Annotated in this window: 82 protein-coding genes and 1 riboswitch (1 of these 83 only partly in view); of the genes, 51 read left to right on the top strand and 31 right to left on the bottom strand. The window is 70.8% G+C overall.

The genetic code is table 11. The annotated features are described in order from the left end of the window. Nucleotides 1-2,399 (top strand): CARDB domain-containing protein (locus tag ABFX54_RS13345; RefSeq protein ID WP_346104633.1); only part of this gene is annotated, 2,399 nt, incomplete at its 5' end. On the opposite strand, the gene ABFX54_RS13340 is transcribed toward ABFX54_RS13345, so the two are convergent. Continuing rightward, nucleotides 2,396-3,274 (bottom strand): sugar kinase, encoded by an 879-nt coding sequence (locus tag ABFX54_RS13340; RefSeq protein WP_346104631.1) that lies wholly within the window; start codon nt 3,272-3,274, stop codon nt 2,396-2,398. The two genes, ABFX54_RS13345 and ABFX54_RS13340, sit on opposite strands and share 4 nt — an antisense overlap. 241 nt (nt 3,275-3,515) lie before the next feature. On the opposite strand from ABFX54_RS13340, the gene ABFX54_RS13335 reads away from it, so the two are divergent. The 5 genes from ABFX54_RS13335 to ABFX54_RS13315 all read left to right on the top strand — a co-directional run bounded on the left by ABFX54_RS13335 (nt 3,516) and on the right by ABFX54_RS13315 (nt 6,835). Next, the gene (locus tag ABFX54_RS13335) at nt 3,516-4,208 is read left to right on the top strand and encodes a hypothetical protein (RefSeq protein WP_346104630.1); all 693 of its coding nucleotides are present in this window, start codon (nt 3,516-3,518) and stop codon (nt 4,206-4,208) included. 146 nt (nt 4,209-4,354) lie between these two features. Next, complete coding sequence (locus tag ABFX54_RS13330) at nt 4,355-5,059, top strand: DUF4344 domain-containing metallopeptidase (protein ID WP_346104628.1); 705 nt, start codon at nt 4,355-4,357, stop codon at nt 5,057-5,059. Nucleotides 5,060-5,076: 17 nt separating this feature from the next. Further along, nucleotides 5,077-5,781: a maleylpyruvate isomerase family mycothiol-dependent enzyme gene (locus tag ABFX54_RS13325; RefSeq protein WP_346104627.1), complete on the top strand. Its 705-nt coding sequence runs from the start codon at nt 5,077-5,079 to the stop codon at nt 5,779-5,781. A 55-nt stretch (nt 5,782-5,836) separates the two neighbouring features. Continuing rightward, a complete protein-coding gene (locus tag ABFX54_RS13320) occupies nt 5,837-6,085 on the top strand; it encodes a DUF6343 family protein (protein WP_346104625.1) in 249 nt (82 codons plus the stop codon). A gap of 69 nt (nt 6,086-6,154) precedes the next feature. Continuing rightward, on the top strand, nt 6,155-6,835 hold the full coding sequence (locus ABFX54_RS13315; protein WP_346104623.1) for a TetR/AcrR family transcriptional regulator: 681 nt from the start codon (nt 6,155-6,157) through the stop codon (nt 6,833-6,835). A gap of 5 nt (nt 6,836-6,840) precedes the next feature. On the opposite strand, the gene ABFX54_RS13310 is transcribed toward ABFX54_RS13315, so the two are convergent. Further along, the gene (locus tag ABFX54_RS13310) at nt 6,841-7,086 is read right to left on the bottom strand and encodes a type B 50S ribosomal protein L31 (RefSeq protein WP_346104621.1); all 246 of its coding nucleotides are present in this window, start codon (nt 7,084-7,086) and stop codon (nt 6,841-6,843) included. 28 nt (nt 7,087-7,114) lie between these two features. Further along, nucleotides 7,115-7,879 carry an SDR family NAD(P)-dependent oxidoreductase gene (locus ABFX54_RS13305; protein WP_346104619.1) on the bottom strand — a complete coding sequence of 255 codons (765 nt, stop codon included), beginning with the start codon at nt 7,877-7,879 and terminating at the stop codon, nt 7,115-7,117. Between the two features lie 167 nt (nt 7,880-8,046). On the opposite strand from ABFX54_RS13305, the gene ABFX54_RS13300 reads away from it, so the two are divergent. Both ABFX54_RS13300 and recQ read left to right on the top strand, forming a co-directional pair. Then, nucleotides 8,047-9,195, top strand: coding sequence for an MFS transporter (locus ABFX54_RS13300; RefSeq protein WP_346104617.1), 1,149 nt, complete (start codon nt 8,047-8,049; stop codon nt 9,193-9,195). Between the two features lie 268 nt (nt 9,196-9,463). After that, a complete protein-coding gene (gene recQ, locus ABFX54_RS13295) occupies nt 9,464-11,290 on the top strand; it encodes a DNA helicase RecQ (protein WP_346104615.1) in 1,827 nt (608 codons plus the stop codon). Nucleotides 11,291-12,084: 794 nt separating this feature from the next. Here the strand turns inward: recQ and ABFX54_RS13290 are convergent. Continuing rightward, nucleotides 12,085-12,447: a DinB family protein gene (locus ABFX54_RS13290; RefSeq protein ID WP_346104613.1), complete on the bottom strand. Its 363-nt coding sequence runs from the start codon at nt 12,445-12,447 to the stop codon at nt 12,085-12,087. Nucleotides 12,448-13,150: 703 nt separating this feature from the next. On the opposite strand from ABFX54_RS13290, the gene ABFX54_RS13285 reads away from it, so the two are divergent. Together ABFX54_RS13285 and ABFX54_RS13280 are read left to right on the top strand one after the other, a co-directional pair. After that, nucleotides 13,151-14,773 (top strand): CocE/NonD family hydrolase, encoded by a 1,623-nt coding sequence (locus ABFX54_RS13285; RefSeq protein WP_346104611.1) that lies wholly within the window; start codon nt 13,151-13,153, stop codon nt 14,771-14,773. Between the two features lie 283 nt (nt 14,774-15,056). Then, nucleotides 15,057-15,425: a hypothetical protein gene (locus ABFX54_RS13280; RefSeq protein ID WP_346104609.1), complete on the top strand. Its 369-nt coding sequence runs from the start codon at nt 15,057-15,059 to the stop codon at nt 15,423-15,425. A gap of 55 nt (nt 15,426-15,480) precedes the next feature. Here ABFX54_RS13280 and ABFX54_RS13275 read toward each other — a convergent pair whose 3' ends face one another. Further along, nucleotides 15,481-16,290, bottom strand: a complete 810-nt coding sequence (locus ABFX54_RS13275) for an alpha/beta hydrolase (protein ID WP_346104608.1) — start codon at nt 16,288-16,290, stop codon at nt 15,481-15,483. A 132-nt stretch (nt 16,291-16,422) separates the two neighbouring features. Between ABFX54_RS13275 and ABFX54_RS13270 the strand changes: the two genes are divergently transcribed. The 3 genes from ABFX54_RS13270 (at nt 16,423) to ABFX54_RS13260 (ending at nt 18,518) form a co-directional block, all read left to right on the top strand. Next, nucleotides 16,423-16,911 (top strand): methylated-DNA--[protein]-cysteine S-methyltransferase, encoded by a 489-nt coding sequence (locus ABFX54_RS13270; protein ID WP_346104606.1) that lies wholly within the window; start codon nt 16,423-16,425, stop codon nt 16,909-16,911. After that, nucleotides 16,908-17,609 carry a 2OG-Fe(II) oxygenase gene (locus tag ABFX54_RS13265; RefSeq protein ID WP_346104604.1) on the top strand — a complete coding sequence of 234 codons (702 nt, stop codon included), beginning with the start codon at nt 16,908-16,910 and terminating at the stop codon, nt 17,607-17,609. Before ABFX54_RS13270 ends, ABFX54_RS13265 begins: the two co-directional genes overlap by 4 nt. A gap of 228 nt (nt 17,610-17,837) precedes the next feature. Then, nucleotides 17,838-18,518, top strand: a complete 681-nt coding sequence (locus ABFX54_RS13260; protein ID WP_346104602.1) for an alpha-ketoglutarate-dependent dioxygenase AlkB family protein — start codon at nt 17,838-17,840, stop codon at nt 18,516-18,518. A gap of 67 nt (nt 18,519-18,585) precedes the next feature. Here ABFX54_RS13260 and ABFX54_RS13255 read toward each other — a convergent pair whose 3' ends face one another. Genes ABFX54_RS13255 through ABFX54_RS13245 form a run of 3 tightly spaced genes read right to left on the bottom strand, consistent with a single transcriptional unit; the run spans nt 18,586 to nt 21,676 of the window. Continuing rightward, on the bottom strand, nt 18,586-19,278 hold the full coding sequence (locus ABFX54_RS13255) for a helix-turn-helix domain-containing protein (RefSeq protein ID WP_346104600.1): 693 nt from the start codon (nt 19,276-19,278) through the stop codon (nt 18,586-18,588). A 56-nt stretch (nt 19,279-19,334) separates the two neighbouring features. Continuing rightward, nucleotides 19,335-20,369, bottom strand: coding sequence for an alpha/beta hydrolase (locus tag ABFX54_RS13250; RefSeq protein ID WP_346104599.1), 1,035 nt, complete (start codon nt 20,367-20,369; stop codon nt 19,335-19,337). A gap of 47 nt (nt 20,370-20,416) precedes the next feature. Further along, nucleotides 20,417-21,676: an amidohydrolase family protein gene (locus tag ABFX54_RS13245; protein ID WP_346104598.1), complete on the bottom strand. Its 1,260-nt coding sequence runs from the start codon at nt 21,674-21,676 to the stop codon at nt 20,417-20,419. A 103-nt stretch (nt 21,677-21,779) separates the two neighbouring features. Between ABFX54_RS13245 and ABFX54_RS13240 the strand changes: the two genes are divergently transcribed. After that, the gene (locus ABFX54_RS13240; protein WP_346104596.1) at nt 21,780-22,250 is read left to right on the top strand and encodes an SRPBCC family protein; all 471 of its coding nucleotides are present in this window, start codon (nt 21,780-21,782) and stop codon (nt 22,248-22,250) included. Nucleotides 22,251-22,321: 71 nt separating this feature from the next. Next, a complete protein-coding gene (locus tag ABFX54_RS13235) occupies nt 22,322-23,260 on the top strand; it encodes an ROK family protein (RefSeq protein WP_346104594.1) in 939 nt (312 codons plus the stop codon). A gap of 73 nt (nt 23,261-23,333) precedes the next feature. Here ABFX54_RS13235 and ABFX54_RS13230 read toward each other — a convergent pair whose 3' ends face one another. Then, entirely contained in the window at nt 23,334-26,639 is a 3,306-nt protein-coding gene (locus ABFX54_RS13230; protein WP_346104592.1) for an AfsR/SARP family transcriptional regulator, read from the bottom strand. Between the two features lie 55 nt (nt 26,640-26,694). Beyond that, a complete protein-coding gene (locus ABFX54_RS13225) occupies nt 26,695-27,045 on the bottom strand; it encodes a nucleotide pyrophosphohydrolase (RefSeq protein WP_346104591.1) in 351 nt (116 codons plus the stop codon). 68 nt (nt 27,046-27,113) lie between these two features. Here ABFX54_RS13225 and ABFX54_RS13220 point away from each other — a divergent pair, with 68 nt between their 5' ends. After that, nucleotides 27,114-27,602, top strand: coding sequence for a MarR family transcriptional regulator (locus tag ABFX54_RS13220; RefSeq protein ID WP_346104590.1), 489 nt, complete (start codon nt 27,114-27,116; stop codon nt 27,600-27,602). Nucleotides 27,603-27,621: 19 nt separating this feature from the next. Here the strand turns inward: ABFX54_RS13220 and ABFX54_RS13215 are convergent, their stop codons facing one another. Further along, nucleotides 27,622-27,876: a hypothetical protein gene (locus ABFX54_RS13215; protein ID WP_346104588.1), complete on the bottom strand. Its 255-nt coding sequence runs from the start codon at nt 27,874-27,876 to the stop codon at nt 27,622-27,624. A gap of 9 nt (nt 27,877-27,885) precedes the next feature. After that, entirely contained in the window at nt 27,886-28,944 is a 1,059-nt protein-coding gene (locus ABFX54_RS13210; RefSeq protein WP_346104586.1) for a LacI family DNA-binding transcriptional regulator, read from the bottom strand. 99 nt (nt 28,945-29,043) lie between these two features. Here ABFX54_RS13210 and ABFX54_RS13205 point away from each other — a divergent pair, with 99 nt between their 5' ends. The 5 genes from ABFX54_RS13205 (at nt 29,044) to ABFX54_RS13185 (ending at nt 34,768) form a co-directional block, all read left to right on the top strand. Beyond that, the gene (locus ABFX54_RS13205) at nt 29,044-30,324 is read left to right on the top strand and encodes an extracellular solute-binding protein (RefSeq protein WP_346104584.1); all 1,281 of its coding nucleotides are present in this window, start codon (nt 29,044-29,046) and stop codon (nt 30,322-30,324) included. Further along, a complete protein-coding gene (locus ABFX54_RS13200; RefSeq protein WP_346104582.1) occupies nt 30,321-31,280 on the top strand; it encodes a carbohydrate ABC transporter permease in 960 nt (319 codons plus the stop codon). Before ABFX54_RS13205 ends, ABFX54_RS13200 begins: the two co-directional genes overlap by 4 nt. Further along, nucleotides 31,277-32,125 carry a carbohydrate ABC transporter permease gene (locus ABFX54_RS13195; protein ID WP_346104580.1) on the top strand — a complete coding sequence of 283 codons (849 nt, stop codon included), beginning with the start codon at nt 31,277-31,279 and terminating at the stop codon, nt 32,123-32,125. The genes ABFX54_RS13200 and ABFX54_RS13195 overlap by 4 nt, the downstream gene beginning before the upstream one ends. A gap of 9 nt (nt 32,126-32,134) precedes the next feature. Next, nucleotides 32,135-33,502 carry a glycoside hydrolase family 5 protein gene (locus ABFX54_RS13190; protein WP_346104578.1) on the top strand — a complete coding sequence of 456 codons (1,368 nt, stop codon included), beginning with the start codon at nt 32,135-32,137 and terminating at the stop codon, nt 33,500-33,502. A 639-nt stretch (nt 33,503-34,141) separates the two neighbouring features. After that, entirely contained in the window at nt 34,142-34,768 is a 627-nt protein-coding gene (locus ABFX54_RS13185; RefSeq protein WP_346104576.1) for a hypothetical protein, read from the top strand. Nucleotides 34,769-34,869: 101 nt separating this feature from the next. Here the strand turns inward: ABFX54_RS13185 and ABFX54_RS13180 are convergent, their stop codons facing one another. Together ABFX54_RS13180 and ABFX54_RS13175 are read right to left on the bottom strand one after the other, a co-directional pair. Then, nucleotides 34,870-35,166 (bottom strand): hypothetical protein, encoded by a 297-nt coding sequence (locus tag ABFX54_RS13180; protein WP_346104574.1) that lies wholly within the window; start codon nt 35,164-35,166, stop codon nt 34,870-34,872. Between the two features lie 254 nt (nt 35,167-35,420). Then, nucleotides 35,421-36,185 (bottom strand): CGNR zinc finger domain-containing protein, encoded by a 765-nt coding sequence (locus ABFX54_RS13175; RefSeq protein WP_346104572.1) that lies wholly within the window; start codon nt 36,183-36,185, stop codon nt 35,421-35,423. Between the two features lie 28 nt (nt 36,186-36,213). On the opposite strand from ABFX54_RS13175, the gene ABFX54_RS13170 reads away from it, so the two are divergent. Then, nucleotides 36,214-37,104: an arginase family protein gene (locus ABFX54_RS13170; RefSeq protein ID WP_346104570.1), complete on the top strand. Its 891-nt coding sequence runs from the start codon at nt 36,214-36,216 to the stop codon at nt 37,102-37,104. Here ABFX54_RS13170 and ABFX54_RS13165 read toward each other — a convergent pair. Further along, complete coding sequence (locus tag ABFX54_RS13165; protein WP_346104568.1) at nt 37,094-38,653, bottom strand: DUF4434 domain-containing protein; 1,560 nt, start codon at nt 38,651-38,653, stop codon at nt 37,094-37,096. The two genes, ABFX54_RS13170 and ABFX54_RS13165, sit on opposite strands and share 11 nt — an antisense overlap. A 98-nt stretch (nt 38,654-38,751) precedes the next feature. On the opposite strand from ABFX54_RS13165, the gene ABFX54_RS13160 reads away from it, so the two are divergent. Beyond that, entirely contained in the window at nt 38,752-39,558 is an 807-nt protein-coding gene (locus tag ABFX54_RS13160) for an SDR family NAD(P)-dependent oxidoreductase (RefSeq protein WP_346104567.1), read from the top strand. A gap of 31 nt (nt 39,559-39,589) precedes the next feature. Here the strand turns inward: ABFX54_RS13160 and ABFX54_RS13155 are convergent, their stop codons facing one another. After that, nucleotides 39,590-40,729 carry an FAD-dependent oxidoreductase gene (locus ABFX54_RS13155; protein WP_346104565.1) on the bottom strand — a complete coding sequence of 380 codons (1,140 nt, stop codon included), beginning with the start codon at nt 40,727-40,729 and terminating at the stop codon, nt 39,590-39,592. Nucleotides 40,730-41,061: 332 nt separating this feature from the next. Here ABFX54_RS13155 and ABFX54_RS13150 point away from each other — a divergent pair, with 332 nt between their 5' ends. Genes ABFX54_RS13150 through ABFX54_RS13125 form a run of 6 tightly spaced genes read left to right on the top strand, consistent with a single transcriptional unit; the run spans nt 41,062 to nt 47,053 of the window. Then, nucleotides 41,062-42,156, top strand: a complete 1,095-nt coding sequence (locus ABFX54_RS13150) for an ABC transporter ATP-binding protein (protein ID WP_346104563.1) — start codon at nt 41,062-41,064, stop codon at nt 42,154-42,156. Continuing rightward, complete coding sequence (locus ABFX54_RS13145) at nt 42,149-43,243, top strand: ABC transporter ATP-binding protein (RefSeq protein ID WP_346104562.1); 1,095 nt, start codon at nt 42,149-42,151, stop codon at nt 43,241-43,243. Before ABFX54_RS13150 ends, ABFX54_RS13145 begins: the two co-directional genes overlap by 8 nt. Continuing rightward, nucleotides 43,240-44,145, top strand: coding sequence for a carbohydrate ABC transporter permease (locus ABFX54_RS13140; RefSeq protein ID WP_346104560.1), 906 nt, complete (start codon nt 43,240-43,242; stop codon nt 44,143-44,145). The genes ABFX54_RS13145 and ABFX54_RS13140 overlap by 4 nt, the downstream gene beginning before the upstream one ends. 5 nt (nt 44,146-44,150) lie before the next feature. Continuing rightward, a complete protein-coding gene (locus ABFX54_RS13135) occupies nt 44,151-44,972 on the top strand; it encodes a carbohydrate ABC transporter permease (protein ID WP_346104558.1) in 822 nt (273 codons plus the stop codon). A 2-nt stretch (nt 44,973-44,974) separates the two neighbouring features. After that, a complete protein-coding gene (locus tag ABFX54_RS13130; RefSeq protein ID WP_346104556.1) occupies nt 44,975-45,250 on the top strand; it encodes a DUF2160 domain-containing protein in 276 nt (91 codons plus the stop codon). Nucleotides 45,251-45,268: 18 nt separating this feature from the next. Next, entirely contained in the window at nt 45,269-47,053 is a 1,785-nt protein-coding gene (locus ABFX54_RS13125; protein WP_346104555.1) for an ABC transporter substrate-binding protein, read from the top strand. 37 nt (nt 47,054-47,090) lie between these two features. Here the strand turns inward: ABFX54_RS13125 and ABFX54_RS13120 are convergent, their stop codons facing one another. The 6 genes from ABFX54_RS13120 to ABFX54_RS13095 form a co-directional block, all read right to left on the bottom strand. Continuing rightward, a complete protein-coding gene (locus ABFX54_RS13120; RefSeq protein ID WP_346104553.1) occupies nt 47,091-48,131 on the bottom strand; it encodes a dienelactone hydrolase family protein in 1,041 nt (346 codons plus the stop codon). After that, nucleotides 48,121-49,401: a Gfo/Idh/MocA family protein gene (locus ABFX54_RS13115; RefSeq protein ID WP_346104551.1), complete on the bottom strand. Its 1,281-nt coding sequence runs from the start codon at nt 49,399-49,401 to the stop codon at nt 48,121-48,123. Before ABFX54_RS13115 ends, ABFX54_RS13120 begins: the two co-directional genes overlap by 11 nt. Before the next feature lie 10 nt (nt 49,402-49,411). Next, complete coding sequence (locus tag ABFX54_RS13110; RefSeq protein WP_346104549.1) at nt 49,412-50,698, bottom strand: extracellular solute-binding protein; 1,287 nt, start codon at nt 50,696-50,698, stop codon at nt 49,412-49,414. A 44-nt stretch (nt 50,699-50,742) separates the two neighbouring features. Beyond that, nucleotides 50,743-51,609: a carbohydrate ABC transporter permease gene (locus ABFX54_RS13105; RefSeq protein ID WP_346104547.1), complete on the bottom strand. Its 867-nt coding sequence runs from the start codon at nt 51,607-51,609 to the stop codon at nt 50,743-50,745. Then, nucleotides 51,593-52,555 (bottom strand): carbohydrate ABC transporter permease, encoded by a 963-nt coding sequence (locus ABFX54_RS13100; RefSeq protein ID WP_346104545.1) that lies wholly within the window; start codon nt 52,553-52,555, stop codon nt 51,593-51,595. The genes ABFX54_RS13105 and ABFX54_RS13100 overlap by 17 nt, the downstream gene beginning before the upstream one ends. Nucleotides 52,556-52,747: 192 nt before the next feature. Then, on the bottom strand, nt 52,748-53,701 hold the full coding sequence (locus ABFX54_RS13095) for a LacI family DNA-binding transcriptional regulator (protein WP_346104543.1): 954 nt from the start codon (nt 53,699-53,701) through the stop codon (nt 52,748-52,750). Nucleotides 53,702-53,880: 179 nt separating this feature from the next. Between ABFX54_RS13095 and ABFX54_RS13090 the strand changes: the two genes are divergently transcribed. The 4 genes from ABFX54_RS13090 to ABFX54_RS13075 all read left to right on the top strand — a co-directional run bounded on the left by ABFX54_RS13090 (nt 53,881) and on the right by ABFX54_RS13075 (nt 58,793). Continuing rightward, nucleotides 53,881-54,807 (top strand): NAD-dependent epimerase/dehydratase family protein, encoded by a 927-nt coding sequence (locus tag ABFX54_RS13090; protein WP_346104541.1) that lies wholly within the window; start codon nt 53,881-53,883, stop codon nt 54,805-54,807. 73 nt (nt 54,808-54,880) lie between these two features. Then, nucleotides 54,881-55,753 (top strand): 5-dehydro-4-deoxyglucarate dehydratase, encoded by an 873-nt coding sequence (locus ABFX54_RS13085; protein ID WP_346104539.1) that lies wholly within the window; start codon nt 54,881-54,883, stop codon nt 55,751-55,753. Continuing rightward, nucleotides 55,750-56,802: a mandelate racemase/muconate lactonizing enzyme family protein gene (locus ABFX54_RS13080; protein WP_346104537.1), complete on the top strand. Its 1,053-nt coding sequence runs from the start codon at nt 55,750-55,752 to the stop codon at nt 56,800-56,802. Before ABFX54_RS13085 ends, ABFX54_RS13080 begins: the two co-directional genes overlap by 4 nt. Then, nucleotides 56,802-58,793, top strand: coding sequence for a DUF6807 family protein (locus ABFX54_RS13075; protein ID WP_346104536.1), 1,992 nt, complete (start codon nt 56,802-56,804; stop codon nt 58,791-58,793). The genes ABFX54_RS13080 and ABFX54_RS13075 overlap by 1 nt, the downstream gene beginning before the upstream one ends. 9 nt (nt 58,794-58,802) lie before the next feature. Here ABFX54_RS13075 and ABFX54_RS13070 read toward each other — a convergent pair whose 3' ends face one another. Then, on the bottom strand, nt 58,803-59,561 hold the full coding sequence (locus ABFX54_RS13070) for a TetR family transcriptional regulator (protein ID WP_346104534.1): 759 nt from the start codon (nt 59,559-59,561) through the stop codon (nt 58,803-58,805). 107 nt (nt 59,562-59,668) lie between these two features. On the opposite strand from ABFX54_RS13070, the gene ABFX54_RS13065 reads away from it, so the two are divergent. Genes ABFX54_RS13065 through ABFX54_RS13045 form a run of 5 tightly spaced genes read left to right on the top strand, consistent with a single transcriptional unit; the run spans nt 59,669 to nt 66,373 of the window. After that, nucleotides 59,669-61,303: an ABC transporter substrate-binding protein gene (locus ABFX54_RS13065; RefSeq protein WP_346104532.1), complete on the top strand. Its 1,635-nt coding sequence runs from the start codon at nt 59,669-59,671 to the stop codon at nt 61,301-61,303. Beyond that, nucleotides 61,300-62,238, top strand: coding sequence for an ABC transporter permease (locus ABFX54_RS13060; RefSeq protein ID WP_346104530.1), 939 nt, complete (start codon nt 61,300-61,302; stop codon nt 62,236-62,238). Before ABFX54_RS13065 ends, ABFX54_RS13060 begins: the two co-directional genes overlap by 4 nt. After that, nucleotides 62,231-64,156 (top strand): dipeptide/oligopeptide/nickel ABC transporter permease/ATP-binding protein, encoded by a 1,926-nt coding sequence (locus ABFX54_RS13055; RefSeq protein ID WP_346104528.1) that lies wholly within the window; start codon nt 62,231-62,233, stop codon nt 64,154-64,156. Before ABFX54_RS13060 ends, ABFX54_RS13055 begins: the two co-directional genes overlap by 8 nt. Then, nucleotides 64,146-65,147, top strand: coding sequence for an ABC transporter ATP-binding protein (locus tag ABFX54_RS13050; RefSeq protein ID WP_346104526.1), 1,002 nt, complete (start codon nt 64,146-64,148; stop codon nt 65,145-65,147). Before ABFX54_RS13055 ends, ABFX54_RS13050 begins: the two co-directional genes overlap by 11 nt. A gap of 2 nt (nt 65,148-65,149) precedes the next feature. Beyond that, complete coding sequence (locus tag ABFX54_RS13045; RefSeq protein ID WP_346104524.1) at nt 65,150-66,373, top strand: acyl-CoA dehydrogenase family protein; 1,224 nt, start codon at nt 65,150-65,152, stop codon at nt 66,371-66,373. A gap of 84 nt (nt 66,374-66,457) precedes the next feature. Here the strand turns inward: ABFX54_RS13045 and ABFX54_RS13040 are convergent, their stop codons facing one another. Then, a complete protein-coding gene (locus ABFX54_RS13040; protein ID WP_346104522.1) occupies nt 66,458-66,841 on the bottom strand; it encodes a tautomerase family protein in 384 nt (127 codons plus the stop codon). 60 nt (nt 66,842-66,901) lie between these two features. Here ABFX54_RS13040 and ABFX54_RS13035 point away from each other — a divergent pair, with 60 nt between their 5' ends. Further along, nucleotides 66,902-67,366, top strand: a complete 465-nt coding sequence (locus ABFX54_RS13035) for a MarR family winged helix-turn-helix transcriptional regulator (RefSeq protein WP_346104520.1) — start codon at nt 66,902-66,904, stop codon at nt 67,364-67,366. A 177-nt stretch (nt 67,367-67,543) separates the two neighbouring features. Here the strand turns inward: ABFX54_RS13035 and ABFX54_RS13030 are convergent, their stop codons facing one another. Then, entirely contained in the window at nt 67,544-69,196 is a 1,653-nt protein-coding gene (locus ABFX54_RS13030) for an alpha/beta hydrolase (protein WP_346104518.1), read from the bottom strand. A 192-nt stretch (nt 69,197-69,388) separates the two neighbouring features. On the opposite strand from ABFX54_RS13030, the gene ABFX54_RS13025 reads away from it, so the two are divergent. Further along, nucleotides 69,389-70,576 carry a sensor histidine kinase gene (locus tag ABFX54_RS13025; RefSeq protein WP_346104516.1) on the top strand — a complete coding sequence of 396 codons (1,188 nt, stop codon included), beginning with the start codon at nt 69,389-69,391 and terminating at the stop codon, nt 70,574-70,576. Nucleotides 70,577-70,717: 141 nt separating this feature from the next. Then, nucleotides 70,718-71,386, top strand: a complete 669-nt coding sequence (locus ABFX54_RS13020; RefSeq protein ID WP_346104514.1) for a response regulator — start codon at nt 70,718-70,720, stop codon at nt 71,384-71,386. A 147-nt stretch (nt 71,387-71,533) separates the two neighbouring features. Here ABFX54_RS13020 and ABFX54_RS13015 read toward each other — a convergent pair whose 3' ends face one another. The 5 genes from ABFX54_RS13015 to ABFX54_RS12995 form a co-directional block, all read right to left on the bottom strand. Next, nucleotides 71,534-72,139 (bottom strand): DUF6879 family protein, encoded by a 606-nt coding sequence (locus ABFX54_RS13015; protein ID WP_346104638.1) that lies wholly within the window; start codon nt 72,137-72,139, stop codon nt 71,534-71,536. Nucleotides 72,140-72,511: 372 nt separating this feature from the next. Next, on the bottom strand, nt 72,512-73,312 hold the full coding sequence (locus ABFX54_RS13010; RefSeq protein WP_346104512.1) for a polyphosphate polymerase domain-containing protein: 801 nt from the start codon (nt 73,310-73,312) through the stop codon (nt 72,512-72,514). A gap of 189 nt (nt 73,313-73,501) precedes the next feature. Further along, a complete protein-coding gene (locus ABFX54_RS13005; protein WP_346104636.1) occupies nt 73,502-74,041 on the bottom strand; it encodes a DUF4956 domain-containing protein in 540 nt (179 codons plus the stop codon). A gap of 110 nt (nt 74,042-74,151) precedes the next feature. Then, nucleotides 74,152-74,814 carry a response regulator transcription factor gene (locus ABFX54_RS13000; RefSeq protein WP_346104510.1) on the bottom strand — a complete coding sequence of 221 codons (663 nt, stop codon included), beginning with the start codon at nt 74,812-74,814 and terminating at the stop codon, nt 74,152-74,154. Continuing rightward, nucleotides 74,811-76,232, bottom strand: a complete 1,422-nt coding sequence (locus ABFX54_RS12995; RefSeq protein ID WP_346104509.1) for a sensor histidine kinase — start codon at nt 76,230-76,232, stop codon at nt 74,811-74,813. The genes ABFX54_RS13000 and ABFX54_RS12995 overlap by 4 nt, the downstream gene beginning before the upstream one ends. A 244-nt stretch (nt 76,233-76,476) precedes the next feature. Between ABFX54_RS12995 and ABFX54_RS12990 the strand changes: the two genes are divergently transcribed. The 7 genes from ABFX54_RS12990 to ABFX54_RS12960 all read left to right on the top strand — a co-directional run bounded on the left by ABFX54_RS12990 (nt 76,477) and on the right by ABFX54_RS12960 (nt 82,254). Then, a complete protein-coding gene (locus ABFX54_RS12990; protein ID WP_346104507.1) occupies nt 76,477-76,722 on the top strand; it encodes a hypothetical protein in 246 nt (81 codons plus the stop codon). 84 nt (nt 76,723-76,806) lie between these two features. Then, nucleotides 76,807-77,586, top strand: coding sequence for an SDR family oxidoreductase (locus ABFX54_RS12985; RefSeq protein WP_346104505.1), 780 nt, complete (start codon nt 76,807-76,809; stop codon nt 77,584-77,586). A gap of 141 nt (nt 77,587-77,727) precedes the next feature. Continuing rightward, nucleotides 77,728-78,396, top strand: coding sequence for an ABC transporter permease (locus ABFX54_RS12980; RefSeq protein WP_346104503.1), 669 nt, complete (start codon nt 77,728-77,730; stop codon nt 78,394-78,396). Then, complete coding sequence (locus ABFX54_RS12975) at nt 78,389-79,588, top strand: ABC transporter ATP-binding protein (RefSeq protein ID WP_346104501.1); 1,200 nt, start codon at nt 78,389-78,391, stop codon at nt 79,586-79,588. Before ABFX54_RS12980 ends, ABFX54_RS12975 begins: the two co-directional genes overlap by 8 nt. Before the next feature lie 31 nt (nt 79,589-79,619). After that, complete coding sequence (locus tag ABFX54_RS12970; protein WP_346104499.1) at nt 79,620-80,396, top strand: ABC transporter permease; 777 nt, start codon at nt 79,620-79,622, stop codon at nt 80,394-80,396. Next, nucleotides 80,393-81,355, top strand: coding sequence for a glycine betaine ABC transporter substrate-binding protein (locus ABFX54_RS12965; protein ID WP_346104497.1), 963 nt, complete (start codon nt 80,393-80,395; stop codon nt 81,353-81,355). The genes ABFX54_RS12970 and ABFX54_RS12965 overlap by 4 nt, the downstream gene beginning before the upstream one ends. Nucleotides 81,356-81,402: 47 nt before the next feature. Continuing rightward, nucleotides 81,403-82,254 (top strand): SDR family oxidoreductase, encoded by an 852-nt coding sequence (locus ABFX54_RS12960; protein WP_346104495.1) that lies wholly within the window; start codon nt 81,403-81,405, stop codon nt 82,252-82,254. A 1-nt stretch (nt 82,255) separates the two neighbouring features. Here ABFX54_RS12960 and thiC read toward each other — a convergent pair whose 3' ends face one another. Further along, nucleotides 82,256-83,800 carry a phosphomethylpyrimidine synthase ThiC gene (gene thiC, locus ABFX54_RS12955; protein ID WP_346104493.1) on the bottom strand — a complete coding sequence of 515 codons (1,545 nt, stop codon included), beginning with the start codon at nt 83,798-83,800 and terminating at the stop codon, nt 82,256-82,258. Beyond that, a riboswitch (TPP riboswitch) is annotated at nt 83,793-83,905 on the bottom strand. Its footprint overlaps the gene before it by 8 nt. Nucleotides 83,906-83,994: 89 nt before the next feature. Between thiC and ABFX54_RS12950 the strand changes: the two genes are divergently transcribed. The 3 genes from ABFX54_RS12950 to ABFX54_RS12940 all read left to right on the top strand — a co-directional run. Further along, the gene (locus ABFX54_RS12950; RefSeq protein WP_346104491.1) at nt 83,995-84,345 is read left to right on the top strand and encodes a hypothetical protein; all 351 of its coding nucleotides are present in this window, start codon (nt 83,995-83,997) and stop codon (nt 84,343-84,345) included. A gap of 11 nt (nt 84,346-84,356) precedes the next feature. Next, nucleotides 84,357-85,190 carry a universal stress protein gene (locus tag ABFX54_RS12945; RefSeq protein ID WP_346104489.1) on the top strand — a complete coding sequence of 278 codons (834 nt, stop codon included), beginning with the start codon at nt 84,357-84,359 and terminating at the stop codon, nt 85,188-85,190. A gap of 108 nt (nt 85,191-85,298) precedes the next feature. Further along, a protein-coding gene (locus ABFX54_RS12940; RefSeq protein ID WP_346104487.1) for a cellulose binding domain-containing protein crosses the window boundary here: on the top strand, nt 85,299-85,624 show its beginning. It continues 697 nt past the right edge of the window; only the first 326 of its 1,023 coding nucleotides appear in the window; it begins with the start codon at nt 85,299-85,301; its stop codon lies beyond the right edge, outside the window.

The raw sequence follows: 85,624 nt of genomic DNA, 5'->3' as shown, positions 1-85,624 counted from the left end.
GCGGCCAGGTCGCCGAGTTCCAGATCTTCGGCACCCCCGCGCCCAACCCCGACCTGACCGTGTCGGGCCTGACCTCCTCCCCGGCCTCGCCGGTGGAGACCGACGCGGTGACGCTGTCGGCCACGGTGCGCAACGCCGGCACCGCCGCCTCCGCCGCCACGTCGGTGACCTTCTACGCCGGGGACAGCAAGGTCGGCACCGCCACTGTCGGCGCGCTGGCCGCAGGGGCCACCGCGACCGTGTCGGCGAACATCGGGGCCAGGGACGCGGGCACGTACCAGCTCGAAGCCAGGGTGGACGAGCAGAACGCGGTCCCCGAGCAGAACGAGGGCAACAACTCCACCACCGGCACGCTGACCGTGCGGCCGGTCGACACGGCCGACCTGATCGCCTCCCCGGTCTCCTGGACGCCGGGCAACCCGGCCGCGGGCAACACGGTGACGTTCTCGGTCGCGATCAGGAACCAGGGCACCGTGGCATCCAGCGGGGGCTCCCACGGCATCACGCTCACCGTGCTCAACGACTCGGGGACCGTCGTCAGGACGCTGACCGGGTCGGCGAGCGGCGCCATCGCGGCCGGAGCCACCACCGCGCCGGTCTCCCTGGGCACGTGGACGGCGGCCGACGGCAAGTACACGGTGCGCACCGTGCTCGCCGACGACGCCAACGAGCTGCCGGTCAAGCGGGCCAACAACACCAGCACGCTGCCGCTGTTCATCGGGCGGGGCGCGAGCATGCCGTACGACACGTACGAGGCCGAGGACGCCGCCGTCGGCGGCGGCGCGACCCGCGTCGGCCCCAGCAGGGACGTCGGCACGATCGCCGGCGAGGCTTCCGGGCGGCGCGCGGTGACGCTCGGCCAGACCGGGGCCTACGTCGAGTTCACCACCAGGGCGCCGACGAACAGCCTGGTCACCCGCTTCTCGATCCCCGACGCCCCGGGCGGCGGCGGCATCGACTCCACCCTGAACGTCTACGTCAACGGCAGCTTCCTCAAGGCCGTCAACCTCACCTCCCGCTACGCCTGGCTGTACGGGGCCGAGTCGAGCCCGAACAACAACCCCGGCTCGGGCCCGCCCCGGCACATCTACGACGAGGCGAACCTGCTGCTCGGCACCACGGTCCCGGCGGGCGCCAAGATCCGGCTGCAGAAGGACGCGGCCAACACCTCCACCTACGCCATCGACTTCGTGGACTTCGAGCAGGTCACCCAGGCCGGCAACCCGGACCCGGCGAAGTACGCCGTACCGGCCGGTTTCGGGCACCAGGACGTGCAGAACGCCCTCGACAAGGCCCGGATGGACGCGAGCCTGACCGGCGTCTACCTGCCCGCCGGCGACTACCAGACGACCGGCAAGTTCCAGGTCTACGGCAAGGCGATCAAGGTGGTCGGCGCCGGCCCGTGGTTCACCAGGTTCCACGCCCCCTCGGGGCAGCAGAACACCGACGTCGGCTTCCGCGCCGACGGCACGGCGAACGGCTCGACGTTCTCGGGCTTCGCCTACTTCGGCAACTACGTCGAGCGCATCGACGGCCCCGGCAAGGTGTTCGACCTGACGAACGTGGCGAACCTGACGATCGAGAACGTCTGGATCGAGCACCAGGTCTGCATGTTGTGGGGGACGAACACCGACAACCTGACCATCAGGAACGCGCGGATCAGGAACGTGTTCGCCGACGGCCTGAACCTGACCAACGGCAGCACCGGCAACCACGTCACCAACGTCGAGACCCGCTCCACGGGCGACGACAGCTTCGCGCTGTTCTCTGCCACCGACCACAACTCCGGCGAGCAGACCGGCAACGTCTTCGAGAACCTGACCTCGCTGCTGACCTGGCGGGCCGCGGGCCTGGCCGTGTACGGCGGCTACGACAACACGTTCAGAAACATCTACATCGCCGACACGCTGGTGTACTCGGGCATCACGATCAGCTCGCTGGACTTCGGCTACCCGATGCACGGCTTCGGCGCGAGCCCGCCGACGACGTTCGACAACATCTCGCTGGTACGGGCGGGCGGGCACTTCTGGGGACAGCAGACGTTCCCGGCGCTGTGGGTGTTCTCCTCCTCGAAGGTGTTCCAGGGCATCCGGGTCAGCAACCTGGACATCGTGGACCCGACGTACAGCGGGATCATGTTCCAGACCGGCTACCAGAACCCGACCACCCCGCTGAACCCGATCAGGGACACGGTCTTCACGAACGTGTCGATCAGCGGGGCGCGCAAGAGCGGTGACGCGTTCGACGCCAAGTCCGGCTTCGGCATCTGGGTGAACGAGCTGCCCGAGCCGGGTCAGGGCCCGGCGATCGGGTCGGCCACGATCAACGGCCTCAGGCTGGCGAACAACCACACCGACATCAGGAACACGACCTCGACCTTCACCCTGAACGTGAACTAACCGTACAGATCGGCCCTGGTGGGCAACCCCTGCCAGTCGCTCGCGCTGGTCACCGCGGCGGCGCTCAGCAGCGCCCCGCGGTGCAGGCGTTCCTGGGGGGTGAGGCCGTCGAGCGCCGCGCTGATGTAGCCGGCCGCGAACGCCTCCCCCGCCCCCGAGGTGTCCACGATGGGCACCTGCCAGCCCTGCACGTCGTACCGCATCCGGTCGGCCCGGACGCTGGCGCCCTTGGCGCCCCGGTCGACCACGACCTCGCGCTCGGGGGTGAGTGCGGGCTTGACCAGGTCGAGCTCGTCCTGGCGGAGGAAGAGCAGGTGTGAGGCGCAGGCCAGCTCGCTGAGCACCTCCTCGGCCTCCCGTACGGAGGGCCACAGCTCGGGGACGTACTCGACGGAGAAGGAGATCACCACGTCGGCGTTCCTGGCCGCGCTCACGGCGGCGCGCACGGCCTCCAGCGCGTTCCTGCCCAGGCCGGCCGTGATTCCGGTCACGTGCAGCATCTTCGCCGCGGCGATCCGGTCGATCGGCACGTTCCCGGGGGTGAGCAGCGAGCCGGCCGAGCCCGCGCGGTAGTGGATCATCCTGGGCTCGCGCCCCACGCGCGTCTCCCTGAGGACCAGGCCCGTGCGCGTGCCCTCGGCCACGCGCACGTCGAGGACGTCCACGCCCTCGCCTCTGAGCGCGGTGAGCGCTCTGGCACCGAGCTCGTCGGCGCCCAGTTTGCCCAGGTACGCGGAGCGGTGGCCGAGCCTGGCCAGGGCGATGGCCAGGGTGAACTCGGGCCCGCAGACGTCCAGTCTGGCCTCGCTCTCGTGGCGGACCCGCCCGCTGGAGACGACCCCCAGCGCCTCCCCCAGGGTGTAGACGTCAGTCATGCGGCAGACTGTAGTGGCTCGGGCAGTCTCAAAAGGGATTTTTTGGACATCGTCCCAGGTTAAACCTGTGATCAAATATTTTCTGCAACTTTAGCGAACCTTTTCCCCAACCGATGACTCAAAGTAGTAGAGGGACCCGGCCCCCCGAGCCGGGTCTGAAGTTGTCAATACGGGGAGAGGAATCAGCACCCTCATGCAGAAGATCGCAGTAGGAATCCTTTCCGCCCTTGTGGGCGGATCCATGCTCGTGACCGGCGCGGGCGCCGCTTCCGCCGCCACCACCAAGCACGACACCCGTCTCGTCATCCGGGACATCAGCCCCAACCCCGTCGTGGTCAAGGGCGACGCCGAGACGACCGCGTACTTCGACGTCGGCGCCAGCCGCGACGTCAAGAAGGTCGAGTTCAGCGTGGCCCCCGCCGAGGGCTTCCACACGATGCGCACCAAGAGCCTCAAGGAGCTCGAGGGCTGGCGCTACGCCATCGGCTTCAACAAGAACGACCCGGCCGGCAAGTGGAAGGCCACCGCCGTGGCCTTCGACGGCGAGGGCAAGAAGCTCGCCGAGGACTCGGCGTTCTTCGCCGTCGAGATCGCCAAGGGCAAGGCCGAGACGCGGATCTCCCGCTTCAGCGCCAACCCCTACAAGGTCCGTAAGGGCCGGTCGATCTACTTCTCCGGCACCCTGCTGGAGCGCGAAGGCCGCTTCGACTGGGACGGCGTCCGCGGCGAGCGCGTGAGCATCTACTACCGCGCCAACGGCTCCAGCGCCTGGAAGTGGGTCGCCAGCGACTGGACCTCGCGCAGTGGCAAGTTCTTCGCCAAGACGCGCGCCTACAAGAGCGGCACGTTCCGCGCCGTCTACAACGGCGACCGTGAGCTCGAGGGCACCACGAGCCGCACCGACTACGTGCGGGTCTACTCCTGGCGTCGCTAGTCACCAGATCGTCTGAGGCCCGGCCCATTCGTGGGCCGGGCCTCCGGCATTCCTGGGGATCTTTACCTTTCCCAAGGTTTATCGATCATTTAATCGCCGCATGGTGAGTCCCATTGCATTGATCGATCCCCCTAAGGAGCTTCCGTATGCCGCACCCGGTGATCGCCCTCGTCCTGAGCGTGACGAGCACGCTGGTGACGGCCCCCGCCCCGGAACTGTCCGTACGCTATGAGCAGCCCGGCTCCCGCGGCGCCGAGGAGGCCAGGCGGCTGCTGAAGGACAGCGGCGTGCTGAAGACGCGGCTCCGGCTGCCCGAGCGCGTCGAGGTCGTCGCCCGTGACTGCGACGAGCCCGCCGCCCGCTGGAACCACGACAAGCGCCGGATCACCCTGTGCTACTCGCTGGTCGGCACGGTACGCGACACGATCAAGGGCATCTCCGAGACCGAGGAGACCGGCGAGCACGCCGAGGAGCACCGCATGGACGGCGCGCTGTCCGTGCTCTTCCACCACCAGCTCGGCCATGCCCTGACCACGCTCAACGGCCTGCCTGACAGCGACGCGCAGGCCGACCAGTTCGCGGCGCTCGCGCTGGCCGCCGACGCCCCCAAGCGCGTGGTGGCCGCCGCCGAGGCCCGCCACCTGCTGGCCGGCCACGCCGGCATCGGCCATCTGTCGGGCATGGAGGAGTCCGCCACGTTCGCCTGCCTGCTGTACGGCACGGACCCCGCCAGGTACGACCGGATCGCCAAGGGCGGCTGGGTCCCGCCCGAGCGCGCGCCCTCCTGCGCCGGCGAGTACGCCAAGGTCAAGTCGGCCATCGGCGACAAGGTCGTGAAAGTCGGCACCTGACGGGTAGCGTCCCGGGTATGCCCGACGACCTGCTCAAAGACCTCAACCCGTTCGACATCTTCGACGCCGAGGCCGCCCGGCTCGACCGGCACTTCTCGGGGCTCGACGAGGCCGGCTGGCTGCGCCCGTCCCGCTGCGACGGCTGGACGGTCCGTGACGTGCTGGCGCACCTGGCCGGCGAGGAGATGTACAACCAGGCGTGTCTGCACGGCTCCGTCCAGGAGCTGATGAGCCGCCTGGCCGACGAGGGGATCGGCGGCTACAACGACTTCAACGAGTGGTGCGTGCGGCGGCGCGGGGACCTGCCCGTCGAGGAGGTCCTGGAGGAGTGGCGGACGCAGAACGGCGCCACCCGCGAGCAGATGCGTGCCCTCGGCCCCGACGCCCTGCTCGACACGATGGCGGGGCCCTATCCGACGGGCCGGCAGGCCCTCCACTACGGCTCCGAGTACGCCACCCACGCCGACGACGTCGGCGCGCCCGTCTCCGCACAGGAGGCCCCCGGCCGGCTGGCCTGGCGGGTGGCGGTGGGCCGGTTCGTGCTCGCCGAGCAGGACGCCAAGGTGCGGGTGGAGCAGTCGGCCGACCAGATCGTGGCGGCCGTGGACGATGTCACGGCCACGCTGTCGTACCCGGAGTTCGTCGAGGCCACCGTGGGCCGCCTGCCCGCCTCCCACGGCCTCGACCCGCGCGTCGCCTCCGCGCTGAGGTGCCTGGCCTGAGCCTGAGACGGAGCCCGAGCCTGAGCCTGAGACGGAGACGGAGAGGAGCGCGATCATGTGGCTGCGCAACCGCGCGGGCACCGAGCCGGTCACCGCGCGCAGCCCGCTGGGGGCGCGTCGCGTGCTGTCGCTCGTCGCGCTCGTGCTCGGGGTGGTGGCGGCGGTCGTCTTCGCCGTGCTCGCGATGAGCACCGGCGCGCAGGTCTGGGTCTGGGAGGCCGTGATCGCGGCCGCGGTGGCGGTCATCGCCGCGATCGACCTGGCCGTGCTGCGGCACCGCCGCTCACGTCGTACGGGCGGATGACGCCGCGTGCGGGCTCGCGTCGTGCGGCGGATGACGTCACGTGTGCTGATGAGCCCGGATAATGAGGGGATGTCAACACCGCGGCAGCGCTACCGGGAGCAGGTCAAGAGCGAGATCAAGCAGGCCGCGCTCGCCCAGATCGGCGGCGGCGGGGCGGCGGCGCTGAGCCTCAACGCGGTGGCCAAGCAGCTGGGCATGACCGGGCCCGCGCTCTACAAATACTTCGACAGCCGCGACAGCCTGCTCACTGACCTGATCCTCGACGGCTACACGGAGCTGGCGGCCACCGTACGCGCCGGGATCCGTGACGGCGGGCCGCGCGAGCGCCTGCACGGGCTCGCGCGGGCCTTCCTGACCTGGGTCACGGCCAACCCGCACGTCTTCCAGCTGCTCGCGGGCACGCCGTCGCCCGGCTACCAGGCGCCGCCGGAGAGCGTCGATCGGGCCAGGGAGGTGCTGGGGCCGTTCCTGCCGGTGTTCGGGCAGGGACGGTGCGGGCCCGCTGTGGAGCCGCTGCGGGAGGAGATGCTGGGTTGGGTGGAGCAGACTCCCGCCGTGGCCGAGTGGGTGCGGGCGTACGCGCCCGACGGCGACCCGGCCACGGCGCTGACCGGGACCATCATGGTGTGGAGCCGGCTCCAGGGCGTCCTGAGCCTGAAGGTCCAGGGACAGTTCGCCGGAATGGGACACCGGGCGACCACGCTGCTGACCGCGGAGATGGACTCACTGGCCGACACCATGGGCCTCTAGCGTCGTCAGGACTTGCCGTACCTCTGGTTGAACCGCTCGACCCGGCCGGCGGTGTCGAGGATGCGGCCACGGCCCGTGTAGAAGGGGTGGCTGGCGGACGACACGTCCACGTCGATGACCGGATACGTCTTGCCGTCCTCCCACTCGATGCTCCTGTCGCTGGTCAGGGTCGAGCGGGTGAGGAAGGCGAAGCCGACGCTCGGGTCACGGAAGACGACCGGACGGTAGGCGGGGTGCAGGTTCTTTCTCATGGCCCCTGCAACCAGGTGACAACGGTTTTCATTCCCTGGCTTCCGGATCCAGTCCGAGCACGGTGCGGCCCCCGTCCACGGGGATCGTCGCACCGTTGACGAAGGCGGCGTCGTCGGAGAGCAGGTGGGCCACGACGGAGGCCACCTCGGCCGGCGCGGCGACCCGGCCGAGCGGGTGCAGCCTGGCCAGGTCGGCCTCCACCCGCGCCGCCTCCTCGGGTGTCAGACCGGCCAGGAAATCCTGGTACCGCTCCGTCGCCACCGAACCGGGGGCCACGGCGTTCACCCGGATGCCGTGCCTGCCGTACTCGACCGCGAGCGCCCTGGTCAGCCCCTCCGTGGCGGCCTTGGCCGTGGAGTAGGGCAGGCTGCCGGGCACCGCCCTGGTGGCCTGGTGCGAGGTGACGTTGACGATGGCGCCGGGGGTGCCTGCGGCCAGGAAGTGGCGTACGGCGGTCGCGCAGCCCACCACCGCAAGGTCCAGGTTGGCCGCGATCAGCGCCCTGACCTCGGCGATCGGCGACGAGTGCACGGAGAGGTCACGGAACACGGCCGCGTTGTTGACCCAGCCCGCCAGCGTGCCCGACTCCTGCGCCAGATCGGCCGCCCAGGCCGCCACCTCCTCGTCGGCCGCGTCACCGATCACGGGGACGACCCGGGGGCCGGCCCAGGACAGGGCCTCCTTGTCGCGTTCGACGGCCACCACCGTGTGCTCGTCGCGTTGGAGCAGCCGCTCCACCACGGCCCTGCCGATCCCGCGCCCACCGCCTGTGACCACATAGGAAATGCTCATGCTTCCGACGCTATGTCGGGCAGCGCCGTTCGGGGCGGCCTCGTCCCAGGACGCCTGTCGCGGACACCGGCTTCCGACAAAGTGACATGAATCACCGAGTCCGCCGGCTCATGAACGGGAACCAAACAGAGGTGATCGCGCCCGCCGCCCGAAGCACGTCCGCACGAATGATCGGCGCACTCGCGATCACTCAGACCGCCGGTTACGGCGTCCTCTACTACGCGTACTCGGTGCTCATCCCGCCCATGTCGCGCGACCTGAACGCCGGGGTCGCCCAGCTCACCGGGGCGCTCACGTTCGCGGTGCTGGTCTCCGCCCTGGCCGCGCCGCTCGTCGGGCGCCTGCTCGACCGGCGGGGCGGGCGCGGGCTGATGACGCTCGGCTCGGTGCTGGGCGCGCTGGCCGTGCTCGCCTGGTCGCAGGTCCGTACGGTGACGCAGCTCTACCTCGCGTGCGGCCTGCTCGGGGTGGCGTCGTCGATGGTGCTGTACGAGGCGGCGTTCGCGGTGATCGTGGCCTGGTTCGACGCCGAGCGGCGGGCGCGGGCGCTGCTCGCGGTGACGGTGGTGGCCGGGTTCGCCTCCAGCATCTTCCTGCCGCTGACCGGGCTCCTCGTGGAGCTGTACGGGTGGCGGCAGGCCCTGGTCGTCCTCGCCGCCGGCTACGCGCTGACCGCCGTGCCCCTGCACGGGCTGGCCCTGCGCGGGCGGCCGGCGCCGCCCCACGCCGCGCGGCGGGAGATCGTCGTGACGGCCCTGCGCGAACGGCCGTTCTGGCTGCTCGTGGCGGCCTTCCTGACGCAGACGGGCGCGCTGGCGGTCATGGGGGTGCTGCTGGTGACCTACCTCATCACCCTGGGACACGCACCCGTGTTCGCGGCCGGCGTGGCCGGGCTGCTCGGCGTGCTGTCCGTGACCGGGCGGCTGGTGACGACCGGCCTCCAGACGCGCTGGCCGGTGGCGACGATCACGGCCGTCATGTTCGCCCTCCAGGGCCTGGCTGCGGTGCTGCTACCGCTGACCGGGCGCAGCGTGGGCGGGGCGGTCGTGGCGGTGGTGCTGTTCGGGCTGGGGTTCGGGGTGTCCACGATCGCCCGTCCCGCACTGCTGGCGGACCGGTACGGGACGGCCGCGTACGGGTCGCTGAGCGGGGCGCTGGCGCTGCCGATCACCGTCGCCAAGGCGGTGGCGCCGTTGCTGGCGGCCGGGCTGGCGCAGGTCGCGGGCTACCCGGCGGTGATGGCCGCGGTCGCGACGGCCTGCGGCCTCGGGGCCCTGTCACTGCTCCTGTACGGCAGGATGCCGGCGCGCCCTTGAGGGGCTTCGGACGGCTTCGGGTCGCGGACGGACGCAGGGGGGGGCTTGAGCGGCTTCAGGTCGCGCGCTCACCCGCCCCGGCCTACGATCGAGAGACCCACGGAACCCACGGGACCCAGGGAACCGACGGGACCCACGGGATCCACAGGACCACGGACCCACGGAAGCGACGGCGCCCACGGACCCACGAAAAATCGCGGAATCAGTCGGCCGTCTGCCGTGGGCGGAAACGACGACCCGCCCTCCCACGAACACGTAAGGTAGCCGCATGGATACCCCCACCGACGTCCTGCACCGCGTGTTCGGCTACGACGCGTTCCGTGAGGGCCAGCAGGAGATCATCGATCATGTCGTGGCGGGCGGCGACGCGCTCGTCCTCATGCCCACCGGCGGCGGCAAATCGCTCTGCTACCAGATCCCCGCGCTGGTGCGCCGGGGCGTCGGGGTGGTCATCTCACCGCTGATCGCGCTCATGCAGGACCAGGTCGACGCGCTGCGGGCACTCGGCGTGCGGGCGGGGTTCCTCAACTCGACCCAGGGCATCGACGAGCGGCAGCTCGTGGAGTCGGAGTTCCTGGCCGGCGAGCTCGACCTGCTCTACCTCGCCCCCGAGCGGCTACGTGTCGACTCCACGCTGCGGCTGCTCGGCAAGGGCGACATCTCGGTGTTCGCCATCGACGAGGCACACTGCGTGGCGCAGTGGGGGCACGACTTCCGTCCCGACTACCTGGAGCTGTCCAGGCTGCACGAGCTGTGGCCCGACGTCCCGCGCATCGCCCTCACCGCGACCGCGACCCCCGCGACGCACGCCGAGATCTCCTCCAGGCTCGGCCTCGACCAGGCCCGCCACTTCGTGGCCAGCTTCGACCGGCCCAACATCCACTATCGCATCGCGCCGAAGAGCGAGCCCAAGCGCCAGCTGCTGGAGTTCCTGCGCACGGAGCATCCCGGCGATTCGGGGATCGTCTACTGCCTGTCGCGCTCCTCGGTCGACAAGCTGGCCGAGTTCCTGGTCGACAACGGCATCGCGGCGGTGCCGTACCACGCGGGGCTCGACGCCCGGACCCGCGCCCTGCACCAGTCCCGCTTCCTGCGCGAGGAGGGGCTGATCGTGGTCGCCACGATCGCCTTCGGCATGGGCATCGACAAGCCCGACGTCCGTTTCGTCGCCCACCTCGACCTGCCCAAGTCGCTGGAGGGCTACTACCAGGAGACCGGGCGCGCGGGCCGCGACGGCCTGCCCGCGACGGCCTGGATGGCCTACGGCCTCAACGACGTGGTGCAGCACCGGCGGATGGCGATGGAGGGCGACGAGGCGCACCGCCGGCGCCAGGTGCTCCACCTCGACGCGATGCTGGCGCTGTGCGAGACCGTCACCTGCCGGCGCATCATGCTGCTCGACTACTTCGGGCAGAAGGGCTCGCAGCCGTGCGGCAACTGCGACACCTGCCAGACCCCGCCCGCCTCCTGGGACGGCACGGTGCCGGCGCAGAAGGTGCTGTCCACGGTGCTGCGGCTGGCGCGGGAGCGGCGGCAGAAGTTCGGGGTCGGGCAGGTGGTGGACATCCTGCTCGGCAAGAAGACCGCCAAGGTGCTGCAGCACGGTCACGAAACCCTCAAGGTGTTCGGAGTCGGCGACGACCTGGGCAACGCCGAATGGCACGGGGTGGTGCGCCAGTTGCTGGCCCAGGGACTGCTGGCGGTCGAGTCCGACTACGGAGCCCTGGTCCTGACCGACGACAGCGCCGCCGTACTGAGAGGCCAACGCGAGGTGATGCTGCGGCGCGAAACCCCCCGCCCGGCCCGCGCCAAGGCACCCTCCTCCGGCACCAGGTCCGCCCAAGCCGCCATCGAACTTTCAGCAGAAGCGGCCCCGATCTTCGAACGCCTACGCTCCTGGCGCGGAGCCACCGCCAAGGAACAGGGCGTGCCCGCCTACGTCATCTTCCACGACGCCACACTCCGCGAGATAGCCACCCGCATGCCGACAACCCTGACGGAGCTGAGCCAGGTGAACGGCGTCGGAGAAAACAAACTGGCGAAATACGGGGACCAGGTCCTGGCAGTCCTCCGGGACGACGAACCGGAAGAATGAGCCCTTGCTGAGCGCCCGACCAAACCCCGGTCGGCCGGGCTGAGCTCCAGCCGGCTCCGGCTGGAGCTCCAGCTGGCCTCGCTGACCCAGGCTGCGCTCCGACTAGGCCTAATGAGCCCACAAACCCTCAGCCCCCAGCCTGCGCCCAGCTGAACCCTGGGACCGCGGCTGAGCCCCGCACCCCGGACTGGCCTCGGCTGGGCTCCGGCTGGACCCCCACGAGCACCGGGACCCGGCTGAACCCCCAACTGCTCCCCGGATAAGCCGACGGCCGAGCTGCGGCTGGAACCCTCGGCTGATCAGCGGTGGCCTTGTCGGGCCTTGTTGGGCCTGGCTGCGGGGCGGGCCGATGGATGGGAGCGGCGTGGTGGTGGCGACGGCCGCACGAAGAACGGTCGTCGCCACCACGTTGGCCGGCCTGTCCGCGGCGGATCCGGCGCGTCGCCTCGCGGACCGGGCCGGACGGGTTTCCGTCCCCCTTGGCACGGTGTGGCCTGCGTGAACTTCCCATCTGTGGTGGCCGGGCGTCCGTTTCCGATCTTCTCACCGTATCGGTCGTGACGTCGCGTATTCGCTTATAGCCGTGCCGGGACCAAACGTCTGGCTTTTTCGTACAGGATGATCGTACGGCGTAGGAGCGGTTGATGTGAGGGCGGGTGGGGCCCCAGTTGTGGGTGAAGTAGTCCGTTCTGGCGGCCTAGCTGTGTACGAACCAGTCCGGGTAACGGCCTAGCTGTGTACGGACCGGCCCGGGTGAGGGGCCGGCTGCGCGCGAACCAGGCCCAGGCCGGGGGTCAGTTGTGGGCGAACCAGTCTGGGTGGCGGCCTAGGTGGGCCAGGAAGTGGTCCTGTGGTGGCGCGTGGGCGGGCACGGGCACCGCTGGGGCGAATCTGCCTGGGCGGTCCTGGTCGGTGACGAACAGCTGGGCCAGGTCGAGCAGTTCTTCGGCCAGGAGCGGTGGGATCGGGCGGTGCTCGCCGCAGGCCCTGGCCACGTCCCAGCCGTGTGCGGTGAGCTCGATGGCGCCGATCGCGGCCACCATCGGGCTGGTCAGGTGCCGGTCGCCGACGGGGACGAGGTCGCCGCCGGCCATGGCAGCCCATCGCCCGAGTACCTCCGTGGCGCCGTCCCGTACCAGGAGGGCGGGGTTACCCATCCACGGCGGCCCCCCAAGTGATGGCGGTCCGGGCGACGGTGGCCCCGGTGTCGGCGACTCAAGCGATGACGGACCTGCCGATGGCAAACCGGGCGACAATGACTCAGCTGATGGAGACCAGGATGATGGCGGCCTTGGCGACGGCGACCCCAACAACGGCGGCGGCAACGACGATCCTGGTGGCAACGACCTAAGTGACGGCGAACCGAGCGACGATGACCCAGGTGACGGCGAACCGGCCGATGGCGACCCCAGCGACGGCGGTCCGGTGGGCCGGCCGCCTGTGTCGGTGCCGGTAGGCCCGCCGGGGGGCTGCCGGGGTGGGCAGGGGTGCCCGGAGCCGGCGAGGCCCGGTGGGAGCTGGATGGGGCCGGCGGCGGCCTGGTTGAGGGTTTGCAGGGAGTCGGTCATGTGGTCCAGCAACCGCTGCAGGTTCCAGCCGGCGCACGGTGTGCTGTGGCAGAGCGCGGATGGGGTGACAGCGCGCAGGCTGCCGAGGGTGTAGTCGATGGCTCGCTCCAGCAGCGCCACGCCCGCCGCCAGCGCCCGTCCATGCTCGCTCATATCGCCTCCTCAAGGTGAAGACCCCTGGCGAGCGGAAAAGTCATCGTCTCCGTCGGAGCGCGTCCAAGACGGTGTCGGGTATGTCCACATTTGCTGCCTGGTGAACCGTACGCTTGGGGCGGGAGCGAAAGGATCTGTCATGGGCGTGCTCAGCCGACTGTTCGACCGATTCCTCGGCCTGCCCGAGGCCACGACCCCCGACATCGAGGTCGTCCGTGAGCTGCGTGTGCCGATGCCCGACGGGGTCGTCCTGCGCGCCGACCGTTACCGCCCGCGCGGGTCCGAGCCGCTGCCGGTGGTGCTGATGCGCACTCCTTACGGCAAGCACAAGCTCGACATGTCGGGCACCGCCCGCGTGCTGGCCAGGCGGGGCATGCAGGTGGTCGTGCAGGACGTCAGGGGCACGTTCAGCTCGGGCGGCCGGTTCTCGGCCTTCCACCAGGAGCGGCGGGACGGTCTCGCCACCGCCGCCTGGCTGCGCGAGCAGCCCTGGTGCGACGGGAGGCTGGCGACGGCGGGGGCGAGTTATCTCGGGTACACGCAGTGGGCGATCGGCCCCTACCTCGATCCGCCACTGGAGGCGATGTGCCTGGGGGTGACGGCCGGTGAGTTCAGGACGACGTTCTATCCCGGCGGCGTGTTCGCCCTGCACAACCTGCTGACCTGGGCGGCGCTGCTGGGCACGCAGGAGGACGCGTGGCTGAGCGGGCTGCTGCCGAACCCGCGCCGCGACAGCCGGGTGCGGCGCGCCATGGCGCACGTGCCGATCGGCCGGTCCGACGTGGCCGCCATCGGCAAGCGGGTGCCGTTCCTGCGCGAGGCCGCCGCCCACACCGAGGCGGACGACCCCTTCTGGGCCGGCACCGACCACACCGCCGCCGCCGCGATGACGACGCCGACCAGCATGGTGACCGGCTGGTGGGACCTGCTCCTGCCCGCGCAGCTCCGTGACTTCGCGGCTCTGCGCGCGGCCGGGCGGCACAGCCGGATCCTGATCGGCCCCTGGGGGCACGACCTCGGCGCGATGCGGGCGCTGCTGGCCGAGGAGGTGTCCTGGCTGTCGGCGCACCTGCTCGGGGACACCGCCCAGCTCCAGCGCTCCCCGGTACGGCTCTACCTCCAAGGCGCCGGCGCCTGGCTCGACTTCGACGAATGGCCGCCGCCACGGTCCGTACCGGCTGAGCTGCATCTGCTTGATCGGCGAGCCCTCGGTTGGGACGGGCCGGGAACCGGCGGGCCCGACGGCTTCACCTACGATCCCGCGCATCCCACGCGCTCGGCCGGCGGGCCGCTGCTCGACATGCGGGAGTCGAAGCAGCGCGACAACCGCGCCGTCGAGGCCCGTCCCGACATGCTCGTCTACACCGGCGCGCCACTCCCCCGCCGGCTCGACCTGATCGGGCCCGTCTCGGCCACCGTGCACGTACGCACCGACACCGGGCACGCCGACCTGTTCGTCCGGTTGTGCGATGTCGACCGGGACGGCGTGTCGCGCAACGTCACGGACGGCATCCTGCGACTGCCGCCCGGGAGCGAGAGCGTGGTCAGGGCCGAGGTCGAGCTGCAGCCGACCGGGTACCGGTTCCAGCCTGGACACCGGCTGCGGGTGCAGGTGGCGGGCGGGGCGTTCCCCCGGTTCGCGCGCAACCACGGGACCGGGGAGTCGGTGGGGAAGGCGGTGCGGACCCGGCCGACGCGCTTCGAGATCTTCCACGACGCCGAGCATCCGTCTTCGCTCACCCTGCCGGTGTTCGAGGGGTGATCGGTGGTACCGGCCCCGTCGGGAACCTTTTCCGCTGAGCGCGAGTAGGGGAGGTGACGGGAAGGGGTGGGTTGTGGTGGTGATGAGGGTGAGTGCGCTGCGGGTGCTGGCGGTCTGTTCGGTGGTGGTGGCGCTCGGGGGATGTGCGGGTGGTGGGGGCGGCTCGGGTGAGGTCGGTGCCAAGGTTTCCGGTACGTCCCGGGATGCCGCAGGTGCGAGCGTCACGGCGGCCCCCGAGGGGAGCCCGGCGGCAGCTCCTTCCGAGAAGGAGCCGGCTCCCGTCGTGACGGAGGGGAAGGGGTGCAACGGCACGCCGGTCTTCCTGGGTGAGGGGTTTCCCGAGGTGCGGGGGACGGCGGCGGGCGCCGAGTTGTGGGGGTTGCTGTTCGTCGGGCCGCCGCCGCTCAGCCGGGACAAAGAGATCAAGATCGTGTGGCGGATGACCGGCGATGGGCCGCTGCGGGTACGCGCCACACTCCCGGACGGGAGCACGGCCAGGCTGGCCTGGGGGCCTGAGCAGCACGGTGGATCGACCTGGAGGCGACCAGGGCAGGAGTGGGGCACCGGTTTCGTGTTCCCGAAGGCAGGCTGCTGGAAGGTCGAGCTCACCCGGACCAGCGGCTCGGGTCATGCCTGGCTGCTCGTCAAGTGACCCCGGCGACCGGGTCCATCGTCGAGTGGTGGTCAAGGCCGGCGTTCGCGCGGGGTCAGGTGGGGAGGGTGCGGTCGATGAAGGAGGTCACGTCGTCCAGCACCTCGTCCTTGTTGGTCTCGTTGAAGACCTCGTGCCTGGCCCCCGGGTAGATGCGTTCGGTGAGGTCACTGCCCCTGACGGCGTCGATGCCCGAGCGGCTGCCGGGCAGCGGGACGAGCTGGTCGTCGTCCCCGTGCACCCACAGCATGGGCAGGGCGCCGAACGTGCCGCCCTTGGCGATCGTGTCGAGCGCCGTCGCGAACGCCTCCAGCGTCGTGCGCTTGAACGGCCCGTGCCACACCAGCGGGTCCTCGGCGTACGCGGCGCCGACGGACAGGTCGCGGGAGAGGGTGGCGGGGTCGATGGGGGTGTCCGGCGGCTCCTCGTACATGAGCAGTTCGGGCACGATCGCCCACTCCCCGATCACCGGTCCGGACAGGACGAGTGCGGCCAGACCGGAGCCGTAACGCTGGGCGTATCGAGCCGCGATCATGCCGCCCATCGAGTGGCCGATCACGACGACAGGGATCCCGGGATGGTCGGCCCTGGCTCGCTCCTCGACGGTGTGCACGTCGGTGACCACGTCCTCGAAGTCCTCGATGAGCACCCGGTCGCCCTCGGACTTGCCGTGGCCCATGTGGTCGAGGCCGTAGACGGCGGCGCCGTGGCGGACGAGGCGGTCGGCCACGTACTCGTAGCGGCCGATGTGCTCGCCATAGCCGTGGACCAGGACGGCGAGGTATCGAGGCCGGTCATGGGGCCATTCGCGGACCGTGTTGCGGCCCTTGGCGCCGGTGAAGGTGTGCTCGCGCGACTCGGCCATGCTCACTCCTAGCTCGCCAATGCGGTGAGGGTACGCCGCCCGTTCGATGATCGTCCACTGCGGGAGGGAAAAGGGGTGCCGCGAGGTCCGAAAACCGCCGACCTGTGAGCGGGCGGCGGTGTTGTGACGGGTATGGACATCTACACCACGATCGACAGCCCCTTGGGCGAGATCCTGCTGGCCGGGGACGGTTCCGTGCTGACCCGCGTGTCGTTCGACGTGACCTCGGCGCGGGCGGGGTGGCGGCGGGAGCCGGGCGCGTTCGCCGAGGCGGAGCGGCAGCTCGGCGAGTACTTCGCGGGCGACCGCACCACGTTCGAGCTGCCGTTCCGCACGCGGGGCAGCGCGTTCCACGAGCGGGTGTGGGCGGCGGTGGCGGCGCTCCCGTACGGCACGACGATCAGTTACGGCGCGCTGGCCGCGCGCATCGGCGCGCCCGCCGACCGCGTCCGCGCCGTCGGGGCCGCCGTCGGCGCGAACCCGCTGCTCCTCGTGCTGCCCTGCCACCGCGTCGTCGCCGCGAGCGGCGCTCTGACCGGGTACGCGGGCGGCCTGGAACGCAAGCACGCCCTGCTCACGCTGGAAGGCGTGCTGCAGCCTCAGCTCTGGAGCGCCTCATGACGAGGGCTCTGGAGCGGGCCGACTGGGCCGGGCTGGCCGGGGAGCTGGACGCGTACGGGTGCGCGCTGACGCCGCAGGTGCTCACTCCGGAGGAATGCGGGCAGATCGCCGGGCTGTACGAGGAGGCCGGATTCTTCCGGGCCACCATCGACATGGAGCGTCATCGGTTCGGCGCCGGGCAGTACCGCTACTTCGACCATCCGCTCCCGCCGCTGGTCGAACGGTTGCGGGCGGCGTTCTATCCCCGGCTGCTGCCGATCGCCCGTGACTGGGCGGCCAGGCTGGGGCAGCCCGCGCCGTGGCCGGACGATTTCGGGGAATGGCTGGACATGTGCCACGCGGCCGGTCAGAAGCGGCCGACGCCGATCCTGCTGCGCTACCGGCGCGACGACTGGAACGCCCTGCACCGCGACCTGTACGGGGACCTGGCGTTCCCGCTGCAGGTGGTGATCGGGCTGGACCGGCCAGGCGCGGACTACACCGGGGGCGAGTTCCTGCTGGTCGAGCAGCGGCCCCGGGCGCAGTCGCGGGGCACGGTGACCCTGTTGCCGCAGGGGCACGGGCTGATCTTCACCACCCGGGACCGGCCGGTCCGGTCGTCGCGCGGCTGGTCGGCCGCGCCGGTGCGGCACGGGGTGAGCACCGTACGCTCCGGCCTGCGGCACACGCTGGGCCTCGTCTTCCACGACGCCAAGTGACGCCCGGGACGGCAGGCCCCGGGGTCGATCCGGCAGGCGATGGGCTCGGTGCGGCAGGAGATGGGTTCGGCGCAGCACGGAGTGGGATCCCGCGCGTACGTACGGCTTCGCGGCCACCGCCCGCGCGGTCGTGCTGGTCCCGCCTGGGACACTGGAGGGCATGCGCGGTGCCGACCACGACGGAAATGCCTGGCAGATCGGCCGGAACGTGATTTTTCGGGAAATCTCGTGATCCCGCTCCCCCCGCGTGAGATCGCCCCCGGGGCGGTCCACGTGCCTGGCTGGCTCACCCTCGACGAGCAGCGCCACCTCGTCCAAGCCTGCCGCGCCTGGGCCCGGGACCCCGTGCCGATCCGGCACACCGTGCTGCCGAGAGGCGGCGTCATGTCGGTCCAGACCGTCTGCCTGGGCTGGCACTGGCAGCCGTACCGGTACACCCGCCTGGCCCACGACGTGAACGGCCGGCAGGTGGCGGACTTCCCCGGGTGGCTGGCCGACCTGGGCCGCCGCGCCCTGTCCGACGCCTACGACCCCGCCGTGAGCGGCAGCGGCTCGACCACGTCCCAGCCGTACGAGCCCAGCGCGTACGAGCCCGACACCGCCCTGATCAACTTCTACGACGGCCAGGCGAAGATGGGCATGCACCAGGACAAGGACGAGAAGTCGGACGCCCCGGTGGTGTCACTGAGCATCGGCGACGCCTGCCTCTTCCGCTTCGGCAACCCCGAGACGCGCGGCCGGCCGTACACCGACGTGCGGCTCGCCTCGGGCGACCTGTTCGTCTTCGGCGGGCCGTCGCGCTTCGCCTACCACGGCGTGCCGAAGGTCTACCCGGGGACGGGCGATCCCGCCACCGGGCTGGCCTCCGGCCGGCTCAACCTGACGATGCGCGTCACCGGTCTGCGATGACGCAGCCGAAACGCGTCACCGTCCCGTATGGCCGAAGCGCGTCACTGGCCCGTATGGCCGAAGCGCGTCACTGGCCCGCGAGGACGTAGCCGAACTCGTCGTCGGCGAACTGGCGCCGCAGCTTGCGGACGATCTTGGCCCCGTCGTCCTGCGGCCCCTCCCGGTAGAAGGGCTTGCCGGAGCGGCCGAACGTGATCGTCGAGCCGCCCTCCCACTTGCCGAGCAGCTCGGAACCGAGCGTGAAGCCGTCGCCCGGCTCGAACCCGAGCGTGCGCGCGTAGTCGACGGACCCGTACACCAGCTGCCTGACCAGCTCGAACGGCACCTCCTGCCAGCCCGCGTACTCGCCGAAGAAGTATTCGCGGAAGCGGACGAGGTCGCGGTCGTTGAGCACGTCGGGGCCGATGACGTTCTTCACGCCCAGGCAGTAGACGTCGGCCAGGTAGCCGCAGACGTGCAGCCGGTCCCAGGTGTGGCGGCGGGCGACGAGCACGGAGACCGCGCCGCCGGCGCCCGAGTCGGGGGCGTCGTCGACCCAGCCGGTGCTCGGGTCGAAGCCGAGCCCCTCGCTCCAGCCCGCGTTGATCCAGCAGCCGACGACCTCGGCCTCGGCGCCGCTCTCCGCGGCGTCGGCCGTCTCGGCGGCGATGGCGCGCACCAGCGGCGCGACGACCGACGGGGACACCTTGAGCGCGCGGGCGATCTCCTTGGGAGATCGGCCCTGCCGGCGCAGCTCGCGTACCTGGTCCTTCAGTTCCATTGCGGCAGCCTAACGGTCACCGGCACCCGCCGGTGACCGCCACGGCCGAGCGGGGATCACTTGCTCAGCCGGCGCGACAACCAGGCGAGGGCCGGCGGGTAGCGGTACTCGATGCCGCCGTGCCCTGCGTCGAAGAGCTCGAAGTGGATCCGCTCCCCCGGCACGCCCGCCGCTTCCACGGCCCGGTGGAACGCCACGGCGCCGAAGTCGAGGAAGTACTCGTCGCGGCGGCCCGCGTCCACCCAGATGGCGCGCATCGAACGCAGCGCCTCGGCGTAGCGGGGCTCGCCGGCCATGACGACCGGGTCGCGTTCGAGCCAGCGCTGCCAGACCTCGGGCACGACGGCTCCCGTGTCGTCGAACGGCAGGCGGACGGTCCCGTCGGCGTCGGCCGAGTAGGCGGCCGAGTAGGCGTACATCTCCAGCAGTTCGAGGTCGCCGTCCTTGGTGCCGGCCAGGCGGCCGCGGAAGTCGGTCAGGAACGTGTCGTACGAGCCGTCGTACATGTCGCGCAGCCGGCGCGCCAGCCCGGGGAAGTGCGGCCGGGCGGAGACCTCGAACAGCGCGTCGCCCGCGTGCGTGGCCAGAGCGCCGAACACGTCGGGCGCCAGCATGGCGCTCACCATCGCCCCGTAGCCGCCGCTGGACTTGCCGGTGACGGCACGGTGGTCGCGGTCGGCGATCGTCCGGTAGTGCGCGTCCACGTACGGGACGATCTCGTCGCGCAGGTACGAGTGGTAGCGGCCGGTGGCGGGCGAGTCGAGATACTGGCTGCCGCCGAGCGAGGTCCAGGCGTCGACGTACACGACGATGGCGGGCGGCACGTCGCCGCCGGCGAACAACGCGTCGGCCAGCTCCGGGTACGGCTGGCGGAACGGCGCCCGGTTGAACCACATGGCGACGTGGCCGGTGTAGCCGAGCAGCACGTAGATCGAGGGATAGCGGCGCTCGGGGTCGTCGTCGTAGCCCGGTGGGACGTACACGACCAGGGGGCGCTCGTGCGGGTCGACCAAGGGGTTGCCCCGCAGCAGCGCGCTGTCGACGACGTGGTGATCGAGCCGTCCGGCCAGCTCGGCGGACCAGGGCAACATGAGATCTCCTTGTTCGATGGGACGCGGCCCCATGGAGGCCGGGGTGGTCAGCCGACCGACGTGGTCACGGTGTCCACGGCCGTCTGGCCGACGGAACGCCCCGAGACCAGGACGAGCGCGAGGTTGCGCAGGTCGGCGAGGCGTGCGAGCGGGTCGCCCGCGACGGCGATGAGGTCGGCCCGCTTGCCGGGGTCGAGGCTGCCGGTGAGCTCGCCCACCCCGCAGGCGTCGGCGGCCAGCACGGTGGCCAGCTCGATGATCTCCGCGTTGCCGTAACCGGCCATCGCGAACACCTCCAGGCCGCCCACGTACAGGTCGGCCGGGTTCGCCACCCCGCCGGCCGCGAACCCGCAGTCGGTGCCCGCGATCTGCCGCACCCCCGCCTCCCGCATGAAGGAGACCCCCTGCAGCCAGGCGTCCTGCATCTCCCGTCCGTACACCTTGCGGATGCGCTCGAACACGCCGTGCGCGGTGGGGCAGACGTACGTGCCGGCGGCGGCGATCAGCTCGACGAGCTTGGCGTCGTAGCGGTGGCCCGACGAGGTGAAGAACGTGCAGTGCTCGATCGTGGCGACCCCGGCCTCGACGGCGCTGCGGATCGCCGCGTGCGCGTGGGCGTGCGCGGCGACGCCCTTGCCGCGCGTGGCCGCCTCCTCGACGACGGCGCGTAACTGCTCGGTGGTGTACTGCGGCGCCCAGCTCGGCGGCGCGCCCGGCGTCATCAGGCCGCCCGAGGCCATCACCTTGAGGCAGTCGGCGCCCGCGCGCAGGTTCTCCCTGGCCACGCGGCGCACGGCGGGCTCGTCGTCGGCCTCGCCGCCCATGTACCAGCAGTGGCCGCCGGTGATGGTGATGGGCCTGGTGGCGGCCAGGATGTGCGGCCCGACGGCCAGGCCCTCCTCGATGGCGTCGCGCAGGGCCAGGTCGAGGAAGTCGCGCCCGCCGAGGTCGCGGGCCGTGGTGACGCCGGCGGAGACGAGCTTGCGGGCGTTCTCCGCCATCCGCAGCAGCAGGTGGCGCTCGCTCTCGGGGCTGCGCCTGGTCACCGGGTCGACCTGGGCGTCGAAGCCCAGGTGCACGTGGGCGTCGATCAGGCCGGGCAGCACGGTGTGCTCCGGCAGCTCGAGCACCTCGACGCCCTCGCCGACCCCATCGTCCCCGGCCGCCCCACCGCCGGCGCCGGCCCCTCGCGCGCTGCCGCGCGGCCCGACCGACACGATCCGGTCTCCGTCGATGAGGACCTCTCCGTCGGTGACCACCTCTCCCCGGCGTCCGGTGAGCACCCTTGCCGCGCGAATGATCCTCATGCCCTCCACCCTGTCACGCGCCTAAAGGTCAGGAGAAGGGGATCGTAAGCCGTACACGGCACCGTTGAGGTCATCGAGCCACAGAGCATGGAGGACCGGGACGATGAGCCAGACCGCCGAGTACGACCTCATCCGCCACTTCGACGCCCCCCGCGAGACGGTGTGGGCCGCCTGGACCGAGCCCGAGCGGTTCTCCCGCTGGTTCGGGCCGGAGACGCTGTCCACGCCGGTGGGCCGGATCACCCTGGACGCGCGGCCGGGCGGGGTCTGGCAGACGACGCTGGTGGGCGAGGAGGGGTTCGAGGTGACGATGGGCGGGGCGTACCGGGAGGTGTCGGCGCCGGCGCGGCTGGTGTTCACCACCGGCGACCCCGACAACCCCGGCGACGCGCCCGCGTCCATCGTCACGATCCGCCTGGCGGAGGTGGACGGCAGGACCGAGATGCACTTCCACCAGTACGGCGTCAACACCGACCAGGAGCACGCCGAGCAGGCGAAGGCGGGCTGGCTCGACTTCTTCGACCGCCTGGCCGCACATGTCGAACCCGCCGGGACCGCCGGGGGCCGCCTCTGAGTGGCGATCACCTCGTGGGGGACGATGTCCCGATGGACTATGTCGCGGCGATCGATGTCGGCGGAACCACCATGAAAGGCGGACTCATCGCCGGAGACGGGATGATCCTTTACTTCGAGCGCCGCCCCACCCCACGCGCCGAGGGCCCTGGCCGAGTCATCGAGGCCATCTCCACCTTCGTCACCGACCTGTCCCGCCCCCGGAACGACGCCTGGGGCGGGGGTGGGGATCTGGGTGGGGACGGGGACCACAGTGGGATCCCGGGCGCGGACCTGGGCGGGGGGCGGCTGGTTGCTGCGGGGGTGGCCGTGCCGGGGTTGGTGACGCCTACGCATGCGGTCTTCTCGGCCGCGTTCGGCTGGCGTGACGTGCCCGTCGCCGCGTTCGCCGGCCCGCTCGCCGACGGGGACCTGCCCGTCGCACTGGGCCACGACGTGCGCTCGGCCGGCGAGGCGGAGCTCACGTACGGGGGCGGCGGGCGCGACGTGCTGTACCTGCCGATCGGCACGGGGATCGCGGGCGCCGTGGTGCTGTCGGGGTCCCTGTACGGAGGCGCCGGAGGATGGGCCGGGCAGATCGGGCACATCCCGGTGTGGCCGGACGGGGCCGACTGCGGGTGCGGGCAGAAGGGGTGCCTGGCGGCGTACGCGTCGGGCTCGGCGGTGGCGGCGCGGTGCGGGGTGGGCTCGGCCGAGGAGGTGGTCCGGCTGGTCGCGTCGGGGGACGCGCGAGCCACCGCCGTGTGGGCGGAGGCGGTGGAGGCCCTGGCCGTGGCGCTGGCGACGTACACGCTGACGCTGGATCCCGCGGAGATCGTCATCGGCGGCGGGGTGTCACTCGCGGGGGACGCACTGCTGGTCCCGCTACGCGAACGGCTGGCGGCCAGGCTCACCTTCCGCCCGGCCCCCGTGCTCCGGGCCTCGCGCCTGGGCCCACAGGCCGGCCTGATGGGTGCGGGCCTGCTCGCCTGGCGTGCGGCCTCGAACACCCCCGGCCAGCACACGAGCTGAGCACCGCCGGTCCGACCGTTCGGCTGCCCGAGCGGGATGAGCAGGCCACGAACGTCCTCGGGAGGCGCAGGCGTCAGCCGAGCAGGCTCAGGGCGTCGTCGAGTTTGTAGGACGCCCCCTTCGCGTACGCCGCCGCGAACGCCGCCTCCCCCAGCTCCTCCCGTGCCCGCGCCGCGGCCCGTTCGATGTCGATCTGTTCCGGCACCCCGGCGGGCGACTGGTGCTGTCGTCTGGCCGCGTCGGCCAGGCCCAGCAGGGTCGCGGTCAGTTCGGCCGAATCGGCGGCCGCGGCCGCGCCCTCGACGGCGCTCGCCGTCGTCCGGGGGTCGCCGACCTTGCCACCCGCGACCAGCGCCTCGGTGTGCAGGTCCATGGCGGCGGGCCGGTCGCCGCGCAACTCCATCAGGTAGCCGAGTTCGAGCAGCGTGTCCGGCAGGTGCAGCGCGGGCTCCACGCCGGGGTCGCGTGACAGCGGTTCGAGCAGGTGCAGGAGGTGTTTCTCGGCCAGCTCCAGCCGGCCCGCCCGGCGGGCGGCGTAGGCCAGGCCCATCTCGGCCATGGTGGAGCCCTTGCTGTACCCCTGGGCCTCGGCCAGCTTCAGCGCCCGGCCGGACAGCTCGATGGCGCGGTCGAAGTCGCCGCTCTGCATGGCGACCCAGCCGAGCCAGGCGGTGTGCGTGGAGACCTCCGACCACAGCCCGAGGTCCTCGGCCATGCGCAGTCCCTCGCCGAACAGCTGGACGGCCCGTTCGACGTCGTTGGACATCTGGGCCAGCGAGGCGAGCCATTCGGTGGCCCGCAGCAGCCCCCACCGGTCCCCCAGCTCGGTGAACAGCCGGGCGCTCTCGCCCGCGATCCGTTCGAGCGCCTCGACGTCGCGCAGGGTGAAGGCGTCCATGGCCTGCCGGGTGAGCGCGGTGGCGATGCCCCACCGGTCGTTCAGCTCCCTGAACGTGACCAGCGCCCGCTCCGCCAGCAACTGCCCGGTCGGCATGTCCTCGACGTGCAGCCCGGCGAACAGCTCGGCCCTGGCCCGCTCCCCCGGGTCCTCGATGGCCTCGATCACGGGCTGCCAGTCGGCTCGTTCGCCCACCATGAGAGCGAACCCGACCTCCCAGCCCGCAGCCCGCGCCAGGGCCAGCGCCCCACCGTCGTCGCCGCCGCCCTGAGCGCCACCGTCCCGGCCGACCCCGTCCCGAACGCCAGCCAATGGGCCGCGTGGGATGGCCAGGGCCGTCGCCAGCGCGCGCCGGCCCTCGGCCAGCCTGCCGCGCAGGAACCAGTACCAGGCCAGCGCGTTGACCAGCCGCGCCGCCCCGCCGGCATCCCGCCGGGCCACCGCCGTGTCGAGCGCCGCCCGCATGTTGGCCGCCTCCGCGTCCAGGCGCAGCAGCCAGTCGCGCTGCTCGGGCCCATACAGGCAGGGCTCAGCGCGTACGGCCAGGTCCAGGTAGTGGCGCAGGTGCGCCAGACGTACCAGATCGAGCTCGCCGGCCTCGGACAGCCTGGCCAGGCAGTACTCCGACACCGACTCCAGCAGCCGGTACCGCATCCCGGCGGGGGCGTCCACGACCACCACCAGAGAGCGGTCGACCAGGCGGGCGAGCAGGTCCAGCACGTCGAGCCCGCTCTCACCGCCGGCCGCGCAGACGGACTCGGCGGCCTCCAGCGTGCAGCCGTCGGCGTGCACGGCCAGGCGGCGCAGGACGACGCGCTCGTCCTCGGACAGCAGGTCCCAGCTCCAGTCGATCACGGCGGTGAGCGTCTGCTGGCGGGCCGGCGCGCCGCGCTGCCCTGAGGCCAGCAGCCGGAACCTGTCGTCCAGCCGGGACACCACCCCGTGCACGCCCAGCGCCCGCACCCGGGTCGCGGCCAGCTCCAGTGCGAGCGGGATGCCGTCGAGGCGGCGGCACAGCTGCGCGACGGCCTGCGCGTTGCCCGCGTCCAGCGCGAAGCCCCTGGCGGAGGCGGCGGCCCTGGAGACGAACAGCCGTACGGCGTTGGAGCACGCCATGGCGGCCAGGTCGGCGCTGGTGGGGACGTCGAGCGGCGGCACGCTCCACAGCATCTCGCCGGAGACTGCCAGCGGCTCCCTGCTCGTGGTCAGGATGCGCAGGTCGGGGCAGGCGCGCAGGAGCAGTTCGGCCAGCTCGGCGACCTGGTCGACCACGTGCTCGCAGTTGTCGAGCAGGAGCAGCGTGCGCCGGGTCCTGAGCGCGGCGGCCAGCCGCCCGCCCAGCACCGCGCCATCCCCGCCAACGCCGGTCGCGCCCCCGAACCGGCCGCTCTCGGCCGACGACCGGCCAGTCCCGTCGGCGGCGGGTGCGCCGGGCTCCCCTCCCGGGACCGGGCCGGCCTCCTCCCTGATGTCCAGGGCCGCCATCACCGCCTCCGCCGGCGACCGGGACGCCTGGTCCAGCGCGACCAGCCAGGCCCCGTCGGCGAAGCCGTCGGCCAGCCGGTTCGCCGCCTCCAGCGCCAGCCGGGTCTTCCCGACCCCGCCGCTGCCGGTCAGCGTCACCAGCCGTTCCTCCTCGACCAGCGCGCACACCTCGGCCAGCGCCTCCTCCCGGCCGATCAGCTTGCTGACGGGGGCGGGCAGGTTGGTCACGGGACGGCCGGCGGGCACGCTCAGCGCCGGGTCCTGGCCGAGGATCGCCTGGTGCAGCGCGACCAGTTCGGGCCCGGGGTCGAGGCCCAGCTCGTCGGCCAGCCGGTCGCGCAGCTCGCCGTACGCGGCCAGCGCCTCGATCTGCCGCCCGGCCCGGTACAGAGCGCGCATGTGGACGGCGCGCAGCCGTTCCCTGAGCGGATGGCGCCCCACGAGGTCGCCGAGCTCGCCGACGAGCAGCCCGTGCTCGCCCAGCTCCAGGCGCGCCTCGGCGTGCTGCTCCAGCGCCGACAGCCGCTGCTCCTCCAGGCGGTGCACGGCCGAGCGCGTGTACTCCTCGTCGGCGAAGTCCGCGTACGCGGGCCCGCGCCACAGCGCCAGCGCGTCGGCCAGCAGCCCGGCCCTGGTGCGCGGGCTCTCGGTGCTCTCGGCCCTGGCCAGCAGCTCGGCGAAGCGTACGGCGTCGAGTGCGCCTTCGTCGGTGCGGAGCAGGTAACCGGGGGCGCGGGACACGACGAGGTTCTTGCCGCCCGCCTCGGCGTCCTCGAACGCCTTGCGCAGCTGCGAGACGCGCACCTGCAGCGCGCCCGCCGGGTTGGCCGGCGGCTCCTCTCCCCACAGGTCGTGCACGAGCCGGTCGGCGGAGACGGGGTGGCCCTCGTGGACGAGCAGGTCGACGAGGAGCGCCCGGACCTTGAGCCCGGGGACCGTCACGGCCTCCCCCGCGTCGGTCCAGACGGCCAGCGGCCCCAGCACCCCGAATTTCATGATGGTCACCTTACGGTGCATTTGTCCGCACCGCTGAGCCGTCGAAGACCCGCGGTCAGGAGGGTGGGGCCTTTCTGGCCGATCCGCGGTAGCGCTCGGCGTCGTAGCGGCGGTCGTTGTCCTCCAGCTTGGCCCGCGCCGCCTCCACCAGGTCCACCCCGAGGACGTCCGCCAGCCGTACCAGATAGAGGGTCACGTCGCCCAGCTCGGTGCGCATCCTGGCCAGCGTCTCGGGGTCGGGGCTGGCCGACTCCTCGGCCGTGAGCCACTGGAACTCCGCCACCAGCTCGCCCACCTCGCCCGCCAGCGCCATGGCGAGGTTCTTCGGCGTGTGGAACCCCTCCCACTCCCTGACGCGCGCGAACTCGCGCAGCCGCTCGGCAAGACTCTCCAGCTCCGTCGTCACGCCACCCGACCCTACCGACGTCGTCACGTCACCCGGCCCTGCCGACCTCCGCCTGTAGGGTGCTGCGCGTGAATGGGGTCGAGTCGTTCCTGCTGGGCCGGACGCTGATGAAGATCGGCGAGGAGGCGATGCCGACCGAGGGGATCGGCGAGCACTCCACGAGCGTGCGCACCGTCCTGATCGTCGTGAGCGACCTGCGCGCCCACCCCGACACCACGGTGGGCGCGATCGCCGCCCGCACGGGGCTGCCGCAGAGCGCGGTGTCGGCGGCCATCGCGCGGCTGCGCACGGCGGGCGCCCGCCTCCGCTACGAGCTCCGCGGCTCGGGGCCGTTCCTGCTGATCTCCCAGAGCGGCGAGGGCGACGCCCGACCTGGCCGGCCTGCTCGCCACCGACCACACGGTGATCACGTACGACCGGCGCGGCCTGAGCCGCAGCACCATCGACCCCGGCGAAGACGGCGCCGTCACCGTCGAGCGGCACCGGGCTCCCCGCCGCGCTCAAGGAGGTGGCGCGCGTGCTCGGCATCACCGGCGACGGCACCGAGCCCGACCTGACCCCGCAGCCCATGACGCCTCAGCGCGAGGCGAACTTCGGCTTCTTCCTCCAGAACGACTTCCGCGCCGTCATCGACGACGAGCTAGACCTGGCCGGCCGCCGGGCCCGCATCATCCCCGCGACCGGGGCCGCCACGCCGCACACCGTCTTCGACCGGCGGTGCGCGGTCGAGCTGGCCAGGCGGCTGGGCACCGTGCCGGCGGAGTTCCCCGGCGGCCACAACGGCAACACCAGCCATCCCCGCGCGTACGCCGCCCGCCTGCGCGAGCTCATCTCCACCCGTCAGGGCTCGTGGCGGGCCGTGCTGTCCCTGACGATCAGCTCCGTGGCCAGTTCGACGCGTTTCGTCTCCGGCACGTCGCCGTGCCCCATCGCCAGCACCGTCCGCGTGGCCAGGGCCGCCATCTCCTGCAGCGGCTGGCGTACGGTCGTCAGCGGCGGCCAGGCCGACTTGGCCAGCGGCAGGTCGTCAAAGCCCACCACGCTCAGATCCTCGGGAACGCGCAGCCCGCGCTGGCGGGCCGCCTCGAAGACGCCGAAGGCCATGAGGTCGCTGCCCGCGAAGATGGCGGTGGGCGGCTCGGGCAGGGAGAGCAGGGCGTGGCCCTGGTCGTGGCCGGAGTCGACGAGGAACGTGCCACGTTTGATCAGATCGGGGATGACCGGCAGGCCGGCCGTCTCCAGAGCCGCCCGATAGCCGTCTATGCGCGCCTGGCTGCAGAGCATGTCGCCCGGGCCGCTGATCATGCCGATGCGCCGGTGGCCGAGCTCCAGGAGGTGGCGGGTGGCGGCGAGGCCGCCGTTCCAGTTGGTCGCACCGACGGACACGACGCCGGGCGCGGGCTCGCCCTCGGGGTCCACCACGGCGAACGGCAGCGAACGGGCGCTGAGCTGGGCCTGGATGCCGGTCGACAGGCGTGAGGCGACGATCACCACGCCGTCGGTCCGCCTGGCCGCCAGGCGTTCGAGCCAGTCGCGGCCGGGGCCGGCGTGGGTGTGCAGGACCGAGATGACGACGCTGGCGCCGGCCTCGTGGGCGGCCATCTCCGCGCCGCGGACGATCTCCATGGCCCAGGGCGACTCGATCTCCGCGAACACCAGGTCCACCAGGCCCGCCGGGGTGTCGTCCTGGCTGATCCGGCGCTGGTAGCCGTGCTCCTGGAGCAGCCGCTCGACCCGGTGGCGGGTCGCCGGGGCGACCTCCGGGCGCCCGTTGATGACCTTGGAGACCGTCGGGATGGAGACTCCGGCCTCCTCCGCGATCAGTGCGATCGTCACCCGCCTCTTCGCTGACACAAACCGGGAGTGTATCCGAAAGTTTCGGTTTGGGATCGCTCCCATCCGAGGTGTTGACGCTTTACACAGCGTTTACTTACGATCGCGGCATCGAAATTATCGGGGGGTTCACGAAACTTTCGCCCAGCTGAAGAAGGGACCCCTATGAGACGCAGTCTGGTGCTGGCCGCCGCCGTCGTCCTCCTGGCCGGCTGTAGTGGTGGAGGTGAACCCGCTCCACAGCAGAGCGCGGGCGGCTCGCCCGCGAAGGTCACGCTGGAGTGGTGGCACCTGTCGACCGCCGAGCCGCTCAAGTCGCTCTGGGCGCAGCGGGCCAAGGAGTTCGAGGCCAAGAACCCGCACGTCACGATCAAGGCGACGGTGCTGGAGAACGAGGCGTACAAGGCCAAGCTCACCACCATCACGCAGTCGGGCAACGCCCCCGACATCTTCGCCAGCTGGGGCGGCGGTGTGCTCAAGCAGCAGATCGACGCGGGGCTGGTCAAGGACATCTCCGCCGACGTCGCCGACGTGCTGCCGAACTTCACGCCGGCCGCGCTGAGCGCGTACCAGCTGGACGGCAAGACGTACGGCCTGCCGACCGACATCGGCATGGTGGGCTTCTGGTACAACAAGAAGCTTTTCGAGAAGGCGGGCATCACCGAGGCGCCGGCCACGTGGTCGGCGTTCCTTGAGGACGTCAAGAAGCTGAAGGCCGCGGGCGTCACCCCGATCGCGCTGGCCGGCAAGGAGAAGTGGCCCGGCCACTACTACTGGGCCTACCTCGCGATGCGTATCGCCGGCCTGGACGCGCTCAAGCAGGCCGCCGTCGACCACGACTTCACCAAGCCCGACTTCGTGGCCGCGGGACAGCAGGTCAAGGCGCTGGCCGACCTGCAGCCGTTCCAGAAGGGCTTCCTCGGCGCGGCCTACTCCACCCCCGACGGCCAGTCCGCGACCGTGAGCAACGGCAAGGCGGCCATGGAGCTGATGGGCCAGTGGGCGCCGAGCGTGCAGGCCGACGCGGGCAAGGGCCTCGGCGACGACCTCGGCTTCTTCGCCTTCCCCTCCGTCGAGGGCGGCAAGGGCTCGGCCGGTGACGCCTTCGGCGGCGGTGGCGGGCTGGCCGTGGGCACGGACGCGCCCAAGGAGGCCGTCGACTTCGTCAAGTTCATGACCGAGATGGGCAACCACAGCAAGGCCGTCGAAGCGGGCGGCGTGCTGCCGGTGCTCAAGGGCGAGGAGAGCGCGGTCAAGGACCCCAACCTCAAGCAGGTGGCGACCATGCTGGCCAGTGCCAGCGGCTACCAGCTCTACCTCGACCAGGCCTACCCGCCGGCCGTCGGCCAGCAGGTCAACGACAGCGTGGCCGAGCTGATCGCCGGCACGAAGACGCCGGAAGAGGTCGGCGCGGACATCTCCGAAGTCGCGAAGAGCGAAGGATGACGACTCTCACGAGAGGGCCGGAGGCGGTCAAGCTTCCGGCCCCCGCCCCCGCCGCCCGGCGCAGGGGACGCTGGGTGAGCATCGCCCTGTTCCTGCTGCCCGCGCTGGTGCTGTTCCTCCTGCTGGTCGTGGCCCCCATGCTGGTGGCCCTCTATTCGAGCGTGTTCAGGTGGAACGGCTTCGGCGGCCTGCCGACCGACTTCATCGGCCTGGACAACTTCACCCGGCTGTTCACCAGCGAGATCTTCGCCCAGGACATGTGGCACCTGCTGGTCCTGGTGCTGCTGTCGGTCTGCGTGCAACTGCCGTTCTCGCTGGCCATCGCCATGCTGCTGAACCAGCGCATCCGCGGGCGGGCGCTCTACCGGGTGCTGTTCTTCGCGCCGTACGTGCTGTCGGAGGTCATCACCGGCGTGCTGTTCTCGCTGATCCTCTCGCCCGGCTCGGGCATGGCGAACCAACTGCTGTCGGTGTTCGGCTGGGAGTCGGAGTGGCTGGCCGATCCGAACACCGTGATGCCGTCGCTGTTCCTGGTCATGACCTGGAAGTACTTCGGCTTCCACATGATGATCTATCTGGCCGGCCGCCAGAACATCCCGAACGAGCTGATCGAGGCCGCCCAGATCGACGGTGCCACGGGGTGGAAGACGTTCAGGCACGTCACGCTGCCGCTGCTCGGCCCGACGATCCGGATCAGCGTCTTCCTGTCCGTCATCTACACGATCCAGCTGTTCGACCTGGTCTGGATCCTCACCGGCGGCGGCCCCTCGCACTCCTCGGAGACGATGGCCGTCACGATGATGGACTGGGGGTTCAAGCGCTCCCAGGTCGGTTACGCCAGCGCGATCAGCGTGGTGATGTTCGCCCTCAGCCTCGTCTTCGCCCTCCTCTACCAGCGCTTCGTGATGCGCCGTGACCTTGAGGGCGCCACCACCAGCGCGGGAGGACGGCCATGAGACGTGATCGCCGCAAGCCGGCCACGCCACGGCGCAACACGCTGCCCCTGCACATCATCGCGATCGTCGTGGGCCTGTTCATGGTCGCCCCGGTCGGGTACGCGCTGCTCGGCGGCTTCAAGGACAACAGCGAGCTGTCCGGCAACCCGTTCGGGCTGCCGGAGGCGTGGATCACGGCCAATTACACCGACGTGCTCGGTTCGGGCTCGTTCTGGCTGCAGGTCTGGAACAGCACGTTCATCGCGGTCGTCACGACCGTGCTGACGGTCGCGCTGGCGGCGCTGGCCGGGTTCGTCTTCGCCAGGTTCGCCTTCCGCGGCAGGGAGCTGTTCTTCACCCTGTTCACGGCGGGGCTGATGTTCCCGTTCGCGGTGGCGATCCTGCCGATCTTCGTGCTGCTGCGCACGTTCGGGCTGCTGGACAACCCGCTGGGCGTGATCCTCACGCAGGCCGCCTTCGGCCTGCCGCTGACGATCATCATCCTGCGCGGCTTCTTCCGCAGCATCCCGGGCGAGATCGAGGAGGCGGCCACGATCGACGGGTGCTCGCCGTTCGGGTTCTTCTGGCGGATCCTGCTGCCGATGGCCCGGCCCGCCATCGCCACCGTCTCCGTACTGGCCGTCGTGGGCAGCTGGAACAACTTCATGCTGCCGCTGGTCGTGTTCAGCGAGGAGAGCAGCTGGACGCTGCCGCTGGGCATCCAGCAGTTCCAGGGCCAGTACGCCTCCGACACCGCCCGCATCCTGGCCTATCTCATCCTGGCCATGGTGCCCGCGCTCGGGTTCTACGCCATAGCGGAACGTCACCTGGTCGGTGGTCTCACCGCCGGTGCCACGAAGGGGTGATCAGACTTCATGCTGAACGTGTCCGGAACCCATCTCGTCCGGGACGACGACACACCGGTACGCCTGCGGGGGGTGGGTCTCGGGGGCTGGATGAACATGGAGAACTTCATCACCGGCTATCCGGCGAACGAGACCTCCATGCGGCACGCCGTGCGCTCCGTCCTCGGGGACGACCGGGCGGAGCTGTTCTTCGACCGGCTGCTGACCTCGTTCTTCACCGAGCGGGACGCCGCGCTGCTGGCCGGGCTGGGCGTCAACTGTGTGCGCATCCCGGTCAACTACCGCCACTGGGAGTCCGACGACCGCCCGATGGAGATCGACGGGCGCGGCTTCCGTCACCTCGACCGGGTGATCGGGCTGCTGGGCGAGCACGGCGTCTACAGCGTGATCGACCTGCACGCGCTGCCCGGCTCCCAGAACCAGCACTGGCATTCCGACAACCCGACGCACGTGGCCGCGTTCTGGCAGCACCGGCACTTCCAGGACCGGGCGGTGCACCTGTGGGAGGTCATCGCGGACCACTATCGCGACCATCCGTGGGTGGCGGGATACAACCCGGTCAACGAGCCGGGGGATCTGACCGGCAAGGTGATCGGGCCGTTCTACGACCGGCTGGTGAAGGCGATCAGGGCCGCCGATCCGGGCCACATCCTGTTCCTGGACGGCAACACCTACAGCACCGATTTCTCGATATTTCGTGAGGTGTATGAGAACACGGTTTTTGTCCTCCATGACTACGCGCTGGCCGGGTTCGCCCACGGGGGCCCGTACCCGGGATACACGCGCGGCGAGTGGTGCGACAAGAACGAACTGGAGCGTACGTTCGCCCGGCGCTCCCGCTTCCAGCGTGAGACCGGCACCCCGCTGTGGGTGGGCGAGTTCGGCCCCGTCTACACCGGCGACCCCGCCGTGGACGCCCAGCGCTACCAGATCCTGCGCGACCAGCTCGACATCTACGACGAGCACGGGGCGGGCTGGTCGCTCTGGACGTACAAGGACGTGGGGTTGCAGGGCCTGGTGCACGCCGCGGGGCCGTACCTGGACCGGTTCGGCCCGTTCATCGCCAAGAAGCGGCGGCTCGGGGCGGACCGGTGGGGCTCGACGATGGAGGAGTCGGCGGACGAGCTGGCGCCGCTGCACACGCTGATCGAGACCGAGTTCCCCCGCTGGGACCCGTACCCGTGGGGCGCCCGCTACCAGGCCGACGACCTGATCAGGCACATCCTGCTGGCGCAGGCGCTGCTGCCGGAGTACGCGGAACTGTTCCGCGACCTCGGGGACGACGAACTGCTCGCCTTGGCGGATTCGTTCCTCCTGGAACGCTGCGTACGCCGCGAGCCGTTGCTCGACCTCCTGTCCGCCAACCTCCTGGAGTAATCGCCTGCCTTCGATGACCTCATGTTCGTAGCTTCGAGTCATGCTCTACGCGCCGCCGCAGCTGACCTCCGCCGATCTCCGAGTTCTCGCGGACCTCGAAGAGATGCGCCACCACCTGTGCGTACACCTCCGCAAGGAGGAACAGTGGATCAGACAGCTGCGGCGGAGCCTGACCGCCAGGGCCGTCGTCGGCTCGAACACCATCGAGGGTTGTGCGGCCTCGATCGACGACACGGAAGCCCTGATGGCCGGGGAAGCACCGCTGGAGACCAACGACGTGACACGGCGGGAGCGGGTGAACCACCAGCGGGCGATGACCTGTATTCAGGCGCTCCCAGACGCCGGCGCCGAGTTCCGCTACGACCTCGGGCTGCTGAACGGCCTGCATTTCATGATGCAGGAGCCGCACACGAGAAAACGACCAGGCCGGCTCCGGACAATGCCGATCTACATCAGGAGTGCTGACGATCCGATTGTCGCCGCCTGCAGGGGGCCCGACCCCGGCTTGGTGACCGGGCTCATGGACGAGCTCGTCCGATGGCTCAACGAGGGTGATCTGGACGCACCGGTCCATGTGCGGGCCTCGATGGCGCACCTGAATCTCGTAATGATCCACCCTGGGCCGACGGGAACGGGCGCATGTCGAGAGCGCTGTCCACGCTGGTGTTCGCCAGGGAGGCCCTGCTGCCGCCGGAGTTCTCCTCCATCGAGGAGTGGCTGCTTCCGGCCTTCTGGACGTCGCGCCTACGGCGGACCGTGTACCAGCAGGATGCCGGCCTCAGCCCGCAGCAGGCCGTGCGCGTCGCCCAACCTGTGACCGGCCACCTCGCCGGGCAACTCGACGTCGGTCGTCTTGCCGAGACGGTACGACTTCAGCCCGCCGGCTCCCGACGGAAGACCGTGGCGGCGATCGAGGACCTCAGCACCGAGAAGAGGCCCTGCCGCCATGGCGACCTCGTGCTCCTCGACACGCTCACCGGCAAGAAGCGCAAGGGCGAGACCATCAGGGGCCTGGACCCCGGCGTCACCCAGGTCTACCTGCGCACGTGGTTGAGCGAGGACGAGGTGACGGTGCTCACGACGTCGGTGCGGTGCAGGGCGGCCTCGGAGGTGCCGGACGACGAACCGGCGGCGATCGACCCGCCGTATCGGACCATGACCGCTTATGCGGTGAACGTCAGGACCGGCCAGGCCAGGAGGCTCGCCGAGTTCAGGGCTCAGGGGGTCTTCGAGCTGACCCTCCCCGGGCCTCCGGGGGCGATGTGATCGTGTTCGGGAGGCAGGGGCGCCGCTACGGGAGGCGTGGGCGCCGCCGAAGGATCGACGGCCTTCCCTGGGCGTGTGACCCGGTCGGGTGGCGGCCGTCGTCAGCCGGTCATCACCCGGTGGGGGCCCGGCACGTCCTTCGGCTGTCTGATCACGCGGTACCAGCCCTTCGGCAGCGTGATCGCCGCGTGCTCCTCGTGCACGAGCCGGCCGCCGACCGGCAGGTGCAGGAAACCGCGTGACAGCGTGCCGGGGCCGGGGATGGCGTGGGCGTGCCCGGTCGCCTCGCCGTAGGACAGCACCAGCCGCCCACGAGCGTCCCTGGGCTGGGAGAGCGACACGACGGGAGCGGTCTCCTCGGGGATGGGCATGAGCAGGATGTCGCCCTGGCGGTACATGGACCAATGACTCCTTCGGATCGGGTGATGATCGAAAGTTAGCGGCCCGCACCGACAATTCCCGCCCCCGGCTGCCATCTCCCGCCCGTCTCCTCCGTCCCGCCCCCGTCGTCGGTTCCAGCCCCCGCTGCCACTTCCCCCCTCCGCCTCACCCCGGCCGATGTCGGCGCGGGCCTTCAGGGGTGACGGGCCCGCGAGGTGGCCGCGACGCACACTCAAGCGGTGGCGGGCCCAGGAGGCGGCGGCGTGGGCGGTCAGCGGTGGCGGGCTCGGGAGGCGGCGGCGTGGGCGCGGTTGGCGCAGCGGGTCGAGCAGAACTGGCGCCGGCCCGGGCGGCTCCTGTCGACGAAGGCGTCCTGGCAGGGGCTGGCCGCGCACAGCCGCAGCCGTTCCCAGTCGCCCGACGCGGCGAGGTCCAGCAGTTCCGTCACCGCCCGCACCGTCAGCCGCTGTCCGAGTGAGGCGGTCGAGGGGGCGGCGAGCCGCAGGACCGGGGTGCCCGCCGACTCCGCCACGACCGCGCGCATCGGCGCCTCGTCCGCCCATCGCGCCAGGGCCCGCGCCCGCCGCGCCGGATCGCCCTCCAGGACCCGCCGCAGCCGCGACCGCACAGCCCGCACCTCGTCCAGATCCGCCGCACTCACGGAACCGGCGCGGGGATCGGAGTCACCCAGTACGCCCGCCGGACCGGCGCCGGAATCGAGATCACCCGCTGCGCCCGCCGGACCTGCGCCCGTCTCGGAGCCGCCCGCCGCACCGGCCTCGGGATCGGGGCCGGGATCGGAGGCGGGGGCCGGGGCCGGGGCGGCCGGTAGGCCCGTCGGACTGGCGCCGGCCTGAGCGCTGCTCGTCATGCTCGCCGGCTCAGCACCCGGGTCACCGAAACCCGGCACACCCAGTTCGGCGCAGAAGCGTCGCAACGCTGAGACGTCTGGCAGGCGTTCCGGGTCGTCCAGATACTCGTCCCAGGTGTTGGCCAGGTCGATCGCCACGAGACCCGTCTCGGCGTACTGGCGCATCCGCTCACCCCTTGCTAACGTCAGGACTATGAACATAGTAACCACTGACAGACATCTGGTCATCCTCGACGCCCCATCCAACCTCGGCCTGCGCCCACCGGCCCCCGGCGTCGTGCCGGGCTGTTACAAGGCCCCGTGGGCGCTGCGGGACACCGGCCTCGTCCGGCGGCTCGGCGCGTCCGACGCGGGCGCCCTCGTCCCGCCCCGCTACGTGGCCACGTGGAAACCGGGTGACGGCGTGCGCAACGGAGCCGCCATCGCCGCCTACGCCCGCGCCCTGGCCGGCCGGGTGAGCGGCATCAGGCGCGACGGCGGGTTCCCCGTGCTGCTCGGCGGCGACTGCTCGATCCTGCTCGGCCCCGCGCTGGCGCTGCGTGAAGCGGGCCGGTACGGGCTGGCGTACCTGGACGCGCACGCCGACTTCCGCCACCTGGGCAACTCCCCGCATGTCGGCTCGGCGGCCGGCGAGGACCTGGCACTGGTCACCGGGCGGGGCGAGGACTACCTGACCGACATCGGCGGGCTGCGGCCGTACGTCAGGGACGAGGACGTGATCGTGCTGGGCGTGCGGGACGAGGAGGATCTGCGGGACATCGCGGACAGCGGGCTGGCGTACGTCCCCGCCGGCGACCTGGACGACCTGAGAGACCGCGCCACGCGGGTGCTCGGCCGTGACGAGCTCGACGGGTTCTGGATCCACGTGGACGCGGACGTGCTCGACCCCTCCATCCTGCCCGCCGTCGACTCCCCCACCCCGGGAGGGCTCGACGCCGCCGAGCTGACCGAGCTGCTGCGCACGCTGCTGGCGCTGCCGGGAGCCGCCGGGCTTGAGGTGACGATCCTGGACCCCGACCTGGACGAGGACGGCAGCCAGTCCGCGCTGCTGGCCGACATCCTGGTCGCCGCGCTCACGGGCTGAGCGGCAGGACGTACGGGTTCGTGCTGGAATGGCCGGCCGCGTTGGTGGCCGTGATGAAGGTCCAGGAGGCGGAGGGCACGTAGGGGGCCCAGGCCGATTCGAGCCGGTCCCTTCCGTACCACTCCTGCCGCACCGCCACCCCCGCGAAGCTCAGCGTCCCCCCGCGCAGGTTGTGACCCTCGACCAGGATGCCGGGCCGCCCGCCGAGCTCCTTCGGGTACGCGTTGACGATGATCGGCTGCTGCCACCCGGCCGCGATGTCGTCGGCCAGCGACGGCGTGTCGTAGCGGGCCTGGCAGGTGAAGAACGGGTCCCATCCGTACGAGATGATCTTCGCGGCGTGCCGTCCCGCCGCCATGACCTGGAGGTCGAGCCGGCTCTTCGTGGTCCGCCCGCGCGGCGGCAGCGGGTCGAGCCGACCGCACTCCCCGGGGGCGGGCGTGGGTTCGAAGCCCTCGGCGTTCACCCAGAGCTCCACCCCGTCCGGCACCCGCCGCGCCGCCGCCGCGACGTAGTCGCCGGTGGAGCCGTGGTACGCCCGCGCGTTGCTCACCTCGCCCACGACCGGCACCAGCCGGGGCGCGACCGAGGCCCCGGCCTCGTGCGCCGCGTACACCGGCACCTTGCCGGTGCCCCGCCCGTCCTGGACGGCGACCGCCATGGGCAGGCCCGCGCGGGTGGCCGCGATGTCCGCCAGCCCCTCCCCCGCCTGCGCGGGCGGGAAGCCGCGCCCCCTGCGCGCGTCGATGTACGGGCTGACCACCAGCTTCTTGCCCGGCAGCGCGGTGGCGACGACGGCGTGCTGGGCCGCGTACAGCTCGATGATCGGATCGCGGTGAGACCGCGCCCGCATGGCCAGCTCGAACGACTGATACATCCCGCCGAAGGAACTCAGCCCGCCGAAGCGCCGCCCGTAGTCGGCCAGCACCCGCGCGGTGAAGGCGTTGAGTGCGGCGAGGTGGCCGAGGTCGGGCTCCCACGGCTTGCCCTCCCGCTGCGGCGCGGCGGGGAGCCCGGGGAAGACCGTCATCCCGTACGCGCTCGCCTCCCGCATCAGGTGGCCGAGCCCGTCGCCGTCGGTGGAGATCAGGACGAGGTCGTGCTCGGCGTCGGAGCAGGACCCGGCCAGCGTGAGCCGGTAGACGATCCGGTCACCGGTCTCGATCCGCCGGTCGATCCCGGGGCAGCGGAGCAGGCCCGGCCCGAACTCCTCAGCGCTCGCGTAGGAGTAGACCTGGCGGACGCGCTTGCCGGGCACCTCGGCGCACGGCCGGCCGTCGACGAGGCAGCCGTCGAAGTCGGGGTCCTGGCCGGCGGCGAACCGGGGGCCGAAGGTGATCAGCGTGTCGCCGCCGATGGCGTGGACGGCCTCGACCATGCGCCGCGTGACGCACAGGTCGGCGCGCGGCATCACCCAGTAGCCGGTGACCGCGTAGGGGGCCACGACCCGGGTGTCGCGGGCCGGGCACTCCTCCGGCTCGGGGTCGCGGGGGACGATCAGGCCCGCCACGAAGGCGACCGCCACGACGAGCCACAGGATCCGGTGCACCCACGCCCCTTCCACGCTCCACCCAGCCTACGCATCGCACCCCCGGTGCGGGCCGCCCGGAGGTGATCGCGGAGAATGGCGGCAGGGGGTGGGACGACATGCAGATCGACCTCAGCGGAAAGACCGCGCTGGTCACTGGCTCGACCCAGGGCATCGGAGCGGCCATCGCCACGGGGCTGGCCAGGGCCGGAGCCCAGGTGGGGATCAACGGCCGCAGCGAGCGCTCGGTGGCCACGGCGATCGAGCGGATCACGAAGGAGTTCGACGGCGAAGGCTCGGCGCACGACCTGGTCGCCGTTCCCGGCGACGTCTCCTCGGACGAGGGCTGCGAGCAGGTGCTGGACGCGCTGCCGCAGGTGGACGTCCTGGTCAACAACCTGGGCATCTTCGAGGCCAAGCCGCCGCTGGAGATCAGCGACGCCGAGTGGCGCCGCTTCTTCGAGGTCAACGTGCTGACCGCGGTCCGCCTGACCCGCGCGTACCTGCCGGGCATGCGCGAGCGCGGCTGGGGCCGCGTCCTCAACATCGCCAGTGACTCGGCCATCGTCACGCCCTCCGAGATGATCCACTACGGGACGTCGAAGACGGCGCTGCTGGCGGTCTCCAGGGGCTTCGCCAAGGAGGCGGCGGGCAGCGGGGTGACGGTCAACTCCGTGATCGCGGGCCCGACGCACACGGGCGGCGTGGAGGAGTTCGTCTACCAGCTCGTGGACAAGAAGCTGCCCTGGGAGGAGGCGCAGCGGGAGTTCATGCGGCTGCACCGGCCGCAGTCGCTGATCCAGCGGCTGATCGAGCCCGAGGAGATCGCGAACATGGTGGTCTACCTCAGCTCGGCGCTCGCCTCCGCGACGACGGGTGGCGCGCTGCGGGTGGACGGCGGTTACGTGGACGCGATCCTGCCGTAAGCACACATTCCACTCGGACGGGCATAAGCGGTCAGCGGCGGTCGAGGCCCGACAGCTGCCAGGCCAGGCGGCGCCGCACGACGGGCAGGCGGCCGGCCAGACGCAGCACCGCGTTGCGCAGCGGGCGCAGCGCGGCGCTCGCGGTGGCCAGCGAGGTCAGCCGGCTCGCCAGTCGCACGACCTTCTCCGCCACCGGCCGCCGCGCGCCCGCGTAGGCGTCGAGCAGGGAGTCGGGTCCGCCCGCCAGCACGCCGGCCAGCGCCTCGCCCAGCTTCACCGCGTCCTCGATGCCGAGGTTCATCCCCTGCCCGCCGGCGGGCGAGTGCAGGTGCGCCGCGTCCCCGGCGAGCAGGATGCGCCCGTGGCGGTAGGTGTCGGCGATCCGGTGGTGCACGCGGAAGCGGGAGCCCCAGACGACCTCCTTCACCACGGCGGGCTCGGCCTCAGGCCCGCGCGTGTCGAGCAGGCGCTGCACGAACGCCGCGTCGGGCTCGTGCGGGGCCTCGTCCACGGTGGCCACGATCCGGTGGAACCCGTCGGGCAGCGGGGCGACGACCACCAGGCCGTCGGGCGAGAAGTACAGGATGACCTCGTCGCTCGGCACCCCGCCGGTCAGCCGCACGTCGGCCAGGGAGAACGACTCGGCGTACGTGCCGCCGCCGAAGCCGACGCCGGACTGCTCGCGGACGAGGCTGTGCATCCCGTCGGCCCCCACCAGGTAGGAGGCGCGCACGGCGCTGCCGTCGGCGAGGGTGGCGGTGACGCCGGAGCCGTCCTGCTCGATCGCGGTCACCCTGGCCGGCCGCAGCACCTTCCCTCCCAGCTCCTCCAGCCGGGCCAGGAGGTACGCCTCGGTGTCCGCCTGGGAGATCATCAGCGTGTACGGGTACCGCGTCGGCAGTCCCTCGAAGGGCACCGGCACCAGGAGCCGGTCGCGGTCGCGGATGGTGAAGCGCGGCGTGTGCACCCCGCGCGCGTCCAGGGCCGGGCTGACCCCGTACGGCTCCAGCAGCTCCAGCGTGCGCGAGTGCACGACGGCGGCCCTGGAGGTGTTCGTGCCCTCGGCCTGCCCGTCCACGATGACGACGTCGTGGCCGAGCTGGGTCAGGACGACGGCGGCGGTGAGCCCGACGGGGCCGGCGCCGACGACGAGCACATCGGTGGTGATCATGATTCCTCCCCAGTGGGCCAACATTCGTTGGCCAACACGTGTTGACGATACCTAGGCCCCTCCCGAGATGTCAACGCTTGTTGGCCAACAGTGGTTGGTGCAGCTCCCACCCCCAGGCCCGCCCTATGCCGCTATGTCGCGAAATATCCCCCGCCGACGCCGCCGACCAGGCCAAGGGCGGCCACGGCGATAGCTCATCCCGTTCACGCCCTCCCCGCCCTTGACAGCGACAGAAAACATCAGTCACTCCGCCATCAAATACACCAGAACAAAGCTTTGCGCCCACCTTCAAGTCGTGTTAGAAGGGAGAGAAGCAGAGAGGACCGGGCACTGTGACGGTGATTCTCGACGGCATCTCCGTGCGCCAGCGCGGAGAGACCTGGCTGGACGACGTCAATCTCGAATTAGCACCAGGAATGACCACCGTCATCGGCCCGATGATGGCGGGAAAGACGACGTTGATGCGCGTCGCCGCTGGATTGCTGGCCCAGGAGACAGGCCGGGTGACGGTCAACGGAAAAGACGTCACCGGAATATCGGTGCGGAAACGATCGGTCGCCTTCGTCTATCAGCAATTCATCAATTACCCGTCGCTGACCGTCTACGAGAACATCGCCTCCCCGCTCCGCCTCGACCCGCGCTTCCGCCGCGACGGCGTCGACCGCCGGGTACGTGAGGTGGCCGAGCTCATGGGCCTGGCCGAGCTGCTGGGGCGCCGGCCCGCCGAGCTGTCGGGCGGGCAGCAGCAGCGCACCGCCATCGCCCGCGCCCTGGCCCGCCCCGTGGACCTGCTGCTGCTCGACGAGCCCCTGGCCAACCTGGACTTCAAGCTGCGCGAGCAGTTGCGCGCCGACCTGAAGGCCATGTTCGCCGGATCAGGCGGCGTCGTGCTCTGGTCCACCGCCGACCCGAACGAGGCGCTGACGTTCGCCGCGCCGACCGTGGTGCTGGGCGAGGGCCGGGTCAGGCACGTAGGGGACGTCGCCGACATGTACGCCCACCCGCCCACGCTGGCCGTGGCGGCCACGCTCAGCGACCCCCCGCTCAACCTGCTGCCCGGCGTCGTCCGCGACGGCCGCATCGAGGTGCTCGGCGCCTCCTTCCCCGCGCCCCGCGCGCACGCCACCGGCCACGGGGTCGTGCTCGGCGTACGCCCCCACCAGGTCACGATCGGCAGCGCGCCGGTCACCGACGCGCTGGAGCTGCCGGCCGAGATCAGGCTGGCCGAGGTGACCGGCAGCGCGACCTTCCTGCACCTGCTCCTCCAGGACGGCCACCACCTGGTCGCGCACCTGCCCGGCACCCAGCAGTTCTTGCCGGGCGAGAGCACGCGCGCGTACGTGGACCCCGCGCACGTCTTCGTGTTCGACCAGGACGGCGGCCGGCTGCTGGGCACCAGCGCCGCGGAGGTGGACCTGCATGGCTGACATCCGGCTGGAGGGCGTCGGCCACAGCTACGACGGCGGCCGGACGTGGGCGCTGAAGCCGATGACGTGGACGTGGCGCGGCTCCAGGGCGTACGCGCTGCTGGGCCCGAGCGGCTGCGGCAAGACCACACTCCTGAACATCATCTCCGGCCTGCTCACCCCCACGGTCGGCCGGATCTGGTTCGACGACCGCGAGGTCACCGGCGTGCCCACCGCGGGCCGCAACATCGCGCAGGTCTTCCAGTTCCCCGTCCTGTACGAGGAGATGTCGGTCTACGACAACCTCGCCTTCCCCCTGCGCAACCGCAAGGTGCCCAAGCAGGAGATCGACCGCCGCGTCCGTCAGGTGTCGCGATTGCTCGGCCTGGAGGAGGTGCTGCGCCGCCGCTCGCGCCGGCTCGACCCTGGCCGCCAGCAGATCGTCAGCCTGGGCCGCGGCCTCGTCCGCCACGAGGTGGCCGCGGTGCTGCTCGACGAGCCGCTGACCGTGGTGGATCCGGCGCTGAAGTGGACGCTGCGCAGCAAGCTCAAGGAGATCCACCGCGACACCGGCCACACGCTGGTCTACGTCACGCACGACCAGACGGAGGCGCTGACGTTCGCCGACGAGGTGGTGGTGCTCAACGACGGGGCGATCGTGCAGGCGGGCGAGCCGGCGGAGCTGTTCCTGTCCCCGGCGCACGAGTTCGTGGGCCACTTCATCGGCTCCCCCGGCATGAACGTGCTGCCCGCGGAGGTGAGCGGCGACGTCGTCAAGGCCGGGCGGTCCGTGGTCGGGGCGGTCGCGGACGGCCTGCCGCCGGGCCCGGTGCGGATCGGGGTGCGGCCGGAGTTCGTCCGGATCACCGCCGAGCGCGTCTCCCCCGGCGTCGCGGCCAGGGTGAAGGGGACCGACCGGATGGGCGCGTACGACCTGGTCCACACCACGGTCGGCGAGCACCAGGTGATCGCCAAGACCGAGGCGGGCTCATCGTACGAACCGGGCGCGCTCACGTTCCTGCACTTTCCCGCCGAGCGCACGTTCCTGTTCAGGGACCAGGTCAGGTGCGGCTCACTCGCGCCCCTGAACGAAGGGGGCCAGAGGTGAGCGAACAGGGCGACGTCCGGACGGATGAGCCGCGTCCCGCGCTGAAGCGCAAGGACAACCGGGCCTGGTGGCTGGTCCTGCCGGTCGTCGTGTCCGTGGCGTTCACGGCGGTGATCCCGCTGATGACCGTGGTCAACTTCTCCGTCCAGGACGTCTTCAGCCCGGTCGACCGGGTCTTCGTCGGCCTGGAGTGGTTCCGCTCGATCTCCAGGGACCCCGAGGTGCGCGCGGCGCTGGTGCGCACGCTGCTGTTCTCGGCGCAGGTGCTGCTGCTGGAGATCCCGCTGGGCGTGGCGCTGGCGGTGGTGATGCCGCGCCGCGGCGTGTGGGTGTCGGTCGCGCTGGTGCTGGTCGCGCTGCCGCTGCTCATCCCGTGGAACGTGGTGGGCACGATCTGGCAGATCTTCGCCCGCGGCGACATCGGGCTCGGCGGCTGGACGATCAACAACGTGCTGGGCGTCAACTTCAACTACACGCTGGACTCCACGGACGCCTGGATCACGGTCCTGCTCATGGACGTGTGGCACTGGACGCCGCTGGTGGCGCTGCTGGCGTACGCGGGGCTGCGCTCGATCCCCGAGCCGTACTTCCAGGCCGCGCAGATCGACGCCGCCTCGGCGTGGGCCACGTTCCGGCACATCCAGTTGCCCAGGCTGCGCGGCGTGCTGACGATCGCGGTCCTGCTCAGGTTCATGGACAGCTTCATGATCTACACCGAGCCGTTCGTGGTGACCGGCGGCGGGCCTGGCAACGCGACCTCGTTCCTCAGCATCCTGCTGTCGAAGATCGCGGTCGGCCAGTTCGACGTGGGGCCGGCGGCGGCGTTCTCGCTGCTCTACTTCCTGCTCGTGCAGATCCTCTGTTACGTCTTCTTCACCGTGCTCACCAGGTCAGGGAGGTGAGGACCATGACCAGGACCACCGGGCGGCGGCTGCCCTGGGCGCGCACGGTCTTCTGGCTCTACGTGGCCACGCTCATGCTGCCGCTGCTGTGGATGTTCGGCATGTCGATCCGCCCGAACGAGGACATCCTCGGCAGCTTCTCGCTCATCCCGCAGCGCGTGACGTTCGACAACTACGCCACCTTCTTCACCGACTCCTCGTGGTATTCGAGCTATCTGAACTCCATCGTCTACACCTCGCTGAACGCGGTCATGTCGCTCATCGTGGCGCTGCCCGCCGCCTACGCTTTCTCGCGTTTCCGGTTCGCCGGGGACAAACATCTGTTCTTCTGGCTGCTGACCAATCGCATGGCCCCGCCCGCGGTATTCCTGCTGCCGTTCTTCCAGATTTATCAGAGCGTCGGCCTGTTCGACACGCATCTCGGCGTGGCCATCGCGCACATGCTCTTCAACGTCCCGCTGGCGGTGTGGATCCTGGAAGGATTCATGTCCGGAATTCCGCGGGAAATAGACGAGACCGCCGCGATCGACGGATATTCGCTGCCGCGTTTCTTCGTCAAGATCTTCCTCCCGATGATCCGGTCCGCGATCGGCGTGACCGCGTTCTTCTGCTTCATGTTCAGCTGGGTCGAGCTGCTGATCGCCAGGACGATCACCTCGGTGAACGCGAAGCCGATCGCCGCGACGATGACGCGGACGGTGAGCGCGGCGGGCGTGGACTGGGGCCTGCTCGCGACGGCGGGAGTGCTCACGATCGTGCCCGGCGCGATCGTGATCTGGTTCGTCCGCAACTACATCGCCAAGGGCTTCGCCCTGGGAAGGGTCTAGCCGTGCTCGACTGGATGGTCTGGACCCTGCCCACCGCCCTGGTCTTCGCCGGGCTGGTCGTGCTGCTGGCCGTGATGGCGGTCTGGGGCCGGATCTCCCCTCCCGTGGCCAGGCGGGGCTTCCTGCGGATCGAGACCGACCGGGGCGACCGGCTCTACGTCGGGCTGATCAGCGCCGCCGTCGTCCTGGCCGGCTGGATAGCGGTCACCGACCTGTCCATGTGGCTCGCGCTCGGCTGCGCGCTGCTGGTGGCGGTCGTGATCGGCATGTGGGGCTAACAGAGAAGGAGCTGAACGATGAGGCATCGGGCAGGAAGGTCCGCGGCCGCAGGTCTGGCAGTGCTCGTCATGGTGGCGGCAGGCTGCACCCAGGGCGCGGACAAGCCCACCAGCGACTTCAAGGAGGCCGACGGGAAGGCGGCGGCCCAGAGATGGGTGACGGAGCAGTTCACCCCGAGCACGCTGTCCAAGGACCAGCAGCTCGCCGAGATGGACTGGTTCATCAAGGCCGCGGCGCCGTACCGCGGCATGCAGATCAACGTGGTCTCCGAGACGATCACCACGCACGAGTACGAGTCGCAGCAGCTCGCCAAGGCGTTCAGCGAGATCACCGGGATCAGGATCAAGCACGACCTGATCCAGGAGGGCGACGTCGTCGAGAAGCTGCAGACGCAGATCCAGGGCGACCAGAACATCTACGACGCCTACGTCAACGACTCCGACCTCATCGGCACCCACTCGCGCGGCGACTACGTGGTCCCGCTGTCGGACTACATGGCGGGTGAGGGCAAGAACGTCACCTCCCCCACGCTCGACCTGGACGACTTCATCGGCATCAGCTTCACCACCGGCCCGGACAAGAAGATCTACCAGCTCCCCGACCAGCAGTTCGCGAACCTCTACTGGTTCCGCTACGACTGGTTCACCGACCCGGAGATCAAGAAGCAGTTCAAGGCCGCGTACGGCTACGACCTCGGCGTCCCGGTCAACTGGGCGGCCTACGAGGACATCGCCGAGTTCTTCACCACCAAGGTCAACGGCAACGGCACCATCGACGGCAAGAAGGTCTACGGCCACATGGACTACGGCCGCAAGGACCCCTCGCTGGGCTGGCGCTTCACCGACGCCTGGCTGTCCATGGCGGGCAACGGCGACCCCGGCATCCCCAACGGCCTGCCGGTGGACGACTGGGGCATCAGGGTGGAGAACTGCCGCCCGGTCGGCTCCTCGGTGACCCGCGGCGGCGACACCAACGGCCCGGCCGCGGTCTACGCGCTCACCAAGTACGTGGACTGGCTGAAGAAGTACGCGCCCAGGGAGGCCGCGGGCATGAACTTCAGCGAGGCGGGCCCCGTCCCCGCCCAGGGCTCGATCGCCCAGCAGATCTTCTGGTACACCTCGTTCACCGCCGACATGACCAAGGAGGGGCTGCCGGTCGTCAACGGCGACGGCACACCCAAGTGGCGCATCGCGCCGAGCCCGCACGGCGCGTACTGGAAGGACGGCAACAAACTGGGCTACCAGGACGCCGGCTCGTGGACGCTGCTCAAGAACACCCCGCAGGAGCGCAGGGCCGCGGCCTGGCTGTACGCGCAGTTCGTCACCTCGAAGACGGTCTCGCTGAAGAAGTCGATCGTCGGCCTGACCTTCATCCGCGAGTCGGACATCAAGAGCGACTACTTCGCCGACAACGCGAAGAAGTACGGCGGCCTGATCGAGTTCTACGGCTCGCCGGCCCGCGTGCAGTGGACGCCGACCGGCACGAACGTGCCCGACTACCCGAAGCTGGCCCAGCTGTGGTGGCAGAACGTGGCCACCGCCGTGACCGGCGAGACCACGCCGCAGCAGTCGATGGACAACCTGGCCAAGCAGCAGGACGACATCCTGTCCCGCCTGGAGCGCCTGTCGCGCGAGCGACAGGGGTACGGCGGCCAGTGCGCGCCCAAGCTCAACCAGGAACGCCCGGCCCAGTACTGGTACGACCAGCCGGGCGCGCCCGCGCCGAAGCTGGCCGACGAGCGCGGCAAGCCGGAGACGGTCGACTACGACAAGCTGATCGCCACCTGGAAACAGGGGAACTGACAAGACGACCGCCGCCCGTGGCAGGAACGGGCGGCGGTCAGCCTTTCAGGTGCGCGCCCAGCCAGTCGAAGGCCCGCTCCTGCATGGGCACGTCGAAGCTGTGCGGCACGTCGGCGAAGACCGCTTCGTAGGCATCCGGGGCCTGCGCGTAGCGGTCGCCGATGATGGTGTGGGCCCGGCGCATGCCGTCCTCGGGGAAGAGGCGGTCGCGCATGGCGTACTGGACCATGAGCGGTCGTGGGGCGCGGGCGGCGACCAGATCCGGCCAGTCGCCCAGTCGCGGCAGCCCCGGCGGCCAGAACATCCAGGTGTGCAGGGGCACGTGCGCGGCCAGCATCTCGCGGAAGGTGGAGGTCATCGCGGTGACGACGACCGCGCTCATCTCGGGGTCGAAGGCCCCGAGCAGCGCGGCCCGCGCGCCGCCGCCCGACAGCCCGGCGCAGCCGACGAGGCCGACGTCGGGGCGCGAGCGCAGGTAGGCCGCGGCCGCGAGGTCCTCCCCCGCGACGACGCCGGTGAACGAGGTGCCGAGCGCCGCGCACTGCTTGGCCACGACGTGCTCGTGCTCCTTGGCGGCCCGGTCGTAGCGGTCGGCCTCGCTCAGCGGGCCGTCGGGGAGCTCCAGCGGGAAGCGGCGGCTGCCCCACACGAACACGTCGTGGGCCAGCACCGCGAACCCGCGCCTGGCCAGTTCCCCGGCGAAGGCGCGCCCGCCGTAGATCTCGTCCCGCAGCCGGCGCACCTCAGGCGACGGCCCTTCGGGACCGTCGGCGATCTTCTCCTTGCCGGCCCACTTCATGCCCGCGTGGCAGTGCAGCGCCACCACCCCGGGCAGCGGGCCGTCCGCACCGGCCGGTTTGAGCAGGTACGCGTGAGTACGCGGCCCGAAGCCCACCGACCACGACAGCTCCTCGCCGTCCAGGCCGTCCGCGCTCCAGGACCGCTCGACCCGCACGCCGGCCGCCACGAGGTCGAGCACCCCCACGGCCTCCCGCGCCGCCGCGGCCAGCTCCGGCCCCGGCAGCGTGGGGTAGAGGCCGAGCTGGGCCTGCGCGAGGCCGGCCAGCTCAGCGAACACGCGTGCCGCCGTCCGTGAGGTGCACGGGAGCCCCGGTACGGGCGGAGACGTTGGCCGCGTGGCCGGTCAGCACGCTGCGGATGCCGTCGCGGTAGCCGGCCTGCCGGGCCAGCGGGTCGTTGCCGGGGCCGCGGAAGACGTCGTTCAGCAGCAGCCGGTCGCCGCCGCCGTGCCCGCCGGCCCCCGTCTCGATCGGCACCTCCTCCGGCTCGCTCCAGTGCCGGCGCAGCGTGAGCCGCTCCGACGAGCCGGTCGCGTGCTCCTTGGCCGCCGCGCTCGGGTCGATGGCGGCGTGCGGAGGCGTCCACTCCCGCTCCACCACGTCCAGCTCCAGCCGCCCTGCCGTGCCGTTGAAGGCCACCCGGTAGCCCTCCCACGGCGAGTGGGCGTGCAGGGAGTAGGTCATGACGGCGCGGTTGGCGTAGCGGACCATCACCGACATGTTGTCGTCGATGTCGATGCCCTCGCCGAAGACGTCCTGGTCGCGGATGTAGCCGTCCTCGTGCTCGGCCTCCAGGTAGAGCCGCCGCAGCCGCTCGTCCTTGGAGATGTCCAGCAGGTACGGGTCCGTGCCCAGCCCTGGTGCGCCCTGGGCGCGCTCTGGACGCTCGCCCACGCCACGCTTCCTGGCGTTGTCGGCGCCGTAGAAGCGCAGGCCGGTCTGCGCGAAGACCAGCTCGGGCGCCGAGTCGAGCCACCAGTTCATCAGGTCGAAGTGGTGGGTGGACTTGTGCACCAGCAGCCCGCCGGAGTTGGCCCGGCCGCGGTGCCAGCGGCGGAAGTAGTCGGCGCCGTGGATGGTGTCCAGCATCCACTCGAAGTGCACCGAGGTCACCTCGCCGATCGCGCCCCGCATCAGCAGGCGGCGCACGGCGGAGTTGCGCGGCGAGTACCGGTAGTTGAAGGTCACGATCAGCTTGCCCGAGCTGCGCTCGGCGGCCGCGGCGATGGCCGCGCAGCCGTCGGCGTCGATCGTGAGCGGCTTCTCCACGATGACGTCGCGCCCGGCGTCGAGCGCCGCGCACACGTATTTCGCGTGCGTGGCGTCGACGGTGGTGACGATGACCGCGTCGGCGAGCTCAAGCACCTTGCCGAACTCCGCGGGCGCGAAGCGCGGCACCTCCTGACCGATCCGCTCGGCGTAATAGTCCATGCGGGTCCGGTTGGTGTCGCACAGGGCGACGATGGTGCCGGCGTCGCGCCACTCCCCGAGCAGCGCGTCGACGTACATCTGCGCGCGGTGCCCGAGCCCGACGAACGCGTACCTCATGCTTCTCCTATCAACCAGCGATGGAGGCGTTGGCCTCCGTGATGAACTTCTGCGCGGCGTCGTCGGGGGTCATCCGGCCGAACATGACCTCTTCGGAGTAGCGCGTGAGGATGTCCTCCATGGCGCTGGCGCCCTTCGGCGGGGCGGCGGGCGGGTCGGTGAGCTCGCCCTTGGCCTCGTCGAGGAAGGCCAGCGTCTTCTTGTCGGCGTCAGGGAGCTTGTCCTTGACCGCCGCGAGCACCTTGGAGCTGGCGGGCAGGCCGCGGTCGCTCAGGATGATCGCGCCCGCCTCGGGGTCGTTGATCATGTAGTCGATGAACTTGGCCGCCTCGGCGGCGTGCTCGGACTTCGACGAGGCGCTGTAGAACATGGCCGGCTGCAGGAACATGCCGCCGGCGGTGGCGCCCTTGATCTTCGGCATCCTGAGCAGGTCGAGGTCCGAGCCGGACGCCTTGGCCGCCGCGCCGAGCTGGTTGCTCCACCACATGCCCATCGCGCCGGTGTTGGTGCCGAGCAGCGACTGGTCGATGCTGGTGGCGCCGATCTCGGAGCTCTTGGCCGCGTCGGGCGCGCCCTTGCCCTTGATCAGGTTCTGCATGATCGACCACCATTCCTTGATGGTCTCCGGCGTCAGGCCGAGCTTGTTGCCGGCGTAGAACTGCTCGCCCTTCTGGGTGGCGTAGATCTGCAGGTACGCCGGGTTCCAGCTGAGCTGGGTGCCGGTGACCTTGCCGCCGCTGCCGGCGGTGACCTTGTTGGCCAGCGCGATGTAGTCGTCCCACGTCCACTGCTTGTCGTCAGGCAACTCGGCCTTGGCCTGCTCGACCAGCGACTTGTTGACGAGCAGCGAGAAGGCGTTGACGCCGGTGGGGATGGCGTACTGCTTGCCGTCGATGGCGCCGGTGGTCAGCACCTTCGCGTCGACGTCGGCGGTGTTGACCTTGCTGGCCAGGTCGGCCAGGGTGCCGCGCTCGGCGTACTCGCGCAGGCCGCGGATCTCCAGGCTCATGACGTCGGGCGCGTCGCTGCCGGCGACCTTCGTGGACAGCGTCTCGTAGTAGCTGGCCCAGTCCGAGAACTCGCCCTCGACGTCGATCGTCGGGTTCTTCGCCTCGAACTTCTTGATGGCCTCCTCGGTCATCTTCTGCCGCGCGTCGCTGCCCCAGTAGGAGAAGCGCAGCTTGATCTTGCCGTCGGCGGGCTCGCCGCCGCCACCGCCGCTGCCGCAGGCCGCGGTGACCGCCAGCACAGCGGTGGCGAGCAGTGCCGCCGACCACATCTTCTTGCCAGAGCTCACGGCTCTACCTCCTAGGGGATGTTCTCTGTTGGGGGGTGGACGAACTACTTCAGGCCCGTGGTCGCCACACCACGGATCAGGTATTTCTGGCCTGCCAGGAAGAACCCGAAGATGGGGCCGAGCGCGATGATCGACATGGCGAACATCGGCCCCCACGACGAATCGCTGCTGGCGTCCAGGAACGTGCGCAACGCTACCGGTACGGTGAAATTGTCGGGATTGTTGAGATAGAGCAGCTGGCTGAGGAAGTCGTTCCAGGTCCAGATGAACGTGAAGATCGCGGTGGTGGCCAGGGCCGGCATGCACAGCGGCATGACGACCCTGATGAAGATGCGCCAGTAACCGGCGCCGTCGATCTCCGCCGCCTCGTCCAGCTCCCGCGGCAGCGTGCGGATGAACTGCACCATGAGGAAGATGAAGAACGCGTCGGTGGCCAGGACCTTGGGCATGACCAGCGGCCAGATCGTGTTGATCAGGTCGAGCTTCGAGAACATGATGTACTGCGGCACGATCGTCACGTGGTGCGGCAGCATGATCGTGCCCAGCATGATCGCGAACCACAGCTTCTTCAGCGGGAAGTTCAGCCGGGCGAAGGCGTAGGCCGCCAGCGAGCAGGCCACCAGGTTCGCCACCACCGACAGGACGGTGATCACCGCTGAGTTCCACAGGTAGTAGCCGAAGGGGTGCTTCAGCGCGTACCAGCCCTCGGTGTAGTTCTCGGTCGTGACCTGGCTGGGCCAAAGGCCCGGCTCGCGGAAGATGAGCTCTTCCGGCTTGAGCGAACTGGAGATCATCCAGAGCAGCGGATAGAGCATGACCAGGCCGAAGCCGATCAGCAGGATGTGCTTGACCACGGGTCCGCCGTTGAGCGGGCGGAACAGCACCGGGATCGGCCTACTTCGTGTCGCCATAGAAGACCCAATACTTGGAAGCGAGGAAGTTCACCCCGGTCAGCCCGGCGATGATCAGGAGCAGGACCCAGGCCATCGCGGCGGCGTAGCCCATGTCGTAGTTCTTGAACCCCTGGAGATAGAGGTAGAGCGTGTAGAACAGGGTGGAGTCGGCCGGGCCGCCCCTGCCGCCGCTCACGATGAACGCCTGGGTGAACGACTGGAACGACTTGATGAGCTCCAGCACGAGGTTGAAGAAGATGATCGGCGTCAGCAGCGGCAGCGTGATGGAGCGGAACTGACGAAGCCAGCCGGCCCCGTCCACGGCGGCGGCCTCGTAGTAGCTGCTCGGGATCTGCCGCAGCCCCGCCAGGAAGATGATCATCGGCGCGCCGAACGTCCACACGTGCAGGAGGATCAGCGTGCCCAGCGCGTAGTCGGGGTGGCCCACCCAGCCGGGCCCCTGGATGCCGAAGATCGACAGCACCGCGTTGACCAGGCCGTCGGCGCCGAAGACCTTGCGCCACAGGATCGCGATGGCGACGCTGCCGCCCAGCAGCGAGGGCAGGTAGAAGATCGAGCGGTAGATGGGCAGCCCGCGCAGCCCGCGGTCGAGCACGAGGGCCAGCGCGAGCGCGAAGGCCAGCTGCAGCGGCACCGAGACGATCACGTAGACCGTGGTCACCTTGAGCGAGTTCAGGAACCTCGGATCCTCGGTGAACATCTTGGTGTAGTTGTCGAGCCCGACCCACTTGGCCTCCTCCAGGAGGCTGTAGTCGGTGAACGACAGGTAGAGCGAGGCGAAGATCGGGCCGATCGTGATGACGAGCAGGCCGACGAACCAGGGCGCCAGGAAGAGATAGGCGGCCCGTGCCTCACGGCGGGACCGTTTCGTGGATCGGTGGCCGCCACGGGCCGGCCCGCTCGCCGAGCGCCGGGGTTTCACCGCCACCGAAACTTCTGTCATCACGGACCTTCCGGCAAGAAGTGGATGGATAGCGCTTTCCTATAGCTGGCAGGAAAGTTCCGTCAACCCTTTGCAGACGTTACATAGCCGTTACCGATATATCGCGACCGCATTTCCCCTGCTAGCACGCTCGTCCCGCAAATAAGTCAGATGAGTTACGATCCGGTTTAGTACAACCGTTTGCAGAGCCCGCTATCGTGGAGCCGCGGTGGAGTCCCTGATGACCAGCCGGGTCTCCAGCGACGTGGTGGCCGTCACCTCCTGGATGAGCAGATCGACCGCCAGCCGCCCGGCGGCGGCCGTGGGCATGGCGACCGTGGTGAGCTTCGGCCGGGACAGCCGCCCGGGCACGATGTCGTCGATCCCCACCACGCTCACGTCCGCCGGCACGCTCAGCCCGAGATCGCCGAGCCCCTCGATCAGGCCGATCGCGACCAGGTCGTTGTAGGCCAGCACGCCGGTCGCCCCCGAGTCCCGCACGCGGGCCGCCGCGGCGTACCCGCCGCGCTCGGTGGGCGCGTTGGGGCCCACGACGACGAGGTCCACGCCCGTCACCTGCTCGGCGGCCGTACGGATCTCGGCGCTCGTCCACGAGCCGGCCGGCCCCGACACCAGCGCGACCCGGGTGTGCCCGAGCCCGGCCAGGTGCTCGACCGCCAGCCTGGCGCCGTGCCCCACGTCCATCAGCACGGTGGCCGCGCCGCGCAGCCGCCGGTTGATCACCACGAACGGCACCTGCTCGGCCAGCCGTTCGAGCGCCTTGTTGGACGAGCGCGGGCTGCACAGCACCACGCCGTCCACCTGCTTGGAGAACGCCTGCACCAGCTCCTCCTCCGCGGCCGCCTCCTCGTCGGTGTCGGCCACGAACAGGTGGTAGTCGCGCTGGCGGGCCGCCGCGTGGGCCGCCTTGATCAGCGGCGGGAAGAACGGGTTGGCGATGTCGGCCACGATCAGGCCGAGATTGTGGGTGCGCCCGGTCGTGAGCGCCCTGGCCGCCCGGTTGGGCCGGTACCCCAGCTCCTCGGCCACCGTCAGCACCCTGGAGCGGGTGGCGGCGTTCACCATGTGGGGCGCGGAGAAGGTCCGGGACACGGTCGACACATGGACCCCGGACGCCCTGGCCACATCACGAATCGTCACTGTCACGTCGCACACCCTAACGCAACCGCTTGCAGGCGCTTGGAAGTCGGTGAAAGCGCTTGCCACCAGAACTCGCCGGGAATCCCCAGCTAGAGAGCTGGTGACGAAATCGCCTCTTGACGCCTCACCCTTGCTGACCCGAAGGTTTAGTGCAACTGTTTGCAGTCTTGAAGGAGCCACTCACGGTGAGCAGAGTCCTCGTCACCGGAAGCGCAGGACGCCTCGGCCGCAGCGTGGTCAGCACGCTCGCGGCGGCCGGGCACGAGGTCATCGGCGTGGACCGCGCCCCGGGCACCCCGGCGGAGGCGGCCGTCACGTTACCGGCCGACCTCACCGACACGGGTGAGACGTTCGAGGTGATCGCCAGGTTCCGGCCCGAGTCGGTGATCCACCTCGCCGCGATCGCCACTCCGTTCAGCTTCCCGGAATCGGTGATCTTCAGGGTCAACACCCGGCTCGCCTTCAACGTGTGCGAGGCGTCGGTGGCGCTCGGCGTGCCCGGCGTGGTGGTGGCCAGCAGCCCGACCGTCATGGGGTACGGCGCGCCGGGCGGGTGGGCGCCCCACTACCTGCCGATCGACGAGGAACATCCTGTTCTGCCGTGGAACGCGTACAACCTGTCCAAGGTGACCGCCGAGCAGACGATGCGGGCCTTCTCCCGGGCGGGGAAGACGAGGATGGCCGCGGTGCGGCCGTGCTTCGTGATCCCGCCCGAGGAGTGGGCGGGCGCGCCGACGCAGGCCGGTCACACCGTGCGCGAGCGGCTCGACCGGCCCGAGCTGGGCGGGGTGTCGCTGTTCAACTACATCGACTCGCGCGACGCCGCCGAGATGATCGCCGTGCTCGGCGAGGCGCTGCCCGAGCTGCCCAACGGCGAGATCTTCTTCGCCGGCGCGGCCGACGCGCTGGCCAGGAAGCCGCTGGCCGACCTGCTCCCCCAGGTCGTGCCCGGCACCGAGCCGTTCGCGGGCGCGCTGACCGGCACCACGCCGGCCTTCTCGACCGCCAAGGCGGAGCGCCTGCTCGGCTGGCAGCCCAAGCGAAGCTGGCGTACCGAGCTCAAGGACGACTCCCCCCTCCTCGCGGCGGCCGACCCGCACAGCCACCCGTGAGGGGATCCAGCGGCACCTGTCCGACTTTCCGTCCCGCCCGCAAGGCCGGGGTTTCTATCCTCAAGGAGATTCCGTGAATCTCAGCGGTGTGCTGTTCTTTCCCGTGACCCCGTTCGACGCCGGCGGCGCGCTCGCCGAGGAGGTGCTGGCCGAGCACGTGCGGCAGGGGATGGAGCACGGCCCCGGCGGCGTGTTCGCGGCCTGCGGCACGGGCGAGTTCTCCGCGCTGTCGGAGTCCGAGCACGCCCGGGCGGTACGGGTGGCCGCCGAGGTCGTGGCCGGCCGGGTGCCGGTGTTCGCGGGCGCGGGCGGGCCGCTCGGCGCCGCGCTGAACCAGGCGCGGGCGGCCAGGGAGGCGGGCGCGGACGGGCTGCTGCTGATGCCGCCGTATCTGGCCCAGGGGCCTGGGCACGGCTTCGAGGCGTACGTGCGGGCGGTGGCCGAGGTGCTGCCGGTGATCATCTACCAGCGCGGCTCCGTGGTGCTCGAACCGGAGGCCGTGGTCGCGCTGGCCGGCCTGCCCGGGGTGATCGGGCTCAAGGACGGCGTGGGCGACATCGACCGGATGCAGCGCATCGTGCTGGCCGTGCGCGAGTCGTACCCGGACTTCCTGTTCTTCAACGGGCTGCCCACGGCCGAGCTGACCATGCCCGCCTACCGGGGGCTCGGGGTCGAGCTGTACTCCAGCGCGGTGTTCGCGTTCGCGCCCGAGATCGCGCTGGCCTACCTGCACGGCGAGGAGCGGCTTCTCACCGAGTTCTACGCCCCGCTCGTCCGCCTGCGCGGCAAGGTCCCCGGCTACCCCGTCTCGCTGGTCAAGGCCGGCGTCCGGCTGCGCGGCCTGGACGTGGGCTCCGTGCGCCCGCCGCTGGTGGAGGTGAGCGGCGAGCACCTGGAGGAGCTGGAGACGCTGATCAAGACCGGGCTGGAACGGGTGGCGTCATGACGATCGCGGACCTGCGTAGCGAGCTGCGCACCGCCCCGCTGCCGCGGCCGTGGGGCGCGGACGTGCCGGCCAACCACGTGATCGTCACCCATGTCACGCTCGCCGACGGGCGTACCGGCACCGGCTTCTCGTGGACGCCGCAGATCGGCGCGCACGCGGTGCGGGCGCTGCTCGACCACGACATCCGGGAGGCGCTGATCGGGCTGCCCGCCCATCCCGAGGTGGTGTGGGACCGCCTGTGGCGGCACCTGCGCGAGGCGGGACCCGGCGGGATCACCACGGTCGCGCTGGCCGGCGTCGACCTGGCGCTGTGGGACCTGCGCTGCGGCGGCGAGGCGCTGCCCGACGTGCTGGGCCGCCGCCGCGACGAGCTCCCCGTGTACGGCAGCGGCGTCAACCTGCACTACCCGCTGGAGGAGCTGGTCGAGCAGGCCGGGCGCTGGGTCGCGGCCGGCTACCGGGGCGTCAAGATCAAGGTGGGCCGGCCCGACCTGGCCGAGGACGTGGCCAGGGTGGCCGCGGTGCGCGCGGTGATCGGCCCCGACCGGCTGCTGATGATCGACGCGAACCAGCGCTGGGACCTGCACAGGGCGCGGCGGGCGCTGGACGCGCTGCGCGAGTTCGGGCTGCACTGGATCGAGGAGCCGCTGCCCGCCGACGACGTGGCCGGGCACGTGGAGCTGCGCCGCTCGATCGACGTGCCGGTGGCGGTGGGCGAGAACGTCTACACCACGTACGGCTTCCGCGACCTGCTGGCGGCGGGCGCCTGCGACGTGGTCCAGCCGAACGTGGTGCGGGTCGGCGGCATCACGCCGTTCCTGCGGATCGCGGAGCTGGCCAGGACCTATGACGTGCCGGTCTATCCGCACCTGCTGAGCGAGGTGTCGGGACAGCTCGCCCTGGCCCTGCCGCTGCCGTCGATGGTGGAGGACGTGGAGGACGCCTCGTTCGGGCGGCTGGGGCTGCTGGCGGAGCCGTACCCCGTGGAGATCTCCGGCGGTGTGCTGCGGGCGAACGGCCGGGCCGGGCTCGGGCTGAGGTGGTCGTGATGGCGCCGGCGAAGGTCGTCCTGGCCGGGGCCCAGGGGCACGGACAGCACCATCTGGGCATTCTGCGCGAGCTGAGCGGGCGCGGGCTGGTCACGCTGGCCGGGATCTGCGACCTGCGGCCCGTGGAGGTGGACTTCGCCGCGCCGCCGCAGTCGTCCGACCTGGGCAAGCTGATCGCCGAGACGGGCGCGGAGTTCACCGTCGTCTGCACGCCGATCAACACCCACGCCGACCTCGCGGTGACCGCGCTGCGGGCGGGCTCGCACGTGCTGCTGGAGAAGCCGCCCGCGCCGAACCCCGACGAGCACCGCAGGATCGCCGCGGCGGTCGCGGAGACCGGACTGGCCTGCCAGGTCGGGTTCCAGTCGCTCGGCTCGACGGCCGTCCCCGCGCTGCGCGAGCTGATCGCGGGCGGCACGCTCGGCCGGGTGCGCGGCATCGGCGGCGCGGGCGCCTGGGCGCGTCCCGCCTCCTACTTCACCCGCTCCCCCTGGGCGGGCCGGCGCCGGCTGAACGGCGTGGACGTGATGGACGGCGCGCTGACGAACCCGTTCGCGCACGCCGTCGCGACCGCGCTGGCCATCGCCGACGCCCCGATCGCGGAGATCGAGACCGAGCTCTACCACGCGAACCCGATCGAGTCGGACGACACCTCCTGCCTGCGCGTCCGGCTGGAGGACGGGCTGACGATCACGATCGCGGTGACGTTGTGCGCGCCCGACGAGCAGCCGCGGCACGAGCCGTACGTGACCGTGCACGGCGACGCGGGCCGCGCCACGCTCTACTACACCCAGGACCGGCTCACGGTGGAACTGGCCGACGGCTCGGTCACGACGACCGCGCACGAGCGGACGGGCCTGCTGGAGAACCTCATCGACCACGCGCGCACGGGCGCGGAGCTGCTGGTGCCGCTGGCCGGCACCGAACGGTTCACGCGCGTGCTGGACGCGATCCGGCTGGCCCCAGAACCGGTGCCGATCCCCGAGCGGCACCAGATCGTGCACCGGGACGAGTCGGGCGCGGTGACCGGCCGGGTGCTGCCCGGCGTGGTCGGGCTGACCGACCTCAGCGCCAGGGAGCTGGCGCTCTACTCCGAGCTGGGCGCGGCGTGGACGCGGGTGGAGCTGCTGGTGTCGGGCCGGGAGGTGGCCGCCTACGACTGGCGTCCCGACCTGCCCGCCACCGACGCGCCCCGCCCGTACCTGTACGGGGTGCGCACGCTCGGCGGCGTGGAGGTGACCGAGGTCCGTCCCGAGGACCACGTGCACCACCTGGGCGTCGGCGTGGCGATCTCCGACCTCGGCGGGGCGAACTTCTGGGGCGGGCGCACGTACGTCAAGGACCTGGGGCCGGCCTGGCTGGCGGATCACGGCCGGCAGCGGCACGTGGCGTTCACCCGGCTGGAGGACGGCGGGTTCGTCGAGCAGCTGGAGTGGATCGGGCCCGGCGGCCTGATGGCCCGCGAGGAGCGGACGGTCACGGCCCGGCCGATCGGGGCGGCCTGGGCGCCGGACTCCCCGCCGCCCGGATCGGGCCGGACGCAGGACTCCCCGCCGGTCGGGGCCGCCTGGGCGCTGGATTTCGCGTTCACGCTCACCAACCTCACCGGCGCTCCGCTGACGATCCAGAGCTCGGCCACGAAGGGCCGGGCGGGCGCCGGCTACGGCGGCTTCTTCTGGCGCGCCCCCGGCACCTCCCACGCCCGCCGCACGCTCCCCGGCGACGAGCGGGCGGTGCACGGCAGCAGGGAGCCGTGGATCGCCCTGTCGGGCCGCACGCCGGAAGGCCGGGACTGGACGCTGATCTTCGTCCAGGCGGACGACCCGTGGTTCGTCCGGGTCGAGGAGTATCCGGGCGTGGGGCAGGCGCTGGCCTGGGACACGCCGCTGGTCGTCGACAGCACGCTGACCCGGCGGGTGGTCACGATCGTCGCCGACGGCAGGCTGAGCGAGGAGGAGGTGTCGGCACTCGCCGCCGAGGTGCGGCTCTGAGCGAACGCGTCACGGCCCGCCGGGAGCCGCCCCGTCCCCCGGAGCCGCCGCCGTTTCCTGAGCCTCGCCGGCCACCGCTTCCTGAGCCCCGTCCCCCGGATCGGCCTCGTCCTGAGGTCGCTCCGTGGGGGCGGCCTTGGCCGACGTGCTGCGCAGCAGCCTCAGGGCGCCGCGGGACAGGGCGGTCAGGATGTCGGCGGCCTCGTCCAGGTCGGGATAGCGCCCCTCCAGGTGCCCCATGGCCAGCGCGTTGGTGGCCGCGTTGATGCCCTCCGCGATCATCTCCAGCCGCCGCCCGTCGCGTTCGTCGTCGGCGTCGTGGCCGCGCGCGGCCAGGGCGGCGGCGAGGTGCTCGCGGTGGGCCGCCGCCGTCGCCACGGCGAAGTCGCGCAGCGAGGACGAGGGGTCGTACCTGGCTCTGAGCTGGATGCGCAGCAGCTCGGGGTGACGGCAGATGGCGACCAGCGGGATGCGGAACGTGTCGCGGTGCCGTTCGAGGTCGTCGGGGGCCTCGCGGGCCTTGCGGCGGGCCTCGCGCATGGCCGCGAACAGCCGCTCGCCGCCCTCGTCGGCGAGCACCCGCAGCAGCTCCTGCATGTCCTTGAAGTGCACGTAGAAGCTGGACTGCGCGATGCCGGCGGCCTTGGCGACCTTGACCGTGGACAGGCCCGCCTCGCCCTCCTCGTCCAGGATCGCCAGCGCGGCGCGGATGAGCCTGCGCCTGGTCAGATCCTTGGCCTCGCTTCTGGTCAGCGGTGTGCCCGTCATCGATCCCCTCCCCTCGTAACGATTGTCCCGCGGCACTTGTGCGGAATTTCACCGATAGTACTATCGGTGAAATTGCTCTCGGGGGATCAGCCGGGAGGAGGGCGTGAATGAGACGCTGGAGGACGCCGACCACGTTGGTGCTGGCCGCGACGGTGCTGCTGGCATGCAGCGGGCAACGGCCGGTCGCGGGGCCGGCGCAGTCAGGGGCGCCCGCGACGGGGCCCGCGACAGGGCCCGTGCAGGGCGGACGCCTGGTCTACGCGCTCAGCGCGGACGCCAACGGCTTCAACCCGATCAGCGACCAGTTCGCGGCGCAGAGCTACAGCATGGCGGGCACGATCATCGAAGCCCTGGTGAGCGTGGACGCCGAGGGCGACTGGAAGCCGTACCTGGCCGAGTCGCTCACCCCGAACGACACGTATGACGAGTGGACCATCAAGGTCAGGTCGGGCATCTCCTTCTCCGACGGCATGTCCCTGACCGGTGACATCGTCAAGGCCAACCTGGAGGCGCAGAAGAAGTCGCCGCTGACCGCGGCCGTCTTCGTGCCGATCAAGTCGTTCGAGCTGGCCGACCCCATGACGGTCAAGGTCGTGCTGAACCAGCCGTGGGTGGCCTTCCCCTACTACCTGTCCACGCAGACCGGCATGATCGTCCCGCCGGCGTCGCTGAACGACCCCAAGGCCGCCAGTCTCAAGCCGGTCGGCACCGGCCCGTTCCTCTTCAAGGAGTACGTGCCGGACAACCGCATGGTCGTCACCCGCAACCCGCGCTACTGGCGCCAGGGCCTGCCCCACCTGGACGAGGTCGAGTTCCGGATCCTGCCCGACAGCCAGACCAGGGCACAGACCCTCGAAGCCGGCGGCGTGGACGCCATCGGCACCTCCCGCGACGAGGACCTGACCAAGTTCGGCGCGCTCAAGGACGCCTACACGATCCACCGGGCTCAGGGCATGGCCGTGGCCGAGTACATGTTCCTGCTCAACACCGAGGTGGCCCCGCTCGACGACGTACGGGTGCGCAAGGCCATGGCCCACGCCACCGACAGGAAGGCCGTCATCTCGACCCTGCGCGGCGGGCTGACCGAGCAGGCCGACGGCCCGTGGTCGAAGGACTCCAAGTGGTACGCCCCCGGCGGCTATCCCGAGTACGACCTGGCCAAGGCGTCCGCGCTGGTCAAGGAGGTCGAGGCGGAGAAGGGCCCGATCCGCTTCGAGCTGATCTCCACCCCCGACCCCAACACCATGCAGGGCGTCGAGCTGGCCCAGGACATGTGGCGCAAGGCCGGCATGGAGGTGTCGATCAAGCAGGCCGACCAGGCCGACCTGATCAACCGCGCCATCACCGGCAACTTCACGGCCACCGTGTGGACGCAGTTCTCCGCCCAGGACCCCGACGGCGAGTACATCTGGATGCACCAGGGCTACGCCAAACCCATCGGCGCCGTCTCGCTCAACATGACCAGGCTCAAGGACGACGCGCTGAGCAAGGCGTTCGACGTCGGCCGGATGAACCCGGACGAGACCGCGCGCAAGGCGGCGTACAAGACCGTGCAGGAACGGCTGCGCGAGCTGGTGCCCTACATCTTCGTCGACCATCTCAACACCGGCGCCATCGTGGCCAGGACGAAGGTGCGCGGCATCGGCGAGCACGTGCTGCCCGACGGTGAGAAGGGCCTGCCGCTGACCGGCTCGCCCATCCCGTACCACCCGTTCGGCCAGCTCTGGGTCAGCGAGCGGTGATCGTCCTCCACCGGCTGATCCGGCTCCTGGTGGTGCTGGTCGTGGTGACCTTCCTCTCCTTCGTCCTGCTCAACCTGCTGCCCGGCGACCCGGTCACCCAGATCCTGGGCCTGTCGGCGACCGAGGAGGCCCGCGCCCAGCTCCGCCAGGAGCTGGGGCTGGACCAGCCGCTGCTGCTGCGCTACCTCGACTGGCTCGGCGGCCTGGTCACCGGCGACTTCGGCACCTCGTACATCACCCGGATGCCCGTCGGCGCCGAGCTGGCCGAGCGGCTGCCCGTCACGCTGGAGCTGCTGGTCGCGGCGCAGGTCATCGCGCTGGGGCTGGCCATCCCCGTGGGCGTGGCCGCTGCCCGCCGCGCGGGCCGTGCGCTGGACCAGGCGCTCACCGCGCTCAGCTTCGCGCTGCTGTCCACGCCCGTCTTCGTGCTGGGCGTGCTCCTGATCCTCGTGTTCGCGGTCACCTGGCAGGTGGTGCCCGCGACCGGGTGGACGCCCATCTCCCTCGACCTGGGCTGGAACCTCACCTCGGTCATCCTGCCCGCGGTCACGCTGGGCGCGGGGCAGCTCGCGGTGTACGCGCGGCTGCTGCGTACGGACCTGATCGCCACCCTCCAGGAGGACTACATCACGCTGGCGCGCGCCCGCGGCCTGTCCCCGCGCCGGATCCTGTGGCGGCACGCGCTGCGCCCCTCCGCGATCACCCTGATCACCGCCGTCGGCCTCAACCTGGGCGCGCTCATCGGCGGCACCGTGATCATCGAGACGCTCTTCGGGCTGCCCGGCGTCGGGCGGCTCATCGTCGACTCCATCTTTTCCCGCGACTACCTGACGGTTCAGGGAGGCGTCGTGCTGATCTCGGTCGGCTACGTGGTCGTCAACTTCGCGGTGGACCTGGTGTATGCCGCCGTCGATCCCAGGATCAGGCGTGCGTAGGCGGGCGGGGCTGGGCTTCTGGCTGGCGGCCGGCTGGATCGGGCTGATCCTGCTGGCCGCGCTCCTGGCCGACCTGCTGCCGTTCGCCCGTTATGACGAGACGCTCGCCGGGCCGCCCCAGTCGGGTCCCAGCGCCGCGCATCCGTTCGGCACCGACGGTCTCGGCCGCGACGTGCTCAGCAGGGTCGTGTACGGCGCCCGCGTCTCCCTCGGCGTCGGCATCGGCGCCGTCCTGCTCGGCCTGGGCATCGGCGCGCCGCTCGGCATCCTGGCCGGCTACCGCCGCAAGGCCGCGGACGCGGTCATCATGGCGGTCAACGACGTGGCGCAGGCGTTCCCGGCGCTGGTGTTCGCGCTGGCCGTGGTCGCCTTCGCCGGGGCCAACCTGCGTAACGTGCTGATCGTGCTGGGCGTGCTCGGCGTCCCCTCCTGGGTCCGGCTCATCAGGGGCGCCACGCTCACCTTCGCCGAGCGCGAGTTCGTGCTGGCCGCCCGCGTGCTGGGCACCCGCGACCGGCGCATCCTGTGGCGGGAGATCGTGCCGAACGTGGCGGTGCCGGCGGCGTCGTACGCGTTCATCGGCATGGCCGTGGTCGTCGTCGCCGAGGGCAGCCTGGCCTTCCTGGGCCTGTCCGTCCAGGCGCCCACCCCGACCTGGGGCGGGCTGATCAACGAGGGCCGCACGCTCATGGAGACCGCGCCCCACGTGGTGCTGGCGCCCTCGATCGCCATGTTCCTGACCGTGCTGTCGTTCAACCTGGTGGGCGACCGGCTGCGGTCGTTGACGGACGTCCGGGAGAGCGGCCTCGAACCGGTGCGCCAGGCCGCCCCCGCGCTGCCCGCCACCACGCATCCCGTCCGCGACGTCCTGCTCCAGGTGGAGGAGCTGCGCACCCACTTCGTCACGCCGCGCGGCCTGGTCAAGGCCGTGGACGGGGTCTCGTTCACCCTGGAGCGCGGCCGGACGCTGGCCATCGTCGGCGAGTCGGGATCGGGCAAGTCGATGCTGATCCGTTCCGTTCTGGGCCTGCTGCCCGGCACGTCGGTCAGGGGCGGGAACGTGTACCTGTCGGGCGACGACCTGACCTCCTGCACCGCCGCCGAGATGCGCTCGGTGCTCGGGCCGCGGCTCGGCACCGTCTTCCAGGACCCGATGACCGCGCTGAACCCGGTGCGCACCATCGGCACCCAGGTCATGGAGCCGCTGCGGGTGCACATGCACCTGACCCGCCGGCAGGCCCGCGCGGAGGCGGCGGAGCTGCTGGCCTCGGTCGGCATCCCCGACCCCGTACGGATGCTGCGCCGCTACCCCCACCAGCTCTCCGGCGGGATGCGGCAGCGGGTGACGATCGCGATGGCGCTGTCGTGCCGGCCCGACGTGCTGTTCGCGGACGAGCCCACCACCGCGCTCGACGTGACCATCCAGGACCAGGTGCTGCGGCTGCTGCACCGGCAGCGCGAGGAGCGCGACATGGCTGTGGTCCTGGTCAGCCACGACCTGTCCGTGGTGGCCAGGTGGGCGGACGAGGTGATCGTCATGTACGCCGGCAAGGTGGTCGAACGGGGGCCGGCGGCCGAGGTGTTCGCGCGGCCCCGGATGCCGTACACGGAGGCGCTGCTCCAGGCGGCGCCCCGGCTGACCGACCCCGTGCACCATCGGCTCAGGGTCATCCCGGGCCGGCCGCCCGACCTGGTGGACCTGCCCGAGGGGTGCGCGTTCCGGGCGCGGTGCGCGTACGCGGACGAACGGTGCGAGGCGGAGGCGCCGCCACTGTTCGAGGACGCGCACGACCGTCGCCGCTACGCCTGCTGGCACCCGCGCGGGCGGGCCGCCCTGGACGGGACGACGACGGCGCCGTCCTCCGACGTCATGGACATCACGGAAGTCACGGAAGGGGCTGACGGCGGTGGCCGGTAGCGGAAGCGCTCACCTGCGTCCTCGTGACGAGGTGCTGCTGCGGGTGGAGGATCTGGTCGTGGAGTTCCCCGCCGGCCGCGGCCGCACCGTCAGCGCGGTCTCCGGGGTGAGCTTCGACCTGGCGCGCGGCGAGACGCTCGGCATCGTCGGCGAGTCGGGCTGCGGCAAGTCCAGCGCGGCGCGGGCGCTCGTGCAGCTCCCGCCGCCCCGCTCCGGCTCCGTACGGCTCGACGGACTCGAACTGACCGCGCTGCGGGGCGAGGCCCTGCGCAGAACCCGCCGCCGCCTCCAGATGATCTTCCAGGACCCCATCTCCTCACTCAACCCGCGCCGTCGCGTCCGCGAGATCGTCGGCGAGGGCCCGCGCGTGTGGAACCTGCCCGGCGACCGGGTGGACGAGGTGCTGGAGGCGGTCGGTCTCGATCCGGCGACGGCGGCGGTACGGCGGCCGCACGAGTTCTCCGGCGGGCAGTGCCAGCGCATCTCGATCGCCAGGGCACTGATCCTCGATCCCGAGGTGGTGATCTGCGACGAGCCGGTGTCGGCGCTGGACGTCTCGGTGCAGGCCCAGATCCTCGGCCTGCTGGAGGATCTCAAGGACCGCTACCGGCTCACGCTCGTCTTCATCGCCCACGACCTGGCCGTGGTGAAGAACGTCAGTGACCGGATCATGGTGATGTATCTCGGCAAGGTGTGCGAGCTGGCGCCGAGCGCCGACCTGATCGGCCGGCCGGCGCATCCGTACACGCGGGCCCTGATCGCCTCCATCCCCGGCGGCGGCCTGGACCTCCCGCCCGCCGACCAGCTCATCAGCGGCGAGCCGCCGTCGCCGGTCAGCCCGCCGGCGGGGTGCCGCTTCCGTACGCGCTGCCCGCGGGCGGCGGCGCGGTGCGCCGAGGAGGAGCCCACGATCCGGCGGATCGGCGCGGACCACTGGCTCGCCTGCCACTACCCAGAGACGTCACCTGTCCCCGCCTTTCCCAAGGAGTGAGCATGGCCATCGATTTCACCCTCTCCCCCGAGCACGAGGAGATCCGCAAGCGGGTCCGCGCCTTCATCCAGGGCACGGTCGTTCCCGCCATGGCGGAGGTGCGGGACGACGACCGCGACGCGTACCTCCGCACGATCTTCCGCCTGCGCTCGCTCGCCAAGGCCGAGGGGCTCTGGCTGCCGCACATGCCGAAGGAGTGGGGCGGCATGGGCCTGGGGCACGTGGAGCTGGCCATGGTGCAGTCTGAGGCGGCCAAGACCCGCATCGGCCCGTGGGTGCTCAACTGCCAGGCGCCGGACGAGGGCAACATGCACACCCTGCTGCACTGGGCGGACGACGCGCAGAAGGAGAAGTACCTGCGCCCGCTGCTCGACGGCGTCCAGATGTCCTGCTTCGCCATGACCGAGCCCGAAGTCGCCGGCTCCGACCCCACGCTCATCCGTACGGAGGCGGTTCAGGACGGCGACGAGTGGGTGATCAACGGCCACAAATGGTTCATCTCCAACGCCCGCCGGGCCAGTTTCGCCATCCTCATCGCCAGGACGGAGCAGGACGTGCCGGAGGGCTCGCGCGGGGCCAACACCGCCTTCCTCGTCGACCTGCCCAACCCCGGCTGGAACGACGTGCGCGAGGTCGAGACCATGCACGGCTCCACCGGCCACAGCGAGATCGTCATCAAGGACCTGCGCCTGCCCGGCACCGCGATCCTCGGGGGCCGCGGCAACGGCCACCGCCTGGGCCAGTACCGGCTCGGCCCCGCCCGGCTGGCCCACTGCATGCGCTGGATCTCGCAGGCGGAGACGGCCCTGGACATGATGGTCGACCGCGCGCTCAAGCGCTACAGCCACGGCTCCCTGCTGGCCGAGAAGCAGGGCATCCAGTGGCTGATCGCCGACTCGGCCATGGAGCTCTACCAGTGCAAGCTCATGGTCCTGCACGCCGCCTCCAGGATCGACAAGGGCGAGGATTTCCGTACGGAGGTGTCGATGGCCAAACACTTCGTGGCGGGCAGCCTCAACCGCATCATCGACCGCGCGATCCAGGTGCACGGCGCCCTCGGCTACTCGACGGACACGCCGCTGGCCGGTATGTTCCAGCACGCCCGCTGGGCCCGCTTCGCCGACGGGGCCGACGAGATCCACCAGATGCGCATCGCGGAGCGCACGATCGCCGCCTACCAGGCAACCGGCTCCACCAGCGCGGCCACCGGCAACCTCCCCCTGTGACCCGGCACGGCCTTTTCTCCGGCATGCGCTTCGCTCCGGCACGACCCCCTAGAACGGCGCACCAAGCGAAGACTCCGGGTGGGGCTATTCGGGGATGATCCCGCCGAGGCCGGAGCGGCCCTCAGGCATCGCGACGAGGTCGATGCTGGTGCCGGCGCGTGTCTCCGCGCCGAGGACGTCGGCCACCGCGTCGGTCAGGCCGGCGACCAGCCGGGCCGCGATCTCCTTGCCGCCGGGCCGGGTCAGGGCCGCCTCGCGGATGCCGAACGTGATCGCGGCCGCGGCGTCGTCGACGACCTTGCCGCCGACGGCCCAGCGCCCCCGGGGCACGCCGTCGAGATGGACGACCACCAGGTCGCGGGCCCACTCCCCGTAGACCTGAACGACGGCCTCGGTCAGCGCGGCGATCAGTTCCGGCTCGCGGCCGGACAGCTTACTCTCGGGCAGGCGTGCGGTCAGATGTGGCATGGTCGAGACCTCCGTTTGTTTGCAAAACATATTTGATAGCAAAGGTAACAGGGTGAAGAGATGAGCGCCAGCGACGGTATGACGACGGCTCAGGCGGTCCGATCGATGCTGCTGTTGATGCCCAGGCTCGTCGGGCGGGCGAAGCGGCTGCCGGTCCCGGCCGCCCTGCGCGGGCTGGACCTCGCCCCCCGCCACCTCGCCCTCCTGGCCCACCTGCAGTACGAAGGCCCGCTGACGGTGAGCCAGCTGGCCGAGCGGCTGGAGGTGGCGCACACCACCGTCAGCCTCATGGTCGGCGACCTGTCCCGTCTCGGCGTACTGACCAGGAAGGAGGACGACGCCGACCGGCGCCGCAGGATCGTCGCGATCGCCCCCGACTACGCGGCCCCGATCACCGAGTGGCTCTCCGGCAGCGCCGCCGCGTGGACGGAGGTGCTGGCCGCGCTCACCCCCGCAGAACGAGCGACGATCGTGGCCACGATGCGCGCCTACGAGGCTGCCCTGGACGCACACTCCGGCACCTGATCCGAAGGCACGGCGGCGAGCACGGCTCAGCCCCCGGTCGTGGACCGGGGGCTGAGGGTCGGGGGCCGAAGGCTGAGGGCCCGGGAACTGAGGGCCCGGGAACTGAGGGCCCGGGAGCTGAGGACCCGGGAGCTGAGGACCGGCGGCTGAGCGGCGGGCTTGACGGTCAGGACGCGGTCAGGACTTGGGGCCGGCGCAGGTGAGGTCCTTGGCCGGCAGGGTCCCCTCGGTCAGGAACGCGACGGTGGCCTGGTCGGCGCAGGCCGAGCCAGTGCCGTAGGCGAAGTGGCCGCCGTGCTCGACCCCGACGAAGCCGGCCCGGTCACCCAGCGCCTTGCGCATCCCCCGGCCCGCCGCCCACGGCGTGGCATTGTCGCGGCGGTTCTGCAGGATCAGCACGTTACGCGGACCGTGCGAGGTGACCTTGACCAGCGGCTCGATCGGCTTCTTCGACCAGAACGCGCACGGCAGGATGTTGTTCGGCATGCCGCCGCTCAGCGGGTACTTCGCGCGGGCGCCCGCGACGGCCTTGGCGTAGGAGTCCACGTCGCGCGACCAGGTGGTGTCGCCGCAGATCATGGCCAGTGCCATGGTGACCTGGTTGTCCGCCGGCACGCCCTTCGCGGGCGGGGTGTCGGCGAAGATCTGCCGGAGCACGGCGACGTCCGCGTCCGTCGGAGCCTTGCCCTCGGACAGACCGGCCATCGCCTTCCAGAACTGGGTGAGCGGCGCGAGCGTCTCGTTGCGCTGCAACATCTGGTACGTGACACCGCGCAGCAGCCCACCGCTGACGGCCACCGGCGCACCCGGCACCGTGGCCGGCCTCCGGTCGAGGCGGTCGGCCAGCGCGAGGAAGGAGTCGGTGACCTCCTTGAGGGTGTCGCCCAGCCCGAGGCCGGCGTCGTTCGCCGCGGCGACGCGGGCGGCGTCGGGGAACCGGTCGTTCATGCCCTGGTTCCAGGTGTTCAGCATCTTCGCCCACGCCTTGTTGGGGTCGACGTTGCCCTCCAGCACCATCCGGTCGGTGTTGCGCGGGAACAGCGAGGTGTAGACCGCGCCGAGGTAGGTGCCGAAGGACTGGCCCCAGTAGGAGAGCTTCCGCGCGCCGAGAGCCCGGCGGATGCGATCCATGTCACGCGCCGTGTTCGCGCTGGTGAAGTACTGGAGCCTGGCCCCGACGGTCGCGCACTGCGCGGCGACGGAGCGTGCGGTGGCGACGTTCTCCTTGATCGAGCCGCCGGCGCCGGGATAGGGGAACACGGCGAGCAGGCCGGCGGCGCCGGGAAGACCGCAACTCATCGGAGTGCTGTGGCCGACACCGCGCGGGTCGAACCCGATCAGGTCGTACGAATCCCGCACCTTCTTCGGCAGCGTGAGCGCCATCTGACCGGGCATGTCCAGGCCCTGCAGCCCCGGCCCGCCCGGGTTGAACAGCAGGTCGCCGCGCTTCTTGCCGGGCTTGGCGGTGGCGATCCTGGAGACCGCGACGGTGATGCTCTCCCCGCGGGGGCGGCGGTAGTCCAGCGGCACCTCGACCGTGCCGCAGGTCTGCCGGGGATCCCGCTTGGCGCCCGGCGCGAGCTCCGGGCACTCACCCCACTTGATCGACTTCTGCACGGTGCCCGCGCCCGCCTCGGCCCTGGCGTTCCCTTCGCCCCTGACGCTCACCCCGGCGGTGGCACCCGCCTCGGCCAGGGCACCCGTCTCGGCCCTGATGCCCGCCTCAGCCTTGGCGCTCGCCGGCTGCCCGCCGATGACCGCCCCCGCCGCCGCGACCGCGGCCAGACTGCCGGCGATGACGACGCGTACCCGAATGCTGCTGCTCTCCATGATGCTGCCCTTCCGAAGTCCCTTTTAGCGCCGTGTTCCGGCTTCGCGGCCGGCCGTGCTCGCCGGCCGCTGAGAAGAAAAGTAGGAGTCGAGGGCCCTGTCCCGAATCACTGCGCTGCGGACATTCCGTGTCCCTCACATGAGGGACAAAGGCGGCAACATCCACGATCGGAGATCGCTAGGCTCTGGGCCATGCCGGGTACCTGGGCCGGCGACCTCTTACAGAGGTCGCTGAACGTGTGGCGCGTCTACGACGCCGCGGTGTGGGATCGGTGGCTGGCCGCCGGGTTCACCGGGCTGGCGTTCGTACCGGCGCTGTCGATCATGAGCGTCCAGTTCGGCAACCTGCCAGAACGCCCGGCCGACGCGTTCACGGTCGTCCTGATCCTGGCGCAGACGCTGCCGCTCGCCGTACGCACCCGGTGGCCCGCCGCGTGCCTGGTGATCAACAGTGCGGCTTTCGTGGTCCACGAGACGCTCGGCTACCCGATGCAGTTCGGCACCGTGACGATCTACGTCGCGCTGTACTCGGCGGGCGCACACCAGGAGCGATTCCGTCGCGCCATCGTCATCGTGGCTTCGGTCGCATACGTCATGCTCTGCGTGATCATGCTCCTGCTCGGCTCACCGGTCGTGCTGAGCGAGTTCCTGGTGTTCTACCTGCTGTTCGCCGCGTGCTGGGTGGGCGGCGCCTTCGTCCGCGGGCAACGGCTCCAGGAGGTCGAGCGACGCCGGCTGGCCGCCGTGGCCGCGGCCGCCGCAGAGCGGGCCCGCATCGCGCGGGAGCTGCACGACGTGGTGACCCACCACGTCACCGGCATCGTCGTACAGGCCGACGCGACGCAGTTCGTGGCCTCGTCACCGGACCGCGTGGTCACGGCGTTGTCCACGATCGGCGACTCCGGCCGCCGCGCCCTGGCCGAGCTGCGCCACCTGCTGAACGTGCTGGAAGCGACCGGCGAGTCGGCCAGGCCCGTCGTGGGCAGCGTGCGAGAGCTGATCGAACAGACCAGAAGCGGCGGCCAGCCGGTCGAACTCGTGGAGGACGGCGACCGGCCCGCGCTCCCGGTCGGCGCGGGACTGGCCGTGTACCGGGTGGTGCAGGAGGGCCTGACGAACGCCGTCAAATACGCCGAAGCCAGCCCGACCGCCGTACGGATCGGTTACTGGGACGATCGGGTGGAGGTCGAGGTGACGAACGCCGCCGCCGCGGTCTCCGTCGGCGCGCGAGGCGACCTGTCCGGCGGCCGCGGCCTGACCGGCCTCCGCGACCGGATCGGCGCGCTGGGCGGCGAGCTGTCCGCGGGCGAGCAACCTGATGGCGGCTTCCGACTGCACGTGTCGATCCCCTTGAGCGGCGCCTTGGGCGATGCGGAATGACCACGACCTCTGTAAGCGGTGCGGAATGACCATGACCCCTACGGGCGGGTGCCGAACGACCACGGTCCCCGCAGACGGTGCCCAACGACCACGCCCCCACAGACGGTGCCCAATGACCATGACTCCCGCAGGCGGTGCTGAATGACCATCCGCGTCGTGATCTGCGAGGACCAGGAGATCGTCCGTACCGGCTACATGACGGCGTTTGACGCACAGCCGGACATGGCGGTGGTCGGCGTGGCCGCTGACGGCCCGGCCGCGGTCGAGACGGTCACCGCCCTGAAGCCCGACGTGGTCGTCATGGACATCCACATGCCGCTGCTGGACGGCATCGAGGTGACGCGGCGCATCGCCGGCCCCGGTGTCGTCGAGCCGCCGAAGGTGCTGGTGGTGACCACGTTCAACGTGGACCAGTACGTCTACGACGCGCTGCGTGCCGGCGCCAGCGGCTTCCTGCTGAAGGACGCTCCCCTGCTGGAGCTGGTGAACGGCGTCCGCACCGTCGCCCGCGGCGAATCCCTGCTCTCCCCCACCGTGACCCGCACCCTGATCGGCCGCTTCGCCGACCGCCTCCGCCCGGCGAGCCCCGCCCCCGCCGAGGATCCGCTCGCCGTCCTGGCCCCCCGCGAACGCGAGGTGCTGCGCCTGATCGCCCGCGGCCTGTCCAACGCCGAGATAGCCGCGGAACTGGTCATCAGCTTCGAAACCGTCCGGACCTACGTCTCCCGCATCCTCACCAAGCTGGACCTGCGCGACCGCGTCCAAGCAGTGGTCTTCGCCTACCGCACCGGCTTCGCCGACGACACGTAACCCTGATCCGGCTCACGTCCCCACGTGCGGGCGCGGCCATCCTCCCAGCCGGATCACCAGACCACAGACCTGGCGTTCACAGACCACAGACCTGGTGTTCATCAGCACAGGAACGCGAACGAGCGAAGAGCGCAACCCACGGCCCTCTCAAACGGTCATCCGCGGGGCGGGCAGCGGCACGATCTCCCGCTCGTAGTAGGCCCGAAACTCCTCCCCCGCCGCGAACATCTTGTCGAGCTCCCCCCGGCAGGCCGCGATCACCTCCCGATCATCGATCCGCCGCGCCCCGCTGTGGCGGCCCGACGCGTCGTACGTCACCTCGTACATGGCCACCGTCCCCAGCACGACCAGCTCCGGCAGCCGGCGACCGACCTCCTGCTCGGCCACCTCACCGGCGTCGAGCACCCGCACCTGCTCGGCAGCCGCCTCTCTCAGCGCGAGTACGTGCATCTCCCACTGCACGTACGGCGTGACGGGCTGCTCCACGATCCTGATCCGCCGCCGGGAGAACCGCTCGACCCGGCCCTCGCCCTCCCCCACCACACCGCATCCCCCGTCGACCAGCTTCATCGACCGATCCCAGTCGCCCTCCAGCATCGCGACCCAACCAGGCTCGTTCGGCTCACGAAAGCTCTGCACCCGTTCGAGTTTCCAGAAAACGTCATCAATCTTCCGGAAATTAGGCCAGAAATCGTCAAGGTACTCATCCGCACTCAGCAAGACACCCGGTATCTCATGAATGCGCTCAAGCATCGGATATTTCCCTTTTGCCCCGAAAGTAGCGCGTTCCGCAATCCAACCGACCAAGCCCGCCACCGTCGGACGGCAAGCACATCCAGCAGCAACCGCCACTCATCATCACTGCCCGAGTATCTGCCTATCACCATGTCATCCCGCTTGTCGAGTTTCCCCAGCCCAGACCGGCGCGGTCCGGTATCGCCCCTATCAAGCGACACCGATGAAGCACCAAAGCACAACAACTACTCCCCCAAAACCGACCACTCACCCGTAAGGCTCCAACCAGCCGTTCCACTCACCACTCGCGATATCCACCCCACTTCGCCGCGCTACGGATAGCAGCGAAGAACGGACGAGCGGCGAACGACACGACGGCGATCCCAGCCCTCAACCGACAACAAGCGACCGGCGGGGAGCGGGGCGGTGGGCCAGGTAGCGGTGCAGGATGGGGTGCCAGCGGTTGGCCGGCAAATCGCGGAGTGCGGCGACCGCGAGGCAGTATTTGCTCACGTTGACCGGACGCACCCCCAGCCGGCGCAGCAGCGTGTCGATCATCGCCTTCCCGTCCGCCGACTTCGACTCCAGCAGGACCAGGTCACCCCGAGCCGGGGTGCTGCGCGACCCGTCGTGGCACAGCAGGCTGGTGTCGCAGGTGAGGCGGGCCCCGCCGGACCTGTCGATGAGCGTCACCCGTCTGTAGTCGGTGGCCAGCACCGGCTCCAGCGTCTCGGGCGTGATGAGCCGCAACTCGCTGAGGAGCGTGTCGCGGACGAAGTCGAGCGCCTCCTCCGTGAGCGTGCCGCTGGGCGCTCCGTCGTAGGGGATGCGGTGTTTGTCCGTGCTGCCCCGCGCGCCGCTGAGCTTGAGCTCCAGCCATCGGCCACCCCCGTCGAGGTAGGTCCGGGTACGGAGCTTGAACCTGCGTCGCCTGCCTTGCCGGTGCTGGCGATAGGTGAGCAGGTCGGGGGTGTCGAAGTAGGTCGAGGTGTAGCGGAACTGCCGCCGCCCGCCGATCCGCAGCACACAGAGCCGATCCCCCGCTTCGGCCGCGAGCCGAGCCATGGTCGAGGCCGTCACGATGTATTTGCGGTCGACCCGGCTCATCAGCTCCGGCACCTCCTCCAGCCCGATCGGCGGCAGCCCGGCCGCGACCCCGGCCAGCAACGCATCGGCATAAGACTCACCCATCACCACGCCCCCTTCCACATTCGCGCCTTCCAGATCCACGCCTTCCACGTCTCCGCGTCCCCGTATCCCCGCCCGCACGCCCGGCTCATCCACCACCTCACCCCGGTCCACATGCAGGGCTCACTCATCAGGCCCCTGCCATGGGGTCCGGCCTCCTCCGGCAACGGACCTCACCCCACGGGGGCCCCATCAACGGACCCTCACCTTGGCGTTCGAGGCCGTGTAACGTACGTCCACCACGGTCACATCGCGGACGTAATCGACCTGAGTGACCACGCAGTGCAGCACCCGCCCCCGCAACCGGCTCTCCAGGTCCAGTCGCAGCGCCTCCGGGTCGGTGTGCACCACGTCGAGCGTCACCACCTGGTGGCGGGTCTGGCCGAGCAGGCCGGGGTGGTCGGCGAGGTACATCACCACCAGCAGCACCCCGTCGAGCAGCAGCGCGGTCAGGGGCCACGCGCCGGCGATGCCGTTGACCAGGCCCAGCACGATCGCGACGAAGTAGTAGGCGATCTCCTGCTGCGTGATCTCGCTCGATCTGAGCCGGATGATGGACAGCACGCCGAACAGCCCGAAGCCGACGGCGATGTCGACCCGCTGCACCAGCAGCAGCGACACGACCGCGAAGATGCCCACGTTGAGCGCTATGTAGGCGAACAGCAGATCACGCCGATGATGGCGCCGATAGTAGAGGCCGTAGGCGAGCGCGATGATCGCCACGAGGTCCATCACGAGTCCGGTCAGCAAGGCCGCTCCTTGGTAGTGCCCTCGGTGAACAGCTGGTGGTGCTCTTGGTGAACAGCTTGTCGAGGCGGGGTGAGGCGGCGGTGAGGTGATGATTAGGAGACTCTCATCCGGTAGCCGGTGCCCCGGACGGTCTCGATCCGGTCCGGGCCGATCTTGCGCCGCAGGTAACGCACGTAGACGTCGACCACGTTGGAGCCGGGGTCGAAGTCGAAGCCCCACACGTGGCTGAGCAGCTGCTCGCGGGTCAGCACCTGGTCGGGGTGGCGGCAGAAGATCTCCGCCAGCGCGAACTCCCTGGTGGACAGGTCCACAGCCCGATCCCCGACGTAGACCCGCCTGGTCCGCAGGTCGAGCGAGAGGTCGGCGACGCGCAGCACGGTCACCTCGGGTGTGCGGTCGGCCCGCAGCCGCAGCCGCACCCTGGCCAGGAGCTCCTCGAAGGCGAAGGGCTTGGCGATGTAGTCGTCGGCGCCGCCCTCCAGCCCGGCCACCGTGTCGCTCACGCTGTCACGGGCGGTCAGGATGATCACCGGGATGTTCACCATCGCGCTCCGCAGCCGCCGCAGCACCGTGAACCCGTCGCTCAGCGGCAGCCCGATGTCGAGGATGAGCAGGTCGAACCCGCCCGCACCGGCCAGGTCGTAGGCCGCGACCCCGTCGCCGACCACGGCCGTGACGAAGCCGTTGGCCCGCAGCCCCTTCTCCACGAAGGACGCGATCCTGGCCTCGTCCTCGGCGATCAGGATCCGGTTCAATGCAGCCTCCACAACTCCCACATGGGCAGGGACATGACGAAACAGGCTCCGCCGCCGGGAGCGTCCGTCACCCGCACGGTGCCTCCGTGAGCCTGGGCGATGGATCTGACGATGGCCAGGCCCAGGCCGGCCCCGTCGGGAGCGCCGTCGGGGGCGCCGGCCCGGCCCGCGCCGCGGACGAAGCGGCCGAAGATCCGCTCCCGCTCGGCGGGCGGGACGCCGGGGCCGCTGTCACGTACCCACAGCTCGACCCGGCCGTCGCGGACGGCGGAGCCGACGGCGATCAGGTCGTCGTCGGCGGTGTGGCGCACGGCGTTGGCCACGAGCTGCATGAGCGCCTGCGTGAGCCGGTGGCGGTCGGCGGGCAGGCGGGCCTCGGCCACCTCGTCGACCCGCCATCGGCGCGGGCCGAGCGCGCGCGCCTTGGCGACCACGCTGACCGTGAGATCGGCCAGCTCGACGTTGTCGAGCGTGAGGAAGCCCGGCTGCTCGGCCTTGGCCAGGATGAGCAGGTCGTCGACGATGCGGTTCATCCGGTCGAGCTCGTCGGTGACGAGGGCGAGGGTCTCGGCGCGCTCGCCGGGGTCGTCGCCCATGAGCTCCAGGTGGCCGCGGATGACGGTGATCGGGGTACGCAGCTCGTGTCCGGCGTCGTCCATGAAGTGCCGTTGCACGACGAAGGCCCGTTCGAGCCGGTCGATCATGTGGTTGAACGTCCCCGCCAGCGCCGCCACGTCGTCGTCGCCGGGCACCGAGAGCCGGCGGGTGAGGTCGGTGGAGTCACTGATCTGCTCCGCCGTCATCCGCACCAGCCGGATGGGCGCCAGCACCCGCCCCGCCACGAACCATCCGGCCGCCCCCGCCAGCCCCATCGCCGCCAGCGCGGACAGCCCGAGCACGCGTACGGCGTCGACGATCTCGTCGCGGTGCAGGTCGTAGAAGATCGCCACCACGAGGTGCCCCTGGCGGGGATCACCGGCCACGGTGACCGGAATGACGGCGTACTGGACCGTTCCCTGCGTGGTCTCCAGATCCGCGCGGACGACCCTGGTCGCGGTGGCCATCCGGGCGACCAGGGCGTCGTCACCGTCGATGGGGACGGGCGGCGGGATGAAGGTGGCCTTGCTGGCCTTGCCGTCGATGATGGTGAAGAAGGTCTCCCAGCGGTCGGGGGCGTTGAGCCGGAGATAGCCGGTGAGCAGGTCGTCGACGTCGGTCACCCGCTCTCCTGACCCGGGGTCGAGCGCGCTGCCGGCGTAGATCCTGAGCTTGGCGACCTCGTTGCGCAGCTCGGCGGAGATCCGGTCGTCGAGCCGGGTGAGCAGGACGGTCCAGGTGGCGAAGATCGCCACCGACAGGGCGAGGCCCACGACGGACAGCATCCAGCCCACGATGCGGGCCCGGGCGCTCATCCACATGCGCCCGCCCCATCAGTCATCGCCGTCATCGTCGCCACCACCGTCGTCATCGTCGTCGCCGCCCCCAGGTCTGGGCGCGGGCGGCTCGACCGGCTCGGCCCTCGACCTGCGCACCGTGGACCGCCCGCTCCTGCTCTCCTCGCCCGAAGCCGACGCCGTAGGCGTGGCCGTGGCTGTAGGCGTAGCCGTCGCCGTGGTTCTGGCGTCGCCCGAAGGCCGCACGCTCCTTCCGTCGGAAGGCTCCGTGCCCCTTCCGTCCACAGGTGGCGAGGGCGTCCCCGTACGCCGGCCCGACGAGGAGGACGGCGACGGAGAGGACGAGACCACGACCGGCCCGCCCAGATCCGGCCCCACCTCGGCCGCCCGCACCAGCTGTATCGACATGAACCCCGCCGCCGCCACCCCGAGACCGAGCAGGATCATCGCTCCCCGATGTTTCATGAGCATGACCCTGTCGTCCTTCGAGGAGACCACGCTGAGGCACAGATGAGAAACCTCTCATCTGAAAGCGCTCCACCGCAGTAGAATCATGTTCTAATCGCGAGGCAGCCGCCCCCGGCACGGAGGAGCGATCATGCTGGTACGGGACAAGGTCGTCGTCGTCACGGGCGCCGCAAGCGGCATCGGCCGCGGGCTGGCACTCAGGTTCGCCGAGGAGGGCGCGGCCGGCGTGGTCGTCGCCGACCTGGACGAGGCGGGCGCCGCCGCCGTGGCCAAGGTGATCGGCGACAGGGCCGCCCCCGTACGCGCGGACGTCTCCTCGGAGTCCGACGTGGCCGCCCTGGTCGACACCCCGTTCGGCCCGGTGGACCTGTTCTGCTCCAACGCCGGCATCATCGACGGCCGCGGCCTGGACGCCACCGACCAGGACTGGAACAGCCTCTTCTCGGTCAACCTCATGGCCCACGTGTACGCCGCCCGCGCCGCCGTCCCCTCCATGGTCGCCCGCGGCGGCGGCTACCTGCTCAACACCTGCTCGGCCGCCGGCCTGCTCGGCTGCCCTGGCGACGCCCCGTACGCGGTGACGAAGGCGGCGGCGATCGCGTTCGCCGAGTGGGTGGCCGTTCACTACGCCCCCAAGGGCGTCAAGGTCAGCGTCCTGTGCCCGCAGGGGGTGCGTACGGCGATGCTGGAGCACGGCATCGAGACCGGCCACCCGACCGCGAAGGCCGTGCACGCCGCCGGAGCGATCCTCGACCCGGCGGCCGTGGCCACGGCCGTCATCGACGGCCTGGCCGCCGAGCGTTTCCACATCTTCCCGCACCCGGAGGTCGCCGACCTGGCCCGCCGCAAGGCCGAGGACCCCGACCGCTGGCTGGCCACCATGGCGCACTTCACCGCCGGCCTGATGTGACCACATCGGCCGGCCCAAGGCCGCAAGACTCAAGACCGTAAAGCTCAAGGCTGTAAAGCCCGCCCCGGCAAACCCCACCAAACGGGACAGAAGTGACGTCTGTGACGTTTGAGGTTGACAAGCTTGGTTAAGTCCTAGGGGATGAGCCTGTGGGATTACGTCGAGGATCGGTGGGACCTCATCCTCTTCGAGACGGTCCAGCACGCCAGCATGGTGGCCCAATGCGTCCTGATCGCGGCCATTCTGGGCGTGCTCATCGGCGTGGCGTCCTACCGCCGTCCCCGGCCCTCGGCCCTGGCCACCACCATCGCGGGCGTGCTGTTCACGATCCCGTCGCTGGCCCTGCTGGGCCTGCTGATCCCGCCGCTCGGCCTGGGCGTGGCGCCGAGCGTGACCGCGATCGTCGTGTACGCGCTGCTGCCCATCATCCGCAACACCATCGTCGGCCTGCAAGGCGTGGATCCCCTGCTGGTGGACGCGGCCCGCGGCATCGGCATGAGCCGCCGCCGGCTGCTGGCCAGGATCGAGCTCCCGCTGGCCTGGCCGGTCATCCTCACCGGCATCAGGGTCGCCACACAGCTGGCCATGGGCATCGGTGCGGTCGCCGCCTACGTATCGGGCCCCGGGCTCGGTGAGCAGATCTTCTCGGGCCTGGCCCGGCTGGGCGGCGCGAACGCGGTCAACTCCGCACTGACAGGGACGATCGGGGTGGCGATCCTGGCGCTGCTCTTCGACGGTGTCTTCGTGCTGATCGGCCGGTTCACCACCCCCGGCGAACGGCGGGCCGCCATGGGAGGCGCTCATGGCTGACCAGCCCACCAGCGGCGTGCCGATCGAGCTGCGCAAGGTGACCAAGGCGTTCCCAGGAGGCCGCGAACCGGCCGTGCACGAGCTCGACCTCGACATCCCGGCCGGCGAGATCGTGGTCCTGCTCGGCCCCTCGGGCTGCGGCAAGACCACGACCATGCGCATGATCAACCGGCTGATCGAGCCCACGTCCGGCGACATCCTCATCGGCGGCCAGAACTCGCGCGGCATCGACCCCGACCGGCTGCGCCGCCACATCGGCTACGTGATCCAGCAGGCCGGGCTGTTCCCCCACATGACCGTGGCCGCCAACATCGCGCAGGTGCCCAAGATGCTCGGCTGGGACAAACGGCGCATCGCCGAACGCGTGGACGAGCTGCTGGAGCTGGTCGGCCTGGATCCGGCCACCTACCGCGGCACCTACCCGCGCCGTCTGTCCGGCGGCCAGCAGCAGCGCGTCGGGGTGGCCAGGGCGCTGGCCGCCGACCCGCCCGTCCTGCTCATGGACGAGCCGTTCGGCGCCCTCGACCCCATCAGCCGCGAACGCCTCCAGGACGAGCTGCTACGCCTCCAGGACGACCTGGCCAAGACGATCGTCTTCGTCACCCACGACGTGGACGAGGCACTCAAGATCGGTGACCACATCGCGGTCATGCAGCGGCCCGGCCACGTCGTCCAGTACGCCAGACCCGCCGAAATCCTCACCAGCCCGGCGAACGACTACGTCGAGCAGTTCCTCGGCGCCGGCTCCTCCATGCGCCTGCTGCGCCTGACCAAGGTCGGCGACATCGAGCTCGACCAGGTCCTCTACGCCTCCGAGGACGCCGACGCACAGGAGTTGCGCGCGAAGATCGAAGACGACGGACGCGGGTACGCGCTGATCACCGACGGCATGCGCCGCCCGCTCCGCTGGATCGGCCTGGACCACCTCGAAGGCCGCGAGGGCCCGGTCGGATCGGCCGGCGACCCGATCACGGGCGCCCTCAGCCACCGCATGACCTTGCAGGACGCCCTGGAAGAGCTGCTCAACGCCGACACCGACAACGTCCCCGTGGTGGGCAGGCGGCAGGCGTACGCGGGCTCGCTCTCGCTGGCCACGGTGCAGAACGCGATCGCCGCCATCAAGGCCCGCGAACGCGAGCGGCGTCTGCGGGGAGTGACCGCGGAAAGCGCCGCCGCTCAGGAGGCGCCATGACGGCCGAAAGCGCCGCCGCCGAGGAGGCGCCGTGACGGTCGAGAGCGCCGCCGCCAGGGAGGCCACGGCTCCCGAGCCGGAGATCGGCCGGTCGTGGCACGTCTTCCTGCCCCTGCTGGGCTACCTGGCCGTAGGCGTCGCGATGGTCCTCTACACGCAAATGGCGCCGCTCGACAGCATCGAACGCGGCTCGCTCAACCTGCCGTTCCTGCTCCGCCGCACGTGGGAGCACATCCAGCTGGTCTTCTTCTCCACCGTGCTGGTGCTCGTGGTGGCGCTGCCGCTGGGCGTGCTGCTCACCCGGCGCGGCCTGCGCAGGGCGACACCGTTCGTGCTGGCCCTGGTGAACGTGGGCCAGGCGACCCCGGCTGTGGGGCTGGTGGTGCTGCTGGCGGTGGTGTTCCAGATCGGCTTCTGGACGGCGGTGGCGGCGCTGTTCGCCTACAGCCTGCTGCCGACGCTGCGCAACACGATGGTCGGCCTCGACCAGGTCGATCCGCGGCTGACCGACGCGGGGCGGGGCATCGGCATGTCGGCGGCGGGGGTGCTGTTCAAGGTGGAGCTGCCGATGGCGGCACCGGTCATCCTGTCGGGCGTACGCACCACGCTCGTGCTGAACGTCGGCACAGCGGGCATCGCCGCGTTCATCGGCTCCGGCGGGCTCGGCGACCTGATCACCACGGGCGTGAGCACGCAGCGCAACCTGATCCTCATCACCGGATGCGTGCTGATCGCGGTGCTGGCGCTGATCATCGACTGGCTGGGCGGCCTCGCCCAGCGCTACCTGGCCCCGAAGGGCCTTTCATGAGGTCTCGCATCGTGGTGATGCTGCTCCTGCTCGTCGCGGTGACGGCGTGCGGCCTGCGCCCCGCGTCGTCGTTCGTGCCGCCGATCGAGCCGGGCAGCATCCGCCCGATCCCCTCGCTCGAAGGCGTCAAGGTGCGGGTGACGTCCAAGGAGTTCACCGAGCAGCTCGTGCTCGGCAAGATCGCGGTGGTCGCGCTCACCGCCGCCGGGGCGGACGTGTCCGACCAGACGAACGTGCAGGGCAGCGTCAACGCCCGCACCTCGCTGACGCGCGGCGACGCCGACCTGATGTGGGAGTACACCGGCACCGGCTGGATCACCTACCTCGGCCAGACGGAGGCGATCCCCGACGCCGAGAAGCAGTACGAAGCCGTACGCGACCTCGATCTGCGCGAGAACGGCATCGTCTGGCTGCCGCCGGCCCCGCTGAACAACAGCTACTCGATGGGGGTCACGCGCGCCACAGCCGAGAAGTACGGCCTGAAGACGATCTCCGACATGACGAAGGTCCCGGTCGCCCAGCGCACCTTCTGCGTCGATCACGAGACCTTCGGCCGCGACGACGGCTTCCTCGGCATGCTCAAGGGCTACGGCCTCCAGTACGGCAAGGACGTCCCCCGCAACAACGTACGCCGGATGTCGACCGGCGTGCTCTACAACGCGATCGCGGCCGGCCAGTGCACGCTCGGCATGATCACCACCACGGACGGCCGGATCGACGCGCTCGGCCTCGTGCTGCTGGAGGACGACAAACACTTCTTCCCGCAGTACAACGCGGCCGTGACCATCCGCAGCCAGGTGGCCAGGGCCCATCCGGAGATCGCCCGCATCTTCGCGCCCATCAGCGCCAAGCTCACCGACGACGTGATCCGCAGGCTCAACGCCCAGGTGGACGTGGACGGCGACGTGCCCGTGCTGGTCGCCCGCGACTGGCTGCGGTCGGAGGGTTTCGTCAGATAGCCGGCCCCTGGCGTTAGCCATACCCGATCAAGGGCAGGCCCGAGGGCATGTCGCAGACACCACCACCCCAGAGCCAGCCGTACCCGGGTAAAAGCGGCGAGATGACGCCGCAGCCGCGTGACGAGATGCGCGACTACGCAGGCCGCGGCCTGCTGGACGGCAAGAAGGCCCTCGTCACCGGCGGCGACTCGGGCATCGGCCGGGCGGTCGCGGTGGCCTTCGCCAAGGAGGGGGCCGACGTCGCGATCGCGTACCTGAGCGAGCACGAGGACGCCGCCCACACCTCCTCGCTGGTGAAAGCGGCCGGGCGGCGCTGCGTGCTGCTGCCCGGCGACCTCGGCGACCGCGCCCACTGCGCCTCGGTCGTCGAGCAGACCGTGTCGGAGCTGGGCGGCCTGGACGTCCTGGTGAACAACGTGGCCTACCAGGAGCCGGTGGACGGCCTGGAGGAACTGTCCGACGAGCAGTGGGAGCACACGTTCGCGGTCAACATCCACAGCTACTTCCGCGTCACGAAGGCCGCGCTCGCCCACATGGGCCAGGGGAGCGCGATCGTCAACACCTCGTCGATCAACGGCCTGCGCGGCAACAAGACGCTCATCGACTACTCCGCCACCAAGGGCGCGATCAACGCCTTCACCTACGCCATGGCGCAGAACCTGGTCGAACGCGGCATCCGGATCAACGCCGTCGCCCCAGGGCCGGTGTGGACGCCGCTGATCCCGGCCACCTTCCCCGAGGAGAAAGTGGAGTCGTTCGGCGAGCAGGTGCCGATGGGGCGACCCGCCGATCCCGACGAGATCGCCCCATCGTACGTGTTCTTCGCCTCCAACCGGCTGTCGTCGTACTACACCGGCGAGGTCCTGGCCCCCATCGGCGGGGAGACGCTGCCCGGCTAGATCACTCGACGTAGATGTTGCCGCCGAGCCTCCTGAACTCGGCCGCCTTCTCCTCGAACCCCGCCTGCCTGATGTCGTGACTTATCCGCATCGAGCAGAACTTGGGCCCGCACATCGAGCAGAAGTGCGCCGTCTTGGCCGGCGCCGCCGGCAGCGTCTCGTCGTGGAAGGAGCGGGCGGTGTCGGGGTCGAGCGAGAGGTCGAACTGGTCCTCCCAGCGGAACTCGAAGCGCGCGTCGGACAGCGCGTCGTCCCACTCCTGCGCCCGCGCATGCCCCTTGGCCAGGTCGGCGGCATGGGCGGCGATCTTGTACGTGATCACGCCGGTCTTGACGTCGTCCTTGTCGGGCAGGCCGAGGTGCTCCTTCGGGGTGACGTAGCAGAGCATGGCGGTGCCGAACCAGCCGATCATGGCGGCCCCGATGCCCGAGGTGATGTGGTCGTATCCGGGCGCGACGTCGGTCACGAGCGGGCCCAGGGTGTAGAACGGCGCGTCGTCGCAGAGCTCGCGCTGCAGGTCGACGTTCTCCTTGATCTTGTGCATGGGCACGTGGCCCGGCCCCTCGATCATCACCTGGACGTCGTGCTCGCGCGCGATGCCGGTCAGCTCCCCCAGCGTGCGCAGCTCGGCGAACTGGGCCTCGTCGTTGGCGTCGGCGATCGATCCGGGACGCAGCCCGTCGCCGAGCGAGAACGACACGTCGTAGCGGGCCAGGATCTCGCACATCTCGGCGAAGTTCTCGTACAGGAAGCTCTCGCGATGGTGCGCCAGGCACCAGGCCGCCATGATCGAGCCGCCGCGCGAGACGATCCCGGTCTTGCGGGTGGCGGTGAGCGGCACGTACGAAAGCCGCACGCCCGCATGCACCGTCACATAGTCGACGCCCTGCTCGCACTGCTCGACCAGCGTGTCGCGGTAGACCTCCCACGACAGCAGTTCCGGCCGGCCCTTGACCTTCTCCAGCGCCTGGTAGATGGGCACGGTGCCGACCGGCACCGGCGAGTTGCGCAGGATCCACTCGCGGGTCTCGTGGATGTCGTCGCCGGTCGACAGGTCCATGATCGTGTCGGCGCCCCACCGGGTGGCCCAGGTCATCTTCTCGACCTCCTCCTCGATCGAGGAGGTGACGGCGGAGTTGCCGATGTTGGCGTTGATCTTGACCAGGAACTCCCGGCCGATGATCATCGGCTCCGACTCGGGATGGTTGACGTTCGCGGGGATGATGGCCCGGCCCGCCGCGACCTCCTGCCGGACGAACTCGGCGCTCACCCCCTCGCGCACCGCCACGAACTCCATCTCCTTGGTCACCAGCCCGCGCCGGGCGCAGCCGACCTGCGTGACCGGCTCACCCGCCGCCCGCCGCGCCTCGATCCACTCCTCGCGCAGGCGCGGCAGCCCACGCCGCGGGTCGGGCTCGAAGGAGGGGTCGGTGTAGGGGCCCGAGGTGTCGTACAACGTCACCGCCGAGCCGTTGGACAACCGGACCTGCCGCATCGGCACGCGGAGGTCACCGGAGTAGATCTTGGAAAAGCGCGCGCTGCTCATCGCGCAAACTCCCTTCGCCGGCATTACCCGGAGCAGGTTCTGGCGGTCGGCGGCTGTCAGCCGTCCTCTCAGCCCGGTCTGCACCGGGCTCCCGCGTTGGACGGCGATGATCGTACCCACGCCCGCCCCCACCCGAAACCTGGCGCCGAGGTTTGACGATCGCCGTGAGCGGTACGGTCCCCATCAGGGGGAACATGAAGAGATTCGCTGCTGTCGCAGGACTACTCGTCGTGATGGCCGCGTCCGGCGCCACCGCAGCCGCCGGAGACGGCATGGACCAGCACGAAGTCAGCCAGGAACAGTACGACACTCTCATCGCCCAGTGCCGCTACGCCGACACGGGCAAGGCCAAGTGCCGTGCCGCGGTCAGAGAGACGTACCGCGTCGGCACCGACGACAAGCGCCTCGACTGCCGCACCTACTCCGGCGTGACCGTCTGCGGCACGCTGCGGCTCAGCAGGTCCGAGCGCGCCTGCGTCCGTGACTCCCAATCGAAGGGGATCTCGTTCCGCCGTGCCGAGGTCGAATGTTACGCGCTGTCCTGAGGAGCTGAACCGTGATCATCGTCGGGGTGGACGGCTCCCGCGCCGGCCTTGAGGCCGCCGGCTGGGCCGCCGCCGAGGCCGCGCTGCGCGGATCGCCGCTGACCGTGGCGCACGCCGTGCCCAAGTGGGTGTGCGAGGAGGACACCGTACGCTACGCCGAGGTCGCCCGGTGGATGCGCGAGGGCGCTGCCACCGTGCTCGCGGCGGCCCGCGACCGCGCCGTGCGGGAGTCGCCGCAGGTGCCGGTGGAGCAGGTCCTGCTGCCGGGCGATCCCCGTACCGCGCTGATCAAGGCGTCCGAGGACGCCGAGCTGCTGGTCGTCGGCAGCAGCGGCATCGGCGGCGTGCGCGGCCTGCTCGTCGGATCCGTCGCGTACGGCGTCACCGCGCACGCGCGGACGAACGTCGTCCTCGTCCACGAACGTCCCCCGGCCGTCCGAGGCGACATCGTCGCCGGCACCGACGGCTCGCCCAGCGCCGGGCAGGCGTTGGAGTTCGCCTTCACCGAGGCGGAGCTGCGCGGGGCGCGGCTGCGTGCCGTACAGGCGTGGGCCTGGCCGCAGGCCGGCGGCTTCCCACCGGCCGACCGCGGCAGCGAGCAGCACACGCTGCGCCGGCTCAAGGAGTCGCTGACCGAGCACCAGGAGCGGCATCCCGGCGTCGAGGTGGTGACGGAGGTCGTGCACGGCCATCCGGTCGAGGTGCTCCGCGAGACGGCCGCCGGCGCCGATCTGCTGGTGGTGGGGTCGCGGGGGCATGGGCAGTTGGCGGGGATGCTGCTCGGCTCGATCAGCCAGGCACTCCTGCACCACGTCCCCTGCCCGCTTGCGGTGGTCCGCAGCTGAAAGTTACATCCATACCCCCAGGTCAAGCGTTTCTCTCAGGCGTCATCCTTTCCGTCGCGCGGCCCACGATCCTACGATCTGCGCAGGCTGACGACGGGAGAGCAGACCATGCGCAAGATCGGCTCCGCGCTGGCCGCGATGGTGGCGCTGGCCGCGGCGGTGCTGTTCGCCACCACGGCCACCGCGAGCGCAGCCCCCATCAGGATCATGCCCCTGGGCGACTCGATCACCGGCTCCCCCGGCTGCTGGCGCGCCCTGCTCTGGAACCGCCTCCAGAGCACCGGCCACACGAACGTCGACTTCGTCGGCACCCTGCCACCCCAGGGCTGTGCGGTGGCGCACGACGGCGACAACGAGGGCCACGGCGGCTACCTGGCCACCAATGTGGCCAACCAGGGCCTGCTGACCGGCTGGCTCGCCGCCACCCGGCCCGA

It is taken from the genome of Nonomuraea maheshkhaliensis (genome assembly GCF_039529435.1).
Classification (GTDB): Bacteria; Actinomycetota; Actinomycetes; order Streptosporangiales; family Streptosporangiaceae; genus Nonomuraea; species Nonomuraea maheshkhaliensis.
This window is presented reverse-complemented; position numbering and strand designations above follow the sequence as displayed.

What these genes read in the sequence shown, in the direction of transcription:
- ABFX54_RS13340 (WP_346104631.1), bottom strand. Translation starts at nt 3,274, where the DNA reads ATGACTGACGTCTACACCCTGGGGGAGGCGCTGGGGGTCGTCTCCAGC.
- ABFX54_RS13335 (WP_346104630.1), top strand. Translation starts at nt 3,516, where the DNA reads ATGCTCGTGACCGGCGCGGGCGCCGCTTCCGCCGCCACCACCAAGCAC.
- ABFX54_RS13330 (WP_346104628.1), top strand. Translation starts at nt 4,355, where the DNA reads ATGCCGCACCCGGTGATCGCCCTCGTCCTGAGCGTGACGAGCACGCTG.
- ABFX54_RS13325 (WP_346104627.1), top strand. Translation starts at nt 5,077, where the DNA reads ATGCCCGACGACCTGCTCAAAGACCTCAACCCGTTCGACATCTTCGAC.
- ABFX54_RS13320 (WP_346104625.1), top strand. Translation starts at nt 5,837, where the DNA reads ATGTGGCTGCGCAACCGCGCGGGCACCGAGCCGGTCACCGCGCGCAGC.
- ABFX54_RS13315 (WP_346104623.1), top strand. Translation starts at nt 6,155, where the DNA reads ATGTCAACACCGCGGCAGCGCTACCGGGAGCAGGTCAAGAGCGAGATC.
- ABFX54_RS13310 (WP_346104621.1), bottom strand. Translation starts at nt 7,086, where the DNA reads ATGAGAAAGAACCTGCACCCCGCCTACCGTCCGGTCGTCTTCCGTGAC.
- ABFX54_RS13305 (WP_346104619.1), bottom strand. Translation starts at nt 7,879, where the DNA reads ATGAGCATTTCCTATGTGGTCACAGGCGGTGGGCGCGGGATCGGCAGG.
- ABFX54_RS13300 (WP_346104617.1), top strand. Translation starts at nt 8,047, where the DNA reads ATGATCGGCGCACTCGCGATCACTCAGACCGCCGGTTACGGCGTCCTC.
- recQ (WP_346104615.1), top strand. Translation starts at nt 9,464, where the DNA reads ATGGATACCCCCACCGACGTCCTGCACCGCGTGTTCGGCTACGACGCG.
- ABFX54_RS13290 (WP_346104613.1), bottom strand. Translation starts at nt 12,447, where the DNA reads ATGGGTAACCCCGCCCTCCTGGTACGGGACGGCGCCACGGAGGTACTC.
- ABFX54_RS13285 (WP_346104611.1), top strand. Translation starts at nt 13,151, where the DNA reads ATGGGCGTGCTCAGCCGACTGTTCGACCGATTCCTCGGCCTGCCCGAG.
- ABFX54_RS13275 (WP_346104608.1), bottom strand. Translation starts at nt 16,290, where the DNA reads ATGGCCGAGTCGCGCGAGCACACCTTCACCGGCGCCAAGGGCCGCAAC.
- ABFX54_RS13270 (WP_346104606.1), top strand. Translation starts at nt 16,423, where the DNA reads ATGGACATCTACACCACGATCGACAGCCCCTTGGGCGAGATCCTGCTG.
- ABFX54_RS13265 (WP_346104604.1), top strand. Translation starts at nt 16,908, where the DNA reads ATGACGAGGGCTCTGGAGCGGGCCGACTGGGCCGGGCTGGCCGGGGAG.
- ABFX54_RS13255 (WP_346104600.1), bottom strand. Translation starts at nt 19,278, where the DNA reads ATGGAACTGAAGGACCAGGTACGCGAGCTGCGCCGGCAGGGCCGATCT.
- ABFX54_RS13250 (WP_346104599.1), bottom strand. Translation starts at nt 20,369, where the DNA reads ATGTTGCCCTGGTCCGCCGAGCTGGCCGGACGGCTCGATCACCACGTC.
- ABFX54_RS13245 (WP_346104598.1), bottom strand. Translation starts at nt 21,676, where the DNA reads ATGAGGATCATTCGCGCGGCAAGGGTGCTCACCGGACGCCGGGGAGAG.
- ABFX54_RS13240 (WP_346104596.1), top strand. Translation starts at nt 21,780, where the DNA reads ATGAGCCAGACCGCCGAGTACGACCTCATCCGCCACTTCGACGCCCCC.
- ABFX54_RS13235 (WP_346104594.1), top strand. Translation starts at nt 22,322, where the DNA reads ATGAAAGGCGGACTCATCGCCGGAGACGGGATGATCCTTTACTTCGAG.
- ABFX54_RS13230 (WP_346104592.1), bottom strand. Translation starts at nt 26,639, where the DNA reads ATGAAATTCGGGGTGCTGGGGCCGCTGGCCGTCTGGACCGACGCGGGG.
- ABFX54_RS13215 (WP_346104588.1), bottom strand. Translation starts at nt 27,876, where the DNA reads ATGAGCTCGCGCAGGCGGGCGGCGTACGCGCGGGGATGGCTGGTGTTG.
- ABFX54_RS13210 (WP_346104586.1), bottom strand. Translation starts at nt 28,944, where the DNA reads ATGGGAGCGATCCCAAACCGAAACTTTCGGATACACTCCCGGTTTGTG.
- ABFX54_RS13205 (WP_346104584.1), top strand. Translation starts at nt 29,044, where the DNA reads ATGAGACGCAGTCTGGTGCTGGCCGCCGCCGTCGTCCTCCTGGCCGGC.
- ABFX54_RS13200 (WP_346104582.1), top strand. Translation starts at nt 30,321, where the DNA reads ATGACGACTCTCACGAGAGGGCCGGAGGCGGTCAAGCTTCCGGCCCCC.
- ABFX54_RS13195 (WP_346104580.1), top strand. Translation starts at nt 31,277, where the DNA reads ATGAGACGTGATCGCCGCAAGCCGGCCACGCCACGGCGCAACACGCTG.
- ABFX54_RS13190 (WP_346104578.1), top strand. Translation starts at nt 32,135, where the DNA reads ATGCTGAACGTGTCCGGAACCCATCTCGTCCGGGACGACGACACACCG.
- ABFX54_RS13185 (WP_346104576.1), top strand. Translation starts at nt 34,142, where the DNA reads ATGTCGAGAGCGCTGTCCACGCTGGTGTTCGCCAGGGAGGCCCTGCTG.
- ABFX54_RS13180 (WP_346104574.1), bottom strand. Translation starts at nt 35,166, where the DNA reads ATGTACCGCCAGGGCGACATCCTGCTCATGCCCATCCCCGAGGAGACC.
- ABFX54_RS13175 (WP_346104572.1), bottom strand. Translation starts at nt 36,185, where the DNA reads ATGCGCCAGTACGCCGAGACGGGTCTCGTGGCGATCGACCTGGCCAAC.
- ABFX54_RS13170 (WP_346104570.1), top strand. Translation starts at nt 36,214, where the DNA reads ATGAACATAGTAACCACTGACAGACATCTGGTCATCCTCGACGCCCCA.
- ABFX54_RS13160 (WP_346104567.1), top strand. Translation starts at nt 38,752, where the DNA reads ATGCAGATCGACCTCAGCGGAAAGACCGCGCTGGTCACTGGCTCGACC.
- ABFX54_RS13155 (WP_346104565.1), bottom strand. Translation starts at nt 40,729, where the DNA reads ATGATCACCACCGATGTGCTCGTCGTCGGCGCCGGCCCCGTCGGGCTC.
- ABFX54_RS13145 (WP_346104562.1), top strand. Translation starts at nt 42,149, where the DNA reads ATGGCTGACATCCGGCTGGAGGGCGTCGGCCACAGCTACGACGGCGGC.
- ABFX54_RS13135 (WP_346104558.1), top strand. Translation starts at nt 44,151, where the DNA reads ATGACCAGGACCACCGGGCGGCGGCTGCCCTGGGCGCGCACGGTCTTC.
- ABFX54_RS13125 (WP_346104555.1), top strand. Translation starts at nt 45,269, where the DNA reads ATGAGGCATCGGGCAGGAAGGTCCGCGGCCGCAGGTCTGGCAGTGCTC.
- ABFX54_RS13115 (WP_346104551.1), bottom strand. Translation starts at nt 49,401, where the DNA reads ATGAGGTACGCGTTCGTCGGGCTCGGGCACCGCGCGCAGATGTACGTC.
- ABFX54_RS13105 (WP_346104547.1), bottom strand. Translation starts at nt 51,609, where the DNA reads ATGGCGACACGAAGTAGGCCGATCCCGGTGCTGTTCCGCCCGCTCAAC.
- ABFX54_RS13100 (WP_346104545.1), bottom strand. Translation starts at nt 52,555, where the DNA reads ATGACAGAAGTTTCGGTGGCGGTGAAACCCCGGCGCTCGGCGAGCGGG.
- ABFX54_RS13080 (WP_346104537.1), top strand. Translation starts at nt 55,750, where the DNA reads ATGACGATCGCGGACCTGCGTAGCGAGCTGCGCACCGCCCCGCTGCCG.
- ABFX54_RS13075 (WP_346104536.1), top strand. Translation starts at nt 56,802, where the DNA reads ATGGCGCCGGCGAAGGTCGTCCTGGCCGGGGCCCAGGGGCACGGACAG.
- ABFX54_RS13070 (WP_346104534.1), bottom strand. Translation starts at nt 59,561, where the DNA reads ATGACGGGCACACCGCTGACCAGAAGCGAGGCCAAGGATCTGACCAGG.
- ABFX54_RS13065 (WP_346104532.1), top strand. Translation starts at nt 59,669, where the DNA reads ATGAGACGCTGGAGGACGCCGACCACGTTGGTGCTGGCCGCGACGGTG.
- ABFX54_RS13045 (WP_346104524.1), top strand. Translation starts at nt 65,150, where the DNA reads ATGGCCATCGATTTCACCCTCTCCCCCGAGCACGAGGAGATCCGCAAG.
- ABFX54_RS13040 (WP_346104522.1), bottom strand. Translation starts at nt 66,841, where the DNA reads ATGCCACATCTGACCGCACGCCTGCCCGAGAGTAAGCTGTCCGGCCGC.
- ABFX54_RS13035 (WP_346104520.1), top strand. Translation starts at nt 66,902, where the DNA reads ATGAGCGCCAGCGACGGTATGACGACGGCTCAGGCGGTCCGATCGATG.
- ABFX54_RS13030 (WP_346104518.1), bottom strand. Translation starts at nt 69,196, where the DNA reads ATGGAGAGCAGCAGCATTCGGGTACGCGTCGTCATCGCCGGCAGTCTG.
- ABFX54_RS13025 (WP_346104516.1), top strand. Translation starts at nt 69,389, where the DNA reads ATGCCGGGTACCTGGGCCGGCGACCTCTTACAGAGGTCGCTGAACGTG.
- ABFX54_RS13020 (WP_346104514.1), top strand. Translation starts at nt 70,718, where the DNA reads ATGACCATCCGCGTCGTGATCTGCGAGGACCAGGAGATCGTCCGTACC.
- ABFX54_RS13015 (WP_346104638.1), bottom strand. Translation starts at nt 72,139, where the DNA reads ATGCTTGAGCGCATTCATGAGATACCGGGTGTCTTGCTGAGTGCGGAT.
- ABFX54_RS13010 (WP_346104512.1), bottom strand. Translation starts at nt 73,312, where the DNA reads ATGGGTGAGTCTTATGCCGATGCGTTGCTGGCCGGGGTCGCGGCCGGG.
- ABFX54_RS13005 (WP_346104636.1), bottom strand. Translation starts at nt 74,041, where the DNA reads ATGGACCTCGTGGCGATCATCGCGCTCGCCTACGGCCTCTACTATCGG.
- ABFX54_RS12995 (WP_346104509.1), bottom strand. Translation starts at nt 76,232, where the DNA reads ATGTGGATGAGCGCCCGGGCCCGCATCGTGGGCTGGATGCTGTCCGTC.
- ABFX54_RS12985 (WP_346104505.1), top strand. Translation starts at nt 76,807, where the DNA reads ATGCTGGTACGGGACAAGGTCGTCGTCGTCACGGGCGCCGCAAGCGGC.
- ABFX54_RS12980 (WP_346104503.1), top strand. Translation starts at nt 77,728, where the DNA reads ATGAGCCTGTGGGATTACGTCGAGGATCGGTGGGACCTCATCCTCTTC.
- ABFX54_RS12975 (WP_346104501.1), top strand. Translation starts at nt 78,389, where the DNA reads ATGGCTGACCAGCCCACCAGCGGCGTGCCGATCGAGCTGCGCAAGGTG.
- ABFX54_RS12965 (WP_346104497.1), top strand. Translation starts at nt 80,393, where the DNA reads ATGAGGTCTCGCATCGTGGTGATGCTGCTCCTGCTCGTCGCGGTGACG.
- ABFX54_RS12960 (WP_346104495.1), top strand. Translation starts at nt 81,403, where the DNA reads ATGTCGCAGACACCACCACCCCAGAGCCAGCCGTACCCGGGTAAAAGC.
- thiC (WP_346104493.1), bottom strand. Translation starts at nt 83,800, where the DNA reads ATGAGCAGCGCGCGCTTTTCCAAGATCTACTCCGGTGACCTCCGCGTG.
- ABFX54_RS12950 (WP_346104491.1), top strand. Translation starts at nt 83,995, where the DNA reads ATGAAGAGATTCGCTGCTGTCGCAGGACTACTCGTCGTGATGGCCGCG.